The sequence below is a fragment of the Alphaproteobacteria bacterium genome, from assembly GCA_005883305.1.
In the GTDB taxonomy this organism is placed as follows: domain Bacteria; phylum Pseudomonadota; class Alphaproteobacteria; order Sphingomonadales; family Sphingomonadaceae; genus Allosphingosinicella.
The window spans coordinates 281,161-372,500 of the sequence record VBAC01000002.1 but is presented as its reverse complement, the minus strand read 5'-3'; the positions used below and the strand labels follow the sequence as shown (position 1 = coordinate 372,500).

Here is a 91,340-nt window from a genome sequence, read left to right as displayed (position 1 = left end):
GGGAGGAAAGACATGACAGACGGACCCGTGACGCCACCGCCGGGCGGTATGCCGGGAGCGCCAGCTTCCCTGCCCGACCGGGTGAAGAACATTCTGATGACCCCGAAAACCGAGTGGCCGCGGATCGATGCCGAACCCGCCACAGTGGCGAGCATCTTCACGGGATATGTGATGATCCTGGCGGCGATCGGCCCGATCGCGTCGGTGATCGGCCAGCAGGTCTTCGGAATCAGCCTGTTCGGCATGAGCTGGAAGCCGTCGATCGGCTATTCGATCGGCACCGCCGTCTTCAGCTACATCATGACGCTCGCCCTCATATACGTCTGTGCGCTGATCACCAACGCCCTGGCGCCGACCTTCGGTGGGACCCAGGACCAGGTGAAGGCCTTGAAAGTCGTCGCTTATTCGTGGACGGCTGGAATGGTAGGCGGCATTTTCGGGCTCATCCCGATGCTGGCATGGCTCGGCCTGATCGTCATGCTCTACGGATTCTACCTTCTTTATCTCGGCTTGCCCGTCTTGATGCGGGTCGGCCAGGACAAGGCCTTGGGGTACACGATCGTCATCATCGTCGTGAACATCGTGCTCTATTTCGTCATGGCCTACATCGTCGCCATGCTGGTGATGACCTTCTTCGCCGCCGCCATGCCGGTCCCGACGATACGCTATTAAGCGAACAATTCCGCCTGGACGGCGCTCGACAGGGCGCCGTCCAGCACCGCCCGCTTCGCCCAGGCGATATCGGGCGCGAGATAGCGGTCCTTCTCGTGAAACGGCACCGAGGCGCGGATCGCCGCGTGCGCCGCCTGCAACGGCGGCGAGGTCTCCAGCGGCGCGTGGAAGTCGATCCCCTGCGCCGCGGCCAGCAACTCCACCCCGATCACCCCCGCCGCATTGTCCACGATCCGCCGCGCCTTGAGCGCGCCGTGCGTCGCCATCGAGACATGGTCCTCCTGTCCCGCCGAGGTCGGGATCGTGTCGACGCTGGCCGGGAAGGCCAGGCTCTTATTCTCCGAGACCAGAGCCGCGGCGGTGACGTGGAGGATCATGAAGCCGGAATTGACTCCGCTGTCGGCGATCAGGAAGGCAGGCAGCCCGCTCATCTTGGGATCGACCAGAACCGCCGTCCGCCGCTCGGAGATCGATCCGATCTCGCAGGCGGCCATGGCTAGGATGTCGGCGGCGAAGGCGACCGGCTGGGCGTGGAAATTGCCGCCCGACAAGGCGGTCTCGCCGAACAGCAGCGGATTGTCGCTGACCGCATTGGCCTCGATCTCGAGCGTCCGCGAAGCGTTGCGGACGAGATCTAGCGCCGCGCCCATCACCTGCGGCTGGCAGCGGAAGCTGTAGGGGTCCTGCACCCGGTCGCAATCGTCGTGGCTGTGGCGGATGGCGCTGTTCTCGAGCAGCGCGCGGAGCGCTGCGGCGACGGCGATCTGCCCGGGCTGGCCGCGCGCTTCGTGGATACGCGGATCGAAGGCGGCGTCGGTGCCCTTGAAGGCGTCGGTCGACATCGCCCCAGCGACCAGGGCGGAGGCGAACAGGCGCTCGGCGGTGAACAGCGCGTCGAGCGCGATCGCGGTCGAGACCTGAGTCCCGTTAATCAGCGCCAGTCCTTCCTTCGGCCCGAGCGCGAGCGGTTTGAGACCGAGCCTGGCCAGCGCCTCGGCCGCCGGCAGAGTCTCGCCGGCAAGCGCGATGTCGCCTTCGCCGAGCATCGCGGCGCTCATGTGGGCGAGCGGGGCGAGGTCGCCGGACGCGCCGACCGATCCCTGGCTCGGGATGACCGGCAGGGCGTCCGCCGCGACGAGCTTCAAGATCCGCTCGACCACCAGGCGGCGCACGCCGCTATGGCCGCGCCCGAGGCCGATCGCCTTCAGCACCATCGCCAGCCGCACGATACGCGAATCGAGTGGATCGCCGAGGCCGCAGCTGTGCGACAGGATCAGATTGGTCTGCAGCTCGGCCAGCCGGTCGTCGGGAATGCGCGTCTGCGCGAGCAGGCCGAAGCCGGTGTTGACGCCGTAGACCGTGCGGCCTCCGGCGACGATTCGGCCGACATTCTCCGCCGCCGCGTCGATCGCCGCCCAGGCGTCGCCATGCAGCGATACCGGCGCGCCGCTCCAGACTGCGCGAAGATCGGCGAGGGTGACGACGCCGGGGGTGAGAACGATCACAGCCCCTCCCCCTTGTGGGGAGGGGATGGGGTGGGGGTGCGCTCGCATGGCGAGCGCGCGGCGCCACGCGCCGCACCCCCCGTCCAACTCCGCCTAAGCGGCAGAGCCGCTAAGGCTCCGTATCCTTCCCCCACAAGGGGGGAAGGGCTGCGGCGCTCGCTCCTCACCGTCCCACCATCGGCAGATCGAGCCCCTGTTCGCGCGCGCATTCGATTGCGTCCTCGTAGCCCGCGTCGGCGTGGCGCATCACCCCCGTGCCGGGGTCGTTCCACAGCACCCGCTCCAGCCGCCGTGCCGCTTCCGGCGTGCCGTCGGCGACGATGACCATTCCGGCGTGCTGCGAATAGCCCATGCCGACCCCGCCGCCATGGTGGAGCGAGACCCAGGTCGCGCCCGACGCGGTGTTGAGCAGCGCATTGAGCAAGGGCCAGTCGGACACCGCATCCGATCCGTCCCGCATCGCCTCGGTCTCGCGATTGGGGCTTGCGACCGAGCCGCTGTCGAGATGGTCGCGGCCGATCACCACCGGCGCCTTCAATTCGCCGCTCGCCACCATCGCATTGAAAGCGAGGCCGAGCCGGTGGCGCTGCCCCAGGCCGACCCAGCAGATCCGCGCCGGCAGCCCCTGAAAGGCGATCCGCTCGCGCGCCATGTCGAGCCAGCGGTGGAGGTGCGGATCGTCGGGGATCAGTTCCTTCACCTTGGCGTCGGTCCTGTAGATGTCCTCCGGATCGCCCGACAGCGCCGCCCAGCGGAACGGCCCCACGCCGCGGCAGAAGAGCGGGCGGACATAGGCCGGGACGAAGCCCGGGAAATCGAACGCCCGAGCGACGCCCTCGTCCTTGGCGACCTGGCGGATGTTGTTGCCGTAATCGAAGGTCGGCACGCCCATGTCCCTGTAGGCGAGCATCGCCTCGACATGCACCGCCATCGAGGCGCGCGCGGCCTTCTCGACCGCCTTGGGATCGCGCTCGCGGCCCTCGATCCACTGCTCGACCGTCCAGCCGATCGGGAGATAGCCGTTGACGGGATCGTGGGCCGAGGTCTGGTCGGTCAGCGCGTCGGGCCTGATCCCGCGCTTGACCATCTCGGGCAGGATCTCCGCCGCGTTGCCGAGCAGGCCGACCGAGATCGGCACCGGGCTCTCGCGCAGCATGTCGAGCGCCTCGTCGATGCTCGTCGCGCGCTTGTCGAGATAGCGGGTTTCGAGCCGCTTCTCGATCCGGCTCTTCTGGCATTCGATGGCGATGCAGTGCGCGCCGGCCATCACCGCCGCGAGCGGCTGAGCGCCGCCCATGCCGCCCAGGCCCGCGGTCAGGATCCAGCGGCCGCGAAGGTCGCCGTCATAATGCTGGCGGCCCATCTCGGCGAAGGTCTCGTAGGTGCCCTGAACGATGCCTTGGGTCCCGATGTAGATCCACGATCCGGCCGTCATCTGGCCGTACATCATCAGCCCCTTGCGATCCAATTCGTTGAAATGGTCCCAGTCCGCCCAGTGCGGCACGAGGTTAGAATTGGCGATCAGCACGCGCGGCGCGTCGGCGTGGGTGAGGAACACGCCGACCGGCTTGCCCGACTGGACGAGCAGGGTCTCGTTTTCCTCGAGCCGCTTCAGCGCCGCGACGATCGCGTCATAGCTCTCCCAGTCCCGCGCCGCCCGGCCGATCCCGCCATAGACGACCAGTTCTTCGGGCGCCTCGGCGACATGCGCATCGAGGTTGTTCATCAGCATCCGCATCGCCGCCTCGGTCGTCCAGCTCCTGCACGAGAGGGCGGTGCCGGTGGGGGCGGCGATGTGCCGGCTGTTGTCGCGTCTGGAATGCATGCCCCCTCCTATCCGTTCGTCCCGAGCGAAGTCGAGGGACCCCGCCGAGCGAAGCCGAGGCTCTTCATTTCTCGGCTCCGCTCGAAATGGTGTCTCGACTTCGCTCGACACGAACGGGGATGGGCCGGCGAGCGGCGAGGATGCTCATGCATCCTCCCCCGCCACGATCCTTCGCTCCGGCCCCGGCATCCCGATCCAGTAGCAAAGCTCCGCGGGCCGGCCGATGCGCCAGATGCAAAGGTCCGCGGCCTTGCCGGCGCTGATCGTGCCGGTCTCGTCCTGAAGGCCCAGCGCCTGCGCGCCGACGCGGGTCATCCCGGCCAGAGCCTCCTCGGGCGTGAGGTCGAAGAGGGTGCACGCCATCGACAGCATCAGGGTCGGCGACAGGGTCGGCGAGGTGCCCGGGTTGCAGTCGGTCGCCACCGCCATCGGCACCCCGTGCTTGCGGAAGAGATCGACCGGCGGCTTCCTCGTCTCCCTCAGTGCATAGAAGGCCCCGGGCAGCAGCACGGCCACCGTTCCGGCCTGCGCCATCGCCTTCACCCCGTCCTCGTCGAGATATTCGACATGGTCGGCCGAAAGCGCGCCATATTCGGCGGCGAGCGCGGCGCCGTGGAGGTTGGAGAGCTGCTCGGCATGGAGCTTGACGGCAAGGCCGTGGGCCTTCGCCGCTTCGAACAGGCTGGCGACCTCATCGGGGGTGAAGCCGATCGTCTCGCAATAGGCATCGACCGCGCTCGCCAGGCCCTGCGCCGCCGCGGCGGGCAGGATAGACTGGATCGCCAGCTGCACGAACTCCGCGCGCCGGTCGGCAAGCTCGGGCGGCAAGGCGTGGAGCGCGAGCAACGTCCGCTCTACGCGCACCGTCTCGCTCTCGCCGAGGGCCTTGGCGGCCTTCAGCATCTTGAGCTCGGTCTCGATGTCGAGGCCGTAGCCCGACTTGATCTCGACCGTGGTCACGCCCCCCGCCATCAGCGCCCTGAGGCGCGGCCGCGAAGCTTCGACCAGTTCCTCCAGACTTGCCGCGCGGGTCGCCTTCACCGTCGAGGCGATGCCGCCGCCGGCGCGGGCGATCTCCTCGTAGGTCGCGCCCTCCAGCCTTTGCTCGAACTCGCCCGCCCGGTCGCCGCCGAACACCAGGTGCGTGTGGCAATCGACCAGGCCCGGCGTGATCCACGCGCCTTTCAGGGTCTCGACGCGCTTCGCCTGATAGCCGGCGAGCTCGGTGCGCCGGCCGACGCGGACGATCCGCCCGTCGGCCATTCCGATCGCGCCGTTCTCGATCGCCCCGAACGGCCCCGCGACCGCCGGGTCCATCGTCGCGATGTTGCAGTCGACCAGTAGCCTGTCCCACATGGCTCGCCTTCTATGCGAGGGCGCGTATATGAGCAAAGGATGAGCTGGAAATCCGTCGCCGACCTTCTGACCGACGATCCGGGCGCGCCGATCGCCCTGCTAGGCGCGCCAATGGAGAAGGGGTCGGTCACGCCGGGCCGCTGCGATCTCGCGCCGGAAATCGTGCGGCGGACGCTGAGGCGGTTCAGCACCTACGATCTGGAGACCGGTGACGAGCTCGACCTCGCCGTCCGCGACCTGGGCGAGGTGCCCGTCCGCGGCGTCTCGCCCTCGGATGGATTCGATCCGATCCGCAACGCCGTGCTCGGCGCGACCGCGTCGCACGCGCTCACCATCCTGCTCGGCGGCAACAATGCGGTGACCCGCCCGGCCGTCCGCGGCCTCGGCCTGCCGCTGAGCCAGGTCGGCCTGATCACCCTCGACGCCCATTTCGACATGCGCGACACCGATCGCGGGCCGATGAACGGCAATCCGGTGCGCTGCCTGCTCGAGGATGGGCTGCCCGGGCGCAACCTCGTCCAGATCGGCCTCGCCCCCTTCGCCAATACCAAGAAGATGCACGACGACGCGCTCGCCGCGGAGGCAAGCACCTTCACAATCCACCAATGCATCGAGGACGGGCTGATGCTCCTCGACTCCGTCTGGGAGCGGCTCGCCCATGTCGAGGCCATCGCCGTCGATTTCGACATCGACGTGATCGACCGCGCCCAGCTTCCCGGCGCTCCCGGCGCCCGCCCGGGCGGAATGCCGGTTCGGATGTTCTTCGACTTCGCGAGGCGCCTCGCCGCCGAACCCCGGGTGCGCCTGGTCGACCTCACCGAGTTCGACCCGAGCCTCGACCTTTCGGACATCAGCGCCTTGACCGCGGGCCGCTGGGTCTGCGAGATCCTCGCCGGCTTCAAGGCGCGCGCCCGATGAACGAGACCGAGCCCGCCCTTGTCGAGGCGTTCAAGCAGGCGATGCGCCGGGTCGCCGCGACGGTGAACGTCATCTCGATCTGCGTCGATGGCAAGCCGCTGGGAATCACCGCCACCGCGGTCTCGGTCGTTTCGATGGACCCGCCGAGCCTTCTCGTCTGCGTCAACCAGGCGGCCTCGGTCCACCCCAAGATCGAGAACGTGGTTCACTTCAACGTCAACGTCCTGCACCGCGACCAGGCCGAGGTGGCGACGATCTTCGCCGACCGGCGGCTGGAGGCTCAGCGCTTCGTGCGCGGCTGGGACAATGATTGCGTGACTCCGCCGCGGCTCAGGAACGCCCAGGCCTCGATCCTCTGCCGGCGGATCGACCATCACCGCTTCGGCACCCATTCGATCTTCATCGGCGTGGTCGAGGAGGTGGTGATGCGCGAGGAAGTCGCACCACTCGTCTATCTCGACGGCAAGTTCGGCGGTTGCGCGGACTAGGACATGATCGGCTTATGTTGAGCCGCTCATCCTGAGGAGGGACCGAGCTTGTCGAGGGCCCGTCTCGAAGGACCGTCCTTCGAGACGCCGCTTCGACTTCGCTCAGCGGCTCCTCAGGATGAGCGGAGCGAGGCCGTCAAACGCTCATGCTCTAGCGGGCGAACAGGTTTTCGGGGTCGGCCATCGCCTTGATCTCCAGCGCGTTGCCGCTGGGATCCTTGAAGAACATCGTCGCCTGTTCTCCCGGCTGACCGCGGAAGCGCACCGTCGGCGCCATGGCGAAATCGACGCCCGCCGCTTCGAGCCGCTCCGCCAGCGCCTCCCATTCGGCCATCCCAAGCACAGCGCCGAAATGCGGCACCGGCACGTCGTGGCCGTCGACCGCATTGCTTGCCCGCTCGCCGACCGTCCCCGGCACGAGATGGGCGACGATTTGGTGGCCGAAGAAGTTGAAGTCGATCCATTCGTCCGAGCTGCGCCCCTCCGGGCAGCCGAGCAGGCCGCCGTAGAAGGCGCGGGCGGCGGCGAGGTCGTGGACGGGGAAGGCGAGGTGGAAGGGCGGCATACGGCGCTTCTAGCGCGCTTCCTGGCGCGAGGGGAGGCACGTCGGGCGTTTTGCCGCTTGCCGAGCCGCGCGGAACGTGATTCCGTGGGCGCGATGCAAGCCAGGTCCCTGTTCGCGGCGATCGCACTCACCGCCCTCCTCGCCGCCTGCGCGACTCCGACCACCGCGCCGCCGGCCGAACCGGTGGCACCCACCTACAGCGCGCTCGGGCTGGAAGGCGTGATGGGCGCCAACGCGCGCGCCCTGATCGCCGAGTTCGGCCCCGCCGACCTCGACGCCCGCGAAGGGCCGGCGCGCAAGCTCCAGTTCCTCGGGCCCGTCTGCGTGCTCGACGCCTATCTCTATCCGCCCCGCGCTGGAGCGGAGCCGGTCGTGACCCATGTCGACGCCCGGCTGCCCGACGGGCGCGATATGGACCGCGCGTCCTGCGTCGCCGCGCTCAACCGCCGGCCGCAGGCGCGGTGAGGCTGAATCCTCCCCTCGATGTCGAGGGGAGGGGGACCGCTCGAAGAGCGGTGGAGGGGCCTTCTTTGCTCAAAAAGCCCCTCCACCATGCTGCGCATGGTCCCCCTCCCCTGCAAATGCAGGGGAGGATTGTCCCAGACGGCCCAGCGCCCAGCGCGCCGCTTCGGCCACCACTTCGTCCTCGTCCTTGACGAGCCGCTCCAGGATCGGCGCCAGCTCGGGGAGCCCGCTATTCCCCGCGGCGATCGCCGCGTTGCGCACCATCCGGTTCCGCCCGATCCGCTTGATCGGAGAGCCCGCGAAGACCCGGCGGAAGCCGGAATCGTCGAGCTGGAGAAGGTCGGCGAGCGCGGGGGCGGCGAGTTCGGCGCGGGGCAGGAAGGCCCGGTTCGCCCGGGCGGCGTCGGCGAAGCGGTTCCAGGGGCAGACGGCCAGGCAATCGTCGCAGCCGTAGATCCGGTTGCCCATCGCGGCCCGGAATTCCTCCGGGATCGGCCCCTTATGCTCGATCGTCAGGTAGGAGATGCAGCGCCGCGCATCGAGCTGGAAGGGCGCCGGAAAGGCGTTGGTCGGACAGGCATCGAGGCACGCCCGGCACGAGCCGCAGCGCGGCGCGTGGGGCGCGTCCGGCGGCAGGTCCTCGCCCAGCTCCAGGGTGGTGTAGATCGCGCCGAGAAACAGCCAGCTGCCGTCGGCGCGGCTGACCAGGTTGGTGTGCTTGCCCTGCCAGCCCAGCCCCGCCGCTTCGGCGAGCGGCTTTTCCATTACCGGCGCGGTGTCGACGAAGACCTTTAGGTCACAGCCGGATTGATCGACCAGCCAGCGCGCCAGCGCCTTCAGCGCCTTCTTGATCAGGTCATGATAGTCCGAGCCCTGGGCGTAGACGGAGATCCGCCCCCGGTCCGCAGCGGCGGCGAGCGCCAGCGGATCGCCCTGCGGCGCATAGCTCATGCCAAGCGCGATCACGCTCTTCGCTTCGGGCCACAAGCCGGCCGGCGAGCCGCGCCGCTCCGCGCTCTCCTCCATCCAGATCATGTCGCCGTGGGCGCCCGATTCAAGCCAGGCGCGCAGCCGCTCGGCGGTCAGCGGCGCGGAGTCGGCGCGGGCCACGCCGAACGCGCAAAAGCCCAGCGCGCGCGCCTTCTCCTCGAATTCGGAGCGAAGCTTTGTCTTGCCTGTCAACATCTTCTACCGTTACGAACCAGTTCTCTTCGGGGACATGAAGTCAAGTGCAAGCAGGTCCAGCGATCGAGGCCAAAGGCCTCGTCAAATCCTTCGACGGCAAGGCGGCGGTGAGCGGGATCGACCTCGCCGTCCCCCAGGGCGCCATCTACGGTATATTGGGGCCGAACGGCGCCGGGAAAACCACCACGCTTCGAATGCTGCTCGGGATCATCGAGCCCGACGCCGGCCGGCGGACCCTGCTGGGGCATGAGCGGCCGCTCGAGGCGGCGGCGATCGTCGGCTATTTGCCCGAGGAGCGAGGCCTCTATCCGGCGATGGCCACGCGCGAGGCGATCGCCTTCATGGGCGCTCTGCGCGGCCTGCCGCTCGAGGTCGGGCGCAAGCGGGCCGCCATCCTGCTCGAGCAGAACGGGCTCGGCGACTATGTCGACAAGCCGATCAAGAGCCTTTCCAAGGGGATGGCGCAGACGATCCAGCTGTTCGGAACGATCGTCCACAAGCCGAAGCTGGTCGTGCTCGACGAGCCTTTCTCCGGCCTCGACGCGATCAACCAGGGCCGGCTCGAAAGCCTGATCCGCGACGAGGCGGCGGCGGGCACGACGGTGATCTTCTCGACCCACGTCATCCACCATGCCGAGCGCCTGTGCGAGCGGATCGCGATCATCGCCGGCGGCAAGATCCGCTTCGAGGGGCTGGTTTCGGAAGCCCGCGACCGGCTCCGCCCGCAGGTCCGGCTCAAGACCCGCAATGCCGACGGCCCGTGGCGCCAGGCGCTGCCGCGCGACGCGCGCGAGAGCGGCGGCCACTGGCAGTTCGAGCTCCCCAAGGGCGGCGTCGAGCCCTTGCTCAGATCCCTGCTCGACGGCGGGGCCGGAATCGAGGAGCTTTCGATCGAGCGCAGCGGCCTCCACGACGCTTTCGTCGCGATCGCCGGCGAAAGCGCGGCGCGGGAGATGGAGCAAAGCGCCCAGGCAGATTTCGGAGAGGCGGCATGATGAGCCCGTTCGAGGCCGCCTGGGTTATCGCCAGGCGCGATTTCGTCGCCACCGTCTATTCGCGAAGCTTCATTCTGTTTCTGCTCGCGCCGGTCATCATGTTCGGCCTCTCCTTTTTCGTCGCCGGAGCTTCGGAACAGGCCGAGCGCGGCGCCAATCAGCCCGTCGTCGCGCTCGTCACCGACAGCGCAACGGCCGACGCGCTCAATGCGGCGCGATCGAGGCTCGCGGCCCAGACCTCCGAAATGTCGTTTCCAAAGCTCCGGACGGTGGGGCCGGCGCAGAATGTCCGGGTCCAGGCGCGCGCATTGCTCGCCGATCAGGAGGAATCCTATTCGGCCGTCCTCAGTGGAACGCTCGATGCGCCCGTGCTTACGGGGCCGGCGAGGATCGACGATTTCGCGGGGCGGCGGCTCCAGCTGGTCGTCGACGAGGCGCGGCGAAGCGCGGCGCTCGACGCGGCGGGCGCGCGGGCGTCGGCAGCGCCGGTCGCCCGGGAAGTGACCGCCAATGCGGCCGGCAACCTCCAGATGCTTCGCCGCCTGCTCGCCAGGATCGGGCAGACCTTGATCTTCATGGCGACGATCCTGCTCGCAACCCTGTCGCTCTCGACATTGGTCGAAGAAAAATCGAACAAGATCATCGAGGTGCTGGCCGCCGCCCTTCCGCTCGACTCGATCTTTCTCGGCAAGTTGCTGGCCATGCTGGGCGCTTCCATGGTCGGGATCGGCGTGTGGGCGGGCATGGCCGGACTGGGCTACACCTATTTCGGGCTGGCGACGAACTGGGCGGAGATGCCGGACGTGTCGCCGGCAATTGGCTGGCCGCTGTGGATCGTGCTGATCCTGCTTTATTATGCGATGAACTTCATGGTGCTCGGAGCGCTCCTGCTCGGCATCGGCGCTCAGGCGAGCACGATGCGCGAGATCCAGACCATCTCGATGCCGGTGGTGCTTCTGCAGCTCATGATGTTCATGCTGGCGGTGAACGTCGTCAGCAGCGAGGGCGGAGCGCTTGCCTGGGCCGCCTATCTCGTTCCGTTCAGCTCGCCGCTGGCGATGGTCGCTTTCGGCGCCCAGTCGGCCAGCCTCTGGCCCCATCTGCTCGCTTTGGCGTGGCAGGCTTTGTGGGTCGTGCTGATCATCCGGGTGTCGTCGCGCTTGTTCCGCCGGACCGTGCTGAAGTCCTCCTCGGGCGGCTCCTTCTTCGCCTTCCTGAAGCGCAAGGCAGCCCGCTAGGCCGCGGCGTCGGCGTCAGCCGCTGAACGCCTCGCGCGCTGCGTCGCCGAGCGCCTTCATCATCCGGCGCAGCGGATAGGGCCCGTAGCTGATCCGCGCGACGCCCGCGGCCGCCGCCTCGGCATTGGGCGGCGCGCCGGGGAAGGCGATGAAATTGACCGGCAGCGGCGAGGCCCTGCAGAAGCGCTCGAGCAAGGCGAGATCGGCGAGCAGGGGCACGAAGACGCCGCTCGCGCCCGCATCGGCGAAGGCTCGGGCGCGCTCCAGCCCCTAATCGACGAGGGCCTCGTCATGCTTGTCGAGTCCGGCCTTTAAAAACAGGTCGGTGCGCGCGTTGATGAAAAAATCCGGCCCGACCGCTGAACGGATCGCGCGGATCCGCGCCGCCTGCAGCGCGATCGGATGAAGGCCTTCGCCCCCGACCACCTGATCCTCGAAATTGCAGCCGACCGCGCCGGTCTCCGCAAGCCGCGCAACATTGGCCGCCGCCGCTTCGGGCTCGACCGCATAGGCGCCCTCGAAATCGACCGTCACCGGAAGCTCCACGGCGCGCACCACGCGCTCCGCATTGGCGAGGACGAGCGCGATCGGCATCTGCTGGCCGTCGGGAAAGCCGTTCGCGTCGGCAACCGGATGGCTGCCGGTGGCGATCGCCTTGGCGCCCGCCTCCGCCACCACCTTCGCGCTGCCCGCGTCCCAGATGTTGTAGAGAATCACCGGATCGCCGGGCACGTGTAGCGCGGCGAAGGCGCGGGCCTTGTCGGAAGCGGTCATGGCGCGGAGTGTAGCACCCCGCGCCGCGATACCGAAGCTATTGCCCCTGCAGCCGCCGCGAAGAGACGACCCGGTTGGCCGTGTCGGTCACGACCTCGAGCAAATTGCCGCTGCGGTCGGTCACCCGCCGAACCGTCTGGCCGGCCGTGTTGACCGTCTGGGAGACCTCGGTCAGGCCCGCCCGGGCGAGGTCGAGCACCTGGCCGTTCTGGAGCAGCCCGCCGGCCACGCCGCCGACCGTCCTCACCGTATTGTTGGCGACTCCTCCGACGGTGTTGACCGTATTGTCGACGCTGGACAGCAGCTGGGTCACGAGCTGCGGGTTGTTGTCGAGCGTCTGCAGCGTCCGCTCGATGATCGCCCGGACATTGTCGAGCCGGACGATCAACGTCGCCTGCGCCCTGACTCCGCGAATGTCGATCTTCACATTGTCGATATGGGCGCTGGCGCCCGCTGTCAGGTGGAGGATGTTGGCCAGCCGCGCGTCGAGCGAGAGGTTGGCGTCGAGATTGTTGACCTCGATCGTGAGCTGCTCGACCGAAAGGTTCGGCACGTCCAGCAGCACGTCGGGCTGGTCCCCGGAGGCCATGGCCTGCTGGGCGAGCGGCGAAGGCTGGGACGGCGCCTGCGCATCGCGATTGCGCTGCTGCGCTGCGGCTGGCGTGGCGACGATCAAGGCGGCTGCGGCCGCGGCGAGCGCGGCTGAGGTCTTCGGACGGCGCATGTGACACTCCCTGTTTTTACGGGGGGTGTAACGTCATTGCGGAGCGGGGGTTTCCGGCTCCGGGGGATTTTGCGCGGGGTCGGCTATCCGCGCCTCGGCATGGACCTCCACGTCCACGTTGCGCAGCCGGTTCCGCCCCTGCGTGTCGGGCTTCACGGTGCGGACGTCGCTGCCGGGCCCGCCGGTCACCTGGAGGGTGGCCTCTCCCCGCCGCTCGATCCGCACCTCCCGGGCATGAACCCGCGCGTCGAGCTGGATGTCCGGCGCCTGGGCCGCCGCCTGGATGAGCAACAGGAAAAGCATCGCGCCTCCTAGTGGACGAACCGCGCCACCACGTCGCGATAGGAACGGCTGACCTTCACTTGCGATCCCGATCCGAGCACGAGGAAGCATTCGCCGTTGGTGTGCGGCTTGACCTGCTTCACCTGGTCGAGATTGACGATAGTCGAGCGGTGGACGCGCTGGAAGCGGCGCGGATCGAGGCGCTTTTCCAGGTCCTTCATCGTCTCGCGCAGGATCAAGGTGTTGTCGCCGGTGTAGATGCACATGTAATCGCCGGCGGCGTCGATCTTCTCGATGCTGTCGACGTCGACCCGGAAGATCTGGCCGCGATCCTTGATGTTGATCATCTTCTCGTAGCGGTTCGAGCTGTGCGCGTCCTCGACTCCGTCGACATTCTCCGCCGCCTCGGGGGCGACCTCGGCCAGCACCTCCTTGAGCGCCGCCACCTCCTCGACCCCGCGCTTCTCGGCGAGCCGGACGCGGACCCGCTCGAGCGTGTCGGCGAGGCGGGATTCATCGACCGGCTTCATCAGATAGTCGACCGCGTCGGCCTCGAAGGCGCGAAGCGCATGGTCCGAATAAGCGGTGACGAAGACGAACAAGGGCGGCTCGACCTCCATCAGCCCCTGGATCACCGAGAAGCCGTCGAAGCCCGGCATCTGGATGTCGAGGAAGACGAGATCCGGCTTGTGGGTCTTGATGCTCCTGATCGCCTCGCGCCCGTTCGAGCAGGTGTCGACGATGTCGACGTCGTCGAACTTCTCGAGACGAAGCTGAAGGCCCTGGATGGCCAGCGGCTCGTCGTCGACCAGGATGGTGCGGATGGTCATTTCGGCTCCTCGGCTTCGATTTGATACGGGATTTCGATGAAAACGCGGAAGCCCCCTGTGATGTCCGACTGTGTCTCGAAGCGGTGGTTGTCGCCATAGGCCTGCGCCAGACGGTCGCGAATGTTCGCCAGGCCGACTCCGGTCGATTGCGCGGCGCGCACCTGATATTGGGCGTCGGCGCCCGGCCCGGTGTCGGAAACGTTGATCAGCACGCGGCCGGCGTCGCGGCGCACCTCGACCGAAATGTCCGCGCCCTCCTCCTGCGGGGTCACCGCATATTTGATCGCATTCTCGATCAGGGGCTGGAGCAGAAGCGAGGGAAGGTGCGCGCGCATCGCCGATTTGTCGACGTCGAAATGGGTCCGCAGCCGCTCCTCGAAGCGCATCTTCTCGATCTCGAGATAGAGCTTCAGGGTCTCGATCTCCTGAGTCACCGTGACCATGCCGGTGGATTCGTTGACCAGCGTATAGCGCAGAAACGAGGACAGGCGTGAGAGCATCGCGTTGGCGCGGTCGGTCTGCTTCAGAAGCACCAGGGTCGAGATCGAGTTCAGCGTGTTGAACAGGAAATGCGGGTTGAGCTGGTAGCGAAGCATCGCCAGCTGGGCGTTGGAGGCCTGGCTTTCGAGCCGGAGCAGCCGGTCCGTCTGCTCCTCGAGCAGAAGGAAGAAGTTGATGCTGTAATAGAGCGCCGACCAGGCGATCAGCAGCGAGACGGTGAACAGGATCGCGCCGAGCAGGCGCAGGCCCTCGGGGCGGACCTCGGAGTTGACGAAGGTGGCGATGCTCCATGTTTCGATCGCCGAGAAGCCGGCGGCGGCCACTCCGACGAGCATGATCGATCCGACCCAGGTGTAGACCGGCTTCATCTTGATCAGCCGGCGGAAGGCCGAGGCCATGAGGAGGGTGATCGAATAGCCGGTGGCGGTCAGCAGCGCCGTGTGGAGGACGTAGCTCCACACCCTGTCGCCCGGCACGTTGGAGAGAAGGGACAGGATCCGGAGCAAGAAATAGCCCGCCCAGCCGGCCGATTGCAGGATCCAGAAGGCCCGGTCCTTGTCCTCGAAAAAGGGTTGCTCGCGCAGGCCGAAGGGCTTCCAGCCTCGCCGCTTCGGCGCCTGCGGCAGCGGAACATTCTCCGCGATCGGGACTGCGCTGTTGCTCGCCATGTTTACCGAAGGGCTCTCTAGCGGGGGAGGGCGGCGGGGGCCAGTGCTCGTCCGGCTCCCCTCTCAAGCTCTCGCTCGACGGGGCTTTTTCGGCGGGGCGTCTTCATGTGAAGATCCATCTTCGTTGGCGGGAATGGCCTGCAATCCAAAGCCTAGCGCAGCGGACACGCGCAGGATCGTGTCGAGCGTGGGGTTGCCGTTCGTGGAGAGCGCCTCGTACAGGGCCTGGCGGTTCAGTCCCGTCTTCTCCGCCAGCTCGGTCATGCCGCGGGCTCGCGCGACGGCGCCCAGCGCCATCGCGATGTATCCGGCATGGCCCGATTGGAAGGCGTCATTGAGCAAATCCGCCTGGTCCTCGAGGGTTTCGATATATTTTGCAGCGTCAAAGGGCGTCAGCTTGAGTGCCATGCCTGTCCTTCCTGTCGCATTGTGCCGCCATTAGACCTGGGCGGCCATTTCTTTTGCCTTCTTCAGGTCCCGGCTTTGTGAACCCTTGTCTCCGCCGCAGAGCAGGACGATTACGAAGAGGCCCTTCTTGGTGAAGTAAAGGCGGTAGCCGGGGCCCTGATGGATCCGTATCTCGCTCACCTTTCCGCCCAGCGGCCTTATGTCGCCGAGCAAACCGCCCTCGATCTGCAACAGTCGATTTCTAATCGCCGCCCGAGCCTTTCGGTCGCGCAAATCGTCCAGCCAGCGTTCGAACGTCTCAGTTTGCAGGACCGAGAACATTTGTCGGATATAACCGACAAGCCGTGAATGCGCAATGAGGTGGATTTCTTCCCTACCTTGACTCCGTTGGAAAACGTTGGAACATAAAGCGAACATATGAGTCCGAGTCGCATGAACGCTTCGTCCGCCCGTGACGCGCGTCTCGCCGCCCTGCGCGCCGAGATAGGCGCGATCGAACGCCCCGGCTTCGCCCGGGCCGAGCGGCCGTGCCTGACCTTCGGCATCGGCGAGGTCGATCGGCGGCTGGCCGGCGGCGGGCTGGCGGCGGGGCTTCACGAGGCGGCCGCGGCCGCGCCTTCGCTGGGGGACGAAGCGGCCGCGACTTTGTTTCTCGCTGCGATTGCCGCGCGCTTCTCGCGGCGGGACGCCGGCGCGGGCCAAATACTCTGGGCGCTGGCGCGGCGGGACCTGTTCGCGCCCGGCCTCGCCGCAGCCGGCCTGACGCCCGATCGCGTGCTCTACGCCGAATGCCGCAATGACGAGGAAGTGCTGGCGGTGATGGAGGAGGGACTTCGCCACGGCTCGCTCGCCGCGGTGATCGGCGAAACGGGCCGCGTCGAAATGGCCGCGCTCCGCCGCCTCCAGCTCGCCGCCGAGGAGGGCGGAACCGCGGCCCTGCTGCTGCGGCGCTGGCGCAAGGCCGCCGCCGATCCGCTCGCCCTTCCTTCGCCGGCGACGACCCGCTGGCGGATCGCCTGCGCGCCCTCCGCGCCCCTGCCGTTCGCGGCGGAGATCGGCGGCGGCATCGGCCGCGCCCGCTGGCAAGTCGCCCTGGTCCGCCAGCGTGGCGGCCCGCCCCACCAATGGCTTCTGGAGGCCCCCGATGCCGAGGCTCGCCTCGCTCTGGCTGCCCGATCTGGCGATCGACCGGATCAGGCGGGCGGAGCGCCGCACCCCCTCGTCGCCGACGTCCGCCCCCAGGCTGCCTGACGCCAACCGCGTTCTGCCGGCGCGCGGCGGCCATTGGCGCCCCGGCGCGCGCTGGGCTCGCGAGGCGCAGCCGCAGGGCTTCGTGCCGCGCGAGGCGGAAGGCGCGCTGGTCACCGCGCACAGGCAGGGCAATCAGAACGTGCTCGCGGCGCTCTGCCCGCGGGCGCGCGCGCTGGGGCTCGAGGCCGGCATGCCGCTCGCCAAGGCGCGGATCCTCGTCTCCGGCCTCGACGTGCGCGGCGCCGATCATGAAGGCGACTTGGCCTGGCTGCACCGCCTCGGCCTGTTCGCCGCCCGCCGCTGGACTCCGCGCGTCGCCGTCTCGGACCCGGACGGCCTGTGGCTGGACCTGAGCGGAGTCGCCCACCTGTTCGGCGGCGAGCAGGCGATGTGCGCGCGAATCCTCGCCTTCTGCCGCCGCCTGGGCTTCACCGCCCGCATCGCCGTCGCCGGAACGGCCGGCGCCGCCCACGCTTTGGCGCGCTTCGGCCCGGACCGGATCATGCTCTGCCCAGGCGGCCGGGAAGGCGACGCTTTGGCCGCCATGCCGCTCGCCACCTTGCGCCTCGACGAGAAAGCGCTCGGCGCCGCCCGCCGCCTCGGCCTCGAGCGGATCGGCGAGCTCGTCGCCATGCCCCGAGCGCCGCTCCAGCGCCGCTTCGGAAGCGGCCTGCTCCTGCGCCTCGATCAGGCGCTCGGCCGGGCGGGCGAGCCGTTCGACCCGATCGTCCCGCAAGAGCCGCCGGGCGTCCTGCTCCGCTTCCAGGAACCGATCGCCGGCGCCGAGGCGATCGCCGAAGCCACCGCCGAAGCCGTCCGCCGTCTCGTGCCAATGCTCGCCGAATCCGGCCTCGGCGCCCGCAGCCTCGTCCTCGCTTGCCAGTTGGTCGATAATAGCAAGCAATATCAGGTCATTAGCCTCTCTCGAGCAACCCGAGACGACGATCACCTGCGGCGGCTTCTTCACGCGAAGATCGAAAAGATCGATCCCGGCTTCGGCATCGAGCGCCTCCTCCTGACCGCCGCGCGCGTCGAGCCGCTTAGCGCCGAGCCGATCGCGGGCGAGATGACCGGGGAGAAGCCCGTCCCCGATCTCGCCGCTTTGGTCGACCGCCTCGCCGTCCGCCTTGGCGAGCGCCGCCTGTTCCGCCTCACGGCTCGAGAAAGCGACCTTCCGGAGCGCAGCGTCACCCGCTCGCACGTGCTCGGCGAGACCGCGAACTGGCCCGATTGGCCGCGCCCAATCCGCCTCCTGTCCCCGCCGGAGCCGGTCGAGCAGGTGCTTTCGACCGTCCCCGACGGCCCGCCGCGCCGCTTCCGCTGGCGCGGCCGAGTCCATCAGGTTGCCGCCGCCGACGGCCCCGAACGAGTCTATGGCGAATGGTGGCGGAGCAAGGCTGAGCACGCCGCCGTCCGCGACTATTTCCAGGTCGAGGACGAAGCGGGGGCCCGCTTCTGGTTGTTCCGCCAGGGCGACGGCGAGGATCCCGTGACCGGCGACTCAAGCTGGCACCTGCACGGGCTGTTCGCATGACCTATGTCGAGCTCCAGGCCGCGACCCATTTCAGCTTCCTGCGCGGGGTCTCCAGCGCCGAAGAGCTGTTCGCGGCGGCGGCGATGCTCGGCTATCCGGCGCTCGGCGTCGCCGACCGCAACAGTGTCGGTGGGCTGGTCAAGGCGCTGAAGGCCGGGCGCGAGACCGGCGTCCGCCTCGTCGCCGGCTGCCGGCTCGACCTGATGGATGGGTCCGCGCTTTTGGTCTGGCCCGAGGATCGCGCCGGCTGGTCGCGCCTCACCCGTTTGCTCACCACCGGCAAGAGCCGGATCGACCGCAAGAAGGACGAGAAGGGCCAATGTTTTCTCCACTGGGAGGACGTCGCCGCCTGGAGCCAGGGCTTGGTCGCGGCGCTCGTCCCCGACGAGGCCGATCAAGTGACCGAAATCGCGCTCGCCCAGATGGCGGACATCTTCGGCGCGAGCGGCCATCTCGCGCTGACCCACCGCCGCCGCCCCGGCGAGGCGAAGCGGCTCCACGACCTCGACGGGCTTGCCCGCCGCCATGGCCTGCGCAGCCTCGCCACCGGCGACGTACTCTACGACAGCCCCGGCAGGCGCATGCTCCACGACGTCGTCACCGCGATTCGCGCGCATTGTACGATCGATGAACTGGGTTTCCGCCGCGAGCGCTTCGCCGATCGCCATCTCAAGGCGCCCTGGGAGATGGAGCGCCGCTTCCGCGCCTTTCCAGACGCGGTCCAGGCCACCGCGGACATCGCAGAACGCTGCACCTTCTCGCTTCGCGAGCTCAGCTACCAATACCCCGCCGAGGTGGTGATGTCGGGCCGGACGCCGCAACAGGCGCTCGAGCGGCTGACCCGCGACGCGCTTCGCTCCAAATTCCCCGAGGGCGCTCCCAAAGCCTATGCCGATTTGCTCGATCACGAGCTCAGGCTGGTCGGCAAGCTCGGCTACGCGCCTTATTTCCTCACCGTCAATTCGGTCGTCCAGTTCGCCCGCAGTCAGGAGATTCTCTGCCAGGGGCGCGGCTCTGCGGCCAATTCCATGATCTGCTACCTGCTCGGGATCACCTCGATCGACCCGGTCAGGCATACGCTCCTGTTCGAACGTTTCATCTCCGAGAACCGGAACGAGCCGCCCGATATCGACGTCGATTTCGAGCATGAGCGGCGCGAGGAAGTGATCCAGTGGATCTATGAGAATTATGGGCATGAGCACGCGGCCATTACCGCGGTTGTCAGCCGCTACCGCACGCGCGGCGCGGTGCGCGAGGTCGGCAAGGCGCTCGGCCTTTCGGAGGACGTCACCGCAAGCCTCTCGGGCCAGGTTTGGGGCTGGTCGAACGACGGGGTGGCCGAGCAGCATGTCGAGGATCTGGGGCTCGACAAGGACGATCCGCGTCTGGCGCTGACCCTGGAGCTTACCCGCCAGCTGATCGGTACGCCGCGTCACCTCAGCCAGCATCCGGGCGGCTTCGTCCTCACCCACGACCGGCTCGACGATCTCGTCCCGATCGAGCCCGCGGCGATGGAGGACCGCCGCGTGATCCAGTGGGAAAAGGACGACCTCGAGGAACTCCGGATCATGAAGCTCGACGTGCTCGGTCTCGGCATGCTCGGCTGCATGCGCCGCGCGTTCGACCTGCTGCGGGCGCACAAATCGGTCGACATGAATCTCTGGTCTGACGCGCTGCAACGGGACGATCCCGAAGTCTATGCAATGATCCAGAAGGCCGACACGCTCGGCACGTTCCAGATCGAAAGCCGGGCGCAGATGTCGATGTTGCCGCGGCTCAAGCCGAAAGAATTCTACGACATCGTCATCCAGGTCGCGATCGTCCGGCCCGGCCCGATCCAGGGCGACATGGTCCATCCCTATCTTCGGCGGCGCGAGGGGAAGGAGAAGCCCGAATATCCCAAGCCCGAGCTCAAGGCGGTGCTGAAAAAGACGCTCGGCGTGCCGCTGTTCCAGGAGCAGGCGATGAACGTGGCCATCGTCGGCGCCGGCTTCACCGCAGCCGAGGCCGACGCGTTGCGCCGCTCGATGGCCACGTTCAAGTCGACCGGGGGGGTCAGCAGGTTTCGCGCGCCGATGATCGATGGCATGATCGCCAACGGCTACACGCACGACTTCGCCGAGCGGACGTTCAAGCAGATCGAAGGCTTCGGCAGCTACGGCTTTCCCGAAAGCCACGCAGCGAGCTTCGCCAAGATCGCCTACGCTTCGTCCTGGATGAAATGCCGCCATCCCGACGTCTTCTGCGCGGCGATCCTCAACGCCCAGCCGATGGGCTTCTATGCCCCCGCCCAGCTCGTCCGCGACGCGCGCGAACACGGGGTGGAGGTGCGGCCGGTTTGTGTGAATGCCAGCCGCTGGGATTGCACTTTGGAGGATAAAGCCCCTCCCCTTGATGGGGAGGGGTTGGGGTGGGGTGGAGTCTCCGGAAAGACACTGCCCTGCATCGACGCCACCCCCACCCAATCCTCCCCCATCAAGGGGGAGGGCTTAAGGGATTTATTGCCCCTCCGCCTCGGCCTGCGCATGGTGAAAGGCCTTTCCAACGCGCACGGCGCCAGGATCGCCGCGGCGGCTCAGGACCGTCCCTTCGCCTCGATCGAGGACGTGATGGCGCGCACCGGCGTGCCGGCTGCGGCGCTGGAGAAGCTGACCGATGCCGACGCCTTCCGATGCTTCGGGCTCGACCGGCGGCAGGCCCTGTGGCGGGTGCGGGGCCTCGGCGGCGCGCCGCTGCCATTGTTCGCCGCGGCCGAGGCACGGGCCAACGAGCCGGCGGTGTCGCTCGCGCCGATGAGCGACGGGCGCGAGGTGGTCGAGGATTATCGCGCGCTCCAGCTGTCGCTGCGAAGCCATCCGCTCGCCTTCCTTCGCCCCGAGCTGGAGCGGCATGGCGTGACTCCCGCCGGACAGCTGGGCCGCCTCCGGGACGGAGCAAGGGTCCATGTCGCCGGCATCGTCCTCGTCCGCCAGCGGCCGGGCAAGGGGAATGTCACCTTCCTGACGCTGGAGGACGAGACCGGGATCGCCAACGCGATCCTGTGGCAGCGCGTCTTCGATGCCCACCGCCGCACGGTTCTCGCCTCGGCGATGGTCGGCGTGCACGGCATTTTGCAGCGGGAAGGGCAGGTCGTCCACATCGTCGCCGAAAGGCTCGACGACCTGACGCCCCTGCTGCACCGAGTGGGCGCGATGGACTTCCCGCACCGGCCCGGGCCGGCCGACGCCGCGCGGGGCGGCGGCCGCGATCACCGCGATCCGCCGCCGCGCCCCGCCTTGCCGCCTTCGCCCGATGGCGGGCTGCGCATCAAATCGCGCAATTTCCATTGAGGCGCGGCATTGCGGGCATAAGGCGCGGACCCTAAACCGGGCGGTCCCAGCGGAGTCTCGTTCATGCGTATCCTCATTCTCGCCGCCGCGATCGCCGCCCCGGCGGCAGCCCAGCAACAGCCCAGGCTCGGCCAGCGCACCACCTCGCCCGAGGCGATGGTCGCGCAGATGAACCCGGCGTCGCCCGAAGACGAAACGCTGGCGCTGATCGCCGCCGCCGAAGCGCACCCGCTCGGCTCGGCCCAAAATCCCATCCGGGTCGCCGGCCCCCAGGGCGAGCGCGCCTATCTCGCGCGGCTTCGCTGCCCAGGCGGGGCCGCGCCGCGCATTGGCCCGCGCGGCGAGGGCGGCGTCGGCGCCTATGGCTCGGTCGTTTCGGCCTACGAGCTTTCCTGCGGCAACGCCGTGAGCCGACTGCTTTTCGACATCTATCAGGAAGAGCATGTCGAAACCCGCGCGCCCGCGGGCTTCAGCTACGTTCCCTAGGGACGCCCGAATGCTGCGGGCGGCGCTGCGCTGGCTGGGCAGGGGGCTGCTCTTCGCGCTCGTCGCCCTCTGCTTCGCCCCGGCGCTGGTTCCGCCCTTCCTCGACCGCATCTATTATCGCGGCCCGGCCAGCGGCCATTTCGACGGGCGGCACTTCTTCAATCCCGACCGTCCAATCGCCGGCCGCCTCGATCCGCAGCGCTTCCTGAACCGCTGGGCGAGCGGCGACCGCTCACCCTGGCCCGACCATATTCCGGTCACGCCCACCGTCCTGCCGCGCCGAGTCTACGGGCGCGAGATGCTGGTGACGTGGATCGGCCATTCGACCGTCCTCATCCAGACAGCCGGCATCAACATCCTCACCGATCCGATCTGGTCGGACCGCGTCTCGCCTTTCTCCTTCATCGGACCCGTGCGCGTCCGCGCGCCGGGCGTGCGCTTCGAGGATTTGCCGAAGATCGACCTCGTCGTGGTCAGCCACAACCATTACGACCATATGGACCTGCCGACGCTGAAGCGCCTGTGGGACCGCGGCCGGCCGGCGATCGTCACCAGCCTCGGCAACGACACCATCCTGCGGGACGCCGGGATCGACTCGGTCGCGCGCGACTGGGGCGGCGCGGTCGCGATCCGCCCCGGAGTCGAGGTCGTCGTCGAACGCAACCACCACTGGGGCTCGCGCTGGGGCTCGGACCGCAACCGGGCGCTCTGGTCGGCCTTCACCATCCGAACGCCGTCGGGGGCTATCTTCTTCGCCGGCGATACCGGCTGGGGAACGGGCGCCTGGGCGCGCGAGGCGGCGGGGCGCGGCCCCTACCGGCTCGCCATCCTCCCGATCGGCGCGTACCGCCCGCGCGAGATGATGCGGGAGAGCCACATCGATCCGCAGGAGGCCTTCCGCGTGTTCGAGATGCTGGATCCCGTCCGCGCGCTCGGCGTGCATTGGGGCACGTTCCAGCTGAGCTTCGAAGGGCCGAACGACCCGCCGCGCGAAATCGCGGCGCTGAATCGCGCCCGTGGCGCCGATCCGGCCCGCTTCGTTACGACGGAGCCGGGCCGGAGCTTTCGGGTGCCGGAACGATGAGCTTCAGCGCCCCCGGCCGGATTCGGTAGCGCAGCGGCAGCTCCATCCGCACGGTCTCGCCGTCGACGGCGATGGTCAGGGTCTCGCGGCTGGAGGAGACCTCCGCCTCCTTCACATAAGCGGTGACGAAGTCGCGCTGCTGGTCGAGCTTGCCGAATATGCCGCGGATTCCGGCCCAGAAGAGGTGGATGCGGCCGCGGGCTCGGATCGCGTAGAGGCACAGCTCGCCGTCGTCGAGAGTCTCGCGCTGGCCCAGAGCGAACAGGTTCACCTGGTAGCGGTTGTTGCCGACGAACAGCAAAGGCGTTCGCACCGGCGCTTCCAGCCCCTCGGCGCTGACCCACAGCCGAAGCCGGCGGAAGGAACGCAGCGTATCGAGACTGGCGGAGAGCATCGCCATCCGCTTCGACCTTCCGAGCCGCCCTTGCTCCACCTCGCGCAGCCGCACCATGTCCGGGTAGAGGCCGACCGAGCTGTTGTTGACGAAGATGCGCCCGTTCACCTCGGCGAGGTCGATCGCCTGCATGTGCCCGGCCGCGATCACCGCGGCCGCCTCGCCCAGGCCCGCGGGGATCCCGGCATCGCGCGCGAGATGGTTGAGCGTGCCCAAAGGCAGGATGCCGAGCGGGCGTCCGCTGTCGGCGAGATGGCCGGCGGCGCAGCTCAGGGTGCCGTCGCCCCCGCCGGCGACCAAAGCATCGAGCCCCGGAGCGCGCGCGCCCTCGCTCAGCGCGTCGAAAATATCGTCGGGATCCGTCATCCGGACGTCGGCATCGACGCCGGCCTTCTCGAACGCGGCGTTGATCTTCGCTTCGGCGTCCTCGCCGCCGGCCTTCAGGGTGCCGCCGTGCCGGTTGACGATCACCCTTATTTTCATCGAGACGACCCTTGCCGGTTAAGCGGGGCCAATCCGGAAGGCGCAGAACTTGTTCCCCTCGGGATCGCGGAAATAGGCGCCGTAAAAGGCCTGATCGCCTTCCTCCCCGCGAAGGCCGGGCGGTCCCTCGTCGCTTCCGCCGAGCGCGATCGCCGTGGCGTAGAAGGCGTCGACCTTGTCGCGGCTGTCGAGGACGAGCGCGGTCATGTTGCCGTTCCCGGGGCTTGCCGGCTCGCCATTATAGGGCTTGGTGACGGCCACCGCCGGACGGCCCCAGGCGGTGCCGTACATGGTGAAATTGTCGCCGAACTCCATCAGCCGGCCCGCGCCGATCGACCCGAACAGAGCGTCGTAATAAACGCGGGACTTGTCGAGGTCGTTGCTGCCCAGCGTCACGTAGCCGATCATTGCGCGTTGGTCCCTTCGGGCGCTGCGGCGCCGGCCGGACAGTCGCCGGTCCTTCGGCCCGTCACGCGCGCGTCGATCACCGAATCCCCCTCGGTGGTCAGATTGGTGCGAACGTTGCGGCTGAATTCGACGCTGTCGCCCTGGAAGGTGCCGTCGGCGGACATCATGATGTCGCCGGCGAGCCCGTCGCGGTGGCAGGTCAGGGTCACGTTCACCCGGCCGTTGCGGGCGTAATAATTGCCGTAGGTGCAGCGAAAGCCCTCGCCGGCGAAGAAGGCGCTCGGCACTTGGTGGCCCTCCGCGACGCAGACGCTGTTCGTCGCCCGAGTGCCGGCCGGCGTGTTGAGCCGGGGCGCTTCCGTATCGACCTTGGCCAGGCTGGTGACCTCGGAGCTCAGCTCCCACTGTCCGGCCGGAAGCTGGGCGGCGGCAGGCTCCGCCTTGTTTTCGGCCGGCGTCTCGCCGCACGACGCGGCGAGGATGATCGGAATCACTGCCAGTACACGCATCCCCCGTCTCCCCCGTTATTTGAAATCTATCCTAGCGGGCGGCGGGACGGATTTGAAGCGGGGACTCTCAGCCGGCGCTATTCCCCGAAGGAGTGGGCGCGGACGTGCAATCGCCCGTGCGCCGCCCGCTGAGATTGCCGGTCAGACGAACCGTCTGCGGCCCGGGCGTGTTCGGCGGCGCGTGGATCTCCTGGTTGATCCGCGCCTGCATGGTCGTTGCCGTATAGCTGCCGTCCATGTTCATCGTCATCGTGCCGCGCGGAGTCTGGCAGGACGCGTGGACTCGAATCGTGCCGCCTGTGAAGGTGTTCTCGCTGAACTGGCAGCCCTGGCTTCCGCCCTCCGAGTTCATCATCTTGTTGGTCGGATGCGCCGCTTCCTCGGGCGTCATGCACGCGGAGCTGGTCTGCGGCTGCCCCATCATCGCCCGCATCGGCGCGAGCTGGGCTTCGGGCGCGCCGGGAACCTCGATCGAGCTGAACTGGATGGTCGTCTCCCACTGGCCCGGCTGGAGGGAGACGGCGCTCCCCGAGCAGGCGGCGCACAGCACAAGCGTCGGAGCGACGACGGCAAGCTTGTTCATAATTCTCTCCCCTGTTCCGGTGGCCGGGGAATCGCCACCTGCGTGGAGTGTGTCCCAATCGGGCGGCCGAGGCAATCGAAGTTGCGGAGCGCGGCCCGCGCGACCATATCCGGCGAGCCATGGCGATCACCATCCGCACCAGCCTTGAAGAGCCCGAGACCGGACAGACGTTCGTGCCCCATCGTCCCAACCGGCCCGACAAGGCCGAGGGCGGCAAGGCGTTCAGGCTCGTTTCCGACTATCGGCCGGCGGGCGATCAGCCGCAGGCGATCGCCGAGCTGGTCGAGCAGATTCGCGACGGCGAAAAGACCCAGGTGCTGCTCGGAGTCACAGGCTCGGGCAAGACCTACACCGCGGCCCAGGTGATCGAGACTTTGCAGCGGCCAGCGCTCGTGCTCGCCCCAAACAAGATCCTCGCCGCCCAGCTCTACGGGGAGTTCAAGAGCTTCTTTCCCGACAATGCGGTCGAGTTCTTCGTCAGCTACTACGATTATTACCAGCCCGAAGCCTATGTGCCGCGGTCCGACACCTACATCGAGAAGGAAAGCTCGGTGAACGAGGCGATCGACCGGATGCGGCATTCGGCGACTCGCTCGCTGCTCGAGCGCGACGACGTGATCATCGTCGCTTCGGTCTCCTGCATCTACGGTATCGGCTCGGTCGAGACCTATTCGGCGATGATCTTCGACCTCAAGAAGGGCCAGAGCGTCGACCAGCGCGAGATCGTCAGGAAGCTCGTCGCCCTCCAGTACAAGCGCAACGACCAAGGCTTCGCCCGCGGCAATTTCCGGGTGAAGGGCGACAATCTGGAGATCTTCCCCTCGCATTATGAGGACAGCGCCTGGCGGGTCACCTTCTTCGGCGACGAGATCGAGCAGATCGTCGAGTTCGATCCGCTGACCGGCAAGAAGGCCGCGGCACTCGACTATGTCCGGGTCTACGCCAACTCGCACTACGTCACGCCCGGTCCGACGCTGAAACAGGCGATGGAGGCGATCCGCTTCGAGCTCGCCGAGCGCTTGAAGGAATTGCAGGCGGAAGGGCGGTTGCTGGAGGCGCAAAGGCTCGAGCAGCGGACCAATTTCGACCTGGAGATGATCGCAGCCACCGGCTCCTGCGCGGGGATCGAGAATTATTCGCGCTTCCTCACCGGGCGCCTGCCCGGAGAGCCGCCGCCGACCCTGTTCGAATATCTGCCCGAGAACGCGCTTCTGTTCGTCGACGAGAGCCACCAGACGGTGCCGCAGATCGGCGCGATGGCGCGAGGCGACCACCGGCGTAAGCTGACCCTGGCCGAATATGGCTTCCGCCTTCCTTCGTGCATCGACAACCGGCCGCTTCGCTTCAACGAATGGGACGTGATGCGACCGCAGACCGTCGCCGTCTCGGCCACGCCCGGCCCCTGGGAGCTCGAGCAGACCAGCGGCGTCTTCGTCGAGCAGGTGATCCGCCCGACCGGGCTGATCGACCCGCCGGTGGAGATCAAGCCGGTCGAGGATCAGGTCGACGACCTGATCGTCGAGGCCAAGGCGACCGCGGCGAAGGGCTATCGCACGCTGGTCACCACGCTCACCAAGCGGATGGCCGAGGACCTCACCGAGTTCCTCCACGAGGCGGGCCTTCGGGTGCGCTACATGCATTCCGACGTCGAGACCCTGGAACGAATCGAGCTGATCCGCGATCTTCGCCTCGGCGTCTACGACGTGCTCGTCGGGATCAACCTGCTGCGCGAGGGGCTCGACATTCCGGAATGCGGCCTGGTCGCGATCCTCGACGCCGACAAGGAGGGCTTCCTGCGCTCCGAGACCAGCCTGATCCAGACGATCGGCCGCGCCGCCCGCAACGTCGAGGGCAAGGTGATCCTCTACGCGGACCGGATGACGGGGTCGATGGAGCGCGCGCTGAACGAAACCAACCGGCGCCGCGAGAAGCAGGAGGCATACAACGCCGAGCACGGAATCACGCCGACGACGATCAAGCGCAACATCGCCGACATCCTCGCCGACGTCTCCAACCGCGACAGCGTGACGATCGAGACCGGCGACGAGGACGCGCCCAACCTCGTCGGCCATAACCTTCGCGCCTATCTCGAGGATCTGGAAAAGCGCATGCGCAAGGCCGCCGCGGATCTCGAATTCGAGGAGGCCGGGCGGTTGCGCGACGAGATCAGGCGGCTTGAGGCCGGCGAGCTGGGCCTCGCCACCGAGCAGAGCCGGGCGCCGGCGCTGGGCCATTCCACCGAGGGCAAGCCCGGGACGCGCAAGACCCGCTACGGCAAGCAGAAATCGATCAGGATGGGGCGGCGGACGCAATAGTGTCCGTCGGTCGTCCGGATCGACCAGGCAAGACGCCCGGCTAGCGCCGGCGGCGCCCGAGGTTCGGCTGCAATGGGGTTTCGCACAGGGACTGCGACCTGCCGGCATAGCCTTGGTTCCGGGCCGCGGACCGGCGGGCAATGACGTTGGCCGTGATCAGCGCCTTCAAGGTGGCCGGCAGGGTCTCGGCCGGCCCGTGGATGCTCCAATGACCCTCGCCGCCATGTAGCGGCGTATATTCGCCGACATAGCCGTCGGGCAGGCCGTCCACCGGGCCCTGCGTGCCGGCGTCGGGCTGGGACTGCACACCCTCGATGACGAACGCCACCTGGCATCTTTTGTTCGTCACGGCGAAATTCGCCAGTTCGAAGGTCGACAGGCCGTCCGCGTCGATCCGCCACTGGGCGTCGTTGACCAATGCGAAGGTGCCGTTCTTGTAAGTCGTCGCACGATAGACGGTGACGTCCGCCGGCGCCGCCGTGCTCATCAACAGGCAGGTCGCGGTCAGCAGGATGCGCTTCATGATCGGTCTCCTCAAGCGATGACGACCTCTTATTTGTCGAACGGCCGGGCATTTCGTGACCGTGGCGCGGCGGCATTTTCCCCGCCCGACGCGGAGACGGCTCGCGCGGGGTCGACGCCCCGTCTGGTGGCGGCCGGGAAAAACGCTAAAGGCTTGGCGAAGCCAAAAAGAAGGATTCGCTGATGCTCCGCCGCTTTCTGCCCATCCTCATCCTTCTCGCCGCCGGCTGCGCGCGGTCCGAAGACGCGACCCTGGTCGCCACGGACTCCAACCAGAGCGCGCGCACCGTCGAGCAGGTTCGCCCCGAGCGCGACGACGAGGAGCCGGCGCTCGGCCAGTGGCGCGAGGCGTTGCAGGGCGAGCAGCACGTCATCGAGTTCGGGCCCACCGGCGCCCCGCCTCTGTTCAGCATCGGCTGCGACTCGAGGCGCGGCCTGCTCGTCCAGCGGCACGGCCTCGAGCCGACCGGCGATCTGCCGGTCATGCTGGTGACCGCCGGCAGCGAGACGAGGCGGCTCGCGGTAACCGGGGGCGACGGGCCGATCCCGATGCTCCGCGCGACCCTGAACGGGGCCGATCCGCTGGCGGCGAACATGGGCCGGGCCGCCGCGCCGATCACCGTCAGGATCGGCGATTCTCCGCCCCTCATCCTGCCCCCCAGCCCCTTGGTCGGAACCTACGTCGCCCGCTGCTCCGGCGGCGAGCTGCCGGCTCCGGCGGCGGCGCAGGCCAATACGAGCGCCCCCGCCGCCGCCGGTCAGGCGACCGCCAACGCCGTCGACGCCGGCGATTGAGCCGATGAAGCGCATGATGCGTATCGGTGCGGTCCTCGCGGGTTTTGCCGCGCTGGGGGGCTGCGTTTCGCGGCCCGCGCCGCCCGCCCCGCCTCCGCCTGCGCCTGCCCCTCCGCCGGCCCCCGAGCCGCCGCCGCCGGCGCCCGCATCGTGGGAGGGGGGCACGCTGACGAACGGGGACTGGACCTATGTCCAGGAACCCTCGCCGCGAGCGACGTTCGGCGACGGCGCGCCTGTCCTGGCTTTCCAGTGCGCGGCGGGCCGGCGTATCGAGCTTGTCCGCCAGGGTGCCTCGGCGGGAACCGCGCTCGTCGTCCGCACCACGTTCGGCGACCGCGCCCTGCCGGCTTCGGCAGGGGAGCGCGCCGTCTCAGCGAGCCTCGCGCCCGACGATCCGTTGCTCGACCAGATCGCGTTCAGCCGCGGCCGCTTCCTGGTCCATCTGGACGGAGCGGCGGATATCGTCGTTCCCACCTGGCCGGAGCCGGCGCGGGTGATCGAGGAATGCCGCGGGCAATAAAAAACCGGCCCTCAGGACCGGCGCGAAGCATGGAATCCTAGCCCCAAAATATTTGAAATCAAGACTTGATCGTCGATTCGGCGCGACTCATACATGAGTCCTGTTCAACACAGCGAAAGGAGGTGATCCGATGTCTCATGGTTCAGCAGAGAGGTCGGTCAAGTCCGTTCGGGAGCCGAAAGCCTAAGCTTTCCAGTTGCTTCCGGGCAGTCGGCTTCCGGCCGCTGACCATGTCGAGAGGCCGCCGCGGAACCTTCGTGGCGGCCTTTCGCTTGTCCGGCGAGGAGCGCAGCGATGGACGACCGGAAAGAGGGCGAAGGCCGCAGCGAAACGGGTCACCCGCTGCCGCACAGCCCCGAAGCGAAGATCGACGAGGTTTCCGAGCATCTGGTCCGCGAGAAGGGCCGAGGCGACGACTCCGCCGAGCCCGCACAGTCGCAGAGCGATCTGGTCGGCCCTGACGGCGAGGCGTACGGGCTGAAGCGCGACCAGGCGGCGCACCAGGATCGCGGCCAGGGCTGGATCGAGCAGGACGACGAAGGGGCGTAAGGGAACTGTTCCCGGCCTGGCGTGTCTGTTACGGTGAAGATACGAACAAAGGAGCGTCTTCCATGGCCCAGAAGAAAGACACCCAAGGCTCTGACCGCATTCCGGACGCGCTGCGCGAAGCCGGCCGGCGCGCGGCCGAGCTTGCCCAGAACCCCTATGCCCGCAGCCTGCTCGCGGCCGGCCTGGTGACCGCGGCCGCCGCGCTCGCCGCCAACAAGAATGTGCGCGACACCGCGCGCAAGACCGCCCGTTCGGCGCAGGAGGCGGCCGAGGCCGCCGCCGACGCCGCCGCCGAGAGCGCCAACAAGATCGGCGCGGCGATGATCAACGCCGCGACCGAGGCGGTGCGCCGGATGATGGGCGATCTCGACACGGCGCAGCCCACGGCCGCGGGCGCCGCAAGCGCCCCTTCGGGACGCAAGGGCGGAGCGAAGAAGGCGGGCAAGCGCGGAGGCGCCAAGTCGGCGGCCAAACCAGCTGCTGCCAAGCCCGCTGCGGCGAAGCCGGCAAAGGCTCGATCGACAGCCGCCAAGAGTTCGCGCTCGAGCGCCAAGCGCGCCCCGGCCCGCAAGCCCGCTTCGCGCAAGTCGGGCGGCGACACCCCAGCCGGCGCGCCCTGATCCGCGCAACCTGCAAAGAAAGGGGCGCTCCCGCGAGGGAGCGCCCTTCTTTGTTCGATGGCGACCGACTAGCGGCAGTGGCGGCTGCTGTGGCTCCTCTGCACTTCGCGGCCGATCAGCGCACCGGCGGCGGCGCCGAGGATCGTGCCGGTGGCATGATGACGTCCGCCGTCGAGCGAATGGCCGATCAGAGCGCCGGCGGCGCCGCCGACGACGAGGCCGGTCGTGCCGTTCGAGCGGCGGCAATAATAGCGGCCGTCACGCCCGCGCCACGTCGGGCCGACATAATTGCCGTTGCGGTCGTAATAGCGGCTCTGCGCCTGCGCCGGCGCCATCGGCAGCGCGAAAGTGGCGGGAACCGCCATGGCCGTCGCGGAGACGGCGAGAATGAGCTTACGCATGATTTCTACTCCCTTTGAAATCGATCTATGTTCTCCAACGCCCCCGGGATGCGGGGAGTTGCATGAACCTGAAACAACGAGCGGGTCACCCTGCGGCAAGGCGTGGCTGGACGGAGACGGCGCCGCCGCGTAGAGGCGGGCGCGCACCCCCCAGGAAAGCTTCAGAGTGTCGAATGTAACCGTGATCGGCGGCCAGTGGGGCGACGAGGGCAAGGGCAAGATCGTCGATTGGCTGGCCAGCCGGGCCGAAATCGTCGCCCGCTTCCAGGGCGGCCACAATGCCGGCCACACTCTGGTCGTCGGCGATCAGACCTACAAATTGTCGCTTCTGCCCTCTGGGATCGTGCGCGGAACGCTTTCGGTGATCGGCAACGGCGTGGTGCTCGATCCCTGGGCGCTGAAGGACGAGGTGGAGAAGCTGCGCGGGCAGGGGGTCGAGATCACGCCCGGCAATCTTCAGATCGCCGAGACCTGCCCGCTCATCCTGCCTTTCCACCGCGATCTCGACGCGCTGCGCGAGGACGCCTCCGGCGCCGGCAAGATCGGCACGACCCGGCGCGGCATCGGCCCCGCTTATGAGGACAAGGTCGGCCGCCGAGCGATCCGCGTGTGCGATCTCGCGCATCTGGGCGCGCTCGGCCCCCAGCTGGACCGCATCTGCGCCCACCACGACGCGCTTCGGGCAGGCTTCGGCCGGAAGGGCATCGATCGCGCGCGGCTCGAGCGCGATTTGGGCGAAATCGCCGATTTCGTCCTCCAGTTCGCAAAGCCGGTGTGGAAGACGCTGGGCGAGGCGCATGGGCGCGGGCGGCGGATCCTGTTCGAGGGCGCGCAGGGCGTACTGCTCGACGTCGACCACGGCACCTATCCGTTCGTCACCTCTTCCAACACGATCGCCGGAACGGCCGCCGGCGGCACCGGCCTCGGCCCTTCGGCCGCGGGTTTCGTGCTGGGCATCGTCAAGGCCTATACCACACGCGTCGGCTCCGGCCCCTTTCCGACCGAGCTCGACGACGAGATCGGGCAACGGCTGGGAGAGCGCGGCCGCGAGTTCGGCACTGTGACCGGGCGCAAGCGCCGCTGCGGCTGGTTCGACGCCGTGCTCGTCCGCCAATCCTGCGCCGTCTCGGGGGTTACCGGTATTGCGCTGACCAAGCTCGACGTGCTCGACGGCCTCGAGGAGATCCGCATTTGCACCGGCTACAGGCTTGGAGACGGGACGCTCGACCACTTCCCGGCGCACGCCGCCGATCAGGCCGCGGTCGAACCGATCTACGAGGCGATGGAGGGCTGGAGCGAATCCACGGCCGGGGCGCGCAGCTGGCGCCATCTGCCTGCCCAGGCGATCAAGTACATCCGCCGCATCGAGGAACTCATCGCCTGCCCTGTCGCTTTGGTTTCGACCAGCCCCGAGCGCGAGGACACGATCCTGGTGCGCGATCCCTTTTCCCAGTGAGTGTATGATTATGCAGGCGTGTGAATGACTACTCGGGAGGCCACCTCGCTCCTGGCGCGCGTCGGCGACACCCCGGTGATCGGATCGGAAGGCAAGCGCCTGGCGGATTGGGCGGCAGTGCTCGCCTTTGGCGCCATCCAGTGGCCCTGGCTGCTTCGCAGCCTTCATGGCGGCCGCCTGCGGGATAAGCATGCACTTCTCGACCGGCTCGATCTCCCCTACGACGCCTTGCCTTATCTCGGCAGCTGGAAGGCGGACACCGGGCTGCTCACGCTGGTCGTCGACCATATCTTCGCGCGCAAGCCGCAACTGGTCGTCGAGTTCGGAACCGGCGCGTCGACGCTGGTTCTTGCGCGCGCGCTTCAGAAGGCGGGCGGCGGGCGGCTGATCAGTTTCGACCAGCATGAGGATTTCGTCGACGCGACCCGCGACTGGCTGGCCGATTACGGTCTGAAGGCCGATCTGCGCGCGGTGGCGCTGCGCCCGTCCGAGGACTGGCCGGGCCTGTGGTACGATCACGGCCCGCTGCCCCACGGAATCGACCTGATGCTGATCGATGGGCCGCCCTGGTCGATCCACCCGCTGACCCGCGGCGGGGCCTCCGCTCTGTTCGATCACGTCTCTGCGGGCGGAACGGTGATGCTCGACGACGGCGCGCGCCCGGGCGAGCGCTTCGTCGCCCGCCGCTGGCGCCGGATGCGGCCGGACTTCGATTTCGAGCTGGCCAAGACTGGCACCAAGGGCACGCTGATCGGGCGCAGGCGGGGCTAGGGGCGTATCAGCCTATCCGCTCATCCTGAGTAGGGACTGAGCTTGGCGAAGGCCCGTATCGAAGGACCGATTCCGTGCGTCCTTCGATACGCCGCTTCGACGTCGCTCAGCGGCTACTCAGGACGAGCGGGCAGGAATTGGCGCTAGACGGTCGGCCGGCTCTCGAAGCCCGCCGGCGCCTCCTCGGCGCTCTCTTCCACCTCGATCCGCTGGACGCGCGCGGCGCTCGGCCCCACCGGGCAGCGGGCGATCATCTCCTTCACCGCCTCCTCCTCGCCCGAGACCAGCATCTCGACGGTCCCGTCCCGCCGGTTTCTGACCCAGCCCGCGAGCGCCAGGGCACGCGCCTGCTCCACGCTCCAGCCGCGATAGAACACGCCCTGGACCTGGCCGTGGATGACGAGGCGGCGGGTCAGGCGCATCCCTCGATCAGCTGCACATAATCCCACAGGCCGACTCGCATCGTCTCCGCGCGCCGGGTCTCGTAATGGGTCTCGAAGATCATTCCATAGGGCTCGGAGCGGGCGCGATAGACGAGATAGTGGCCCTCCGGCCCGGTATAGGGGTGGGGCTCGACCCGCATCGCCGTCCCGTAGAGCGCACGCACCTCGGCCTCGCTCATCCCGACACGGGCGCCGGATTGGGTGCGGTAGGCGGGGCTCTGGACGTCGATCCGCACCACCCGCCCGCCGACCACCATGAAGTCGAGCCCGTCGCGGCCGGGCAGGTGCCAGAAGTCGCAGTCGCCCTCCTCAAGCGGGTTCGGATCCTTGATGCCGCCGCGCCGGCGAAGCTCGGCGGCCGGCATGCCGATCCTGAGGTCGCCGATCCCGTGCAAGGTGACGGGCGGTTCGGCGGCCAGGGCGAGCGCAATCATCGTCGCGATCATTCGCCCCTCCCTTGGCCGCATTGGGCGCGGTGAAGCAACTTGTGGTCCGCGAGGACGAGCGCCACCATCGCCTCGACCACCGGGGCGCCGCGCAAGGCCACGCAGGGGTCGTGTCGCCCTTTCACGCCGAGCGCGGGGACGGAGGAGGTCGGCTTGAAGGCGGCGCGAAGGACGATGGGCTCCCCGGTCGCGATCCCTCCGGTGATGCCGCCGGCAAGCGCGGGATCGGCATTGTCCTCGCCGCGCGCCCGCGCGGCATCGAAGCCTGCGCCGATCTCGACGCCCTTGACGGCGTTGATCGACATCAATGCCGCCGCCAGCTCGGCGTCGAGTTTTGCGTAGACCGGCGCGCCCCAGCCCGCGGGCACGCCGCGCGCGACGCATTCGACCACCGCTCCGAGCGAGCTTCCCGCCTCTCGCGCCTCGTCGAGCAGCGCCTCCCAATCGTCCGTCGAGCCGCCGATCTCGATCGGCCTCGCCTCAATGGCCACTTCCGGGACGACCAGCCGCGCCACCGCGCCCGCAGCGACCCGCGCCGCCGTCTCGCGCGCCGAAGCCCGGCCGCCGCCGCGCGGGTCGCGCACGCCGTATTTGGCCTGATAGGCGGCGTCGGCATGGCCCGGGCGGGGCGGCATGTCTTCATAGTCGGCGGAGCGCGCATCGACATTGTCGATCATCAGGCTGATTGAAGTTCCCGTCGTTCGTCCTTCATAGGTTCCGGAGAGGATGCGCACCCGGTCCGGCTCGGCGCGCGGGCTGGTATGGCGCGAGAGGCCGGGGCGTCTCTTGTCTAGCCAAAGCTGGATGTCGCCCTCGCCGAGCGCCAGCCCGGGAGGGCAGCCGTCGATCACCGCCCCGATCGCCGGCCCGTGACTCTCGCCCCAGGTGGTGACTCGCAGGACATGGCCGAAGCTGTTCACGCTCACGTACCCCTCTCCCTTTCAGGGAGAGGGAGGGGCCCGGCCTGCGCAGCAGGACGGGAGGGTGAGGGCACGCGGGCCTGGAGCTGGACACGGATGGCGGCAAGCACGGCCTCCAGCTCGCCAAGCACCTGATTGTTCCAGAAGCGGAGAATCTTGTAGCCTTGCCGGCCTAGCTGCTCCGACCGGGCGCGATCATGGCCAATCCGGTCGGCATGCTGCGATCCATCGACCTCGACGACCAGCTTGGCTTCCCAGCAGAAGAAGTCAGCGATGAAAAAGCCGAGCCAGACCTGGGATCTGAACTTGAAGCCGTCCAGGCGACGGTTCCGCAACCGGCTCCAGAGCAGCTTCTCTGCCGGAGTCATTTCACGGTGGAGTTGGCGGACTCGAGCCAAGGCTTCGGTGCCGTCGATCTTTCTCACGGTCGTGCCCTCACCCTCCCATTGCCTTCGGCAATGGGCCCCTCCCTCTCCCTGAACGGGAGAGGGGTCAAGGCTCACGTGGTCGCGATGTCAGGCGCGTCCTCGGCCTTCATTCCGACCACGTTGTAGCCGGCGTCGACATGGTGGATCTCGCCGGTGACGCCGGAGGCGAGGTCGGAGAGCAGATAGAGACCCGCGCCGCCGACATCCTCGATCGTCACGTTGCGCCTGAGCGGCGCGTTATATTCGTTCCACTTCATGATGTAGCGGAAGTCGCCGATGCCGCTCGCCGCGAGCGTCTTGATCGGACCGGCGGAGATGGCGTTGACCCGGATATTCTCAGGCCCCAGGTCCATCGCGAGATATTTGACGCTGGTCTCGAGCGCGGCCTTGGCGACCCCCATCACGTTGTAATGCGGGATCACCTTCTCGGCGCCGTAATAGGAAAGGGTGAGGATGCTGCCGCCTTCGGGCATCATCGGCCGCGCCCGCTGGGCGACGGCGACGAAGCTGTAGGCAGAGATGTTCATCGTCAGCAGGAAATTGTCGAGGCTGGTGTCGACGAACTGGCCGCGGAGCTCGTTCTTGTCGGAAAAGCCGATCGCGTGGACCAGGAAGTCGATCGTCTCCCATTTCGCCTTCAGCGTCTCGAACGCGCGGTCGAGATTGGCCATGTCGGAGACGTCGCAATCGATCAGGAAAGCCGTGCCCAGCTGATCGGCGAGCGGGCGCACCCGCTTCTCCATCGCCTCGCCCTGGTAGGAGAAGGCGAGCTCCGCGCCCGCCGCGGCAAGCTTTTGAGCGATTCCCCAGGCCAGCGAGCGGTCGTTGGCGAGGCCCATGATCAGCCCGCGTTTGCCCTTCATCAAGCCGGTCATCGCTCCACCTCTTCATGCCCCCTGACCGCCTTCTCGACGGCCTTGTGCTCCGCCTGGGCGGCCGCTTCCTCGTGAACCACCGCCTCGACGTCCTCGTCGGTCGGCATCGGGGTTTCCGCGAGCGCCGCGTTGAGCTCCGCGCCGATTACCAGACCGAGACCGATTATGAAGAAGAAAAACAGCGCGATGATCACGCCCGCCAGGCTGCCGTAGGTGAGATCGTAATTGGCGAGGCTCGAGAGCACGACCGGCAGCAGGGAGGTGGTCAGCACCCACCAGCCGGCGACGAAGGCGGCGCCGGGCCATTTGCGGCAGCCGGTAATCCTGTAGCGCTTGGGGGTCAGCGCGTAGAACAGCAGATAGAGCGACCCGAACAGGACCAGCGCCGGAGCGACGCGAAGCAGGGTGATCAGGCTGACGAGATCGTCGGCGCCGGGAATGCGCTCGACGAGGAAGTTCTGAACGCCCGAAAGGAGGATCGAGACGCTGAAGGCGATCATCGCCAGCACGACCGCGGCGATGATCATCCCCACGGACCCAAGGCGGTATTCCCAGAACGGCCGGCTGAAGGTCACGCCATAAGCGCGCCGGATGATGTCGCGGATCGTCTCGATGAAGCTGCCGGTGGTCCAAAGGCCGACGATGGCGCCGAGCCAGAGCAGGCTGCCCGATCGCGCCTCGATCACGTCGCGGATCGGAGTCTGAAGCACGTCGGCGACGTTTCTGGGCATCGTCTGGAGCAGCGCGTTGACCGCGTCCATGCCCTCGTCGGTCTGGCCGAACAGCCGGGCGATCGCCGCGGCGACGATGACGAAGGGAAAGATGGAAAGGAGCGCGAGATAGGCGAGATTGCCGGCGTGGATGAAACCGTCCGAATAGACTCCGATCGCGACCCGCTTGACCACCTCCCAGGTGCGCGAGCGCGAGACGTTCTCCCTGATCGTCCCGAAATGCGCCTTCGTACTGGCGAGCCTTTTTCGCCTGGCTTCCGGCGATTCTGGGGAGATGTCGCGCACGCGGCCCTAAACGCCGAGCGAGGCCCGCGGGTTCGTCTTGCCGCGCCCGCTCCAGCTTTCGAGAAAGCGGGCCAGATCCGGATCGTCGGGTATCTCGACCATCAGCGTGACCAGCTGATCGCCCCGCGCTCCGCCCTTGGCCGTGAAGCCCTTGCCCTTGAGCCGAAGCACCTTGCCCGAGCTCGCGCCCCTGGGGACGCTCAGCATCACCGGGCCGTCGACGGTGGGCACGCGTACCTTCGCGCCCAGCGCAGCCTCGTCGAGAGCGACGGGCAGGTCGAGGCGGATATTGTCGCCCTCCCGCCGGAAGAAGCGGTGCGGCTTGATGGTGATGGTCACCAGCGCATCGCCATTGCCGCCCGGCGCCGCCTGCCCCTGGCCCGTCAGCCGGATCTTCGTTCCGTCCTCGACGCCCGGTGGAAGCTTGATGTCGAGCGTCTTGCCGCTGCCGAGCGTGACCCGCTGCCCGGCCAGCCTGGCCGCGTCCTCGAAGGGCACCTCGAGCCGGTAGGCGACGTCGGCGCCCTTCTGGGGCGGCGCGCTTCGGCGCCCGAAGCCGGAAAATGGCCCGCCGCCACCGGAAGCGCCGCCGCCGCGTCCGCGCATGCCGCCGAACAGGCCTTCGAACAGGTCGGAAATGTCCGCCGCTTCGCCGCCGCCGCTGAACTCGAACGGCTCGCCGTTGGGACCGCGGAAGCCGCCGCCGCCCGGACGGGCACCGGGGCCAGCGCCGTAGCCGAACGGCATCTTCGGATTGCCTTCTTCGTCGATCTCGCCGCGGTCGTAGCGGGCGCGCTTGTCCTTGTCGGTCAGGATGTCATAGGCGCGCGTCACCTTGGAAAAGCGCTCGGTGGCCTTCGGATTGTCCTTGTTCTTGTCCGGATGCAGCTCCTTGGCGAGCTTGCGATAGGCCTTCTTGATGTCGGCCTCGCTGGCGCCGCGCGGCACGTTCAGCTCGGAATAGAGATCGGCCATGCGTCAAACATATCCTCAAGCGCGGTGCAACCGCGGAGAGATGGGCCATGTTCCGGGACGGTGCAAGGCGCTTGTGCCCGCGCCGCGGCGGCGGGTAGAGCCTCGGCCATGACCGACGATCCGCACGCCCTGTTCGACCGCTGGTTCGCCGAAGCCGGGGCCGCCGAGCCGAACGATCCGTCCGCGATGGCCCTCGCCACCGCCGACGCAGAGGGACGCCCGTCGGTTCGAATGGTGCTGATGAAGGGGCACGACGAGCGCGGCTTCGCCTTCTACACGAACAGCCAAAGCCGCAAGGGCGAGGAGCTCGTCGCCAATCCGCGCGCCGCTCTGCTGTTTCACTGGAAGTCGCTTCGCCGCCAGGTTCGCATCGAGGGGCGGGTCGAGCCGGTGAGCGATGCCGAGGCGGATGCCTATTTCGCCACCCGGTCGCGCGATTCCCGCCTCGGCGCCTGGGCCTCGGACCAGTCGCGGCCGCTCAGCTCGCGCGCGGCGTTCGAGGCGCGCTACGAGGATCTCGCCGCGGATTATGAGGGACGCGAGGTCCCGCGCCCTTCTCACTGGTGGGGCTACCGGCTGGTGCCCGAGCGGATCGAATTCTGGACCGACCGGCCGCACCGGCTCCACGAGCGCCGCCTGTTCACGCTCGGCGAGGACGGCGGGTGGAGCGAAGGCCTGCTCTACCCGTGAGCGAGAGCCGCGCCGCCTTGACCACCCGCGCCGCGCTGGCCAGCGTGGCGATGGCCCTGTTCCTCCTGGGCCTCAAGGCATATGCCGCGCTTGAAACGGGCTCGGTGGCGATGCTCGGCTCGCTCGCCGATACCGCGCTCGATCTGCTGGCGTCGCTCGTAACCCTGTTCGGCGTGCGGGTGGCGGCCATTCCCGCCGACCGGGACCACCGCTTCGGCCACGGCAAGGCCGAGGCGCTCGCGGCGCTGGCCCAGGTGGTGATCATCTCGGTCTCCGCGATCGGCATCGGCTGGCGCGCGGTCGATCGCATGCTCCACGGCGCTCAGACCGCCCATGCCGAATATGGCATCGCCGTATCGATCGCCGCCATCGCCGCGACGCTTGCCCTGGTCGCCTATCAGCGCTCCGTGGTGCGGCGCACCGGATCGGTCGCGATCCGCACCGACGCGGTCCATTACCAGAGCGACCTGTTGCTCAACCTCTCGGTGATCGCCGCCTTGGTGCTCGATCAGTATCTCGGCCTCGCCGGCGCCGACGCGCTGTTCGGGCTGGCCATCGCCTTGTGGCTGATTTGGGGCGCCCTGCGCGCGTCGAGCCATGCGCTGGACCAGCTGATGGACCGCGAATGGCCCGAGGAGAAACGCATGCATTTTCTGGCCGTCGCCTCCAGCCGGCCCGAGGCGAGGGGCATTCACGACCTTCGCACCCGAAGCAGCGGCAACCGCGATTTCGCCCAGTTCCACATCTGGATCGATCCCGAGATGAGCGTCGCCGACGCGCACGAGGTGGTCGAGGCGATCGAGGGCGACCTCGAGCGCGAGTTCCCGGGCTGCGAGGTCCTCATCCACCTCGATCCCGAAGGGCAGGTCGATCATCCGGACGATCCGCTGCGCGAGGTCGACGAGACCAAGGAGCCGATTCCGGAGTGACCGAGCTGCGACTCATCCAGGTCGACGCCTTTGCCGACCGTCCGTTCACCGGCAATCCCGCCGCCGTGATGCCGCTCGACGCCTGGCTGTCCGACGAGATTCTCCAGGCGATCGCGCTTGAAAACAATCTCAGCGAGACCGCCTTCACGATCCCGGACTCGAGCGGCGAGGCCGATTACGAGCTGCGCTGGTTCACGCCCACCAGCGAGGTGGTGCTCTGCGGCCACGCCACGCTCGCCAGCGGTCACGTCCTTATCGGCGAGCGTGAGACGGTGCGCTTCCGGACCCGCAAGTCGGGCATCCTCGCCGTCTCCCGCAGCGGCGAGGGCTACGCGCTCGATCTTCCGGCGACTCCGATGCGCCCGGCGACCGAGGCGGACATGCGCGACGTGATCGCCCGCGACGGCGCGGGCATCGTCGACATCATCATCCACGACGGGGCGAGCGATGCGGCGCCCCAGCTCTATCTCGACCGGTCCGGCGCCGACCAGAAGGCGATCCTGCTGATGGGCGACGAGGCGGCCGTCCGCCGCTGCCGGCCGGACATGGGCCGGCTGCGCGAGATCGACCGGATGGCCATCGTCACCGCCCGGGCCGATCCGGGGGCGGACTATGAAATCGTCAGCCGGGTCTTCGTCCCGGCATGGGGGGTGGACGAGGACCCGGTCACGGGCTCGGCCCATTCCGCGCTCGTTCCCTTCTGGAACGATAGGCTCCAGTGCGGTGACGCGATCCGCTTCTTCCAGGCGAGCAGGCGGGGCGGCCACCTGACGGGACGCCTCGAGGGCGATCGGGTCATTCTCGAAGGCCGCTGCGTCACCGTGATCGAAGGAACCATGCGCATTCCCTGATCCGGCGACGCCTCGGACTCGTTGCCCGGCTCAGTGAGCCGGCGCTGGAAGCAGACGCACGCTCTGGAATTTGTTGCCGGCCGGCGCGCCGGTCGGATAGATGTCGAAGGTCAGCACCGTCCCGGGGGTCGTCTGCAGGGAGAAGCTGCCGCTCCCGGTGCCGTCCGCGCCGGTCCGGATGGTGCCGATCTGGTTGTGGCACTTCCAATAGACGTTGTAGCTCGTGTTCGGCGTCCCGGCGAGCAGCGACATGTTCACCGTGGTCGCGCCGGCCGCAGTCTGAAGAGCGATCGCGTTGCCGCCGATCCGCGAGGGATCCGCGCCGCTGACGTTGCTGTTGCCGCAATCCGAAAAATCCTGGCGGATGAGCGGCCCGAAGCCCTCGTAATTGAGCGGGATCGGGGTGCTCTGGAACTTGTTTCCCGCCGGCGCTCCGTCCGGATACATGTCGAAGGTCAGGATCTGGTTGGGCGGGGCCTGGAATTCGAAATGGCCCTGGCCGAAGCCGTTGCCGTCGGTCCTGATCGAGCCGAGCTGGCGCTGGCACTTCCAGTAGAAATCGTAGGTCGTGTTGGGAGTCCCCCGAGTGACCTCCACGGTCGCGGTCGTCGCGCCTGCCGGCGTTTGGGTGATCGAGATATTGCCCCCGTCCCGCGTGGGATCGGCGGGGACGTTGCTGTTGCCGCAATCGGAGAAATCCTGGCGAATGAGGTCGCCGGAGCCCTCCAGATCGTCTTGAGCCCAGGCCGGACTCGCCGATCCCAGGCAGATCATGATCGAAGAAACGAAGCAGACGCACGTCCGGCGTGCGCCTTTACCCATATGTTGAATCATCGCGTGATCCCCCCTGTTGGTGTGAATTCCCCGCGAATGGCGAGGTCAACATGCCGCCGACTCGACGCAACAGGCCCGACGTCCAAAAGAGTAGAACCTTGTTCTTCCCGTCACACAAGCCGAAGGCTCGTCCGTTTCGGCCTGTCGCTTGCCAGGAATCGTTCGCCGCAAATTCGGCGCCGGGGGATTCCATCGCGGTCCCTTTCGGGAAAGAATCGAAGCGGTTGGGGAGGGTGCCAGTCCATGTTGCGTATCCTGATCGTCGAGGACGAGCCGTTGTTCGCCGAGACGCTCAGGCATCTGGTCGAGCTGAACCCGTTTTATGCGGTGACGGCCGTGGCCGAGGATCGGGTCGGCGCGCTTTCCGCCGTTGCGGAGCGCCGGCCCGATCTTGCCTTGGTCGATCTTAAGCTGGCCCACGGCAATACCGGCTTCGCAGTCGCCGCGAAGCTCAACGATCTCGGCATTCCCTGCCTCTTCACCACCGGAAGCGCTCCGGATTTCCCGCTGCCCGATCTCGCGCTGGGCTGCCTGGTCAAGCCGTTCAGCGAGGATGATCTCGTCCGCGCTCTCAAGGCCGCCGAGGACATTCTCCGCGACCGCCAGCGCGTCCGGCCGAGCCGTCCCGGCAATCTGCGCCTCTACGCCGAGGAAGCGGCCGCGGCGGCGGCAGCCGCGCCTGCGCTGCTACCGACGCCCGAGCGGTCCAGAGCCCGACGCAGCCTCAGCGCGCGCGCTGGACGCGTCTGGCGCAGGCTAAGCTTCAGCTAGGGTCCTCCTTTGAACGGAAGCCGGCCTATCCCCGCGCCCTCTCCGCCGCGATCCACGCGTCGATCTCGCCTTCGAGCACGTCGAGCGGCACCGATCCGTTGCGCAGCACGGCGTCGTGGAAGCGGCGCAGATCGAAGCGGTCGCCGAGCGCCGCCTCCGCGCGGTGGCGCAGCTCGATGATCTTCAAGCGCCCGATCATGTAGCCGAGCGCCTGGCCCGGCCAGGAGATGTAGCGGTTCACCTCCGCCTCGATGTTGGTGTCGGTCAGCGCGGTATTCTCGCGCATGTAGGCGATGGCCCGCGCCTTGTCCCAGCCGAAGGCGTGGATTCCTGTATCGACCACCAGCCGGCAGGCGCGCCACATCTGGTAGGAGAGCTCGCCCATCCGCCGCTCGGGGGTGTCGTAGAGGCCCATGTCCTCGCCGAGGCTCTCAGCATAGAGCGCCCAGCCTTCGGTGAAGGCGGTGTAGCTGGTGAAGTTGCGGCGAAAGGGCGCGATGTCCATCTCCTGCTGGAGCGCGATCTGCAGGTGGTGGCCGGGCACGGACTCGTGCAGCGAGAGCGCCGGAATCTCCCAGAGCGGCCGCTGGTTGAGCCGCGAGGTGTTGACGTAGTAGGTGCCGGCGATGCCGCTCTCGGGCGAGCCCTGGCTGTAATAAGCGGTGGTCGTGCCTTCCGCCGTCTCGGCCGGGATGGTTCGGATGGTGAAGGTTAGGCGCGGGAGCGTTCCGAACAGGCGCGGCAGCCAGCCGTCGACCTCCTTGTTGAGCGCCGCCGAGGCCTGGATCAGCTGCTCGGGCGTCGTCGGATAGTAACGCGGGTTGGTGCGCAGCTCCTGGATGAAGGCCTCGCGGCTCGGATAGCCGGCCTCGCGCGCGACCCGCTCCATCTCGGCGCGGATGCGCGCCACCTCCCCGAGGCCGATGTCGTGGATCTGCCGCGGGGTGAGGTCGGTGGTCGTGTTCTCGCGCACCTGCAGCGCATAATATTCGGCGCCGCGCGGCTGGGCCGAGATGCTGTCGGCGCGCGCGCAATGCGGCAGATACTGGTGCTGATAGAAATCGAGATGCCTGGCATAGGCGGGATTGATGACGTCGGTGATGATCGTCCGCGCCCGCGCCTGGAGCGCAGCCCAGTCGGCCTCCGATATGGTCGCCGGGCGGGTCGCGGCGAAGGGCTCGTAGAAGCGGGATTGCGCCGGATCGGCCGCGATCACGCCGGAGATCGTCCGCTCATAGCCGCCGAGCACCGAGCACGGCAAAACGTGGCCGCCGCGAACGGCGTTGGCGGTGATCGCAAGCGCCTCGTCGTTGAGCCGGGGATATTGGGCGATTCGGGTCAAATAGGATTCGTAATCGGCGCGGGTGCGAAAGGGGAGGCCGCGCGCGAGGCCGGCGAAGCCCTGGTGCCAGCCGTAATAGGTCGTGAACAGCATGTCGCGCTGGGGGAAGCCGTTCTCCTCGATCTGCTCGGAAAGCTGGCGGCGGAGGATCGCGCGGTTGACCCGGTCCCGGCCGGCAAGCTGGTCGGCCGGGATCGCCTCGAGCCGGGCCAGGAAAGCCTGCGCCTCGCGCGCGCGGCGGTCGCGCGCCGCGGAGCTGATGTCGCGGATGCGGTCGTCATAATCGTGGACTCCGAGCGCGGTCGCGTCGGTCGGGTTCTCGCGCAGCAGCCACTGGTAATGCTCGTCCAGCAGTCGGTGAAAATCGTCGGCGGGCGTCGCCAGGGCCGGCGCGGCGGTCGCCAGCAGAGCCGCGGTCAATATGGTCAGGCGCATGATGGTCTCCCCTGTCGCGGACACCCTATCGCGGCTGTTCGTTGCCGCAAATGGCGCTTCGTCGAAAAAGCGCTGGTGCGGCTCGCCTCAAACGCTAGCATCCCGCCGCCGCCAGAAAGGACCGCGCATGACCGCCGCCGATCCCAACGCCGAGGTCGAGCTCGCAGCGACCGACCGCAGCGACATCGCCTTCCTCGGCCATCCCAGGGGCCTCGGCTTCCTCGCCTTCGCCGAAGGCTGCGAGCGCTTCTCCTATTACGGCATGCAGGCGCTGCTCGTCCTCTACATGACGCACCAACTGTTGCTGCCGGGACATGTCGACAACGTCGCATTCTTTGAGCCCTTTCGAAGCATCGTCGAGGGCATTTTTGGGCCGCTCAGCCCGCTCGCGCTGGCGACCACGATCGGCGGCCTCTATTCGGGCCTCGTCTATCTGACGCCGATCCTCGGCGGAATCCTCGCCGACCGCCTGCTCGGCCGGACGCGCACGATCACGGTCGGCGCGGTGCTGATGGCCGCGGGCCATTTCCTGATGGCCTTCGAGGTCAGCTTCCTCATCGCCATGCTCTGCCTCCTGCTGGGCGTCGGCGCCTTCAAGGGCAACATCGCCACCCAGGTCGGCGAGCTTTACGGGCCGGACGATTTGCGCCGCGCCGACGCCTTCCAGATCTACCTGCTCGCCGTGAACATCGCCGTGATCGTCGCGCCTCTGGTCTGCGGTACGCTCGGCGAGAAGGTCGGCTGGCATTACGGCTTCGGCGCGGCCGGGGTGATAATGGTGATCGGCCTCGGCATCTATTTGTGGGGTCGGCGCTGGCTGCCGAGAGAGGCGCCGGCGGGCCGTGCCGGCAAGGCCGAGCGCGTGCCCCTGGTGAAGGGCGACGGCGCGAGGATCGCGGTTCTCGTCCTCATCCTGCCCCTGCTCGTCCTGTCGGCGGTCGGCAACCAGACGATCTTCGGCTCCTATCTCCTCTGGGGAGAAGCCAATTACGATCTCGTCTTCTTCGGCGAAAGCATGCCGGTGACCTGGCTGGTTTCGCTGGACGCGATCATCTCGACGACGACGATCCTGCTTTCGATCCTGTTCTGGCGCTGGTGGGCGAAGAGGTGGCGCGAACCTCAGGAAATCACCAAGCTCACCATCGGCGCCCTGATCTCGGCCCTGGCGCCGCTGGCGCTTGCGCTTGCCTCCTGGCAGGCGGCGGCCAGCGGCCTAAAGGTCGGAATCGTCTGGGGCTTCGCCTTCCACATCGTCAACGACATCGGTTTCGCCAACGTCTTCCCCGTCGGCCTCGCGCTCTACTCCCGCGCTTCCCCCAAGGCCGTCGCGGGAACGATGATCGGCGTCTATTACCTCCACCTCTTCGCCTGCAACGTGCTCGTCGGGAGGCTTGGCGGCTTCCTCGAGACGATGAGCGGGAGCCAATTCTGGCTGATGCACGCCGCTCTCGTCGCGGCGGGCGGCCTCGGCTTGCTGCTCGTCCGGCCGATCGTCGCCCGGATCCTGGCCCACCCGGAGCCCGAGCCCGCCTCCTAGGCGGGCGCCGCGGCCTTCGCCGGCAAGGGGAACAGGGTGACGAAGCGCTCGGCCAGCGCGCGGTCGCCTTGGATGGAAAGCGCCCCCTCGCGCTCCAGCTCGGGGAGCGGAACGCCGCCGTAGACCGCCGCGGCGATCGCGGCAGGGGTGCCGGTAAAGACCGCGTCCGCGCCCTCGGCGGGGCTGCGCGCGCTTACGACGGCGCCGTTCCGGATTGTCGCCCGGTAGGTTTCGCGGCCGAGGCGGAAGCCGATTTCGGCGTCGATGTCCTTCGGAAGGCCCGGCTGGCCCATGGCCATGAACGAGAGCATCAGCGAGACGGCGCTGAAATGCTGCCCGGGATCGTGCCCCGGCGAGCGGGTCGCCCAGCGGCCGAGGGCGCCCATGATCGGCAGCGACTGGTAGCCCCATTCGCTGAGCTCGTAGACCTGGCCCGAGGCGGGCGGGGGGAGACGGCGCCGGACGACGATTCCGTCCCGTTCCAAACCCTCAAGCCGCTGGGTCAGCACGTTGGCGCTGATCCCGGGCAGGTCGGTGCGAATGTCGCTGAACCGCTTTGGACCGAGCATGAGCTCGCGCATGACGAGCAGGGCCCAGCGCTCGCCGATCAGCTCCAGGGCATGGGCAGTGCCGCAGCCGTCCCCGTAGCGCCGCCGCGGCGGGCCGTGCGCGGGATCGGTTACATTATCTAACTCCACAGTTGTCTTTTCTAACGAAAATGGGCATCAAGGTCAAACCCCGAGTCGCAAATCCGGAGCAGAAAGATGAGCGACACCGCAACTCTGCCGCCCGAAGGAAAGCTGAAGGACGCCCGCCTGATGGCCGAGGCGCTGCCGATCCGCTGGGAGGGCGAAAGCGCCGAATACCGGCGGGCTCGTACGGCGCTGCTCGCCGAAGAGATCGCGCTTCGTCGCCGGATCCAGCGCGTCGCCGAGCAACGCCGCGCGCTCCCGCCCGGTCCGGTCGCGAAGGACTATCGATTCCTCGACGAGCAGGGCAACGAGATCGGCCTGGCCGACCTGTTCGGCCGGCACGAAACGCTCTTCACCTATTTCTGGATGTACGGGCCTCAGCGCGATCGGCCCTGCCCGATGTGCACGTCCTTCGTCGGCTCGCTCGACATCCCTGCGCCCGACATTGAGCAGCGCCTCGCATTGGCGATCGTCGGCCGCTCGCCGGTCGCACGACAGCTCGCCTTCGCCCGCGAGCGCGGCTGGCGGAATCTCAAATTCTACCAGATTGTGGGCGACGCCTTCGCCCGCGACGTCCACGCGCTGACCGATGACGGCGAGGGCGCGGCGGTGACCGTCTGGAGGCGCGACGGCGACGAGGTCCGCCTGTTCTGGGCCGCGGAGGGCGGCGCCGAGACCGCCGATGCCGGCTTCGATCCGCACTTGGCCCCCGATCCGACGCCGCTGTGGAACGTCCTCGATTGGACGCCCGAGGGGCGGGGCAAGGACTGGTACCCCAAGCTGACCTATGGAGAATGACGATGCCGCAGATGATCTTCATCAACCTGCCCGTCGCGGATCTCGCCGCCGCCAAGGCTTTCTACGAGGCGATCGGCGCGGTGAACAACCCGGCCTTCACCGACGAGACCGCCGCCTGCATGGTCTTTTCGGACACGATCCACGTCATGCTTCTGACCCACGAGAAGTTCGCCCAGTTCACGCCGAAGCGGATCGCCGACGCGCGCGAGACGAGCGAGGTGTTGATCTGCATCTCGGCCGAGAGCCGCGAGGCGGTCGATTCGATCACCGACAAGGCGATCGCCGCCGGAGGCCGCGAGCCGCGCGAGAAGCAGGACCACGGCTTCATGTACGGCCGCAGCTTCGAGGATCCGGACGGCCACATCTGGGAGCCGATGTGGATGGACATGGCCGGCTTCGAGGCTGCGGCGGCGCAGCAGGCCCAGACTGCGGACGCTTGAACCCATGACCAGGCCACTCGTCACCGCCTACAACTGGTCGCCGGACAAGGGCGCCGGCCTGGTGCGCGACATGCGCGTGCGCTGGGCGCTGGAGGAGGTCGGCCAGGCCTATGACGTGCGCCTTCTCGACTGGGGAGAGCAGAAGGAGCCGCCGCATCGCGCCCGCAATCCCTTCGGGCAGGTCCCGACCTATGAGGAGGACGGGCTCGTCCTGTTCGAATCCGGCGCGATCGTCCTTCACATTGCGGAGAAGTGGCCGGGCCTGCTCCCCGCCGATCCGGCTGCCCGGGCGCGGGCGATCGAATGGATGTTCGCCGCGCTCAACAGCGTTGAGCCGGGCATATTGGACCTGATCATCGCCAAGTATATCGACGCCAAGGAGGATTGGGCTGAGGCGCGGATGCCGAGCGTGCTGGGGCGCCTGCGCGTTCGGCTGGACGAGCTGTCCGCCCGGCTTGGCGAGAGCGAATGGCTGGACGGCGCGTTCAGCGCCGGCGACCTGCTGATGATCCAGGTGCTGCGCAACGTGAAGGTTTCGGGGATGCTCGACGACTGGCCCAATCTCGCCGCCTATGTCGAGCGGGGCGAGGCGCGGCCCGCCTTCGGCCGCGCGCTCGAGTCGCTGCGGGCGGGCCTGACCGGCAAGCCGCCCGCCGACTGGCCCTACTGACGAACAGGAGAGCGCAAATGACCTATGTCACAGGCTTCGTGGTGGCTGTGCCGACCGGGAACGAGGAGGCCTATCGCCAACATGCCGCCGATTTTTTGCCGCTGTTCAAGGAGTGCGGCATCGAGCGGGTGGTGGAGAATTGGGGCGACGACGTGCCGAGGGGCAAGATCACCGATTTCTACGGGGCGGTCCAGGCGAAGGAGGACGAGACGATCGTCTTCTCCTGGTTCGAATATCCCGACAAGGCGGCCCGCGATTCATCCAACGAGAAGATGATGAACGACCCGCGCATGCAGCCGGGCGAGCCCATGCCGTTCGACGCCAAGAGGATGATCTACGGCGGCTTCGAGGCGATCGTCGACGAGAAGGCGGAAGGCACGACCGGCTATACCGACGGCTATCTGGTGCCGGTACCGAGCGACAAGCGCGAGGCGTATCGAGAGCTGGCGCAGAAGATGGCCGGCAAGTTCCGCGAGCTCGGCGCGCTGCGCGTCGTCGAAGCCTGGGGCGACGATCTGCCCGACGGCAAGGTCACCGATTTCCGCCGCGCGGTGAAGGCCGAGGAGGGCGAGAATGTCGTCTATTCCTACGTCGAATGGCCCGACAAGGAGGTCCGCGACCAGGCCTGGCAGAAGATGATGGCCGATCCCGACGTGCAGCCCGGCGGCGACATGCCGTTCGACGGCAAGCGCATGTTCTGGGGCGGCTTCCGCCCGATCGTCGATCAATAGGCACAGGCTTTTTCAGGAGGAACACGACATGCCGGACTTGGCAACCGCGGACGCCGCGACATCCGAAGCGAAGGGCAGGACCGGCGAGTTCTTCTGGTACGAGCTGATGACGTCCGATTCCGACGCCGCAACCGCCTTCTACACCAAAGTCGTCGGCTGGGAATCCTCCGACATGCCGATGCCGGGCGGCGACGGCCGCTACACGATCATGAATGCCGGCGGCCGCGGCGTCGGGGGAATGATGCAGATCACCGAGGAGATGAAGGCGGGAGGCGCCGTTCCGGCCTGGCTCGGCTATGTGCATGTCGCGGACGCCGATGCGGCGGCCAAGGCGATCGGCGAGGCCGGCGGCACGGTGCTGATGGGACCCGCCGACATTCCCGACGTCGGCCGCTTCGCCCTGGTCACCGACCCAGGCGGCGCCGCTTTCTACGTGATGGCGCCGTTTCCGCGCGACGACGCGCCTCCGCCGCTCGCCCAATATGCGCCGGGCAATGTCGGCTGGCACGAGCTCTACGCCGCCGCCGGGGAAGCGGCGGCGATCGGATTCTACGGCGGCCTGTTCGGCTGGACGACGGCCGGCGCGGTGGACATGGGCGAGATGGGCACATACCGGCTGTTCGCCACCGGCGGCGATGAAGCCGTCGGCGGGATGATGGACAAGCCGGCGCAGATGCCCGCCGGGGCCTGGCAATATTATTTCAACGTCGATGCGATCGACGCCGCGGCGGAGCGCGTCGCAGCCGCGGGCGGCAAGGTCGTCATGGGCCCGATGGAGGTGCCGAACGGCATGTGGGTGCTCCAGGGCCTGGATCCGCAGGGCGCCCATTTCGCGCTCGTCGCGCCGCACCGCTGAAGAGATCGAAGGAGAGAGACGATGGCCGACAAGATGATCACCTGCCTTTGGTTCGACAAGGGCAAGGCGCGCGAGGCGGCGGAATTCTACGCCGCGACCTTCCCGGACAGCCACGTGGGCCCGGCGCACGAGGCCGCGACCGATTATCCCGGCGGCCATCAGGGCGAAGAGCTCACCGTCGAGTTCACATTGCTCGGGCGCGCCTTCGTCGGCCTGAACGGCGGACCCAATTTCACGCCCAACGAAGCGGTGAGCTTCATGGTCCTGACCGAGGACCAGGAGGAGACGGACCGCTATTGGGACGCGATCGTCGGGAACGGCGGGAGCGAGAGCGCGTGCGGCTGGTGCAAGGATCGCTGGGGCTTTTCCTGGCAGATCACGCCGCGAATCCTGCTCGAGGCGATGGCCGATCCCGATCGGGACGCCGCCAGGCGGGCGATGGAGGCGATGATGACGATGCGCAAGATCGACATCGCGACGATCGAGCGGGCCCGCGAGGGAGCCGAAGCACCGGTCGGCTAGAAGGAGATCGTCACCATCAGCGTGTCGTTGTAGGTGCCGGCCGGCACGTTCTGGCCGGCGAGGATTCGGCCGTAGATGGTCCCGGAGAAATGCCGCGTGCCGCCGGAGACGGTCCCCCCAATCAGAGTCTGGGTGATCGAGCCCAGGGTGCCGTCGCCCCAGACGATGCTGCGGGCGGCGCTGGTGTAGAGCAGGTAGCTCAGCGTCGCCGCGCCGTTGCTCATCCGGCGCGTGGCGATGGTGCCGTACAGGCCGGCGCCGATTTCGACGTTCGGCGCGTTGTCGGAAGGGTGACAGTCGGCCTGGACCGTGCCGCTGCTGTCGTCGGGCGTCGCGCTTCGCGGGTCGTAGGCGCCGAAGGCGACGCCCGTGCTGCTGACCGTGCATGCCGCGCGCGCCGCGTCCGGCGCAAGGACCAGCCCGAAAGCGGCCGCGAGCACGCGGAGATCAGCGCGCCGCATAATCGCCTCCCGAGCGGCAGATCAGGCCGCCGAGACGGGGCTGCGGGTCGCCGTCGTCGGGGACGAGCGCGGTCAGCGCGCAGGCGCCGCCCGGCCAGCTCGCCTGAAGGCGCAAGCGCCCGGCTGGGGCTGACGGCAAATAAACCTCGCCGCCGGTAACGGCGACGGCCCTGGCCTCGCTCTCCTCGATCCGCACTTCGGCGCCGGTGGGAAGGGGACTGCCGTCCTCGAGCCGCACGGTCAGCAGCACTCCGCGCTCGCTCTGCACGGCGAAGCGGACGACGCTGCCCGAGCGGGCGAAGGGGCGGACCGGCATTTCCTCGCTGGTGAGTGAAGCCTCGAGCGGGAGGTCCGCCGGATCGAGGCGGATCGTGTTGCGCTCGAACGGATGGAGCCCGGTGACGATGATCCGGCCCTTGCTGTCGGTGGTGCCGACCGGCTGGTCGTCGGCATAGACCCGCACGTTGGGGTAGCCGTCGATTCGGACCGCGGCGAAGCTGTCGCCCAGGCGCCGCGAGGCGAAGGCGCGGCCGTCGATCCAGCCGAGGCCGCCGCCGGCGGTGAGCCGCACGGCGCCGGCGCCGCGGGCGTAGCTCGCCTGGGCGCTCACGCTCGCGCTCGAAAAGTTGCGGACATAGGCCGCCTCGGCGCCGCCCTGCTCCCCGATCCGCGCCGTCGCGCGGAACCCGTCGCCGGGGCCCGGCGGCGGATCGTCCTGATAGGAGATGTAGCCCGCGCTGCCGCCGCGCGACTGATCGAAGCTGGCCGAGGCGCTGCGGCGCCCGTCGAGCGCGATCGCGAGGTGAGCGCCGAAATCGGTCTGGCTGCGGCCGATCACCGAGCGGCGGGCATAGAGCTGAAGCGACATTCGCGGGGCAACGCGCCACGAGACGAAGGTGGAGGCCAGAGTCTCGTCCGGGAGCGCGCCGCGCAGGTCGCGGTAGACCAGGTTCGCGCCGATCCCGCCCCATCGGAGGCCGAGATTGGCGAAGCCCTGGACCATCAGGTGGGGCGGAACGATCCTCGCCAGGCCGAGCGTCGCATAGTCGCGGCTGGCATATTCGGAGAGGAGGCCGAAGGAGAGGCCGGACGTGCGCCGCTCGATAGCCGCCGCGGCACGATAGCCCGAGCCGCGCTCGGTGTGGCTCGCGGAGGCCGAGAACGCGACCTGGGCGACGTCGAAGGCGATGGCGGTGACCGTCGCGCCGGCCATCTGGCGATGCTCGCTTACTTGCGCGGTCGCTTCGCCGGTAAGGCGGTCGGTGAAGCCGTAGCGATGCGTCGTCGATACGAAAAACGCGCCGTATCGATTGCTTTCGATCCCGAAGCGCCGGCGCAGGAATCCGGCCTCGTAGGAGAAATCGTGAAGGCCGCGGCGAAGCAGCAGGGTCGAGGCATAATAATTCTGCTCGGACACGATTTCGCGCCCGAGCAGGTCGCGGACGACGATCTGGACGGTGCCGTTACCCGACGGCACCGGCACGTTGCTGAGCTCGAATGGCCCCGGAGCGACCTGTTGCTGGCCCTGCAGGACGTTGTTGACGTAGACGTCGACGACAGAGGGCACCGCCGCGCTTCCGCTCGCCACCGGCAGCGGCATGGTTAAATAGCCCGGCTGAACCGCGAAGTTGCGCGCGAACTGGATTCCGGCGAAGCGCACCGGCGCCGCGCCCGGCCCTGCGGCCGAGACCGAATCGCCGATCCGGATGCTGCTGAGGTGATCCGGCCGGTCGATTGTCCAGGTCGTTTCCAGACGCGTCACGCGCGCCTGGCCGCCTCCGGCCGAGGCGATGAAGGTCGTAAAGCCCACTCCGTGGCTGGTGAACAGGCCGGCCTCGAAGGCGCCGGCGCCCTGGGTCTCGCCGCGCACATGCTCGACGAACAGGTCGTAATTCACATAAGCGCCGAACGCCGGCGCGGTCATCGCCATCTGCTCGCCCGCGCCGAGCGCTGCCGACTGCGTTTCGAAAGCGCCGGGGTCGGCGTCGATCGCCACGCTCTGCTCGGCCTCGGCCACGGTGATGCGCAGCGCGGGCAAAGCGGAAGCGGGGTAATAGGCCTCGCCCTGATAGGTCACGGCTCCGGAGGCCGGCACGCGGATTCGCCAGGCGCGCAGGGTCGCGGCCCCGATCAGCAGCCGGCCGTCGCCGTCGCGCAGGAAGGATTCGGGCGCGTCGCCCCGCTGCCCGTTCACCGACACGTCGAGCAAGGCGGGTTGCATCGCCGCGGCCGCGCCGATCGCCGGGCCCGAGCCCGGCGTCTCGCCTTTGGCAGCGTTGTGGCCGGCAAGGAGCAGAAGGCTGAGGCCAAGCCTAGCGGGCGTGCGGAGGAGGCGCTGCGCCATTGGTCCCGGACACTATTTGCTGGAACCGGGCGTCGTCGCCGATACGCGGATTGGCCCCGATCGGCCAGCGGCGGACGGAGCCCGGCAGAACGGTGCCGAATCCGAAGCCGCTTTCGAGGGTGATTCCTGTGGCGCGCTGCGCCGCGGCCGGGTCGATCCTGACCCAGCCGGCGCCGCCGTTGCGCGCCTCGAGCGCCCACTGGCCGTCGGCCAGCCGGGCGGCGCTCCAGGCGATGTCGCTCTGCGGCCCGGCCGCCAAGTTCCAGTAGAGCGGGAGGTTGAGCCTGAGCGCGACGCGGATGCCGTTTCCGGGCTGCGCCGCGGGCACCTCCTCGATGATCAGGCGATAGGATTGCGGCGCCGCGGAAGGCTGCCGAAGCCCGACGCGGACGATCTGGGTGCCGCCCGCGGGAATGGTGAAGACCGGCGGGGAGACGATCACCGCCGAGGTCTCGTCGTAGCGGTCCGCGCCATCCGTCTGGCTCCAGGCCAGGGAATAGGCGCGGATCGTCACCGGCACGTTCTCGACATTCTGGACGGTGACCGATCCGGCGCGGCGCGCCGTCCCGATCTCGACCAGCACGGGATTGACCGTGAGGGTGCCTGCGGCGGCCGGGGACAGCCCGGCCGCCGCACCAAGCGTCAGCCCGAAACGGACGAAAAGGGGGAGGATTCGCCGCATCTCGGCCTGCCGCTCGCTTAGTAGGTGACCGTGACGGCGACCGTGTCGGCATAGGCGCCGGCCGGAAGCGACGTCTGGCCCGAGCCGACGCGGCCGTAGACGGTGACGCTCTGCGCGGAGCCGCTTCCGGTGCCGCCGATCGTCGCCGTGCTGGCGGTGCCGTCGCCCCAGACGGTGGTCCGGGCGCTCGTCGTGTAGATGTTGTAGTTGAGCAGGTTGCTGCCGTTCGCCATCTTGCGGTTGGCGAAGGTCGCGCCCGTGCCCGTGCCGACTCCGGCCGAGGCCGCCCAGGCGGTGCCGTTGGTGCAGGTGACCGAAAGGCCGCCGGTGCTGTCCACGTTCGTGCCGGCGGTCACATCGACGTTGCCGAAGGCGAGAGCGCTGGTCGAAACGGTGCAGTTGGCGGTGACGGTCGCGCTGACCGCGAGGGTGCCGGTGGCGGTCGCCGCCGCGGCGGGGCTGGCTGCAAGCAAGCCGGCCGCAATCAGGGCCGTCCCCGAGGCAGCCGCCCCGGAAATCAGTGTCTTGAACATTGGATACGATCCTTCTTCCCGAATTGGGGCCAGGCCCGAAGGCCTGGCGCCCTTGCCGTGTCACGGAGAGGCTGGGGTCTCTCCGATCCTGCGGTTTTTACGGTGGGTCGGTTAAAGACCGGTTAAGGACGCTCGTTGGTCTTGATCGGGAGTTCCGTCACGGCGAATTCGGCCTGAACCGGCTGCGAAATTCGTCGATGTGGTGAATGGCTGACGGGTCCCGTGCTGGGGCGATTACCGGCGGCGGGTTAAAGTCTGCTTAAGCAGGGTCTTGCGTCTTGCGGGCGGCGATCAGCAGGACGGCGGTGACCGCGAAGGGGAAGGCCGCCGCGCCGCACAGGAAGCGGATCCCGTCGGCGGCGACCGCTCCGGCCAGCAAAGGGATGGCGGCGGCGAGATTGAGAAACGCGAGGCCGGGCGACCGCTCCCCGCCGGCCCGGCGCAGATTGACGAAGGCAAGCATCGTCAGCATCGCGAAGAGCAGAATCCAGCGCAGCGAGGCCGAAGCGTCCGGCGCGCCGGTGAAGCCGTCGCGGCCGGCGCTGAGGAATGCGGCGGAGACGATCATCATCACCACCAGCAAAGCCGCGAAGAAGGCGTTCACGATACGAAGCGTTCGAGCCATCGGCACAAACTGGCCCAGTTCGCGGGCCGTCGCTAGTGGGCAGAAACAAGTCGAATCTACCCGGGCTCGGCTGTCAGCCAAGCCGCCCATCTTGCCTGATCGAGATCGAACAGAGCCGTGCGACGGCGATCGAGGTCATGCCAGCACCCAGGCCGCTCGTCGGGGATCGCCAAAGCCCTGGCTTCGGGTTATCTCACCTGCTCGTTCGGCGGGCCGGTCACCACTCAGATGGCCGGTTACGCGCAGCCCGGATGGGTCCATTGCCCGCCTTAGCCGGCCCGGCTAGAGGTCGGCTCCAGCCGCGCGGAGGGGTCATGCTGCTTTCCTTGTTTTCGATCGTCGACTTTCTGCTTCAGGTCGCGAGCTGGGTGATCATCGCCCAGGCGATCATCTCCTGGCTGGTGGCTTTCAACGTCATCAACACCCACAACGATTTCGTCCGCCAGCTGCTCTACGCGCTCGATCGGATGACGGCCCCGCTCTATCGGCCGATTCGAAGGATCCTGCCCGACTTCGGGGGGCTCGATTTCTCGCCGATCGTCGTCCTGCTCCTGATCTACGTCCTTCGTATCCTTCTTTCGGGGGTGGCGATGGACGTCGCCATGGCCGGGTGACGGGGAAGCCATGAGCGCGGCGATCATCGACGGCAAGGCCTTCGCCTCCGCCTTGCGCGAGCGGATCGCCGACGCAGTCCCCGCCTTCGCGGAGCAGGCCGGCCGCGCGCCCGGCCTCGTCGTGGTGCTGGTCGGCGAGGATCCGGCGAGCGGGATCTACGTCCGCAACAAGGGCAAGGCGACCGAGGCCGCGGGAATGGCGAGCTTCGAGCATCGGTTGCCCGACACCGTCAGCCAGGACGAGCTGCTCTACCTGATCGGGCGCCTCAACGGCGACGAGCGGGTCGACGGAATCCTCGTCCAGCTCCCGCTCCCGAAGCAGATCGACGAGAAGGCGGTGATCGCGGCGATCGATCCGGCCAAGGACGTCGACGGCTTCCATGTCGAAAATGCCGGCCGCCTCGCCGTCGGGGAGCAGGGGATCGTGCCCTGCACGCCCTTGGGCTGCCTGATGCTGCTCAAGGACCGGCTCGGCGATCTTTCCGGGCTCGAGGCGGTCGTCGTCGGCCGCTCGAACATCGTCGGAAAGCCGATGGCCCAGCTTCTGCTGCGCGAGAATTGCACGATCACCATCGCCCATAGCCGCACCCGCGACCTTCCGGCCGTTATTCGCCGCGCCGACATCCTCGTCGCCGCCGTCGGTCAGGCGGAGCTGATAAGGGGCGACTGGCTGAAGCCCGGCGCGACGGTGATCGACGTCGGCATGAACCGCCTCGACGGGCGGCTGACCGGCGACGTGGATTTCGACGGCGCGCGCCAGGTTGCCGCGGCGATTACGCCGGTGCCCGGCGGGGTCGGGCCGATGACCATCGCCGTGCTGCTTCGCAACACGCTCGCCGCCGCGCATGCCCGCGCCGGCCTCGCCCCGCCCGAGGGCCTGTGATCGAGCTGTTCGTCTCGGCCTTCGTCACCTTCCTGGTGGTGATCGATCCGCCCGGCTGCGCGCCGATCTTTGCTGGCCTGACCAGCGGGGCCACGGCAGCTCACCGGCGGGCGATGGCGATCCGCGCCGTTCTCGTGGCGACCGGAATCCTCGTCTTCTTCGGCCTGCTCGGCGAAGACCTGCTCCACGCGCTCGGCGTTTCGCTCAGCGCCTTCCGAATCGCCGGCGGAATCCTCCTCTTCCTGATCGCGATCGACATGGTGTTCGAAAAGCGCACCGAGCGGCGCGAGAACCGGGCCGAGGAGCTCAGCGCGGCCCATGTCGAGGACGTCTCGATCTTCCCGATGGCGATCCCGATGATCGCCGGCCCGGGCTCGATCGCCTCGGTGATGCTGCTGATGGCGCGGATCGACGGGCTCCTGCCCTCTTTGCTGGTGCTGGGGGCATTGCTGCTGACCCTGCTGCTCACGCTCGTCGCCTTGCTGCTCGCGGGGCCGATGATGCGCCTGCTCGGCCACAGGATGGAAGCGATGCTGACCCGCTTGCTCGGGGTCATTCTCGCCGCGCTCGCCGCCCAGTTCGTGATCGACGGGATCAAGCAGTTCTTTACTTGACCACCCGCCACATCCGGTAGGGCGAATTGGCCGGCAAGGGTACCGGCGCGAGCCAGGCGGGCACCTTGCCGCGCAGCAATTGGGCGTAGAACCCGCCGGGCGCCTCGGCCCGGTAGAGCGTCGATTCCGACAGGTTCGGGCAGATCAGGACGTAATTCACGCGATAGCGTCGAACCGTCGCCAGCGCATTGGCCTCGGTGCCGCGCCAGGCGTGCATGACGTCGATGATCTGCCGGGCGTTGCGGTGATAGGGGCCGGTGATCGCGTCGTGATGGGTGACCGTGATCAGCCGGGGCCCAAGATCGACGAACGTCAGCACCATGCCCGCGGGCTGCCTGTTCACCGGAGTCAGGGCCCAGAGCGTTGGGCAGCGATTGTTGGCGACGTTGATCGTCCGGCGGAATTCGCTCAGCGGCTTGTCGAACAAAGCGGCGATGTTGCCGTTGGCGAGAAGGAAAACGAGCAGCAAGGCGGCCAGCCCGGCGGCCACCTGCCTGGCCAGGCTCTGCCACGAAAGCAGCCAGGCGATCGCCAGCCAGGCGAGCGCGGCGACTCCCGGAATCGAAAGCATCTGCGCCGCGGGGCCGGCGCGGGTCTGCCAGCAAAGCAGGCCCGCGGCCAAGGCGGCGAGCGTGGCGATCGCAGCCCAGCGGACCAGCGCCTGGGGATCGCGCCGGCTGCGCCAGAGCATCAGGCCGTAGCCGATCAGGCCGAAGACCGGCAGCACCACCGTCTGGATCGTGATGCTCGCCCCGTGGCGCCAGATCGGCATTGCCTCTCGCACCCGGGAAAGCCACAGCCGCTCGAGCTCGGGCGAGCTTTGCTCGAGCCTGCCGAGGCATTGGGGCGCGCCGTAGGCGAAGGCGGCGCCGAGGATCGCGCCGGCAGCCGCGGCCAATGCGAGGCGGGCGAGCGGCTTTTCGGGAGTGAGCAGCGCGAGGCCGGTTGCCGCGGCGCCGGCGCCGAGCATCGCCGCGAGCCAGACCGGCGTCAGCGCGTCGCAGAGCGGCGCCATGTTCGCCTCTGAGGTGAAGACGAGGAAGCCGACCGCCACGCCGCCGCCGAGGCTGACTCCGTAGGCCAGCAGGCGCCTCGCCTCCGCGCGATCGCGCACCCACATCAAGGCCGCGAGCACTCCGCCGAGCGCGAGATAGGGGATCATCTCCAGGCCGATGACCAGCGACAGCGCCGTGGCAAGCCCGAGCGTCGCTCCGCCCCGCGCGCGCTCGGGATCGGTGAACGAGGCCATCGCCCAGGCGAGCATGGCAAGCTGCCAGCCGTGGTGATCGATGCGCAGCGGCTGCCACATGCCCTTGGCCGATCCGGCGCAGGAGAGCAAAACGATCGCGAGGAAGAAGGCGCCGCCGCCGATCATCCGCTTAGCGACCACCGCCACCGCGGCCATCGCCGCCAGCATCGGCAGCAGCGGAGCCACGGCGACCGCGACCTGCTCGGCAAGCCGGCCCCCGATCAGCGGCGTGAACAGCAGCTTCAGCGCGGCGATCGGCAGGTCGACGAGGCGCGACCAGTGGATGTTGGAGCCGGCCAGGCGATGCTGGGCGAGGTCGTACCAGCCCTGTCCGCTCAGGAGGCCGCGGACCTGCATCATCCGCATATTGTCGTCGGTGTCGCCGAGCGCGAAGATGTGGATCGCGCCCCAGCGGTCGGCGAGCATCAATCCGCCGACCAGCAGCCAAAGGACGGCCAGCCACCAGCGCCAATACCGGTCGAGAAGCTGGAACGGAGATCCCCCGGCGGACGGCATAAGCGTTTTCTTTTCTTCCCAAGCCCAGCCTCGGGCATTAGTCGCTCCTCCCCAAAGGGCAAGCGGGGGCCGGACGCCGGGCGGATGAAGCAGGTTTTGGACGAACATCGCGAGATATTGGGGCAGCTGGTGCGCTATGCGCTGACCGGCGGGCTGGCGAGCTTCGTCAACTTCGGCGTCTATTGGGCGCTGGGCGCCGGCGGCATGGATCCGAACCTCGCTTGGACGGCCGGCTTCCTCGCCGCGGTCGCGGTCGGCTATGTCATCCACAGCCGATGGAGCTTCCAGGGCCACGGCCGCCGCGACAATCTCGCGCGCACGGGGGGCCGGTTCTTCGTCGTCGCCTTGATCAGCTTCGCCATCAACCAGCTGTGGGTCGGGATACTCGTCCGATATTTCGGCCTGCCGCTCTGGGCGCCCCTCCCGCTCGTGCTCGGAGTCACGCCGCTGATCGTCTTCTCGCTCAATCGCCGCTGGGTGTTCGCGTGAACCGCGCCCCGGTCCTCTCTCTGATCGCGCCGGTCAAGGACGAGGAGGCGGCGATCGGCCCCTTCATCGCGCGCGTCGCCCCCATTCTCGACGGGCTGTTCCCCGATGCGGGCGCTCCGTCGTGGGAGATAGTGTTCGTCGACGACGGCAGCGAGGACGGCACGATGGCCGCGATCCTCGCCGCCCACCAAAAGGACGCGCGAATCCGCGCGCTCTCGCTCTCCCGCAATTTCGGCAAGGAAGCGGCGCTGACCGCCGGGCTCGACCATGCCGAGGGCCAGGCGGTGATCCCGATCGACGTCGACCTGCAGGACCCGCCCGAGGTGATCGGCGCGATGCTGGCCAAGTGGCGCGACGGCTACGAGGTCGTCTACGGCGTCCGGACCAACCGCGAGACCGACAGCCTGCCCAAAAGGCTCACCGCCGACCTCTACTACCGCGCCCACAATTATCTCTCGTCGGACAAGATCCCAGAGCATGCCGGCGATTTCCGGCTGCTCGACCGGTCGGTGGTCGAGGTCATCAAGGCGATGCCCGAGCGCAACCGGTTCATGAAGGGCCTGTTCGCCTGGTCGGGCTTTCGTCAGGCGGCGGTCGAATATGCGCGCGCCGAGCGCGAGCACGGCAAGACCAAGTTCCGCTACTGGAAATTGTGGACTCTGGCGCTCGACGGAATCACCTCCGCCTCGACCATGCCGCTCAGGATATGGTCCTATGTCGGCGTCGTCATCGCCGGCCTCACCCTGCTCTACGCGGTTTGGGTGGTGATCAAGACGATCCTGTGGGGCAGCGACGTCGCCGGCTATCCCTCGCTGATCGTCGCCATCCTCTTCTTCGGCTCCGTCCAGCTCATCTCGCTGGGCGTGCTCGGCGAATATGTCGGCCGGATTCTGATCGAGACCAAGCGCAGGCCGCTCTACGTGGTCCGCAAGAAGGTCGGCTTCGGCGAGGACGGCGGCTGATGGAGCGCGCCGTCTTCGATCGCATGGCCGAGCACGACCAGGTCCACTGGTGGTACGTCGCCCGCCGCAAGATCCTCGCCGAGCTGATCGCACGGGAGGCGAACCTGCCCGAAGGCGCGCGGATCCTCGAGATCGGGTGCGGCACCGGCCACAATTTCGAGATGCTTCGTTCCTTCGGCCGGCTCGACGCGCTCGAAATAGACGGCGAGGCGCGGGCGTTCGCGAGCAAGCGGCTCGGCCACGCGGTCGGCGACGCCCCGCTGCCCGAACTGACGGGCGTTCCGGACCGGACCTATCATCTGATCGCCTTGCTCGACGTGCTGGAGCATGTCGACGGCGACCAGGCTGCGCTCGCGAGCATCGCGAGGAAGCTTGCGCCGGGCGGCCGGATCCTGGTCACCGTTCCGGCCTATCGGTGGATGTGGAGCGCGCACGACCTCGCCCATCATCACAAGCGGCGCTACTCGAAACGCGGCTTGCGGCGCGTCGCGGAAGCAGCGGGACTCAGTGTCGAAGACATCGGCTATTTCAACAGTCTGCTCTTCCCGCTCGCGGCGATGGTCCGGATCGCGGGGAATATCGCGGGGAAATCGTCAAGCGACGACACGCTCCCGCCGCGAGCGCTCAACGCGCTATTCGAGCGCATCTTCGCGCTGGAGCGTCACATGATCGGCAGGGTGCCGCTTCCCGCCGGGGTCTCGTTGTACGCCTTGCTTTCGACCCGGTAGAGCACGCTCGTCCCGCTGCGCCAGATCGGGCGCAGCCCTTCGGTCAGGCGCGGATCGTAACGCGGCGGATCGATCAGCCAGACATAATCGAATGCGTCGCGCGGGAAGACCGCCAGGGCCATATCGAGACTCCGCCAATATTCGTACGGGCATCGGCGCGCGGTGACGATCTGGGTGGCGTCGCGGATGAACGGCCAGCCCGGCCGGTAGTGGACCTCGAGCAACTGAGCGCCGGCCATTGTCCACTGGTCATTTGAGAACGCGTGCTTGCGAACGATGCCGATGCCAGGAAGGTGGAGCAGGCGGGTCATCGCCCAATTCTCGATGCAGGGACGGCCGACGAAGCTCACCATTCGGGCGCCGCGCGGCACATGATCGAGGGCGGCAAGCTCGCGGTCGTAGGTCCGGCCGTAGAGCGACATGCTGACCGTGGTCGCTCCGGTCCTCGCCAGCGTGAAGGCAAGCCCTGCGATCGCCAGAGTGCGCGCGAAGATCAGGCCGCTTCGCTCCGGGTAGCGGATGGCGATGACCGCGATCATGAACAGGTAGGGCGCGAGCCGCATGTCGGCGTAAGCCGATCCGAAGACGATCCTGGGCAGCAGGACGAAGACGATCGAAAGGAACAGGGCCGAGGCGAGCAGGTTGCGCGAGTAAGTCAGCTTGCGGCTGATCACTGCCCAGCCGATCAGCGCCAGCAGGAGGCCGAGCGAGGCAAGATCGAACGTCGCCCAGCGGTCACGCAGCGCCATTCGCAGCCAGTCCATTTTGGCGGTCCAGTTGAACCAGTCGGCGGTGACCCCGGCCGCGTTGCTGCGCCAGAGCAGCATCAGCGCGACCGGCGGCGCGAGCGAGAGGCAGTGGAAGGCGGCACGCGCGCCGGCGACGACGAAATTATGGCCGCGATCGTGCTGGCGCACCAGCTCGGCCGAGAAAGCGAGAACGCCGAGCGTGCCCCAGCCGAAGGCATGGCAGATCCACAGCGCGAAGGAGATGGGCACGAACACCACTGCCCTGAGGCGCAGGTGGCCGAGCCGGGCGAGCCTCAGCCACAATGCGAAGGCGAGCAAGGCGAGCGCCATCGACAGCGCGAAGTTCACGAAGCCGAAGAGGAACGGGAAGTTGTAGGCCAGCGGAATTGCGAACAGGGCCGTCGGCGGCACGCGCCCGTGAACCTCGCGTGCGACCCAGAGCATGCCTCCGACCGTGAGCACCGGGATGGTGCAGACGATCAGCTTCACGGCGGGCTCGAGGCCGATGATGGGCGCGAGGATCTGGACGAGCAGGTCGACGCCGAGGTTGCCGATCACCTGCCAGTGAAAGCCGAAATATTGCTGGAGATCGGGCGAAGTCGCGAGATCGAGCTGAACCCGGTATCGCCCCATGTGGCCGGGCAGATCGAGCAAAGGCGGGATATCGGGCCAGAGCAGGGGCAAGACCGACAGCAGCATCAAAGCCGCGACGGTCCATCTTTTCTCCCACCATTGGAGCGGATGTTGGGGAGCGTCGGCAGGGCCCGAGGTGAGGGTCATGGCGCTGCCTTACCCTCCAATTGCCCCACGTTCATCCCTTCCGCTGCCGCCCGCTATTCGGCGGCGCGGCTCAAATGCCATTCGGGCGGCACGTCGTTCGCGCGCAGCCGCTCCTCCTCCTCGAACATGAAGTCGCGGGTGATCGGGAGAGAGCCGCGCCGCTTCACATATTGAAGCTGCCAGTTGACCAGGCCGCCATAGCTGAACGCGGCCTCGGCGCCGGCGAGGTAGAATTGCCACATGCGGAAGAAGCGCTCGTCGTAAAGCGCCGTGATCTCTTCCTGGTGGATCATCGTCCGGTTGTACCATTCGGCGAGCGTATAGGCGTAGTGATAGCGCATCGCCTCGACGTCGGTCACGATCAGCCGGTGCTTTTCGGCCTGGGTCACGAGCTCCGAAAGGGCCGGGATGTAGCCGCCCGGGAAGATGTACTTGCGGGTCCATTTGTCGGTGACGCCCGGCTCGCCCATCCGCCCGCAGCAATGCGAGAACATCACGCCGTCGTCCTTCAGCAGACGGTGCATGTGGGCGAAGAAGCCCGGATAATGCGGCGTTCCGAGATGCTCGATCAGGCCGACGCTGGTGATCCGGTCGAACTGGCCCTCGACGTCGCGATAATCCTTGAGCTCGAACTTCACCTTGTCGGAGACGCCGAGCTCGGCCGCGCGCTCGTTGGAGAACTGGATCTGGTCCGGCGCCAGCGCCACGCCCAGCACTTCGACGCCGTAATGGCGGTTGAGATAGAGCGCGAGGCCGCCCCAGCCGCAGCCGATGTCGAGCACCTTCATGCCGGGCTTGAGATTCAGCTTGGCGGCGATGTGCGCCTTCTTGTCGAGCTGGGCCTTTTCCAGGCTGTTCGAAGGATCGCGATAATACGCCATCGTATATTGCCGGTCCTCGTCGAGGAACAGCTCGTAGAGGCGGCGGGTGAGGTTGTAGGTGTGCTCGGCATTGCGCCGCGAGCGGGTCTTCCAGTTGATCTGGTCGAGCCGGCCCAGCGCCTGGTTGAGCGTCTTGCGGATCGGCCCCTTGGGCTTCAGCGCGCCGCCCTTCTCGACCGGCGCGTTGTAGCGGATGAACAGGACGAGATCGCGGATGTCCCTGGGCGGATCGATCGTCAGCCAGCCGTTCATATAGGCTTCGCCCGCGCCGACGCGCGGATCCTTGGCGATGTGGAACGCGGCGCGCCTGTCGGTCAGCCGGGCGGTGATCGGGCCGTGGTTCGGATCGGGCGCGCCGTAGCGATATTCCTTGCCGTCATGATCGATGACGATGAGTTCGCCCTTCTTGATCAGCGGGCGAAGCATCTTGTTCAAAAGCCACATAGAAGGGTCCCTATTCCCTGATTTCGGCGCCACTGAGCATGGCTGGCCCGGCCGGGTCAAGCGCGGCCGCGTGAAGGCGCTCCTCCGCTTCGAACATATAGTTGCGGATCATCGGCGCCGCGTCCCGGCGCCTCAGATATTGGAGCTGATAGACGGTCATCCCGCCGTCGCTGAACATCGACAGGCCGGCTGCGAGGTAGAACAGCCAGAGCCGGTAGAAACGCTCGTCGTAGCGGCGGATCACCTCTTCGCGGCACGCCTTGAAGCGCTCGTACCAGTGGAGGACCGTCGGCGGATAATGGAGCCGAAGCGCCTCGCAATCGGCCATGATCAGCCGATTGACCTCGCTCGCCGAGACGATCTCCGACAGCGCGGGGATGTATCCGCCGGGCCAGATATATTTCTGGATGAACTTGTCGGTGGTGCCGGGCTTGCCCATCCGCCCCATCGTGTGGAGGAGCATGACCCCGTCGGGCGCGAGCAGCTCGCGGCACTTGCGGAAGAATCCGCGGTAGAAAGGCGGCCCGACATGCTCGAACATGCCGACCGAGACGATCCGGTCGAACGTGCCGGTCAGATCGCGATAGTCCGTCAGCTCGAACTTGACGCGGTCCGCTACGCCGGCGGCCTCGGCGCGCTCGCGCGCCAGCGCAAGCTGCTCTGTCGACAGCGTCACCCCGAGAACGTCCACGTCGGCGACGCGGTTCAGGTAGAGCGCCAGACCGCCCCAGCCGCAGCCGATGTCGAGCACGCGCTGGCCTGGCTTCAGATACAGCTTCGAGGCGAGATGCGCCTTCTTGTCGAGCTGCGCCTGCTCCAGGCTGTTGCCCGGATCGGTGAAATAACCGCAGCTATATTGCATGTCGGCTTCCATCCACAGCCGATAGAAATCGTTGCCGATGTCGTAATGGTGGGCGACGTTGCGCCGCGCCTGGCGCCGCCAGTTGAGATGGGCGAGCGGCCGGCCCAGCTTGCTGCCCTTGCGCAGGAACTTGCCCGGGCCTTCGCGATCCTCCCACCGGCGGTTGCGCCGGATGATCAGCACCAGATCGAGGATCTCGCCCTGCTCGAGCACCAGCCGCCCGTCCATATAGGCCTCTGCGGTGCCGACCGCCGGATCGCGGGCGACGCGCAGCGGAGTCATCCGATCGGCGATCCTTACGGTGACCGGCCGAAGCTCCGGGTCCGGCGCTCCGTAGCGGCGCTTACGGCCCTTATGGTCGATGATCGTGAGCTCGCCCTTGCGGACGTGCCGAGCCAGCATCTTGTCGAGTAACCGCATGGCCGCGCAGAATAGCCGGATGACGGCGGATGGCAATCGTAACGGCGGCGGCGGTTTCTACGCGAGCGCGGCCTGTTTCTCTGCGGCAATACGGTCGAGTTCGGCGCGGCTTTTCTTCTCCGCCGCGGATTTCAGCTGCCCGCAGGCGGCCATGATGTCGCGCCCGCGCGGGCGGCGGATGGGGGCGCTGATCCCGGCCTCGAACACGATGTTGGAGAAGCTGCGGATGCGCTCCTCGTCCGAACATTCGTAATCGCTGCCGGGCCAGGGGTTGAACGGGATCAGATTGACCTTGGCCGGAAGCTTGTAGCGCTTGATCAGGCGAACGAGCTCGCGCGCGTCCTCGTCGCTGTCGTTCCTGTCCTTCAGCATAACATATTCGAACGTGATCCGGCGCGCATTGTTGGCGCCGGGGTAGGCGGCGCAGGCTTCCAGCAGCTGCTCGATGCCGAACTTGCGGTTGAGCGGCACGATCTCGTCGCGCACCTCCTTGGTCACCGCATGAAGGCTGACGGCTAAGTTGACTCCTATCTCCTCCCCCGCCCGCGCCATCATCGGCACCACGCCGGAGGTGGACAGCGTGATCCGGCGCCGCGACAGGCCGAGCCCGTCGCCGTCCATCACGATCTTCAGCGCGTCGCGGACATTGTCGAAATTGTAGAGCGGCTCTCCCATGCCCATCATCACGATGTTGGAGAGCATGCGGCCTTCGGGTTGGGAGGGCCATTCGCCGAGGCTGTCGCGGGCGAGCATGACCTGGCCGACGATCTCGCCGGCATTGAGGTTGCGAACGAGCCGCATCGTGCCGGTATGGCAGAAGCGGCAATTGAGCGTGCAGCCGACCTGGCTCGAGACGCAGAGCGTGCCGCGGTCGGCATCCGGGATGAAGACCATCTCGAAATCGTGGCCGTCCGGAGTGCGCAGCAGCCACTTGCGGGTGCCGTCGGTGGAGACCTGCTCGACCACCACCTCGGGCCGCGCGACCTCGAACCGCTCGGCCAGCCAGGCGCGCTGGGGCTTGGCGATGTCGCTCATCGCATCGAAGGCGGTCGCGCCCCGGTTGTAGATCTGGTGCCAGAGCTGCTTGGCGCGAAGCTTGGCCTGCTTCTCGTCGAGCCCGGCATCCATCAGGGCCTGGCGGATCTGCGCCTTGGAAAGGCCGATCAGGTTCACGCGCGCGCCCGCGCCCGCCACCTCGGGGCGCGGGACCGGAACCGGATCGATGAGACCGGGAATAGGCATCGGCGCTGTCATGAGCGCGCCATGTAGGCGCTCGGCGGCCGCTTTTCTAGCGGCGGGGGATGCACGCGATCGCTGCGGCGTCCATCGCCGTCGCAGCGCCGCGCAGGCCGTAGCGGTCGTGCACCGCGGCGCCGTCCGTCGCGCGGGTCTCTACGACCATGTCGATGCCGGTGCGCATCGCCGACTGGATTTCCCGGTCGGCGCGGGCGTCCGGCGCCCATGCCTCCCGCCCGCCGCCGGCGAGCTGGAAGCTGACTCCGTCGATCTTCAGAAGCACCGCAGAGCCCTGGCGCTTCTCCCGGCTGAGGCGAACATGGAGCTGGCCGCCGGCGCTTCGTCCCGGCCAGTGGCCGACGGCGGCGAAGGGACGCCAGGGAGCCGCCGCCGGGACTTCAGCAGGCTGGCTGATCGCATAGCAGCGTCCGTCGCCGGCGAAGGCGCCCCAGCCGCCGAAGACTCCCAACGGTCGCGGCTGAGCCGCCGCGGCGGAGGCCAGGGCGGCGAAGACGAGCAGGAAGGTCCGGCCTCGGGGCATTTCCACCCTTTGTCGCCGCTCGGGCGGCGCGGTGGCAACAGGAAATGCGCGGGGAGGCCGGGCGACCTTGGCCCCAGACACCCAGGATTCTCCCCGGCGACTGTGGTAGTGAGGTAACACTCCTGATCAAAAGGCGGTGGGTCTGTGTTGCACTGCAACAAAGTCGCCCCTATCTGGTTGTGGTCCTTATCTGGACATTGTTTCAAGGAGATAACAATAATGCGTATCGTTTACGCCGCGGCTGTTCTCGCGGCTGCTTCTGCTGCGCCTGCGTTCGCGCACGCGGCCCCGGCACCTTTCGTCGGCGGCCACATCGAAGCGATCGCCGGCTATGACAGCCTTTCCGTGGACGGCGACAGCGACGGCGGCATCGCCTACGGCATCGCCGGCGGCTATGATTTCGCGCTGGGCACGAACATGCGCGCCGGCCTCGAGCTGGAAGCGGCCGAATCGACCGCCGAAGAGTGCCAGGCCAATGTCATCGTCGCCGGCGACCGGGCTTGCGCCGAAGCGCGCCGCGATTTCTACGTCGGCGCCCGCCTCGGCGGCGTGGTGAGCAACGGCGTCCTGCTCTATGCCAAGCTCGGCTACACCAACGCCCGCGTCGGCGCGGTCTATGACAACGGCACGACCGTCGTCAGCGACGGCGCGAATGCGGACGGCATCCGCGCCGGCGCCGGCGCGGACATCGCGCTCGGCCGCAACATGTTCCTTCGGGCCGAGTATCGCTACTCGAACTACGAGAGCGATTTCTCGCGCCATCAGGGCGTGGTCGGCCTCGGCTTCCGCTTCTAGGCGAAGCCGGCAGCCGGACGAAGAAGGCCGGGGCGGCGACGCTCCGGCCTTTTTTCTTGCCAGCCACTGGCGGGCCTCGCAACCATCGCTATAAGTTTTCCTCCAAATCACCAATTGCGTTGCAGCAGGGGTAATCGATGAAGGCGACGATCGAACGGGCCACCCTCCTCAAGGGCCTCGGCCACGTCCACTCGGTGGTGGAGCGCAGGAACACGATACCGATTCTGTCGAACGTCCTGATCGAGGCCGACGAAGGGGGCGGCCTCAGGCTCATGGCGACGGATCTCGACCTTCAGGTCAACGAGACCGTCGAGGCGGACGTCTCCGAGCCGGGAGCGACCACCGTGCCGGCGCACACCTTGTTCGATATCGTGCGCAAAATGTCCGAAGGCAGCCAGGTCGAGCTGATCGCGGCCGAAGGGCGGATGCAGGTCAATGCGGGGCGCGCCCGCTTCACGCTGGCGACCCTGCCGCGCGACGATTTTCCGGTCATCGCCGAGGGCGATTTGCCGACCAGCTTCGAGTTGCCCGCCGCGACTCTGCGCCAGATCATCGACAAGACCCGCTTCGCCATCTCCACGGAGGAGACGCGCTACTATCTGAACGGCATCTACTTCCACGTCTCGGACGAGGCGCAGCCGGTGCTCAAGGCGGCGGCGACCGACGGCCACCGCCTGGCGCGGGTCACGGTTCCCCGACCCGAGGGGGCGCAGGGCATGCCGGGAGTCATCATTCCACGCAAATGCGTCGCCGAATTGCGCAAGCTGCTGGACGAGGTCGACGGCACCGTTCAGGTCTCTCTCTCCGAATCGAAGATCCGGTTCAGCCTCGGCAACGCGGTGCTCACGTCCAAGCTGATCGACGGGACGTTCCCGGATTACAGCCGGGTGATCCCGACCGCGAACGACAAGCTGCTGAAGCTCGATCCGCGCAGCTTCGCCGAAGGGGTCGACCGAGTCTCGACCATCGCCAGCGAGCGCACCCGCGCGGTCAAGATGTCGCTCGACCGCGACCGGGTCACTCTGTCCGTGACGTCGCCCGAAAACGGCACCGCCGCCGAAGAAGTGTCGGCCGATTACGCGGCCGACGGCATCGAGATCGGGTTCAACGCCCGCTACCTCCTGGACATTCTCGGCCAGATCGAGGGGGACGTGATGGAGGTCCACCTGGCGGACGCAGCGGCGCCCACCCTGCTCAGGGAAAACGACAAGGCCCCGGCGCTCTACGTGCTGATGCCGATGCGGGTCTAGGAAGGGCCGGGAAGGCGCATTACATTGACTCCGAGGGCTCGCGCTGATAGGCGCGCGGCCTTTCCTGCACAGCAGCATTTCAAGAGTGGAGCAGCCGCATGGCGCGCGTTACCGTCGAAGATTGCGTCGACAAAGTCCCCAACCGTTTCGATCTGGTGCTTCTTTCGGCCCAGCGCGCCCGCCAGATTTCCGGCGGCGCCGAGTTGACCATCGATCGCGACCGCGACAAGAATCCGGTCGTGGCTCTGCGCGAAGTGGCCGAGCAGACGGTTCGCCCTCGCGAGCTCGAGGAATCGCTGATCGGCAGCCTTCAGCGCGTCCAGGTCGACGAGGACGACGTGGCGGACGAGGTCGGCTCGCTCAGCGCTTCGGCCGAGGCGCTGCGGCTCACCGCCGCCGCACCGCAGCGCAACAACAATGCCGGAGCTGATTACGACGGCTGAGCGAGTCATTGCGCGCTGCCAAGCTAGACGCGTCTTGACTGTTGTCGGTCCATCCGTGCAAGGTCGAATCGGCGGCGCTGGGGCGTGCGCCTGCAAGGGAGGCAAATGTGAAGGTTAATAGAATAACGATGATGCTGGCGGCGGCGGGCCTCGCGGCCGCGCCCGTGGCGGCCAACGCAGCCGCGCCGCTCAGCATTGCGCGCGCAGCCGCTCCGACGGTCAACGTCAGTCTTCTTCAGGACGAAGAGAGCAATCATGGCGGCGGCTCGACTGCGGTCATTCTCGGTGTCGTGCTGATCGTGCTCATCGGCATCGCGGCCATTTCGGGCGGTGGCGGCCCTAACAGCCCGTAAGCCAGTTCCGGGCGGCCTGCGGCCGCCCGGCCCGTGCGGACTCAGTCCCTGGGCGAAGGCAGCTCCGCCCGGTCGATCCATTCCAGCTCGCCGAGCGAGAGGGGGCGGCCGTCGGCGGCGCGAACCGCCAAAGAGGCCACCGGAAGGCGGCTGCGGCGATCGACCAGCACCGGGTTGCTGGGCACCCCCGAAATCCATTTCTCGCCCCACTGCCTCAGCGCGATCAGCGCCGGCAGCAAGGCCATCCCCTTGTCGGTCAGCCGATAGGCGACCTTGCGCCGATCGGACCGATCGGGCTCGCGCCGCAGAATCTCGTGCTGGACGAGCCGGCTGAGCCTGTTCGACAGGATATTCCGGGCGATTCCGAGCGTCCCCTGAAATTCCTCGAAATGGGCAAGGCCGTTGAAGGCGCCCCGCAGGATCAGGAAGGACCAGCGCTCGCCCACGGCCTCGAGCGCGCTCGGCAATGCGCATTCCACCAGTATGGCCGTTCGCTGATCGGGCCTCATGATGGGCAGACTAGCCCATTTTCACAGGTTGTCATCTGCAATCGATTTTCGGCGCCGCCGCCCCCGTTGCGCACTTTTCGTTTGCCCCTTGGGCCCCCGCGCCCCATTTTGACGGGGTGCTGAGACAATATGAGCTGGTCGAGAAGGTCCGGGGCTACGATCCCGATGCCGATGAGGCGCTGATCAACCGCGCCTACGTCTTCTCGATGAAGGCGCACGGCAGCCAGAAGCGCGCCTCGGGCGATCCCTATTACAGCCACCCGATCGAGGTCGCCGGAATCCTTACCGACCTCCACCTCGACGACGAGACGATCGCGACCGCGATCCTCCACGACACGATCGAGGACACGCTAGCGACTCCGGCCGAGATCCGAAAGCTGTTCGGCAAGAACGTCGCCCGGCTGGTCGACGGGGTCACCAAGCTCAGCAAGATCGAGGCGCAGAGCGAGAGCCAGCGGGCGGCCGAAAATCTGCGCAAGTTCCTGCTCGCAATGTCGGACGACATCCGCGTCCTCCTGGTCAAGCTCGCCGACCGGCTGCACAACATGCGCACGCTCCATCACCTGGAGGACCCCGAGAAGCGCCGCCGCATCGCCCGCGAGACGATGGACATCTACGCCCCGCTCGCCGAGCGGATCGGCATGTACGAGTTCATGACCGAGATGCAGACGCTCGCCTTCCGCGAGATCGAGCCCGACGCCTACGAATCGATCACCAAGCGGCTGGAACGGCTTCATCAGGGCGGCGGCGGCGACCTGATCCAGCGGATCGGCCGGGGAATCAAGGCCCATCTCGAGGCGAACGGGATCGAGGCCGAGGTTCAGGGGCGCGAGAAACATCCCTACTCGATCTGGCGCAAGATGGCCGAGCGCCACGTCAGCTTTGAGCAGCTCAGCGACGTCATGGCCTTTCGCGCCGTCGTCGGCAGCGTCGAGGAATGTTACCGAACGCTCGGCCTGATCCACCAGCGCTGGCCGGTCGTGCCGGGGCGCTTCAAGGATTTCATCTCGACTCCCAAGCGCAACGGCTACCGATCGATCCACACCACGATCATCCACGACGAGCAGATGCGGATCGAGATCCAGATCCGCACCCACGAGATGCACGCCCAGGCCGAGCACGGCCTCGCCGCCCATTGGGCCTATAAGGAGGGCGAGGTCGCGGCGAGCGCCGACCATCCCTGGATCAACGACCTGGTGGAGATACTCGACCATGCGGGAAGCGCCGAGGAGCTGCTCGAGCACACCCGAATGGCGATGTACCAGGACCGTATCTTCGCCTTCACCCCGAAGGGCGAGCTGATCCAGTTGCCCAAGGGCGCAACCCCCGTCGATTTCGCTTATGCCGTCCACACCGATCTCGGCGACCAGACGGTCGGCTCGAAGATCAACGGCCGCGTGATGCCGCTCAGGACCCCGCTCAACAACGGCGACCAGGTCGAGATCCTCGTCTCCAAGGCGCAGCACCCGCAGCCGGCCTGGCTCTCCTACGTCGTCACCGGCAAGGCGCGGGCCAAGATCCGCCGCTGGGTGAAATCGAAGGAGCGCGAGGAGACGGTCTCGCTGGGCCGCAAGATCTTCGACGAGATCGTCCAGCGCCTGCCCCAGCCGCTCGGCTGGGAGGCGATCGCCGAGGCGCTGCGTCGCCTTCATTTGCCGAACGACGAGGCGCTGATGGAGGCGATCGCGCTCAAGCGGGTCGACGACGTCGCGGTGATGGAGGCCCTGGTGCCGGGTTCGGCGATCAAGGACGGGGTCAAGCCGCCGCCCCAGCGCACCGCCATCTCGATCAAGGGCCTGACCCCCGGAGTCGCCTTCCAGCTCGCCGAATGCTGCCACCCGATCCCGGGCGACCGGATCGTTGGCCTGCGCCGCGAAGGCGAGGGGATCGAGGTCCACATGATCGGCTGCCCGAGCCTCGCCGACGGGATCGACGCCGACTGGGTCGATCTCGCCTGGGGCGACGAGGCCGATGGCGGCGCCACGCGGCTGTGCATCGTCATCAAGAACGAGCCCGGCTCGCTCGCGGCGGTCGCCGGCGTGCTCGGCAGCCACGGCGCGAACATCGTCAGCATGGACCAGACCTCGCGCGATGGGTCGTTCCACACCTTCCACCTCGACATCGAGGTGCACGACGTCCAGCACCTGATGCGCATTCTCGCGGCGCTGAGGTCGACCGACGTGGTCTCGACGGCGGAGCGCATCTAGAGGGCCCACAAACGTCGTTTTGCGCCGCTCCACGCGCATGATAGAGCCGCCTGATGACCGACAAGGCAGACATGACCTACGGGGGCTATCTGACGCTGGAGCCCCTGCTCTCCGCGCAGCATCCGGTTTCGGATCACCATGACGAGATGTTGTTCATCGTGATCCACCAGACCAAGGAGCTGTGGCTCAAGCAGATCATCCACGAGCTGGCGGTGGCGCTGGAGCTGGTGCGCGGCGACAAGCTGGTCGAGGTCCACAAGAATCTCTCACGGGTCACGCGCATTCAGGCGGTGATGACCCTGTCGTGGGACGTCCTCACCACGCTCACGCCGAGCGACTATATGCAGTTTCGCGACGTGCTCGGCTCGTCGAGCGGCTTCCAGTCGGCGCAGTTCCGCCAGTTCGAGTTCATGCTCGGCCTCAAGGAAGGCGCCCACCTTCGCCATCAGCCCGAAGGATCGCCGCAGCACGCCGCGCTTGCCGGTGCGCTGGCGAGCCCGAGCCTGTGGGACGAAGCCAATGCGGCGCTGGCGCGCGGCGGCTTCGATATCCCGGCGGAGGTTCTGGAGCGGGACTGGTCGGAGCCCTACCGTCCGAACGAGGCGGTCGAGGCCGCCTGGGCCGAAGTCTATCGCGACACCGAGCGCTGGTGGCGGTTCTACCAGCTCGCCGAGAAGCTGGTGGACCTCGACGACGCGATGGCCGCCTGGAGACACAAGCATGTGGTGACGGTGGAGCGCGTGATCGGCCTCAAGCGCGGCACCGGAGGGACGGCCGGCGTCCCCTATCTCCAGTCGACGCTGTCGAAGCGCGCCTTTCCCGAATTGTGGACCCTACGCACCCGCCTCTGACGGGATTCCCACGAGCAGGTCCGCTTCTCCGTCGAGCGCGACGGCGCCGCGAGCGGCCCAGACGGTGGCGGGTTCCAGCGGCGCCCCGTCGATCGTTCCACCGGCTGCCAGCGGCACCAGAACGCTGCCCGCGGGGAGATCTGCGCTCCGTGCGCCCCGCCAGCGCTCCAAGGCGAAGGCCCCGCCGCCGGCGAGCATCGTCCGGCCCGCCCCTGCCTCCTGGGGCGGAGGCGCGGCGGGGAAGGGGGCTGGGTTCGATACCGCCACCGCGTCGTCGAGGTGAAGCTCGCGCGGGCGGCCGTAATCGTAGAGCCGATAGGTGAGGTCGAGATTCTGCTGGACCTCGATCAGCGAGAGGCCGGCGCCGATCGCGTGGATCGTGCCGGCGGGCGAATAGAAGACGTCGCCGGCCGCGACCGGGCGCCAATCGAGCAAATCCTCGATGCTGCCGTCGAGCGCCGCGGCGCGCAGCTCCTCAGCAGTGACCCGCCCGGTAAGCCCGATGCCGATCGTCGCGCCCGGATCGGCATCGAGGACGTACCAAGCCTCGTCCTTGCCGCGCCGGTAGCCGCGCGCGCGGGCTGCGTCGTCCCCCGGGTGGACCTGGATCGAGAGGCGCTCGGAGGTGAAGAGATATTTGACGAGGAGCGGAGCCTCGTCCTCATCCTCGAACCAGATTTCGCCGATCGGATCGCCTTCGGTATCGGCGGCCGGAAAGGCGCGCGGAAGGTCGCGGCGCCCCCATATGCGCTCGACCTGCCTGCCTGGAAGCTGCCTTATCGTCAAAACGCCCTCCTTCGCCCGCGCCTATAGCGGGCGAAGCGAAGCAGGGCCATGCGGCAATGGAGCGACGACGGGCTAGTTTTGAGAGGGGAAAATGCCCTGCAGCGCGATGCAAAAATTGAGCGTCTGATAGGGCTGCCGGTTCTCGTGCGCCTGGCTGCCGCCCGTGTTGGTGATCACGGAAGCCGCCATGGCGCGATTCACCGGACCGGTGCCGTAGATCTGGGCGGCCGTGGTCTGGTTGTTCGGAAGGGAAACCCTGGCCTGGGCGAACGTCTTCGTCGCCGTGGGGATGACTCCGGCGGTTCCGGTGGTCAGCGCGTCGAGCTTGCTGCCCATCGCGGCGTGGTTGTGCGCGGCCATTTCGGACATGATGATGGTGTGCGCCTCCTGGCCCCCCTGCTCGCCCCGGTCATGGCCGTTGCCGGGGCCCATCGCGACGCGCCCGCGCAGATCGGGAAGAGCGAAGGTGGTCTGGCCGTTGCCGCCGAAGGTCGTGCCCAGCAGCGAAAAGAGCGCCTGATTCTGGTTGATGGGCATGAATTGGCCGTTGCACTGCGCCCAGGATTTGGGGGCGAAGCCAAACGACACGATCTTGATCTCGCCCATGAATGGTGTGGACATGACGTTCGCTCCTCGGGGCTCGATTATGGACGGGGCGGGAAGACGCCCTGCATGGCGATACAATAGTTCAAGGCCAGATAGGGCATCAGGTTGTTGTGCGGCAGGCTGGCGCCGCTGACGCCGATCGCGTCGGGCCGCATCGTGACGTTGGGCGCGGCGGTCTGGTAGAAAGCGGCCAAGCCGCCCGACGCTCCGTTGTCGTAGAAGCCCTTGCCCAGCACACCCTGGCTCGGATCGGCGCTCGTCCCGTTGGCGTTGATCGCCTGGAACGCGTGGGTGTGGAACGGGATTTCGGAGGTCAAAAGGGTGTGCGTATCCGCACCCTGCTGCTCCCCGATAAACCATTGCTGCAGGCCGGCGCCCTGGCCGGCGCTGGTCGGAACGTTGCCATCGAGATCGGGCAAGGCGAAGGTCGATTTGCCGTCCCCGCCGTAGAACGTGCCGAGAAGGGAGAAGAGGGCGGTGTTCTGGGAGATCGGCAGCAACTGACCGCTGCACTGCGCCCAGCCGGTCGGGGCGAAGGAGAACCCGAAGATGCGGATTTCGGCGACGAAGGGATCCATAAGACGACTCCGGCTAGCGGCGGCCCGGAAGGGCGCTGCCTGGGTTCAGTTTTGGGTGGGGAAAACGCCGAACAGCGAGATTATGTAGAGGATGCACAATGTCGGCTGGATATTGTTGTGCGGAGCGCTGCCGCCGGAGCCCTGGATCGTGGCCGCCACGAGCGCCGTCGAGGGAGGGGGGGCAGCGTAGCCGAGCACGCCGGCCTGGGTGCTGGTGACGGTCGCGAAGATCGCGTTTTCGGGCGAATTGGTCTGGCTGGTGTCGGTCCCGCTCACCGTGTGGTTGTGAACCGGGATCTGGTTGGTGGTGAGCGTGACGCTCTCCGTCCCCCCCTTTTCTCCGAGCTGGTAGTTGTTGCCGATGGTCGGGCCCTGACCCATATGGTTGGGAAGGCGCCCCTGAAGATCGGGCAGGCCGAACGTCTCCTGGCCGTCGCCGCCATAGGTCGTGCCGATCAGGGTGAAGAGCGCGTCGTTCTCCGAGATCGGCATCAGCTGACCCGAGCAGGTCGCCCACCCGGCCGGCGCGAAGCTCCCGGCGAACATCCGGATCTCGCCGATAAAAGGCTGTCCCATCGGCACGTACCTCCTCGTTGCGCCGCGCTGGCGGCCTTAATCCATCGAATGCGGAATTCCCCCCGGCCCTACCTGGCCGAACGCAATGGGACACCGACCCCCGGCAATTACGGTAGTTGTGTTCCCGTCCGGGCCATCTGTCAAACGCCGACTTCGCCAGATTCATCCAGTTCCGACAAATGCCCGAATCCATGAGAGATTTTTCCGCGGCACGACGCGACCGCCGGTGCGGTCGTGTGCGCCGCCGGCTCGCGACTCGGGGCAACCTAAGTTGGTGCCCCCCTTCAATTTCTCTTCTCCCGCCCTCCTTCCTGTGCCATGTTCGGAAATTACGGGGTGTCAGAGACTCAGGGGCGGACGCCCATTTTAAAAAAAGAGCGGGGATAAACACATGCCGACGACCCTTTCACGCGGCCAGGTTGCCATCATCGGAGTCAACACCGAGGACACCGGCAACCCGCAGAGGGATTTCATCTCCTTCGTCCTGCTCGCGCCGATCACCACCGGCACGGTGATATTCTTCACCGACCGCAGCTGGAACGGGACCGTCTTCTCCGCCAGCGGGGGCCTCGACGCCGGGGACGGGACCTTCACCTATACCGCGACGGGCAACCTCGCCGCCGGAACGGTGATCACCATCAACCAGGCCCAGCTCACCGCCGCCGGAATGGCGCTCGATAGCGACGGCGACACGATCTACGTCTATCAGGGCACGAACGCGAACACGCCGACGGTCTTCCTCCACGCGGTGGAGCTCGCCGACGGCAACAACACGTTCAACGGGAGCCTCGTCAACACCGGCCTCGTCGCCGGAACCTCGGCGCTGGCCATCGGCGACGACAATATCGAATATGGCGGGCGCACGCACAATGTGAACGTCGCCGACCTGTTCGTCCGCGCCAACGATTTCCATCGCTGGGTGCACAACGACAACAGCCCGCAAGACGGCACCGTGGGCCTCAACGCGGTGACCAATGCCGGAACGCCCGATCCCGCGTTCACCGCGCCCGACGCGCAGCTGTGGGTCGCCGCCTCCGGCGGCGGCGAAGCGATCGTCACGATCAACCTCGACGGCACCTACGCGTCGGGCTCGCTCGGCTACCAGCTCGTCCAGGCCTTCCAGAACGACGCCAACCTGTTCCACCCGAGCGACATCTCGCTCGACACGGTCCACGGCAAATTCTTCTTCGTCGATTCCGACGCGGTCGGGCACAACCGTATCGTCGAGGGCAATATCAGCCAGCTGCTCAACAATCCGGGCGACCCGGCGACCTTCACCATCCTCTATTCGAACGCCACGTCAGGAGCGAACGGCGTCATCGCCTCGCTGTCGGTCGATACGATCAACGGAATCATCTATTTCGATCTCGGCAGCTCGGCCACGGGCTCCAGCTTCGACAAGATCACCTACAACCTCAACGGCGCCTCGACCGCGAACCAGGTTCCGACCGTTCTCGCGACTCTCGGCAACGGCCATTTCGTCACCCAGATGACGATCGACTATGTCCACGGGACGGTGCTTCTCGGCACGAGCCGGATCATCGCCGCATTCGGCTCCGACATCGTCGAGCAGAATTACGTCTACCGCGCGACCGGCCTTACGCCGGGGTCCGCGTCGCTGGCGTTCACCCAACTGCCGTTCAACCCGGACGACAACGACGCCGGCGGCCCGAACAATCCCAACATTCCGGGCCTGCCGGGCGAGGCCTGGCCGGTCGAGCGGGGCACCATCCAGGGCATCGACATCGACGAGGTCACCCAGATCGCCTATATCATCACCGGCGCGGTGAGCCTCGACGTCAGCGCGGCGCAGGACGGGTCGCAGATGCAGACCTTCCCCGGCGGCATCTACAGCTACGCCCTGGTCGGCAACCCGAACGGCGACGTCGTCACCTTGTTCACCCAGAATTTCGCCACCGGCCCGGTCGGGCTGATGGACTATATCGAGGTCGACCACGCGACCGGCCGCTATTACCTGACCGACATGGTCGGAACGAGCGCCGATCCGGGCGACCAGTCCGTCTGGACCGGAAGCCTTACCGTCGCGCAGACTCCGACCCTGGTGGCCATCGTCGGCAACCTCAACGGCCTCGGCCCGCAGGGGCTCGAAATCCAGCACGCGCCGGTGCTGACTGGCGCAAGCCTCGCCGCGACCTTCACCGAGACGGCCGGCAATCCTTCGCCGAACGGAACGCCGGTCACCACCGGCAACGCCTTCAACTCGACCGACGTCGACAGCGGCGGCGCGTCCAACGGCGACGAGCTGGCTGGAGCGCAGGTGCGAATCTCGGGCAATTTCCAGTCGGGCGCCGGCCATGCCGACCAGCTTCTGGTCTCGACCTTCAACACCGGCACCAACCAGAACGGAACGATCGTCATCGGCGGCGACACTGTCAGCTACAGCTATAACGCGACGACCGGGACGATGACCTTCACCGGTGTCACCACGCTCGACAATTACGAGAATATCATCGCCCGGGTGCAGTTCCGCACCGACGGCGACAACCCGACCGCCTTCGGCAGCGCCGGGACCCGCACCATCTCCTATTCGACCTTCGACGGGCTGCTCTATTCCGACGAGGTCCACGCCTCCGTCACGGTCGTCGGAATCAACGACGCTCCGGTGAACACGCCAGGCGCGGCGATGAACTTCAACGAGGATACGACCGGAAGCTTCGGCGCCGAGGGGATCCCGCCGACTTTGGTCACCAATGCGGTCACCGGAATCTCGGTGTTCGACGTGGACGCCGATCCGGCGACCCAGGACATCACCGTCACCTTGTCGGTGGGCATCGGAACGCTCACCATCCGGACGAACGTGGCCGGCGGCATCCAGGCCAGCGACGTGATCAGCGGCAACGGCACCGGCACGATCGTCATCACCGCGACCCAGAACGAGATCAACACGACCCTGGCCGCGCTGAGCCCCGCCTTCACCGGCCCGCCCGCCGCCGCGGCCAGCGCGAACGGCCTGATCTATACCGCGCCGGCCAATTATAACGGCGCCACCAACCTCACCATCACCACCAACGACAATGGCTTCAGCGGCAACGATCCGGGCCTCACCGGGACCGGCACGTCCGAGCAGGACCAGGACGTCAAGGTGATCAACATCGCCGACGTGAACGACGCCCCGACGGTCGGCGGCGACGGCACCGAATCGGCGGCGACGATGCTCGAGGACACGCCGTTCAACCAGGCGAGCCCGGTCGTCGCGCCGACCGTGGCGACGCTGTTCGCCGGCCAGTTCGCCGACGCGGTCGACATCCAGGTCACCGGCGGCAACCCGACCGGCTCGGTCGGCGACACCTTCGCCGGAATCGCCATCGTCGCCGACGGCTCGGCCCCGGCGACCGGCCAGTGGGAATATTGGAACGGCGCGGCATGGACGGACATCGGCACGGCCTCCCAGGCGGCCGCCAGGACGTTCACCGCGGCGACCCAGATCCGCTTCAATCCCGCGCTCAACTATAACGGCGCCGCGCCGACCCTGACTGTCCACCTGATCGAGACCGGCGGGCCGGCGATCACCAACAACGGCACCGTCAATCTCAGCCCGGCCGGCACCGCGACCGGCGGAACCACCGTCTATTCGTCCGGCACCGTCGTGCTTAGCCAGACGATCACCGCCGTCAACGACGCGCCGGTCAACACGATCGTCGGCTCGCTGACCCTCGCCGAGGACAGCGGCGCGACCAACGTCACCGGAATGTCGATCGCCGACGTCGACGCCAATCCGGCGACCGACGTCTTCACCGTCACCCTCGACGTCCTCAACGGCACGCTCAACCTCTCGACCGTCGTCGCGGGCGGAGTGACCGCAGGCAACGTAACGGGCAACGGCAGCGCCACGATCACGCTCACCGGCACGATCAACCAGGTCAACGCGACTCTCGCGGCGGCCGGCGGCCTCACCTACACGCCCACCGCCAATTACAACGGCGCCGACCGGGTCCAGATCACCACCAACGACGGCGGCGCCACCGGCCAGGATCCGGGCCTCACCGGAACCGCGACCACCGAGCAGGACCAGGACAGCAAGACGATCAGCGTCACCGCCGTCAACGATCCGGTCACCGGCGCGGCGCCGCCCAGCGCGACCGTCGCCGAGGATTCGGCCAACGTCGCGATCTCCGGCCTCTCGATCAGCGACGTCGACGCCGCGCTGAACCCAGCGGGCGTCTACAACGTCACCGTGTCCTCGACCAACGGGACGATGACGCTGACGACTCTGACCGGCCTCACCTTCACCTCCGGGGACGGAACGTCCGATTCGACGATGACCTTCCACGGCACCCTCGCCGACATCAACGCCGCGCTGGCGACGGCCAATTACACGCCGACCGCCAATTATAACGGAGCGGCGACGATCACGCTCAACGTGACCGACACGTTCGGCGGAATCGTCGCGACCGGCACCGGCATCGCCACCAGCGACAGCGACGTGATCAACGTGACGGTCACCGCGGTCAACGATCCGGTCACCACCAATGCGCCGCCGACCGCGACGATGAACGAGGACGCCACGAACGTCGCCATCGCCGGCCTGTCGATCGCCGACGCCGATACCGCTCTGGCCCCGGCCGGAGTCTACGACGTCACCCTCGCGGCGACCCACGGAACGCTGACTCTGACCACTCTGACCGGCCTCACCTTCACCGCCGGCGACGGCACCGCCGACGCGACGATGACCTTCCACGGCACCCTCGCCGACATCAACACGGCGCTGGCGACCGCGAAATACACGCCCGATGCGAATTACAACGGCGCCGCGCAGATCTCGATCAACGCGACGGACACGTTCGGCGGCACCGTCGCCACCGGCACCGGCAGCGCGACCGCCGATTCCGACACGATCGTCGTCACCGTCAACGCGGTGAACGACACGCCGGTCGTGCCGGATTCGCCGACCATCGCGGCGACCGAGCAGGTCGCCATCACGATCAACTCGGGCCTCACGGTCAGCGACGTGGATCTCGACGCGCGCAACGGCGGCGCGGGCGATTATGGCGGGGCAAGCTTCCTGATGAACCGCTCGGCCGTCGACACCGACGATCTGTTCACGCTCGATACGACCGGGGCGCTCTTCACCATCGTCGGCACCGAATTGTTCGCGGGCGGCCTCAAGTTCGGCAGCTTCAGCAATCCGGCCGGCATGCTCAACGTCAATTTCAACAGCCTTGGCACGCCGGCGACCACCGCCCTGGTCAACGATGTGCTTCGCCACATTCAATATACCAACACGTCCAATACGCCGGACGCGTCGATCACCGTCCTCTACACTTTGGTCGACGGCTCGCCCGGCGGCGGCCAGGGCGCCGGCGGCGCCGACAATGACAGCGGCCAGGTGGTCATCAACATTACCGACACTCCTGAAAATCAGGGGCCGGCGCTCGACCTCGACGGCGACGACAGCGTTTCGGCGGGCACCGGCTTCAGCTCCGCCTATACCGAAGGCGGGGCGGCGGCGGCGATCGGCGACACCGACGTCACGATCACCGACCCCGACGCCGGCGACGACGTGCGCAGCGCGACCATCACCATCACCAACGCCGTGACCGGCGACCAGCTCAACGTCGGCGCACTGCCGGCCGGGATCACCCTGGACGGTTCGAGCACCGACACGGTCGTCAAGCTGCTCGGCGTCCCCGGCACCACCGCCGCGGACTTCGAGGCGGCGATCGAGGCGATCACCTTCTCGAGCAGCAGCGACAATCCGACGGCGCTCGGCACCAATATGTCGCGCTCGATTACCGTCGTGATCAACGACGGCGACGCGGACAGCAACGTCGCCACGGCGACCGTCCAGGTCACCGACGTCAACGACGCGCCGAGCGGATCGGACTCGACGATCACCGCGACCGAGGATTCCTTCCGCCTGCTCAGCGCCGCCGATCTCGGCTTCAACGACGTCGACGGCACGTTCGGAAGCGTCACGGTCAGCGCCGTCACCGGCGGCAAGATCTATGTCGACGCCGACGGCACCGCCGGCGCGGGCGTGCCGGTCGAGGCGACCCTGCCGGTCATCTTCACCAAGCAGGACCTGCTCGACGGCAAGGCCAGCTTCATGGCGGACCCAGACCTCAACGGCACGGGCGTCGCGACGATCACCTTCACCGTCACCGACGACGACGGCGCCGACTCGGCCAGCTCAAACACGCTGACGGTGAACGTCACGGCGGCCAACGATTCGCCCGACATCGACGGCGTCGGCAGTCCGGTCAACGCGACCGAGCAGACGCCCGCGGCGATCCTTGCCGGCAAGGGAGTCTCGGACGCCGATCTCGACGCCAGGAACGGAGGCCTGGGCGACTATTCGGGCTCGAGCTTCAGCATCGCCCGCAACCTGGCCGCCAATCCGCAGGACTCGTTCAGCCTCGTCGCCGGGCCGAGCTTCACCATCGACGGCAACGACCTCAAGGCCGGCGGGCTGATCTTCGGAACGATCACCACCAATGCCGGCGGTCAGCTCGTCATCGCCTTCACCAGCCTCGAGACGGCCGCCACCAGCGCGCTGGTCGACGAGGTGATCTCGGCGGTCAACTACACCAATAGTAGCGACAATCCGCCCTCCTCGGTGAGCCTCGCCTACACGTTCGACGACGGCGCGCCGGGCGGCGGCCAGGGCGCCGGCGCCATAGCCACCGACGACCAAATCGTCACGGTCCTGATCGCCGGCGTGAACGACGCGCCGGTGAATTCGCTTGGCGGAACGATCGGCACCGGCGAGGACGCGGTCGACGCATGGCTGAGCGGCATGTCGATCTCCGATCCCGACGCGGATCCCGCGACTGACGACTTCGTGGTCACCTTCGGCGTTGGCCACGGCACGCTCGACATCCGGACCGATGTCGTCGGCGGAGTCACCGCCGGCGATGTGACCGGCGACGATACGGGTACGGTCACCGTGACCGCGACCCTGGACGAGATCAACGCGACCCTAGCCGCCACAAACGGCCTGACCTATTCGCCCGACCTCAACTTTAACGGCGGCGACGCGCTGACCGTCACCACCGACGACGGCGGGGCCCGCGGCTCCGGCGGGGCCCTGCAGGATCAGGACACGCGCACGATTTCGATCAGCGCGGTGAACGATGCTCCGACCGTCGCCGGAGACGGCACCGAGGACGCACCCGACGTCGTCGAGGGCACGCCGAGCCCGACGGGCGACACGGTTTCGAGCCTGTTCGGCGGCCAATATTCCGACGTGGCCGACGCCCAGTTCAGCCTCGCCAATCCCGGCGGCTCCTTCCCGGGCTCCTTCAGCGGTATCGCGGTGGTGGCGAACGGCTCAAGCGGCGCCACCGGCCAGTGGCAATATTTCAACTCGACCACCTCGACCTGGGTCGATGTCGGCGCGGTCGCGGCGAACAACGCGCTGCTCATCGGCAGCGGGACCGCGATCCGCTTCAATCCCGCGGCCGGGTTCCTCGGCGCCGCGCCGACTCTGAGCGTGCACCTGATCGACAACTCGCTCGGCTTCGGAATCACCTTCGGCCAGCATGCCGACATTTCGGGCGTCGGGGCGACCGGCGGGACGACGGCCTATTCGACCGGCCAGGTCGTGCTCAGCCAGGACGTCATCCCCGCCAATCTCGCGCCCGTCGTCGATCTCAACACCGGCACCGGCGGGATCGACGATACCAATATCTATCAGGAAGGCGGATCGATCTCCGGAATCGGCGCCGCGATCTCGGTCACCGATCCGGATGCCGGCGACAATATTGAGAGCGCGACCGTCGCCATCAGCGATCCGGAGACCGGCGACATCCTGACGGTGAACCTGCCCCTTCCGGGCGGCATCACGGTCGACGCGCTGAACAGCACCGACGTCTTCCTGGTCCTGATCGGAACGGCCTCGCCCGCGGATTATGCGACGGCGCTCGGCCAGGTCGGCTTCTCGAGCAGCAGCGAGGATCCGACCGCGGGCGGAACGCATACGACCCGCGACATCGGGGTCACCGTCAACGACGGCACCGCGAGCAGCGCTCCGGCGATGATGACCATGACCGTGCTCGGGGTAGACGATCCCGCGGTGGCCAACGCGGATGCATTCGTCACGGATGAGGCGACCAGCGTAAGCGGCAGCGTGTTCTCCAACAACGGCTCCGGCGCCGACAGCGATCCGGATGGGCCTCCCCTGACTGTCACTGCGGTGAACGGGGTCGGCGCGAGCGTGGGTAGCCAGATCACCCTCGCTTCCGGCGCGCTGCTGACGCTCAACGCCAACGGCACGTTCGATTACGACCCGAACGGCGCCTTCGACTTCACACCCACGCCGGGATCGGGCGCATCCAATACGCCGAGCCACGACAGCTTCACCTATACGCTGGCGGGCGGCAGCACGACCACCGTCTCGGTCACGATCGGCGGCCTCGATACGAACGATTTGCTCTACGGCACGGCCGGCGCCGACATGCTCGCGGCGGGAAGCGGCAACGATTTTGTCGATGGGCTCGAGGGCTCCGACAATATGTCAGGCGGAACCGGCAACGACGCTTATGTCGTCGACGAGGGCGGCGACGTCGTGAACGAGTCCGTGGGTGAGGGCACCGATGTGGTCTTTGCCCAGGTTTCCTACGAGCTTGCCGGCGGCGCGGAGATCGAGATCCTGTCGGCCTACGATCAATCCGGATCCGGATCCTTGGTACTTGTCGGTAACGGCTTCGATCAGTTGATCTTCGGCAACGACGGCAGCAACTTCCTCGAAGGAAATGGCGGGGCGGATTATCTGATCGGCCTCGGTGGCAGCGATGTTTATGTCGTTGCTGGCAATGACGATGTGGTGGTGGAGGATGTGGGGGCCGGCGCCGACATCGTGTTCGCTCGCGACGACTACACGTTGAGCGCCAACGCGGAAGTCGAATTCCTGTCGGCCGTCAGCCAAGACTCGACGACGTCGCTGGCGCTGGTCGGCAACGAATTCGGTCAAATCATCTGGGGCAATGCCGGCGCCAATTTCCTCGATGGCGGTGGCGGCACGGATATTCTCGTCGGCCTGGCCGGCAACGATACCTATGTCGTCGATAGCGCGGATGATTATGTGGCGGAGGCCGCGGGAGGTGGCAACGACACGGTCTATGCCAGGGTGAGCTATGCGCTTTCCGATCACCAGGAGGTCGAAGTGCTGTCGACCGTTTCGCAATCGGCGACCAGCGCGATCGACCTCACGGGCAACAATCTCGCGAACGTCTTGTTCGGCAATGCCGGCAATAATGTCCTCGACGGCAAGGGCGGCAACGATCATCTGATCGGCCTGGGCGGCGCGGATCGCTACACCTTCTCGACGGCGCTCGGTGTCGGCAATGTCGATCACGTCTACGGATTCGAGATTGGAACCGACAAGATCGTGCTCGATCACACGGTTTTCGAAGGGCTCGGATTCGGGACGCTGTCCGCCTCGGTCTTCACCACAGGGACGGCAACGACCGATGAGGATCAGAGAATCGTCTACGATCAGACGACGGGTGCGCTCTACTACGACTCGGACGGCGCCGGCGGCGCCGCCGCCGTTCATTTTGCGACCCTGATCGGCGCCCCGCCCATCACCGCGAGCGACATCACGGTAATATAGTGGAATCCTGAAGGCCCAGGGGGCCGGCTGTCGACACGGGCGGCCCCCCTTTGCTATTCAGCGCGCAGACACCGATTACGAGTTCATCTTCCGATGCCCGTCGCATTCAGCCTCATCCTCGTCGTCATGGCGTCCGGCCTTCAGTCAGGCGGCCCGCTGATCCGCGAAAGCGTGCGGGGGCTGAACCGTCTGTGCTACTATCAGGATCTGGCGCAGAGCCGCCGCGCGCCGGCGTTGCTGGTCCAGATCGGGATGGCGGAGCCGTGCCCCTTCCAATATCCCGGGCCGGAGCGTCCGCGCCCGCAGAATATCCCTTCGCTTGCGCAACTGAAGATGCAGACCCGCGCCAACGGCGAAACGACGTGCACCTATGAGTATATGGGCGTGCGCTACAGCCGAACCCTTGGCGCCGTGGCAAATTGCCCTCTGACACCGCATTTCGGCGAGTGACCGTCTACGTAATCTAGCGCTTCCCGAAAAGGCCGGCCCGTTCCCGCCGCGCGACTTCGGCGAGTTGATGGTCAGAGTGGCGGGAAATGAAAAGGTCGTAAGCTTCGGGCGTGCCGGCGCGCCGTGCCGCATCGAGCTCTTCCTGAATTGCCACGTTGCCGTCACGCGGGGGCGGCAGATCAGTTGAGCGGTGAGGGGGGGGACCCATTTTTATTCCATTCGGTGCGGCCGCGGCCGTCAATGCCAGCGAAGTGAATGCAATCGCCCATCGATGCTGCATCGCGCCATCTATCAAAAGAAAAAGTCGTTGCTGGAAAGGGTTGTCGTATTGTTCACGATGATCTCCATGTCCGCGACCATGTCGCCCTCCAGGTCGACGAAGACATGGGCGTTGCCGCCGATCACCTCGTAGCGGAGCTGGCCGCCTGCGCTGGTGAATGGATCTGTTCCGATGAAGGTAAACGCGTTGTCTCCGGGGAGCCAAGACATCGCGTCAATCTGAACGAAAGACAGCCGGTCGCTGCCATGCGTGAAGTCAGTCACGGTATCAGCTTGCCCGGGCCGGGAATCGGCGATCGAATGCCACGTAAAGACGTCATTGCCCCCGCCTCCCGTGAAGCGATTGACTGCCTGGTTCGCGACTATTCCGTCATTCCCGGATCCTCCGATCACATTTTCGATCAGAGAGCGCGGATCGTCATTAAACAGCAACGCGTTGGCGACATTGCCCCGGGCGAACTGCCCGCCCGGGCCGAGATTGGCTCGCTGCACAGCGCTGAACAGCGACCATTCGCCCGGCCGAAGGTCGATCTGAAGATTTGAGCTGTAGCCCGACAGGTCGTAGGTGTCGTTGCCGCCGCCGTCCCAGACGGTCATGAAGATGCGGTTGGCCGAGCCGCCGATGCCATTGCCCGGGGCCCCCTGGCCAGCGCCGTTGATCGACATCTCGCCGGTCGACGGGCTCCACGCGTAGACCGTGTCGCTCCCATTGAACGCGTAATTGGCGCCGTAGATCTTTTGCAGGGCGGCGATGTCGTACATCATCAGGGTCTGCGGATAGCCCCACTCCTCGTTGCTGTAGCCGCTGAGGTCGTCACCGACGTAGGAACGATAGGTCATTACCGAAAATTCGACGCTGTCCCGGTCGGCACTGATCGCGAGCGGAAATTCATGCCCATGCTTGAGGCCCAGCGCGTGGCCTGTCTCGTGAAGGATGCCCATCCAGTCGTAACTTCCGCGCACCGGCTGGCTGAAATCCTGGTGGTTGAACCAGGCCGTTCCGCCGAGGCTGCCCGGGCCGTCATTGGTCGGATAATAAGCGTAGGCGGCGTCGGGCTCATTGCTCATCGCATAGCGCAAGTCAGCCTGGCCGGGATTTGCACTGTTCTCCGTAAAGGTCAGTGGAGTCACGTTGGCGACGAGCTGCAGCAACTGCCGGGTCGCATTCTGCTGGGCCGCGGTGAACGGTCCGAAGCCGTCATCCGGCTCCGTGAAACTCGTCGGATATTGGCTGGCGCTCGTAGGGAAGCCGTAGGTGAGGTTGGTGTGATTCCAGGACGCGCCGCTGACGAGTGCGTCGACGTCTTCCTTGATGAGTTGCTGGGCGCTGGCGCGCGGACCTATGCTGACATGCAGTTGGTAGCCGCCCGATGAGGTCGGCCCCTGATCGTCGCTGAACGATGCGACGGAGAAATAATAGGTGCCGGCGGCGCCGGCCCGGTAACGGATCTGCGAATCCGTATTGTGTCCGAACGGAGGATTGGAGCCGGTGTCGAAGGTTATCAGATCGTCGTTGTCGCCGATCAGCTGAAGGTTGCGATCGTAGAGCGCCAGGAAGGAATCGAGCCCGCCGGTCGTTCCGTCGATATCCAGCACAAGCAACTCGCCTGCTTCGAGCGTGATGCTGAAGAAGTCCTTGTCGCTCGGCACGGAAATGCTGCCGACGATCGTTGCGGAAGGATAGTCGTCTTCGAACAGATTGGGGTTGTTGCTGGGAACGAGCGTTCCGCGGCTGATCACCTGCGCCTGGCCGATCGCGTCGTTGGGCGCGCTCGTCTCGTTGATGATGGGGGTCGCGACCGTTTCGGTGACATCGGTGATCGTGAGGGTCACCGCCTTGAGCACGGTGGCGCCTGAATCGCTGGCAAGCACGTTGAAGGCATAGCTCGACTTGGTCTCGAAGTCGGGCGAACTGATCAGCCGCACCGCGCCGCTGGCGTCGATCGTCAGCCTGCTCGCGTCCGCGCCGGTCAGCGTCCAGGTGATGCGGTCACCGTCGGCGTCGGTCGCCGCCGCCTGATAGACGATCGTGCTGGTCGGGCTGTTTTCCGCGACGCTCGCGGCCGCCGCCGAGGAGATCACCGGGGCGTTGTTGGCCGCCCCGGTGACGAAGAACTGGCCGATGTTTATCGTCAATCCTGTGGGCAGAGTGGCGAACTGGACGGCAGCGCCTGCGCCGTTGCCGTCCGCATCGTAGAAAAGAGCGCCCGTCGCGCTGTTGTAGATCAGATAATCGTCGGCTTCGAGTGCCTGTGTTCCGGTTACGACGGTGCCGAACTGGAGCGTCCCCGTCGCCAGGGCGGCGAAGGGTTCGCCCGGACCGCCGGCGAGCAGGATCTTGTCCGCCATCCAGTCGAAATCGGCAAGCGTGTCGATATTTCCGCCGCCGAGCGCCGTGGTGAACGCGAAAGAATCCTCTCCCCCGAAGCCCAGCAGATAATCGGCGCCGGCACCGCCGTTGATCAGATTGGCTCCGGCATTACCGAAAATCTCGTTAGCGAATTCGTTGCCGACGATGTTGAGCGCGGACGTTGCTGCTTGGGACAGCGCGGCGAGCACTTCCACTTGTTGGCCGGCAGCCAGCGTGAAGCTCGTTTTGAGATAGGCCACGTCCCTGGTGCCTTCACCGGCGCCTTCTGCGATGAAGTCGGCCGCGCTGTCGACTATGTAGACGTCGTTCCCACCCAGGCCCGCAAGATAATCGGCGCCGCCGCCGCCGTCGATGAAGTTGGCCCCGGCATTTCCGTATATCTCGTTGGCAATCTCGTTGCCCGTCAGCTGGAGCGCGGTCGTCTCCGCCTGCGACAGGGCCGCCAGCACCTCAACGTAGGTGCCCGCGGCCAGAACGTAGTCGGCGCGAGCGAAAATGGCGTCGCGGTTTCCTTCGCCGGCCCCTTCGCTGACAATGTCGCCCAGCGTGTCGACGACATAGGTATCGTTGCCCCCGAAGCCGGCGAGATAGTCGGCACCGGTACCGCCGTCGAGGAAGTTGGCCTGGGCATTGCCGTAGAGCTCGTTGAACAGCTCGTTGCCGGTCAGGTCGATCGTCGTGCCGGCCCCCTGGGAGATCACCGAAAGGACCTCGACTTCCGCGCCGGCCGTCAGGGTGAAGCTGGTTTTCGCGTAGACCACGTCGCGGCCGCCGCCCGCGGCCTCGGCGATATAGTCGCTGCCATTATCGACGACATAGATGTCGTTGCCGCCGAGTCCGGCAAGATAGTCGGCGCCCCCGCCTCCGTCGATGAAGTTGGAGCCGGCGTTGCCGTAGATTTCGTTGCGGATGTCGTTACCGGTCAGCTCGAGCGAAGACGTTCCCGCCTGCGAGAGAGCGGAGAGCACTTCGATCTCCATACCCGCGGTGAGTGCGTAATTGCCCGTGGCATAAACCACATCCCGGCCTTCGCCGGCGGCCTCCGAGACGATGTCCCCCATCTGGTCGACGACGTAGGTGTCGCTGCCGCCGAAGCCGGCAAGATAATCGGCGCCGCCGCCACCGTCGACGAAGTTGGACCCGGCATTGCCATAGATCTCGTTGGCGAATTCGTTGCCGCTCAGTTCCAGCGGCGCCGTCGCCGCCTGCGAGAGGGCCGAGAGAACCTCGATCCGGCTGCCGGCGGTCATCACCCAATTCGCGTTGGCATAGACCACGTCGCGGTCCGCACCGCTCGAATCGAGCACAACCTCGCTCGAGTCGTTGACGTAGAAGACGTCGTTGCCGGCGCCGCCGATCTGAAGATCCTGAGGCGACGGCGCAGTGATTTTGGTACGCTTTGAAGGAATGCTGGACACGCGGAACACCCCGGATCAGGCCGCGGGACAGCCGCAGCGGCGCGTCCGGGTTAATCGGTAAATACCGATTTCGCCAGCAAAAACTTACACTTCGCCGGGTCGGGCGCGCCGATCAGACGCGCCCGAACAGTGACGGCATGCGGTTCAAATCACAGTGAAATCGCTGGCGGCAAGGTTGAGGCCGGGGGTCACCGTAGCGAACTGGACCGCTGCCCCGGCGCCGTTGCCGTCAGCATCGAAGAGCAGAGCGCCGGTCGCGCTGTTGTAGATGATGCGATCGTCGGCGTCGCCAGCGCTCGCGCCGGTCACGAAGGCACCCGCTCCCAGCGCACCGAGGCTTCCGATCCCGCCGAACACTGCGTCGTCGAGCGCGATCTTGTCGCCGCCGGCCGCGAAATCCAGTATCGCGTCGACGTTGCCGCCGCCGAGCGCGGTGGTGAAGGCGAAGATGTCGTTGCCGGCAAAGCCCATCAGATAATCGGCGCCGGCACCGCCATTGATCGTGTTCACTCCGGCATTGCCATAGATTTCGTTCGAGAAGGCGTTGCCGGTGAGGTTGAGCGCCCCTGTGCCTGCGGTCGACGCGGCGGAAAGGACCTCGACTTCGCTGCCCGCGCTCAGGCTGTAGGTCGCCGCGGCGTAAACGATGTCGCGACCGCCCTCTCCGGCTCCCTCCGCTACGAAATCGCCCGCATTGTCCACGACGTAGGAATCGTTGCCGCCGAAGCCCCGCAGATAATCGGCGCCGCCGCTTCCGTCGAGAAAGTTGCCGCCGGCATCGCCATAGAGTTCGTTGGCAAAGGCGTTGCCGGTCAGCTGGATCGACGAGGCCGCGTCCTGCGAGTAGGCGGTCAGGACTTCGATTTCGCTGCCGGCGGTCAGCACGTAGTTCGCGCGGGCATAGACGACATCACGTCCGCCTTCGCCCGCGCCCTCGGCAACGAAATCGTAGATGTTGTCGACCACGTAGCGATCGTTGCCGCCGAACCCGCGCAAATAGTCGGCCGCTCCACCGCCATCCAGGAAGTTGGCGCCGGCGTTGCCGTAGATCTCGTTGACCAGCTCGTTGCC

Annotated in this window: 86 protein-coding genes and 2 pseudogenes (2 of these 88 only partly in view); 42 read left to right on the top strand and 46 right to left on the bottom strand. The window is 67.3% G+C overall.

The window, feature by feature from the left end; genetic code table 11:
- On the top strand, window positions 1-672 hold the 3' portion of the coding sequence (locus E6G92_14955; protein ID TMJ17603.1) for a YIP1 family protein. It extends 93 nt beyond the left edge of the window; only the last 672 of its 765 coding nucleotides appear in the window; its start codon lies beyond the left edge, outside the window; it ends in the stop codon at window positions 670-672.
- Here the strand turns inward: E6G92_14955 and hutH are convergent.
- From hutH to E6G92_14940, 3 genes are all read right to left on the bottom strand, one after another.
- On the bottom strand, window positions 669-2,225 hold the full coding sequence (gene hutH / locus E6G92_14950) for a histidine ammonia-lyase (protein ID TMJ17602.1): 1,557 nt from the start codon (window positions 2,223-2,225) through the stop codon (window positions 669-671). The genes E6G92_14955 and hutH overlap by 4 nt on opposite strands.
- Window positions 2,226-2,340: 115 nt before the next feature.
- Window positions 2,341-4,002, bottom strand: a complete 1,662-nt coding sequence (gene hutU, locus E6G92_14945) for a urocanate hydratase (protein ID TMJ17601.1) — start codon at window positions 4,000-4,002, stop codon at window positions 2,341-2,343.
- A 144-nt stretch (window positions 4,003-4,146) separates the two neighbouring features.
- Window positions 4,147-5,358, bottom strand: a complete 1,212-nt coding sequence (locus tag E6G92_14940; protein ID TMJ17600.1) for an imidazolonepropionase — start codon at window positions 5,356-5,358, stop codon at window positions 4,147-4,149.
- Between the two features lie 12 nt (window positions 5,359-5,370).
- On the opposite strand from E6G92_14940, the gene E6G92_14935 reads away from it, so the two are divergent.
- Both E6G92_14935 and E6G92_14930 read left to right on the top strand, forming a co-directional pair.
- Window positions 5,371-6,276 (top strand): arginase, encoded by a 906-nt coding sequence (locus E6G92_14935; GenBank protein ID TMJ17599.1) that lies wholly within the window; start codon window positions 5,371-5,373, stop codon window positions 6,274-6,276.
- Window positions 6,273-6,764, top strand: a complete 492-nt coding sequence (locus tag E6G92_14930; GenBank protein TMJ17598.1) for a flavin reductase family protein — start codon at window positions 6,273-6,275, stop codon at window positions 6,762-6,764. Before E6G92_14935 ends, E6G92_14930 begins: the two co-directional genes overlap by 4 nt.
- A gap of 151 nt (window positions 6,765-6,915) precedes the next feature.
- On the opposite strand, the gene E6G92_14925 is transcribed toward E6G92_14930, so the two are convergent.
- On the bottom strand, window positions 6,916-7,329 hold the full coding sequence (locus E6G92_14925) for a glyoxalase (protein ID TMJ17597.1): 414 nt from the start codon (window positions 7,327-7,329) through the stop codon (window positions 6,916-6,918).
- A gap of 93 nt (window positions 7,330-7,422) precedes the next feature.
- On the opposite strand from E6G92_14925, the gene E6G92_14920 reads away from it, so the two are divergent.
- Complete coding sequence (locus E6G92_14920) at window positions 7,423-7,794, top strand: hypothetical protein (protein ID TMJ17596.1); 372 nt, start codon at window positions 7,423-7,425, stop codon at window positions 7,792-7,794.
- 69 nt (window positions 7,795-7,863) lie between these two features.
- Here the strand turns inward: E6G92_14920 and queG are convergent, their stop codons facing one another.
- On the bottom strand, window positions 7,864-8,979 hold the full coding sequence (gene queG / locus E6G92_14915; GenBank protein TMJ17595.1) for a tRNA epoxyqueuosine(34) reductase QueG: 1,116 nt from the start codon (window positions 8,977-8,979) through the stop codon (window positions 7,864-7,866).
- Between the two features lie 44 nt (window positions 8,980-9,023).
- On the opposite strand from queG, the gene E6G92_14910 reads away from it, so the two are divergent.
- Both E6G92_14910 and E6G92_14905 read left to right on the top strand, forming a co-directional pair.
- Window positions 9,024-9,974 carry an ATP-binding cassette domain-containing protein gene (locus E6G92_14910; GenBank protein TMJ17594.1) on the top strand — a complete coding sequence of 317 codons (951 nt, stop codon included), beginning with the start codon at window positions 9,024-9,026 and terminating at the stop codon, window positions 9,972-9,974.
- On the top strand, window positions 9,971-11,212 hold the full coding sequence (locus E6G92_14905; protein ID TMJ17593.1) for an ABC transporter permease: 1,242 nt from the start codon (window positions 9,971-9,973) through the stop codon (window positions 11,210-11,212). The genes E6G92_14910 and E6G92_14905 overlap by 4 nt, the downstream gene beginning before the upstream one ends.
- A gap of 15 nt (window positions 11,213-11,227) precedes the next feature.
- Here the strand turns inward: E6G92_14905 and E6G92_14900 are convergent.
- From E6G92_14900 to E6G92_14870, 7 genes and pseudogenes are all read right to left on the bottom strand, one after another.
- Window positions 11,228-11,986 (bottom strand): annotated as a pseudogene (locus E6G92_14900) (isocitrate lyase/phosphoenolpyruvate mutase family protein).
- Window positions 11,987-12,023: 37 nt separating this feature from the next.
- Window positions 12,024-12,710, bottom strand: coding sequence for a hypothetical protein (locus tag E6G92_14895; protein TMJ17592.1), 687 nt, complete (start codon window positions 12,708-12,710; stop codon window positions 12,024-12,026).
- Between the two features lie 33 nt (window positions 12,711-12,743).
- Entirely contained in the window at window positions 12,744-13,013 is a 270-nt protein-coding gene (locus E6G92_14890) for a hypothetical protein (protein TMJ17591.1), read from the bottom strand.
- An 8-nt stretch (window positions 13,014-13,021) separates the two neighbouring features.
- The gene (locus E6G92_14885; GenBank protein TMJ17590.1) at window positions 13,022-13,822 is read right to left on the bottom strand and encodes a response regulator transcription factor; all 801 of its coding nucleotides are present in this window, start codon (window positions 13,820-13,822) and stop codon (window positions 13,022-13,024) included.
- On the bottom strand, window positions 13,819-14,991 hold the full coding sequence (locus E6G92_14880; GenBank protein ID TMJ17589.1) for a GHKL domain-containing protein: 1,173 nt from the start codon (window positions 14,989-14,991) through the stop codon (window positions 13,819-13,821). The genes E6G92_14885 and E6G92_14880 overlap by 4 nt, the downstream gene beginning before the upstream one ends.
- Window positions 14,992-15,054: 63 nt before the next feature.
- Window positions 15,055-15,399, bottom strand: coding sequence for a putative addiction module antidote protein (locus E6G92_14875; protein TMJ17588.1), 345 nt, complete (start codon window positions 15,397-15,399; stop codon window positions 15,055-15,057).
- A 30-nt stretch (window positions 15,400-15,429) separates the two neighbouring features.
- Window positions 15,430-15,720, bottom strand: a complete 291-nt coding sequence (locus E6G92_14870; GenBank protein TMJ17587.1) for a type II toxin-antitoxin system RelE/ParE family toxin — start codon at window positions 15,718-15,720, stop codon at window positions 15,430-15,432.
- Between the two features lie 111 nt (window positions 15,721-15,831).
- Between E6G92_14870 and E6G92_14865 the strand changes: the two genes are divergently transcribed.
- From E6G92_14865 to E6G92_14845, 5 genes are all read left to right on the top strand, one after another.
- A complete protein-coding gene (locus E6G92_14865; protein TMJ17586.1) occupies window positions 15,832-16,650 on the top strand; it encodes a protein ImuA in 819 nt (272 codons plus the stop codon).
- A complete protein-coding gene (locus E6G92_14860) occupies window positions 16,544-18,184 on the top strand; it encodes a DNA polymerase Y family protein (GenBank protein ID TMJ17585.1) in 1,641 nt (546 codons plus the stop codon). The genes E6G92_14865 and E6G92_14860 overlap by 107 nt, the downstream gene beginning before the upstream one ends.
- On the top strand, window positions 18,181-21,513 hold the full coding sequence (gene dnaE / locus E6G92_14855; protein TMJ17584.1) for a DNA polymerase III subunit alpha: 3,333 nt from the start codon (window positions 18,181-18,183) through the stop codon (window positions 21,511-21,513). The genes E6G92_14860 and dnaE overlap by 4 nt, the downstream gene beginning before the upstream one ends.
- Before the next feature lie 63 nt (window positions 21,514-21,576).
- Window positions 21,577-21,999, top strand: a complete 423-nt coding sequence (locus tag E6G92_14850; GenBank protein ID TMJ17583.1) for a hypothetical protein — start codon at window positions 21,577-21,579, stop codon at window positions 21,997-21,999.
- A 10-nt stretch (window positions 22,000-22,009) separates the two neighbouring features.
- A complete protein-coding gene (locus E6G92_14845; GenBank protein TMJ17582.1) occupies window positions 22,010-23,083 on the top strand; it encodes a Zn-dependent hydrolase in 1,074 nt (357 codons plus the stop codon).
- On the opposite strand, the gene E6G92_14840 is transcribed toward E6G92_14845, so the two are convergent.
- The 4 genes from E6G92_14840 to E6G92_14825 all read right to left on the bottom strand — a co-directional run bounded on the left by E6G92_14840 (window position 23,040) and on the right by E6G92_14825 (window position 25,460).
- Window positions 23,040-23,960 carry a diacylglycerol kinase family lipid kinase gene (locus E6G92_14840; protein TMJ17581.1) on the bottom strand — a complete coding sequence of 307 codons (921 nt, stop codon included), beginning with the start codon at window positions 23,958-23,960 and terminating at the stop codon, window positions 23,040-23,042. The genes E6G92_14845 and E6G92_14840 overlap by 44 nt on opposite strands.
- 18 nt (window positions 23,961-23,978) lie before the next feature.
- Window positions 23,979-24,368, bottom strand: a complete 390-nt coding sequence (locus tag E6G92_14835; GenBank protein ID TMJ17580.1) for a VOC family protein — start codon at window positions 24,366-24,368, stop codon at window positions 23,979-23,981.
- Entirely contained in the window at window positions 24,365-24,877 is a 513-nt protein-coding gene (locus E6G92_14830; GenBank protein ID TMJ17579.1) for a DUF3617 family protein, read from the bottom strand. The genes E6G92_14835 and E6G92_14830 overlap by 4 nt, the downstream gene beginning before the upstream one ends.
- 67 nt (window positions 24,878-24,944) lie before the next feature.
- Window positions 24,945-25,460 (bottom strand): DUF3617 domain-containing protein, encoded by a 516-nt coding sequence (locus tag E6G92_14825; GenBank protein ID TMJ17578.1) that lies wholly within the window; start codon window positions 25,458-25,460, stop codon window positions 24,945-24,947.
- Window positions 25,461-25,579: 119 nt separating this feature from the next.
- On the opposite strand from E6G92_14825, the gene uvrB reads away from it, so the two are divergent.
- Entirely contained in the window at window positions 25,580-27,775 is a 2,196-nt protein-coding gene (uvrB, locus tag E6G92_14820; protein ID TMJ17577.1) for an excinuclease ABC subunit UvrB, read from the top strand.
- 40 nt (window positions 27,776-27,815) lie between these two features.
- Here uvrB and E6G92_14815 read toward each other — a convergent pair whose 3' ends face one another.
- Window positions 27,816-28,298, bottom strand: coding sequence for a hypothetical protein (locus E6G92_14815; protein TMJ17576.1), 483 nt, complete (start codon window positions 28,296-28,298; stop codon window positions 27,816-27,818).
- 182 nt (window positions 28,299-28,480) lie between these two features.
- Here E6G92_14815 and E6G92_14810 point away from each other — a divergent pair, with 182 nt between their 5' ends.
- From E6G92_14810 to E6G92_14795, 4 genes and pseudogenes are all read left to right on the top strand, one after another.
- A complete protein-coding gene (locus tag E6G92_14810) occupies window positions 28,481-29,092 on the top strand; it encodes a hypothetical protein (protein ID TMJ17575.1) in 612 nt (203 codons plus the stop codon).
- Window positions 29,093-29,165: 73 nt separating this feature from the next.
- Window positions 29,166-29,240: pseudogene (locus E6G92_14805) on the top strand (energy transducer TonB).
- 666 nt (window positions 29,241-29,906) lie between these two features.
- Window positions 29,907-30,161 carry a hypothetical protein gene (locus tag E6G92_14800; protein TMJ17574.1) on the top strand — a complete coding sequence of 85 codons (255 nt, stop codon included), beginning with the start codon at window positions 29,907-29,909 and terminating at the stop codon, window positions 30,159-30,161.
- Between the two features lie 62 nt (window positions 30,162-30,223).
- Window positions 30,224-30,781, top strand: a complete 558-nt coding sequence (locus E6G92_14795) for a hypothetical protein (protein TMJ17573.1) — start codon at window positions 30,224-30,226, stop codon at window positions 30,779-30,781.
- Window positions 30,782-30,849: 68 nt separating this feature from the next.
- Here E6G92_14795 and E6G92_14790 read toward each other — a convergent pair whose 3' ends face one another.
- Entirely contained in the window at window positions 30,850-31,182 is a 333-nt protein-coding gene (locus E6G92_14790) for a glycine zipper 2TM domain-containing protein (GenBank protein ID TMJ17572.1), read from the bottom strand.
- A gap of 166 nt (window positions 31,183-31,348) precedes the next feature.
- Here E6G92_14790 and E6G92_14785 point away from each other — a divergent pair, with 166 nt between their 5' ends.
- Both E6G92_14785 and E6G92_14780 read left to right on the top strand, forming a co-directional pair.
- Window positions 31,349-32,638, top strand: a complete 1,290-nt coding sequence (locus E6G92_14785; protein TMJ17571.1) for an adenylosuccinate synthase — start codon at window positions 31,349-31,351, stop codon at window positions 32,636-32,638.
- Between the two features lie 24 nt (window positions 32,639-32,662).
- Window positions 32,663-33,409 carry a class I SAM-dependent methyltransferase gene (locus tag E6G92_14780; GenBank protein ID TMJ17570.1) on the top strand — a complete coding sequence of 249 codons (747 nt, stop codon included), beginning with the start codon at window positions 32,663-32,665 and terminating at the stop codon, window positions 33,407-33,409.
- A 143-nt stretch (window positions 33,410-33,552) separates the two neighbouring features.
- On the opposite strand, the gene E6G92_14775 is transcribed toward E6G92_14780, so the two are convergent.
- The 7 genes from E6G92_14775 to E6G92_14745 all read right to left on the bottom strand — a co-directional run bounded on the left by E6G92_14775 (window position 33,553) and on the right by E6G92_14745 (window position 38,512).
- Complete coding sequence (locus E6G92_14775; protein TMJ17569.1) at window positions 33,553-33,831, bottom strand: acylphosphatase; 279 nt, start codon at window positions 33,829-33,831, stop codon at window positions 33,553-33,555.
- Window positions 33,822-34,298, bottom strand: a complete 477-nt coding sequence (locus tag E6G92_14770) for a hypothetical protein (protein TMJ17568.1) — start codon at window positions 34,296-34,298, stop codon at window positions 33,822-33,824. Before E6G92_14770 ends, E6G92_14775 begins: the two co-directional genes overlap by 10 nt.
- Window positions 34,295-35,224: a chorismate synthase gene (locus tag E6G92_14765; GenBank protein ID TMJ17567.1), complete on the bottom strand. Its 930-nt coding sequence runs from the start codon at window positions 35,222-35,224 to the stop codon at window positions 34,295-34,297. The genes E6G92_14770 and E6G92_14765 overlap by 4 nt, the downstream gene beginning before the upstream one ends.
- Complete coding sequence (locus E6G92_14760) at window positions 35,221-35,586, bottom strand: DUF559 domain-containing protein (protein TMJ17632.1); 366 nt, start codon at window positions 35,584-35,586, stop codon at window positions 35,221-35,223. The genes E6G92_14765 and E6G92_14760 overlap by 4 nt, the downstream gene beginning before the upstream one ends.
- Window positions 35,587-35,717: 131 nt before the next feature.
- Window positions 35,718-36,521, bottom strand: coding sequence for an enoyl-ACP reductase FabI (fabI, locus tag E6G92_14755; GenBank protein ID TMJ17566.1), 804 nt, complete (start codon window positions 36,519-36,521; stop codon window positions 35,718-35,720).
- Window positions 36,518-37,537, bottom strand: a complete 1,020-nt coding sequence (locus tag E6G92_14750) for a YihY/virulence factor BrkB family protein (GenBank protein ID TMJ17565.1) — start codon at window positions 37,535-37,537, stop codon at window positions 36,518-36,520. Before E6G92_14750 ends, fabI begins: the two co-directional genes overlap by 4 nt.
- A gap of 6 nt (window positions 37,538-37,543) precedes the next feature.
- Window positions 37,544-38,512, bottom strand: a complete 969-nt coding sequence (locus E6G92_14745) for a J domain-containing protein (GenBank protein TMJ17564.1) — start codon at window positions 38,510-38,512, stop codon at window positions 37,544-37,546.
- A gap of 108 nt (window positions 38,513-38,620) precedes the next feature.
- On the opposite strand from E6G92_14745, the gene pdxH reads away from it, so the two are divergent.
- The 3 genes from pdxH to E6G92_14730 are packed head-to-tail and all read left to right on the top strand — an operon-like array spanning window position 38,621 to window position 40,982.
- Window positions 38,621-39,202, top strand: coding sequence for a pyridoxamine 5'-phosphate oxidase (gene pdxH, locus E6G92_14740; protein ID TMJ17563.1), 582 nt, complete (start codon window positions 38,621-38,623; stop codon window positions 39,200-39,202).
- Window positions 39,199-40,131, top strand: coding sequence for a cation diffusion facilitator family transporter (locus E6G92_14735; GenBank protein ID TMJ17562.1), 933 nt, complete (start codon window positions 39,199-39,201; stop codon window positions 40,129-40,131). Before pdxH ends, E6G92_14735 begins: the two co-directional genes overlap by 4 nt.
- Window positions 40,128-40,982: a PhzF family phenazine biosynthesis protein gene (locus E6G92_14730; GenBank protein ID TMJ17561.1), complete on the top strand. Its 855-nt coding sequence runs from the start codon at window positions 40,128-40,130 to the stop codon at window positions 40,980-40,982. The genes E6G92_14735 and E6G92_14730 overlap by 4 nt, the downstream gene beginning before the upstream one ends.
- A gap of 30 nt (window positions 40,983-41,012) precedes the next feature.
- Here E6G92_14730 and E6G92_14725 read toward each other — a convergent pair whose 3' ends face one another.
- On the bottom strand, window positions 41,013-41,429 hold the full coding sequence (locus tag E6G92_14725) for a hypothetical protein (protein ID TMJ17560.1): 417 nt from the start codon (window positions 41,427-41,429) through the stop codon (window positions 41,013-41,015).
- Between the two features lie 42 nt (window positions 41,430-41,471).
- On the opposite strand from E6G92_14725, the gene E6G92_14720 reads away from it, so the two are divergent.
- Window positions 41,472-42,587 carry a response regulator gene (locus E6G92_14720; GenBank protein TMJ17559.1) on the top strand — a complete coding sequence of 372 codons (1,116 nt, stop codon included), beginning with the start codon at window positions 41,472-41,474 and terminating at the stop codon, window positions 42,585-42,587.
- Window positions 42,588-42,612: 25 nt separating this feature from the next.
- Here the strand turns inward: E6G92_14720 and E6G92_14715 are convergent, their stop codons facing one another.
- The gene (locus E6G92_14715; protein ID TMJ17631.1) at window positions 42,613-44,358 is read right to left on the bottom strand and encodes a DUF885 domain-containing protein; all 1,746 of its coding nucleotides are present in this window, start codon (window positions 44,356-44,358) and stop codon (window positions 42,613-42,615) included.
- Window positions 44,359-44,491: 133 nt separating this feature from the next.
- Here E6G92_14715 and E6G92_14710 point away from each other — a divergent pair, with 133 nt between their 5' ends.
- Complete coding sequence (locus E6G92_14710) at window positions 44,492-45,901, top strand: peptide MFS transporter (GenBank protein ID TMJ17558.1); 1,410 nt, start codon at window positions 44,492-44,494, stop codon at window positions 45,899-45,901.
- On the opposite strand, the gene E6G92_14705 is transcribed toward E6G92_14710, so the two are convergent.
- On the bottom strand, window positions 45,898-46,599 hold the full coding sequence (locus tag E6G92_14705) for a transcriptional regulator (protein ID TMJ17557.1): 702 nt from the start codon (window positions 46,597-46,599) through the stop codon (window positions 45,898-45,900). The genes E6G92_14710 and E6G92_14705 overlap by 4 nt on opposite strands.
- 120 nt (window positions 46,600-46,719) lie before the next feature.
- Here E6G92_14705 and E6G92_14700 point away from each other — a divergent pair, with 120 nt between their 5' ends.
- From E6G92_14700 to E6G92_14675, 6 genes are read left to right on the top strand one after another with little or no spacing between them, the layout of a single operon-like run.
- Entirely contained in the window at window positions 46,720-47,391 is a 672-nt protein-coding gene (locus E6G92_14700) for a DUF899 domain-containing protein (GenBank protein ID TMJ17630.1), read from the top strand.
- Between the two features lie 2 nt (window positions 47,392-47,393).
- Window positions 47,394-47,831 carry a lactoylglutathione lyase gene (locus E6G92_14695; protein TMJ17556.1) on the top strand — a complete coding sequence of 146 codons (438 nt, stop codon included), beginning with the start codon at window positions 47,394-47,396 and terminating at the stop codon, window positions 47,829-47,831.
- Between the two features lie 4 nt (window positions 47,832-47,835).
- The gene (locus tag E6G92_14690) at window positions 47,836-48,501 is read left to right on the top strand and encodes a glutathione S-transferase family protein (protein TMJ17555.1); all 666 of its coding nucleotides are present in this window, start codon (window positions 47,836-47,838) and stop codon (window positions 48,499-48,501) included.
- Window positions 48,502-48,518: 17 nt separating this feature from the next.
- Window positions 48,519-49,232: a DUF1428 domain-containing protein gene (locus E6G92_14685; protein ID TMJ17554.1), complete on the top strand. Its 714-nt coding sequence runs from the start codon at window positions 48,519-48,521 to the stop codon at window positions 49,230-49,232.
- A gap of 28 nt (window positions 49,233-49,260) precedes the next feature.
- The gene (locus tag E6G92_14680) at window positions 49,261-50,088 is read left to right on the top strand and encodes a VOC family protein (GenBank protein TMJ17553.1); all 828 of its coding nucleotides are present in this window, start codon (window positions 49,261-49,263) and stop codon (window positions 50,086-50,088) included.
- Window positions 50,089-50,109: 21 nt separating this feature from the next.
- Window positions 50,110-50,610, top strand: a complete 501-nt coding sequence (locus E6G92_14675; protein TMJ17552.1) for a VOC family protein — start codon at window positions 50,110-50,112, stop codon at window positions 50,608-50,610.
- Here the strand turns inward: E6G92_14675 and E6G92_14670 are convergent.
- From E6G92_14670 to E6G92_14650, 5 genes are all read right to left on the bottom strand, one after another.
- Window positions 50,607-51,071 (bottom strand): spore coat protein U domain-containing protein, encoded by a 465-nt coding sequence (locus tag E6G92_14670; protein ID TMJ17551.1) that lies wholly within the window; start codon window positions 51,069-51,071, stop codon window positions 50,607-50,609. The two genes, E6G92_14675 and E6G92_14670, sit on opposite strands and share 4 nt — an antisense overlap.
- The gene (locus tag E6G92_14665) at window positions 51,058-53,415 is read right to left on the bottom strand and encodes a fimbrial biogenesis outer membrane usher protein (protein TMJ17550.1); all 2,358 of its coding nucleotides are present in this window, start codon (window positions 53,413-53,415) and stop codon (window positions 51,058-51,060) included. Before E6G92_14665 ends, E6G92_14670 begins: the two co-directional genes overlap by 14 nt.
- Window positions 53,384-54,097: a molecular chaperone gene (locus tag E6G92_14660; GenBank protein ID TMJ17549.1), complete on the bottom strand. Its 714-nt coding sequence runs from the start codon at window positions 54,095-54,097 to the stop codon at window positions 53,384-53,386. Before E6G92_14660 ends, E6G92_14665 begins: the two co-directional genes overlap by 32 nt.
- 17 nt (window positions 54,098-54,114) lie before the next feature.
- On the bottom strand, window positions 54,115-54,630 hold the full coding sequence (locus E6G92_14655) for a hypothetical protein (GenBank protein ID TMJ17548.1): 516 nt from the start codon (window positions 54,628-54,630) through the stop codon (window positions 54,115-54,117).
- Window positions 54,631-54,889: 259 nt separating this feature from the next.
- Complete coding sequence (locus E6G92_14650; protein ID TMJ17547.1) at window positions 54,890-55,255, bottom strand: hypothetical protein; 366 nt, start codon at window positions 55,253-55,255, stop codon at window positions 54,890-54,892.
- Window positions 55,256-55,569: 314 nt separating this feature from the next.
- On the opposite strand from E6G92_14650, the gene E6G92_14645 reads away from it, so the two are divergent.
- From E6G92_14645 to E6G92_14635, 3 genes are read left to right on the top strand one after another with little or no spacing between them, the layout of a single operon-like run.
- The gene (locus E6G92_14645) at window positions 55,570-55,869 is read left to right on the top strand and encodes a YggT family protein (GenBank protein ID TMJ17546.1); all 300 of its coding nucleotides are present in this window, start codon (window positions 55,570-55,572) and stop codon (window positions 55,867-55,869) included.
- A 10-nt stretch (window positions 55,870-55,879) separates the two neighbouring features.
- The gene (folD, locus tag E6G92_14640; protein ID TMJ17545.1) at window positions 55,880-56,752 is read left to right on the top strand and encodes a bifunctional methylenetetrahydrofolate dehydrogenase/methenyltetrahydrofolate cyclohydrolase FolD; all 873 of its coding nucleotides are present in this window, start codon (window positions 55,880-55,882) and stop codon (window positions 56,750-56,752) included.
- The gene (locus tag E6G92_14635; GenBank protein ID TMJ17544.1) at window positions 56,749-57,366 is read left to right on the top strand and encodes an NAAT family transporter; all 618 of its coding nucleotides are present in this window, start codon (window positions 56,749-56,751) and stop codon (window positions 57,364-57,366) included. The genes folD and E6G92_14635 overlap by 4 nt, the downstream gene beginning before the upstream one ends.
- Here the strand turns inward: E6G92_14635 and E6G92_14630 are convergent.
- Window positions 57,359-59,131 (bottom strand): AcrB/AcrD/AcrF family protein, encoded by a 1,773-nt coding sequence (locus tag E6G92_14630; protein TMJ17543.1) that lies wholly within the window; start codon window positions 59,129-59,131, stop codon window positions 57,359-57,361. The two genes, E6G92_14635 and E6G92_14630, sit on opposite strands and share 8 nt — an antisense overlap.
- A gap of 275 nt (window positions 59,132-59,406) precedes the next feature.
- On the opposite strand from E6G92_14630, the gene E6G92_14625 reads away from it, so the two are divergent.
- Both E6G92_14625 and E6G92_14620 read left to right on the top strand, forming a co-directional pair.
- A complete protein-coding gene (locus E6G92_14625) occupies window positions 59,407-60,582 on the top strand; it encodes a glycosyltransferase family 2 protein (GenBank protein TMJ17542.1) in 1,176 nt (391 codons plus the stop codon).
- Entirely contained in the window at window positions 60,582-61,310 is a 729-nt protein-coding gene (locus tag E6G92_14620) for a class I SAM-dependent methyltransferase (protein TMJ17541.1), read from the top strand. Before E6G92_14625 ends, E6G92_14620 begins: the two co-directional genes overlap by 1 nt.
- Here the strand turns inward: E6G92_14620 and E6G92_14615 are convergent.
- From E6G92_14615 to E6G92_14595, 5 genes are read right to left on the bottom strand one after another with little or no spacing between them, the layout of a single operon-like run.
- Complete coding sequence (locus tag E6G92_14615) at window positions 61,244-62,839, bottom strand: hypothetical protein (protein ID TMJ17540.1); 1,596 nt, start codon at window positions 62,837-62,839, stop codon at window positions 61,244-61,246. The genes E6G92_14620 and E6G92_14615 overlap by 67 nt on opposite strands.
- Before the next feature lie 53 nt (window positions 62,840-62,892).
- A complete protein-coding gene (locus tag E6G92_14610) occupies window positions 62,893-64,164 on the bottom strand; it encodes a class I SAM-dependent methyltransferase (GenBank protein TMJ17539.1) in 1,272 nt (423 codons plus the stop codon).
- 10 nt (window positions 64,165-64,174) lie between these two features.
- Window positions 64,175-65,446, bottom strand: coding sequence for a class I SAM-dependent methyltransferase (locus E6G92_14605; GenBank protein ID TMJ17538.1), 1,272 nt, complete (start codon window positions 65,444-65,446; stop codon window positions 64,175-64,177).
- Between the two features lie 57 nt (window positions 65,447-65,503).
- Complete coding sequence (gene rlmN, locus E6G92_14600; GenBank protein ID TMJ17537.1) at window positions 65,504-66,688, bottom strand: 23S rRNA (adenine(2503)-C(2))-methyltransferase RlmN; 1,185 nt, start codon at window positions 66,686-66,688, stop codon at window positions 65,504-65,506.
- A gap of 46 nt (window positions 66,689-66,734) precedes the next feature.
- Entirely contained in the window at window positions 66,735-67,223 is a 489-nt protein-coding gene (locus E6G92_14595) for a hypothetical protein (protein TMJ17629.1), read from the bottom strand.
- Window positions 67,224-67,442: 219 nt separating this feature from the next.
- Between E6G92_14595 and E6G92_14590 the strand changes: the two genes are divergently transcribed.
- From E6G92_14590 to E6G92_14575, 4 genes are all read left to right on the top strand, one after another.
- Window positions 67,443-68,018 (top strand): porin family protein, encoded by a 576-nt coding sequence (locus E6G92_14590; protein ID TMJ17536.1) that lies wholly within the window; start codon window positions 67,443-67,445, stop codon window positions 68,016-68,018.
- 137 nt (window positions 68,019-68,155) lie between these two features.
- Window positions 68,156-69,268 (top strand): DNA polymerase III subunit beta, encoded by a 1,113-nt coding sequence (locus E6G92_14585; protein TMJ17535.1) that lies wholly within the window; start codon window positions 68,156-68,158, stop codon window positions 69,266-69,268.
- 98 nt (window positions 69,269-69,366) lie between these two features.
- Window positions 69,367-69,711, top strand: coding sequence for a DNA-directed RNA polymerase subunit omega (locus tag E6G92_14580; protein TMJ17534.1), 345 nt, complete (start codon window positions 69,367-69,369; stop codon window positions 69,709-69,711).
- A 128-nt stretch (window positions 69,712-69,839) separates the two neighbouring features.
- Window positions 69,840-70,064 carry a hypothetical protein gene (locus E6G92_14575; GenBank protein TMJ17533.1) on the top strand — a complete coding sequence of 75 codons (225 nt, stop codon included), beginning with the start codon at window positions 69,840-69,842 and terminating at the stop codon, window positions 70,062-70,064.
- 41 nt (window positions 70,065-70,105) lie between these two features.
- Here the strand turns inward: E6G92_14575 and E6G92_14570 are convergent, their stop codons facing one another.
- A complete protein-coding gene (locus E6G92_14570) occupies window positions 70,106-70,573 on the bottom strand; it encodes a helix-turn-helix transcriptional regulator (protein TMJ17532.1) in 468 nt (155 codons plus the stop codon).
- A gap of 116 nt (window positions 70,574-70,689) precedes the next feature.
- Here E6G92_14570 and E6G92_14565 point away from each other — a divergent pair, with 116 nt between their 5' ends.
- Both E6G92_14565 and E6G92_14560 read left to right on the top strand, forming a co-directional pair.
- Complete coding sequence (locus E6G92_14565; GenBank protein ID TMJ17531.1) at window positions 70,690-72,780, top strand: bifunctional (p)ppGpp synthetase/guanosine-3',5'-bis(diphosphate) 3'-pyrophosphohydrolase; 2,091 nt, start codon at window positions 70,690-70,692, stop codon at window positions 72,778-72,780.
- Window positions 72,781-72,833: 53 nt separating this feature from the next.
- The gene (locus E6G92_14560) at window positions 72,834-73,631 is read left to right on the top strand and encodes a tryptophan 2,3-dioxygenase (protein TMJ17530.1); all 798 of its coding nucleotides are present in this window, start codon (window positions 72,834-72,836) and stop codon (window positions 73,629-73,631) included.
- On the opposite strand, the gene E6G92_14555 is transcribed toward E6G92_14560, so the two are convergent.
- From E6G92_14555 to E6G92_14540, 4 genes are all read right to left on the bottom strand, one after another.
- Window positions 73,614-74,417, bottom strand: a complete 804-nt coding sequence (locus E6G92_14555) for a phosphoheptose isomerase (protein ID TMJ17529.1) — start codon at window positions 74,415-74,417, stop codon at window positions 73,614-73,616. The two genes, E6G92_14560 and E6G92_14555, sit on opposite strands and share 18 nt — an antisense overlap.
- A 72-nt stretch (window positions 74,418-74,489) precedes the next feature.
- Window positions 74,490-75,038 carry a phage tail protein gene (locus E6G92_14550; GenBank protein ID TMJ17528.1) on the bottom strand — a complete coding sequence of 183 codons (549 nt, stop codon included), beginning with the start codon at window positions 75,036-75,038 and terminating at the stop codon, window positions 74,490-74,492.
- 23 nt (window positions 75,039-75,061) lie between these two features.
- On the bottom strand, window positions 75,062-75,601 hold the full coding sequence (locus E6G92_14545; GenBank protein TMJ17527.1) for a phage tail protein: 540 nt from the start codon (window positions 75,599-75,601) through the stop codon (window positions 75,062-75,064).
- Between the two features lie 45 nt (window positions 75,602-75,646).
- Window positions 75,647-76,177 carry a phage tail protein gene (locus E6G92_14540; protein ID TMJ17526.1) on the bottom strand — a complete coding sequence of 177 codons (531 nt, stop codon included), beginning with the start codon at window positions 76,175-76,177 and terminating at the stop codon, window positions 75,647-75,649.
- A 391-nt stretch (window positions 76,178-76,568) separates the two neighbouring features.
- Between E6G92_14540 and E6G92_14535 the strand changes: the two genes are divergently transcribed.
- Together E6G92_14535 and E6G92_14530 are read left to right on the top strand one after the other, a co-directional pair.
- Window positions 76,569-85,751, top strand: coding sequence for a calcium-binding protein (locus E6G92_14535; protein ID TMJ17525.1), 9,183 nt, complete (start codon window positions 76,569-76,571; stop codon window positions 85,749-85,751).
- 93 nt (window positions 85,752-85,844) lie between these two features.
- Entirely contained in the window at window positions 85,845-86,201 is a 357-nt protein-coding gene (locus tag E6G92_14530; GenBank protein ID TMJ17524.1) for a hypothetical protein, read from the top strand.
- A gap of 291 nt (window positions 86,202-86,492) precedes the next feature.
- Here the strand turns inward: E6G92_14530 and E6G92_14525 are convergent, their stop codons facing one another.
- Window positions 86,493-90,269: a hypothetical protein gene (locus E6G92_14525; protein TMJ17523.1), complete on the bottom strand. Its 3,777-nt coding sequence runs from the start codon at window positions 90,267-90,269 to the stop codon at window positions 86,493-86,495.
- A 144-nt stretch (window positions 90,270-90,413) separates the two neighbouring features.
- Window positions 90,414-91,340, bottom strand: the 3' portion of a protein-coding gene (locus tag E6G92_14520; protein TMJ17522.1) for a hypothetical protein. 2,223 nt of this gene lie beyond the right edge of the window; only the last 927 of its 3,150 coding nucleotides appear in the window; its start codon lies off the right edge, out of view; the stop codon is at window positions 90,414-90,416.

What these genes read in the sequence shown, in the direction of transcription:
- hutH (TMJ17602.1), bottom strand. Translation starts at nt 2,225, where the DNA reads ATGCGAGCGCACCCCCACCCCATCCCCTCCCCACAAGGGGGAGGGGCT.
- hutU (TMJ17601.1), bottom strand. Translation starts at nt 4,002, where the DNA reads ATGCATTCCAGACGCGACAACAGCCGGCACATCGCCGCCCCCACCGGC.
- E6G92_14940 (TMJ17600.1), bottom strand. Translation starts at nt 5,358, where the DNA reads ATGTGGGACAGGCTACTGGTCGACTGCAACATCGCGACGATGGACCCG.
- E6G92_14935 (TMJ17599.1), top strand. Translation starts at nt 5,371, where the DNA reads ATGCGAGGGCGCGTATATGAGCAAAGGATGAGCTGGAAATCCGTCGCC.
- E6G92_14930 (TMJ17598.1), top strand. Translation starts at nt 6,273, where the DNA reads ATGAACGAGACCGAGCCCGCCCTTGTCGAGGCGTTCAAGCAGGCGATG.
- E6G92_14925 (TMJ17597.1), bottom strand. Translation starts at nt 7,329, where the DNA reads ATGCCGCCCTTCCACCTCGCCTTCCCCGTCCACGACCTCGCCGCCGCC.
- E6G92_14920 (TMJ17596.1), top strand. Translation starts at nt 7,423, where the DNA reads ATGCAAGCCAGGTCCCTGTTCGCGGCGATCGCACTCACCGCCCTCCTC.
- queG (TMJ17595.1), bottom strand. Translation starts at nt 8,979, where the DNA reads ATGTTGACAGGCAAGACAAAGCTTCGCTCCGAATTCGAGGAGAAGGCG.
- E6G92_14905 (TMJ17593.1), top strand. Translation starts at nt 9,971, where the DNA reads ATGATGAGCCCGTTCGAGGCCGCCTGGGTTATCGCCAGGCGCGATTTC.
- E6G92_14895 (TMJ17592.1), bottom strand. Translation starts at nt 12,710, where the DNA reads ATGCGCCGTCCGAAGACCTCAGCCGCGCTCGCCGCGGCCGCAGCCGCC.
- E6G92_14890 (TMJ17591.1), bottom strand. Translation starts at nt 13,013, where the DNA reads ATGCTTTTCCTGTTGCTCATCCAGGCGGCGGCCCAGGCGCCGGACATC.
- E6G92_14885 (TMJ17590.1), bottom strand. Translation starts at nt 13,822, where the DNA reads ATGACCATCCGCACCATCCTGGTCGACGACGAGCCGCTGGCCATCCAG.
- E6G92_14880 (TMJ17589.1), bottom strand. Translation starts at nt 14,991, where the DNA reads ATGGCGAGCAACAGCGCAGTCCCGATCGCGGAGAATGTTCCGCTGCCG.
- E6G92_14875 (TMJ17588.1), bottom strand. Translation starts at nt 15,399, where the DNA reads ATGGCACTCAAGCTGACGCCCTTTGACGCTGCAAAATATATCGAAACC.
- E6G92_14870 (TMJ17587.1), bottom strand. Translation starts at nt 15,720, where the DNA reads ATGTTCTCGGTCCTGCAAACTGAGACGTTCGAACGCTGGCTGGACGAT.
- E6G92_14865 (TMJ17586.1), top strand. Translation starts at nt 15,832, where the DNA reads ATGAACGCTTCGTCCGCCCGTGACGCGCGTCTCGCCGCCCTGCGCGCC.
- E6G92_14860 (TMJ17585.1), top strand. Translation starts at nt 16,544, where the DNA reads ATGCCGAGGCTCGCCTCGCTCTGGCTGCCCGATCTGGCGATCGACCGG.
- dnaE (TMJ17584.1), top strand. Translation starts at nt 18,181, where the DNA reads ATGACCTATGTCGAGCTCCAGGCCGCGACCCATTTCAGCTTCCTGCGC.
- E6G92_14850 (TMJ17583.1), top strand. Translation starts at nt 21,577, where the DNA reads ATGCGTATCCTCATTCTCGCCGCCGCGATCGCCGCCCCGGCGGCAGCC.
- E6G92_14845 (TMJ17582.1), top strand. Translation starts at nt 22,010, where the DNA reads ATGCTGCGGGCGGCGCTGCGCTGGCTGGGCAGGGGGCTGCTCTTCGCG.
- E6G92_14840 (TMJ17581.1), bottom strand. Translation starts at nt 23,960, where the DNA reads ATGAAAATAAGGGTGATCGTCAACCGGCACGGCGGCACCCTGAAGGCC.
- E6G92_14835 (TMJ17580.1), bottom strand. Translation starts at nt 24,368, where the DNA reads ATGATCGGCTACGTGACGCTGGGCAGCAACGACCTCGACAAGTCCCGC.
- E6G92_14830 (TMJ17579.1), bottom strand. Translation starts at nt 24,877, where the DNA reads ATGCGTGTACTGGCAGTGATTCCGATCATCCTCGCCGCGTCGTGCGGC.
- E6G92_14825 (TMJ17578.1), bottom strand. Translation starts at nt 25,460, where the DNA reads ATGAACAAGCTTGCCGTCGTCGCTCCGACGCTTGTGCTGTGCGCCGCC.
- uvrB (TMJ17577.1), top strand. Translation starts at nt 25,580, where the DNA reads ATGGCGATCACCATCCGCACCAGCCTTGAAGAGCCCGAGACCGGACAG.
- E6G92_14815 (TMJ17576.1), bottom strand. Translation starts at nt 28,298, where the DNA reads ATGAAGCGCATCCTGCTGACCGCGACCTGCCTGTTGATGAGCACGGCG.
- E6G92_14810 (TMJ17575.1), top strand. Translation starts at nt 28,481, where the DNA reads ATGCTCCGCCGCTTTCTGCCCATCCTCATCCTTCTCGCCGCCGGCTGC.
- E6G92_14800 (TMJ17574.1), top strand. Translation starts at nt 29,907, where the DNA reads ATGGACGACCGGAAAGAGGGCGAAGGCCGCAGCGAAACGGGTCACCCG.
- E6G92_14795 (TMJ17573.1), top strand. Translation starts at nt 30,224, where the DNA reads ATGGCCCAGAAGAAAGACACCCAAGGCTCTGACCGCATTCCGGACGCG.
- E6G92_14790 (TMJ17572.1), bottom strand. Translation starts at nt 31,182, where the DNA reads ATGCGTAAGCTCATTCTCGCCGTCTCCGCGACGGCCATGGCGGTTCCC.
- E6G92_14780 (TMJ17570.1), top strand. Translation starts at nt 32,663, where the DNA reads ATGACTACTCGGGAGGCCACCTCGCTCCTGGCGCGCGTCGGCGACACC.
- E6G92_14775 (TMJ17569.1), bottom strand. Translation starts at nt 33,831, where the DNA reads ATGCGCCTGACCCGCCGCCTCGTCATCCACGGCCAGGTCCAGGGCGTG.
- E6G92_14770 (TMJ17568.1), bottom strand. Translation starts at nt 34,298, where the DNA reads ATGATCGCGACGATGATTGCGCTCGCCCTGGCCGCCGAACCGCCCGTC.
- E6G92_14760 (TMJ17632.1), bottom strand. Translation starts at nt 35,586, where the DNA reads ATGACTCCGGCAGAGAAGCTGCTCTGGAGCCGGTTGCGGAACCGTCGC.
- fabI (TMJ17566.1), bottom strand. Translation starts at nt 36,521, where the DNA reads ATGACCGGCTTGATGAAGGGCAAACGCGGGCTGATCATGGGCCTCGCC.
- E6G92_14745 (TMJ17564.1), bottom strand. Translation starts at nt 38,512, where the DNA reads ATGGCCGATCTCTATTCCGAGCTGAACGTGCCGCGCGGCGCCAGCGAG.
- pdxH (TMJ17563.1), top strand. Translation starts at nt 38,621, where the DNA reads ATGACCGACGATCCGCACGCCCTGTTCGACCGCTGGTTCGCCGAAGCC.
- E6G92_14725 (TMJ17560.1), bottom strand. Translation starts at nt 41,429, where the DNA reads ATGTATCCGGACGGAGCGCCGGCGGGAAACAAGTTCCAGAGCACCCCG.
- E6G92_14720 (TMJ17559.1), top strand. Translation starts at nt 41,472, where the DNA reads ATGGCCCTGGCCGAAGCCGTTGCCGTCGGTCCTGATCGAGCCGAGCTG.
- E6G92_14710 (TMJ17558.1), top strand. Translation starts at nt 44,492, where the DNA reads ATGACCGCCGCCGATCCCAACGCCGAGGTCGAGCTCGCAGCGACCGAC.
- E6G92_14700 (TMJ17630.1), top strand. Translation starts at nt 46,720, where the DNA reads ATGGCCGAGGCGCTGCCGATCCGCTGGGAGGGCGAAAGCGCCGAATAC.
- E6G92_14695 (TMJ17556.1), top strand. Translation starts at nt 47,394, where the DNA reads ATGCCGCAGATGATCTTCATCAACCTGCCCGTCGCGGATCTCGCCGCC.
- E6G92_14690 (TMJ17555.1), top strand. Translation starts at nt 47,836, where the DNA reads ATGACCAGGCCACTCGTCACCGCCTACAACTGGTCGCCGGACAAGGGC.
- E6G92_14685 (TMJ17554.1), top strand. Translation starts at nt 48,519, where the DNA reads ATGACCTATGTCACAGGCTTCGTGGTGGCTGTGCCGACCGGGAACGAG.
- E6G92_14680 (TMJ17553.1), top strand. Translation starts at nt 49,261, where the DNA reads ATGCCGGACTTGGCAACCGCGGACGCCGCGACATCCGAAGCGAAGGGC.
- E6G92_14675 (TMJ17552.1), top strand. Translation starts at nt 50,110, where the DNA reads ATGGCCGACAAGATGATCACCTGCCTTTGGTTCGACAAGGGCAAGGCG.
- E6G92_14670 (TMJ17551.1), bottom strand. Translation starts at nt 51,071, where the DNA reads ATGCGGCGCGCTGATCTCCGCGTGCTCGCGGCCGCTTTCGGGCTGGTC.
- E6G92_14665 (TMJ17550.1), bottom strand. Translation starts at nt 53,415, where the DNA reads ATGGCGCAGCGCCTCCTCCGCACGCCCGCTAGGCTTGGCCTCAGCCTT.
- E6G92_14660 (TMJ17549.1), bottom strand. Translation starts at nt 54,097, where the DNA reads ATGCGGCGAATCCTCCCCCTTTTCGTCCGTTTCGGGCTGACGCTTGGT.
- E6G92_14655 (TMJ17548.1), bottom strand. Translation starts at nt 54,630, where the DNA reads ATGTTCAAGACACTGATTTCCGGGGCGGCTGCCTCGGGGACGGCCCTG.
- E6G92_14650 (TMJ17547.1), bottom strand. Translation starts at nt 55,255, where the DNA reads ATGGCTCGAACGCTTCGTATCGTGAACGCCTTCTTCGCGGCTTTGCTG.
- E6G92_14645 (TMJ17546.1), top strand. Translation starts at nt 55,570, where the DNA reads ATGCTGCTTTCCTTGTTTTCGATCGTCGACTTTCTGCTTCAGGTCGCG.
- folD (TMJ17545.1), top strand. Translation starts at nt 55,880, where the DNA reads ATGAGCGCGGCGATCATCGACGGCAAGGCCTTCGCCTCCGCCTTGCGC.
- E6G92_14630 (TMJ17543.1), bottom strand. Translation starts at nt 59,131, where the DNA reads ATGCCGTCCGCCGGGGGATCTCCGTTCCAGCTTCTCGACCGGTATTGG.
- E6G92_14625 (TMJ17542.1), top strand. Translation starts at nt 59,407, where the DNA reads ATGGAGCTTCCAGGGCCACGGCCGCCGCGACAATCTCGCGCGCACGGG.
- E6G92_14620 (TMJ17541.1), top strand. Translation starts at nt 60,582, where the DNA reads ATGGAGCGCGCCGTCTTCGATCGCATGGCCGAGCACGACCAGGTCCAC.
- E6G92_14615 (TMJ17540.1), bottom strand. Translation starts at nt 62,839, where the DNA reads ATGACCCTCACCTCGGGCCCTGCCGACGCTCCCCAACATCCGCTCCAA.
- E6G92_14610 (TMJ17539.1), bottom strand. Translation starts at nt 64,164, where the DNA reads ATGTGGCTTTTGAACAAGATGCTTCGCCCGCTGATCAAGAAGGGCGAA.
- E6G92_14605 (TMJ17538.1), bottom strand. Translation starts at nt 65,446, where the DNA reads ATGCGGTTACTCGACAAGATGCTGGCTCGGCACGTCCGCAAGGGCGAG.
- rlmN (TMJ17537.1), bottom strand. Translation starts at nt 66,688, where the DNA reads ATGCCTATTCCCGGTCTCATCGATCCGGTTCCGGTCCCGCGCCCCGAG.
- E6G92_14595 (TMJ17629.1), bottom strand. Translation starts at nt 67,223, where the DNA reads ATGCCCCGAGGCCGGACCTTCCTGCTCGTCTTCGCCGCCCTGGCCTCC.
- E6G92_14590 (TMJ17536.1), top strand. Translation starts at nt 67,443, where the DNA reads ATGCGTATCGTTTACGCCGCGGCTGTTCTCGCGGCTGCTTCTGCTGCG.
- E6G92_14585 (TMJ17535.1), top strand. Translation starts at nt 68,156, where the DNA reads ATGAAGGCGACGATCGAACGGGCCACCCTCCTCAAGGGCCTCGGCCAC.
- E6G92_14580 (TMJ17534.1), top strand. Translation starts at nt 69,367, where the DNA reads ATGGCGCGCGTTACCGTCGAAGATTGCGTCGACAAAGTCCCCAACCGT.
- E6G92_14575 (TMJ17533.1), top strand. Translation starts at nt 69,840, where the DNA reads ATGATGCTGGCGGCGGCGGGCCTCGCGGCCGCGCCCGTGGCGGCCAAC.
- E6G92_14570 (TMJ17532.1), bottom strand. Translation starts at nt 70,573, where the DNA reads ATGAGGCCCGATCAGCGAACGGCCATACTGGTGGAATGCGCATTGCCG.
- E6G92_14560 (TMJ17530.1), top strand. Translation starts at nt 72,834, where the DNA reads ATGACCGACAAGGCAGACATGACCTACGGGGGCTATCTGACGCTGGAG.
- E6G92_14550 (TMJ17528.1), bottom strand. Translation starts at nt 75,038, where the DNA reads ATGTCCACACCATTCATGGGCGAGATCAAGATCGTGTCGTTTGGCTTC.
- E6G92_14545 (TMJ17527.1), bottom strand. Translation starts at nt 75,601, where the DNA reads ATGGATCCCTTCGTCGCCGAAATCCGCATCTTCGGGTTCTCCTTCGCC.
- E6G92_14540 (TMJ17526.1), bottom strand. Translation starts at nt 76,177, where the DNA reads ATGGGACAGCCTTTTATCGGCGAGATCCGGATGTTCGCCGGGAGCTTC.
- E6G92_14535 (TMJ17525.1), top strand. Translation starts at nt 76,569, where the DNA reads ATGCCGACGACCCTTTCACGCGGCCAGGTTGCCATCATCGGAGTCAAC.
- E6G92_14530 (TMJ17524.1), top strand. Translation starts at nt 85,845, where the DNA reads ATGCCCGTCGCATTCAGCCTCATCCTCGTCGTCATGGCGTCCGGCCTT.